This window comes from Pseudomonas sp. SWRI22, assembly GCF_014268395.2.
Taxonomy (GTDB): Bacteria; Pseudomonadota; Gammaproteobacteria; order Pseudomonadales; family Pseudomonadaceae; genus Aquipseudomonas; species Aquipseudomonas paracarnis.
The window spans coordinates 3,322,881-3,436,864 of record NZ_JABWQK020000001.1 but is presented as its reverse complement, the minus strand read 5'-3'; the positions used below and the strand labels follow the sequence as shown (position 1 = coordinate 3,436,864).

Here is a 113,984-nt window from a genome sequence, read left to right as displayed (position 1 = left end):
GTTCATCCTGCTGCGCGCCTCGATTCCGCGCCCGCGCTATGACCAGGTGATGGATTTCAGCTGGAGATTCTGCCTGCCGCTGACCCTGATCAATTTGCTGGTGACGGCTGCCGTCGTGTTGTTGAACACGCCCGCTGCCGCGGTTCAGTGAGGATTTGACCCATGTTCAAATATATTGGCGACATCGTTAAGGGTACCGGTACCCAGTTGCGAAGCCTGGTGATGGTGTTCGGTCACGGCTTTCGCAAACGCGACACCCTGCAATACCCCGAAGAAGCGGTGTACCTGCCGCCGCGCTATCGCGGCCGCATCGTACTGACCCGCGACCCCGACGGCGAAGAGCGTTGCGTAGCCTGCAACCTGTGCGCCGTGGCGTGCCCGGTGGGTTGCATTTCCCTGCAGAAAGCTGAAACCGAAGATGGTCGCTGGTACCCGGACTTCTTCCGCATCAACTTCTCGCGCTGCATTTTCTGCGGCCTCTGCGAGGAAGCTTGCCCGACCACCGCGATCCAGCTGACGCCGGATTTCGAGATGGCCGAGTTCAAACGTCAGGACCTGGTGTACGAGAAAGAAGATCTTTTGATCTCTGGTCCCGGTAAAAACCCTGATTACAACTTCTATCGTGTTGCAGGTATGGCCGTTGCCGGTAAGCCAAAAGGCGCCGCACAAAACGAAGCCGAGCCGATCAACGTGAAGAGCTTGCTGCCTTAAGGAAGAAAGATGGAATTCGCTTTCTATTTCGCATCGGGTATTGCAGTGGTGTCCACGCTTCGCGTGATCACCAACACTAACCCCGTGCACGCCCTGCTCTACCTGATCATTTCGCTGATCGCCGTGGCCATGACCTTTTTCAGCCTCGGCGCACCGTTCGCCGGTGTGCTGGAAGTGATCGCCTACGCCGGCGCCATCATGGTGCTGTTCGTGTTTGTGGTGATGATGCTCAACCTGGGGCCGGCTTCGGTCGCCCAGGAGCGCGTCTGGCTCAAGCCCGGCATCTGGCTCGGCCCGGTTGTCCTCGCAGCACTGCTGCTGGGTGAACTGCTGTATGTGCTGTTCGCTCACCAGAGCGGCCAGGCCATCGGCCACACCACCGTAGACGCGAAAGCCGTGGGCATCAGCCTGTTCGGCCCGTACCTGCTGGTGGTCGAACTGGCTTCGATGCTGCTGCTCGCCGCAGCCATCACTGCCTTCCACTTGGGCCGCAACGAAGCCAAGGAGCAATGACGATGCCTGCTATCCCTTTGGAGCATGGTCTGGCGGTCGCCGGCATCCTGTTCTGCCTTGGCCTGGTCGGCCTGATGGTTCGCCGTAACATTCTGTTCGTGTTGATGAGCCTGGAAATCATGATGAACGCTGCGGCACTGGCGTTCATCGTGGCAGGCGCACGTTGGGGCCAGCCGGATGGGCAAGTGATGTTCATCCTGGTGATCAGCCTGGCAGCCGCCGAAGCCAGTATTGGCCTGGCGATCCTGCTGCAGCTGTATCGTCGCTTCCACACGCTTGATATCGACGCTGCCAGTGAGATGCGCGGATGAACATGATCTTTCTGACTTTCGTATTCCCCCTGATCGGTTTCCTGCTGCTGTCGTTCTCTCGCGGGCGCTGGTCGGAGAACCTCTCGGCCCTGATCGGCGTGGGTTCCATCGGCCTGTCGGCCATCGTGGCCGCCTACGTCATCTGGCAATTCAACGTGGCGCCGCCCGAAGGTGGTCACTACACCCTGGTGCTGTGGCAGTGGATGGCGGTCGAGGGCTTCAAGCCCAACTTCGCCCTCTACATCGACGGCCTGTCGATCACCATGCTCGGCGTGGTGGTGGGTGTGGGCTTCCTGATCCACCTGTTCGCGTCCTGGTACATGCGCGGTGAAGCGGGCTACTCGCGCTTCTTCTCGTACACCAACCTGTTTATCGCCAGCATGCTGTTCCTGGTGCTGGGCGATAACCTGTTGTTCCTGTACTTCGGCTGGGAAGGCGTGGGCCTGTGCTCGTACCTGTTGATCGGTTTCTACTACAGCAACCGCAACAACGGTAACGCAGCACTCAAGGCGTTTATCGTCACCCGCATCGGCGACGTGTTCATGGCCATCGGCCTGTTCATCCTGTTCCAACAAGTGGGCACGCTGAACATCCAGGAACTGCTGGTGCTGGCACCGCAGAAATTCCAGGTCGGCGACTTCTGGATCACCCTGGCTACCCTGATGCTGCTGGGTGGCGCCGTGGGTAAATCTGCGCAACTGCCGCTGCAAACCTGGCTGGCGGATGCAATGGCCGGTCCTACCCCGGTATCGGCACTGATCCACGCCGCCACCATGGTAACCGCCGGTGTCTACCTGATCGCCCGTACCCACGGCCTGTTCACCCTGGCGCCGGACATCCTGCACCTGGTGGGTATCGTCGGCGGCGTGACCCTGGTACTGGCCGGCTTCGCCGCGCTGGTGCAGACCGACATCAAGCGTATCCTCGCCTACTCGACCATGAGCCAGATCGGCTACATGTTCCTGGCCCTGGGCGTCGGCGCCTGGGACGCGGCGATCTTCCACCTGATGACCCACGCGTTCTTCAAGGCCCTGCTGTTCCTCGCCTCCGGCGCCGTGATCGTGGCCTGCCACCACGAGCAGAACATCTTCAAGATGGGCGGCCTGTGGAAGAAACTGCCACTGGCGTACGCCAGCTTCATCGTCGGTGGTGCCGCCCTGGCGGCCCTGCCGCTGGTAACCGCAGGCTTCTACTCCAAGGACGAAATCCTCTGGGAAGCTTTCGCCAGCGGTAACCAGAACCTGCTGTACGCAGGCCTGGTAGGTGCGTTCATGACCTCGCTGTACACCTTCCGCCTGATCTTCATCACCTTCCACGGTGAAGCCAAGACCGAAGCGCACGCAGGCCACGGCATCTCCCATTGGTTGCCACTGTCGGTGCTGATCATCCTGTCGACCTTCGTCGGTGCGATGATCACCCCGCCACTGCACGGTGTATTGCCACAAAGCGTCGGCCATGCCGGCGGCGAAGCCCAGCACAGCCTGGAAATCGCCTCGGGCGCCATCGCCATCGCCGGTATCCTGCTGGCGGCCCTGCTGTTCCTCGGCAAGCGTCGCTTCGTGACTGCCGTGGCCAACAGTGGCATTGGTCGCTTCCTGTCGGCCTGGTGGTTCGCTGCCTGGGGCTTCGATTGGATCTACGACAAACTGTTCGTCAAACCTTACCTTGCGATCAGCCACGTGCTGCGCAAAGACCCGCTCGACCAGACCATCGGTTTGATCCCGCGTGCCGCCAAGGCCGGTCACACCGCCCTGAGCCGCAGCGAGACCGGCCAATTGCGTTGGTATGCAGCGTCCATGGCGGCGGGTGCCGTTCTGGTGATCGGCGCCATCGTCGTGGTAGCGGTCTGACTATGTTTAAGTGCACTGCGTACTTTGCGAACTTGCGAAAGGAAACGAGCCCGTCATGATTCTGCCCTGGCTAATCCTGATCCCCTTTATCGGCGGCCTGCTCTGCTGGATGGGTGAACGCTTCGGCGCCACCCTCCCCCGCTGGATTGCGTTGCTGACCATGTCCCTGGAACTCGCGCTCGGCCTCTGGCTGTGGGCCCATGGTGACTATTCATTCGCTCCGGCACCGGGCGTCGATCCCACCTTCGCGCTTGAATTCAAGCACGTGTGGATCCAGCGCTTCGGCATCAACGTGCACCTGGCCCTCGACGGCCTGTCGCTGTTGATGATCCTGCTGACCGGCCTGCTGGGTATCCTCTCGGTACTTTGCTCCTGGAAAGAGATCCAGCGTCACGTGGGCTTCTTCCACCTGAACCTGATGTGGATCCTGGGCGGCGTTGTCGGCGTGTTCCTGGCGCTGGACCTGTTCATGTTCTTCTTCTTCTGGGAAATGATGCTGGTGCCGATGTACTTCCTCATCGCGCTCTGGGGTCACAGTTCTTCGGACGGCAAGAAAACCCGGATCTACGCAGCGACCAAGTTCTTCATCTTCACTCAGGCTTCCGGCCTGATCATGTTGGTGGCGATCCTGGGATTGGTACTGGTGAACTTCAACAACACCGGCGTGATTACCTTCAACTACGCCGACCTGTTGAAAACCAAGATGTCGCTGACCACCGAGTACGTGCTGATGCTGGGCTTCTTCATCGCCTTCGCGGTGAAGCTGCCGGTGGTGCCGTTCCACTCCTGGTTGCCTGATGCCCACGCCCAGGCGCCGACTGCCGGTTCCGTGGACCTGGCCGGTATCCTGTTGAAGACCGCTGCCTACGGCCTGCTGCGTTTCGCCCTGCCGCTGTTCCCGAATGCTTCGGCCGAATTCGCGCCGATTGCCATGACCCTGGGTCTGATCGGGATCTTCTATGGTGCGTTCCTGGCTTTCGCGCAAACCGACATCAAGCGTCTGATTGCCTTCTCGTCCGTTTCCCACATGGGTTTCGTACTGATCGGTATCTACTCCGGCAGCCAGCTGGCGTTGCAAGGCGCAGTGATCCAGATGTTGGCCCACGGTGTTTCTGCCGCTGCGCTGTTTATCCTGAGTGGCCAGCTGTACGAGCGCCTGCACACCCGTGACATGCGTGAAATGGGTGGCGTGTGGTCGCGCATCGCTTACCTGCCGGCGATCAGCCTGTTCTTTGCCGCCGCGTCGCTGGGCTTGCCGGGTACCGGTAACTTCATCGGCGAGTTCCTGATCCTGATGGGTGCCTTTGTGCAGACGCCGTGGATCAGCGCCATCGCCACCTCCGGCCTGGTGTTCGGTTCGGTCTACTCGCTGATCATGATCCACCGCGCCTATTTCGGCCCGGCCAAGTCCGACACCGTCCTGCAAGGGATGGATGCGCGCGAACTGATCATGGTGCTCGGCCTTGCGGTGTTGCTGATCTTCATCGGCGTGTACCCGCAACCGTTCCTGGACACTTCTGCCGCAACGATGCATGGCGTGCAGCAGTGGTTCGGCACCGCCTTCTCTCAACTCGCTTCGGCCCGGTAAGAGCGCTATGGAATTCACGATCCAACACTTTATCGCGCTTGCGCCGCTGCTGATTACCAGCCTCACCATCGTAGTGGTGATGCTGGCAATCGCCTGGCGCCGCAATCACTCGCAAACGTTCCTGCTGTCCTGCGCCGGGTTGAACCTGGCCCTGCTGTCGATCATCCCGGCCCTCAAGGTCGCGCCACTGGCAGTCACGCCATTGATGATGGTCGATGACTTCGCGCTGCTGTACATCGCCCTGATCCTGGTGGCGACCCTGGCCTGCGTCACCCTCGCCCACGCCTACCTCGGCGAAGGCGGCACCGGCTACCCGGGCAACCGCGAAGAGCTGTACCTGCTGATCCTGCTGGCTGCGGCCGGCGGTATCGTGCTGGTCAGCGCGCAGCATCTGGCGGGCCTGTTCATCGGCCTGGAACTGCTGTCGATCCCGACCTACGGCCTGGTGGCCTACGCCTTCTTCAACAAGCGCTCCCTGGAAGCCGGCATCAAGTACATGGTGCTGTCGGCCGCCGGTTCCGCGTTCCTGTTGTTCGGTATGGCCCTGCTCTACGCCGAAGCCGGCAGCCTGAGCTTCACCGGTATCGGCCACGCGCTGGCCGCCACCAACAGCCCGGCGCCGATTGCCCAGTTGGGCCTGGCGATGATGCTGATCGGCCTGGCGTTCAAGCTGTCGCTGGTGCCGTTCCACCTGTGGACCCCGGACGTGTACGAAGGCGCCCCGGCGCCGGTGGCCGCGTTCCTGGCGACTGCGTCGAAAGTGGCCGTGTTTGCAGTGATGGTGCGTCTGTTCCAGATCTCCCCTGCCGCCAACACCGGCGTGCTGAGCAATGTGCTGACCGTGATCGCCATTGCGTCGATCCTGTTCGGTAACCTGCTGGCCCTGACCCAGAACAACCTCAAGCGCCTGCTGGGTTATTCGTCCATCGCCCACTTCGGCTACCTGCTGATCGCCCTGGTGGCGAGCAAAGGCTTGGCTGTAGAAGCCATCGGCGTGTACCTGGTCACCTACGTGATCACCAGCCTGGGTGCGTTCGGCGTCATCACCTTGATGTCGTCGCCGTACAAAGGCCGTGACGCCGACGCCCTGTACGAATACCGCGGCCTGTTCTGGCGCCGTCCGTACCTGACCGCCGTGCTCACCGTGATGATGCTGTCGTTGGCCGGTATTCCGCTGACGGCGGGCTTTATCGGCAAGTTCTACATCGTCGCGACCGGTGTCGAAGCCCACGAATGGTGGCTGGTTGCCTCGCTGGTACTGGGCAGCGCCATCGGCGTGTTCTACTACCTGCGCGTGATGGTCACCCTGTACCTGATCGAGCCAAACCTGCGCCGTGTGGATGCCGAGCTGCATTGGGAACAGAAGGCAGGCGGCGTCATGCTGCTAGCCATCGCCCTGCTCGCGTTCTTCCTGGGCGTGTACCCACAACCGTTGCTCACCCTGGTGCAGCACGCGGTGCTGGGCGTTTGATCGCTTAGGTTGATGCAGTAAACAGAACGGCGCCTTTGGGCGCCGTTTTGCGTTTCTGTAGCTTGGCTTTTCCCTTCCCTACTCGCTGAAATTTCCTCTTCAATCTGCCTCCTCATCCGGCATCTACCCCGCTGGATGCGGCCTTAAGGTGTTTGCGTTTTAAGAAAGTTCCCACAGCTTGGGCGCTTGACCCATAGCGAGTGGGCTACCAAACTATACGCAGGCTACGTACAGAACATGGATGCTCTATTTATCGAACTGCCGGCATTCGAACGGCATCGCAGGGACTATCTGAGCGATGAGCTTTTTCACGGTTTTCAGCAGGAGTTGATGAAAAACCCAGAAGCGGGAGACGTGATCGAGGGAACGGGCGGGTTGAGAAAGGTTCGCTTCGTCGATGAGCGACGAAACAAAGGCAAGCGCGGTGGCCTGCGGGTCATTTACTACTGGTGGTCAGGCGGTACGCAATTCTGGTTATTCACTTTGTACGGCAAACACGAACAGAACGACCTGACGCCACAACATAAAAAAGCCCTTAAACACATGCTAGACAGGGAAATCAAAGCGAGAACACACCATGAAACGTGAAATCTTTTCCGAACTGGTCGAAGGCTTCGACGCCCTGGCTGGTGAACGCCAGGGAAAAATCACCCTGCGCACCCACAAAGCGCACCTCAACAAGCTGGCGCCACTCAGCGCTGACGAGGTAATCGCCGTACGCCAGCAACTCAACCTGTCCCGCTCGGTATTCGCCATGTACCTGCGCACCAACACCCGCACCCTGGAGAACTGGGAGCAAGGCCGGGCCAAGCCGAATGCGCAGGCTGTCACGTTGATACGACTAGTGGCGCGCTTTCCGGAAACCGTGGCGCAACTTGCCGCATTGGGCTGACCGGCAATAGCCGCACAAAAAACGCCCCGAGCATTCGGGGCGTTTTTGCAGCGCAAACAGCGTCAGAACGCGATACCCACCTTGAAACCATACTCATCACGCTTGAGCTTGGTGTTGTCGGCCACATAGGAGTCGTTATCGAGCTTGTACTCGGTGCGGGTGTAGTACAGGCCCGCCATCACTGGCAGGTCACCCTTCTGGTTCATCAGCAGGCTGACTTCGGCGTAAGGGTTGGTGCGGTCCTTGAGGTCCACGCTGTCGCTGCCAACGCCGTCAACCTTGAGTTTGGCGCGGCCGTCGATGGTGTGACGGGCGCCGGCTTCAACGCGCAGGGTCATGTCATCGAACTGGTGGTTGTAGCCCAGGGCTGCCTTGGCAAACGGCGACTTGTTGGTGAGTTTCATGTCGTAGCCATTGGTGTCCGGCTCGTAGCGGGTCCAGGTGTAGCCACCGCCCACGATCACATCGACGAAGTTGCGCGCATCCAGCGCGGCGCGCCAGCCGAGGTCGAGGTCGGCCTGGCCTTCCTTGAGTTTGTTATCGCTTTTTTCGCCGTACTTGGCTTCGATACCGGCCTGGTAGATAAAGCCCGACTCGGCGGTGAGCTTGTTGCCGAAGTTGTAGAACAGGCCGGCTTCGGGCATGTGGTCCTTGTCGCTTTCGCTGCCGCCTTCAAGTTTGAAGTCGTTGTAGCTGCCCATGATCCCGAACGTGGAAATCGGATCGGTGGAAGGTGCTGCGAACACCACGCCAGGCGCAGCCACCAGGGCCAGCAACGAGGTGTTCTTGAGGAATTTTCCGAATAGTTTGGACATCGTTTTACATCTCCATTTTAAGGTGGGCAAAGTATTCAGGAATCGGTTCGAACCTTGGTGTTTGCAAAAAGTTCGAACTGATTTGCACCAAAATGGAGAAAAAACGGTTCAGCGAAGGCTCTATCTCAATACTCTTCGAGATCGGCCCTGATCAGGTGCTCAACCGCTTCGCGAAGTTGCGGCTGGGCCGGCAAACAAATGCCGAAGGTGTCGCGCAATAACGTCAGCAACTCATCAGCACTCTCCAGCTTGCGCTTCTCGCTGGGCCGATCCAGGTAATGAACCGCATAGCGGGCGTTGGCCAACGTATGGCGCCTGCCAGGCGCAAGCAACGCGGCTTTCAACTGCCCTACAAACGGGGAGCCTGGGTGCGTGGAGACGTACCAGTTGCCGATTTCATAGTCGATGTCGGCCTGGGTTTGCAGATCGAACACGTACAGGCCACGCCACTCCTCGCCCACCTGCGCCCACAGCGTGTAGCTGCCGTGTTTGAGCGTCAGGCGATAAGGCTCATGAGCGGTGGCCTGGGGTGCGTCGTTGTCCAGTTGCAACGGGCTGCTAGGCACCATGCCGCCAAAACCGACATCGGTGATATAGCGCACGCCGTCGAGGGTCACCAGGCTCAAGCGATGGGTGCGCCCAGTGTGGGCGTCCGGTGGGCCGCCGATCACCACACGCCCGGTGATGCCACGGGCGTCGAAGCCCAGTTCCTGCAAGAGTGCCAGGAACAGCTGGTTCAACTCGTAGCAATAGCCGCCGCGCCCCTCGTGCAGCACCTTGCGCTCAACGCTGGGCAGGTCGATCGGTACCGGTGCATGCATCAACGTCGACAGGCTTTCAAAGGCAAAGCTGCACACATGGCGCAGTTGCAAGTCCCGCAGGGTTTGCAGGGTGGGCGGCGGTGGCGAGGCATAGCCCAGGCGTTGCAGGTACAGGCGGCTATCGGTGAGTGTGTGCATGGCGCGATCCTTGGGCGCAGGGCAAGAGCGTCACTATGCCGCGCCTCTGCGTGCGTTGTCATTTTGAATGAACCTTTTGGAGCGCCGGCCTATCCATCTATAACAAGATTGGGAGGCAGCATGAGTACCGCAAAAATCTACACCGTCCACTATCAGCTACACGGTAAACCCAAGTCTTTCGTGGTGCGCGCCGAAGTGATGAACAACGCCGAGGCCTGGCATTGGGCGGCCGTCGATGCCGACATTGCCCATGTCAGCCGCATCGGCCGCGTAGGTCACGAACAGGTGAAAAAGACCACCCGGCCCTGGGCGGAAAAATACGGTATCAGCGACGTCAGCTGGTCGCCGCCCAGGTAAACAAAGCCCCGCACAACGGCGGGGCTCGGTTCATTGCTTCAAGTCGCCCAACGGATCGTAGGGCGGCTTTTTTTTCGCTGTCTCGTCGTCCTTTTTGTCCAACGGCGCAATAGCCGGGCCGATGGGATCGACCTGTGGGTCGGCTACATCCGGCGAGTCCGGGTCGAAGCCCAGTTCATCCTTGCCACTGGCGTGTTCGTTGGAAGAGGGACCATCGGTAGGTTTGTTCATCATATTCTCCTGCTAAAGCGGGCGGGCTCTGTCGTGGAGGTTTTCCAGGTCTTCTTCTACGCGCTCGACATCGTTGTCCGGACCGCGCTCTTTGGGATCGTTGGGGCGCAACGCATCGTTATCACGCTCCTCCTCGCCCGGCGTACGGTTCGGATCCGGTGTACCTGGCGGTGGCTGCTTGTGTTCAGACATGATGACTGACCTCATGAGGGGTTCATCATTTTAGAGAAACCGCCCCGCGCCATCGTTCAACTTCATTACGCCAGGCGTGAGAAGATGACCGCCCTTTTTGGAGACCTGCCCGGATGTTCGAACTCAAACCCTGCGACCCCACTGCCTATCGCCAACAGACCCGCCGTAGCACGTTGATCGTAGCGGCGCTGTTCCTGGCCTTGGCCATGCTGCTGTCGAGCCTGGCGGTGATGCTGTTCGGTGAGCCTGGCGGTGACAATTTTCGCTTCAACGTCGGCGGCGTCTTCGCCGGCGTGTTGATCACGGTCGCGCTGGTGCGTGGCCCGTTCTGGAGCCAGGCCTGGTTGGCGCCAGCGGTGTATGGCTGGCAACTCAAGCGCAGCCTGATGAGCGTGACCAATGTCATGCACAAGGTCACCGAGCGGGTGCAGGCCAACGACCCGGCAGCCATCAAGCTGTTGCGCTTCTATCACTTGGGGCTGACGCAGATGCACGAGCTGGACGCCAACTCCAGCGCCCAGGCGCAACTGGTCGGCGAAATCGAAGCACACAAGGCGAAGATGCACGCACTGGGGATCGACACCGAACAAACCCGGCTCGATCCCGCGTGGCTGGAAGCGCTCAAAAGCGCTTGAGGGAGCAGGCAAAAAGGCGGTTAAAAAACCAGACTCAGGTCCAGGCGCCCTTCCCTGACCGGCGGACACCAGTAATAGCCTCCGGTCAACGGCTTACTGATGCGATACAGGCCATCGACGATCCCATCTTCCAACCCACTCATACGCCGAAGCTGGGCCTCAAACGCCTCGAAGGAATGCCCGAAGGCGAGAAACATCAACCCAGCCTGGCCATTCTCGGCCCAGGGCATCGAGCGGCGCACCACGAAGGCTTCCGGGGTAAAGCTTTCCTGGGCGGTGCGCTTGGTGTGAGCTGACTCGGGGGCATCGTCGAGCTCTTCATTATCGCCATGGCGGCGGCCAATGATGTGGTCACGCTCCTGGGCAGGCAATGCGGCGAAACCGTCAAGGTCGTGCTGCCATTGCTGGATCGCGGCGAAGCTGGCGCCGGTGTCGGTCAGCGCGGCTTGCACGGCGGCATCGTCGTGGGGGTTTTCGGTGCCATCTTCGTAGTCGGTCAGGTCAAAGCCGGTCTTGTAGCGGAAACCTTCAGTCGATTGCACCGGGCGAAACGCCGGAGCCAGCGCTTTTTCCACGGCACGGCTGCGCAGCAACAACTCACCGCGATCCACCCCATGCAACCATACCCACAGCGCCTGCTGAGTCGACGGGTTGTGCGCGCCAGGGCCGCTAACGGCCGGGAATGAGCGCAGCCCTGGGATCTGGGCGCCCAGCGCTTTCACCAGCGGCTCACCGAACCCCACCACGGCCGCCGCATCCGTCAACTGCACCAGCGCGTCCAGCGCAGCGGGCACGGCTTGCAACGAATCCAGGGCAAAAAACAGATGGCGGGCCTGCAAAGGCACCGGTGCGGCAAGAATGCCCGGCTGGTACTGACTCATGTGAACTCCTTCTGAAAAGCCGCGCAGTTTACCCGGCGTACACGACCCTGCGAACAAGAATGCGCGCAAGCCTTGCGTTAGAGCCGCTTGTTGGGTGACTCTCTAGTCATGTTTTGCAACTATTCCAGGGGTAGCGACATGACCACCAGCAACCTGCTCGCCCAGCTGTTTCCCACCTCCACCGCGCAGATTCCCGAGCAATTTCGCCTGGCGGCGCCCATTGAACAACGTGAATACCTGGTCGATGGCCAGTTGCAGGTGTGGAACGGCCCGCTCGCCCGCGTGCAAAGCCCCGTGCAACTGAGTGATGAGCGTGTACACATCGGCAGCACGCCGTTGCTGGATGCCGACACCGCCCTCACCGCCCTGGATGCTGCCGTGCGCGCCTACGACCGTGGCCAGGGTGCATGGCCGACGATGCGCGTGGTCGAGCGTATCCAGCACGTCGAAGCGTTTTTGCGGCGCATGCGCGAACAGCGCGATGCGGTAGTCAAGCTGCTGATGTGGGAGATCGGCAAGAACCTCAAGGACTCGCAGAAAGAATTCGACCGTACCTGCGACTACATCACCGACACCATCAATGCCCTCAAGGAACTCGACCGCCGTAGCAGTCGTTTTGAACTGGAGCAGGACACCCTCGGCCAGATCCGCCGCGTCCCCCTAGGCGTGGCGTTGTGCATGGGGCCTTACAACTACCCGTTGAACGAGACCTTCACCACGCTGATCCCGGCCTTGATCATGGGCAATACCGTGGTGTTCAAGCCGGCCAAGCTGGGTGTGCTGTTGATCCGTCCTTTGCTGGAAGCCTTCCGTGACAGCTTCCCGGCCGGGGTGATCAACGTGATCTACGGCAGCGGCCGCGAGACCGTGAGCGCGCTGATGGCCAGCGGCAAGATCGACATCTTTGCGTTTATCGGCACCAACAAGGCCGCCAGTGATCTGAAAAAGCTGCACCCCAAGCCGCACCGTTTGCGTGCTGCGCTGGGCCTGGATGCCAAAAACCCGGGGATCGTACTGCCCGAAGTGGACTTGGACAACGCGGTGAACGAAGCCGTCACCGGTTCGCTGTCGTTCAACGGCCAGCGTTGCACCGCGTTGAAGATCCTGTTCGTGCATGAAGACGTGGTCGAGCGCTTTATCGAGAAATTCAACGCCAAGCTGGCGACGCTCAAGCCCGGCATGCCGTGGGAGGATGGCGTGGCGCTGACGCCACTGCCAGAAGTGGGCAAGGTCGATTACCTCAGCGAACTGGTGGCCGATGCGGCGCGCCATGGCGCCAAGGTCATGAACCCCGAGGGCGGCAGCAGCCGTGGTTCGTTCTTCTACCCGGCAGTGCTGTACCCGGTGAACCCGCAGATGCGCGTCTACCACGAAGAGCAATTCGGCCCCGTGGTGCCGATCGTGCCCTATCGCGACCTGGAGACCGTGATCGACTACGTGCTGGACTCGGACTTCGGCCAGCAGTTGAGCCTCTTCGGCACCGACCCCGTGGCAGTGGGACGCCTGGTGGACACCTTCGCCAACCAGGTGGGCCGTATCAATATCAACGCCCAATGCCAGCGCGGGCCGGACACCTTCCCCTTCAACGGGCGCAAGAACTCGGCCGAGGGCACGTTGTCGGTGCATGACGCCTTGCGCGTGTTCTCGATCCGCACCTTGGTGGCGACCAAGTTCCAGGAGAGTAACAAGGCGTTGGTCAGCGATATTTTGCGCAACCGCGATTCGAGCTTCCTGACCACCGACTACATCTTCTGAAGCCAACCCCGTTCCAATGTGCAGACAGGTCAGTGTGGGAGCTGGCTTGCCTGCGATGCCAGCACCTCGGTCTTTCAGTCAGGTCGCGGTGATGCTATCGCAGGCAAGCCAGCTCCCACATTTGATCGAGCACATTCATACATTTGAGGCCATTTTAAGACTGATGAACCTGCCCTTCTTTGCCCGGCGCCTGCTGCGCCCCTTGCTCGACCCCTACCGCCGCTTTCGCCATGCCAAGCTGATCCACGCCGCGCGCGTATCGGTGGGTTTGCTGGCAACCATCCTACTGACCACCGGCCTCAACCTGCCCCACGGTGAATGGGCGTCGGTGACCATGCTGATCGTCATCGGCGGGTTGCAGCACCACGGCAATATCGGCAAAAAAGCCGTCGAGCGCGCCTACGGCACCTTGATCGGCGCCAGCGTCGGCTTGCTGCTGGTGGTACAACAGGCTTACTTCGGCCTGCCGTTGCTCACCTATCTGTTGATGTCCGTGGTGTGCGGGTTCTTTTCCTATCACGCCATCGGCAAGGGCGGTTATATCGCGCTGCTGTCGGCGATCACGGTGTTTATCGTCGCCGGCCATGGCGACAACCCGATCTCCGATGGCCTGTGGCGCACCGTCGATATCCTCATCGGCATTGTGCTGGCCCTGGCGTTTTCCTTTGCCTTGCCGTTGTACGCCGTGTATTCGTGGCGCTACAACCTGGCCAGCGCCCTGCGTGACTGCGCGCAGATTTATAGCCGGATCATCAATGGCCAGTCCGTGACTGACGATGAACACCTCAAGCTGCTCAACCGTTTGAACGGGGCGATGGTGCAACTGCGTTCGTTGATGCCGTCGGTGTCCAAGGAAGTGCGGATTTCCATGACTGAACTGGACGCGATCCAACGTCACCTGCGCCTGTGCATCAGCACCCTGGAGATTCTGGGCAATACCCGGCCAGACCCGCGTGATGAGCAGGCCACGGCGCGGATGCAAGTCATGTTGAAGGCCGAGCATCGGCAAATCCGGGTGCAGTTGGTGGGTATGGCGCGCGCGTTGAAATCGGGGGTGACGGAGCGGTTGGAGCGTACCGGTCACGCCCATGCCAGCGAGCCTGCGCTTGATGCACCGGTGTACAGCGCGCTGGATGGGTATCGGTTGCTGACGGTGCAGCTGGCGGCGAATGTGGATGGGATGCGCCAGCGCCTGGCAAAGACCGCCCGGCACTGGAAGATCTGACCAAGAGCGCTCAAACCATACGCAATGGTGTAGTCAGGGAATAGCGCTCGGGCAAGTTCCCGCGTTTTAGGGTGTAGTAGAGCGAAGTATCTTCACCTCGATTGGGCTCCAGATCCTGAGGCAATACGTCAAACGATACAGCAACGCCGGGAATGTTCGCCTGCTTGGGCAGGTCGATGCTGTGTACGCCCTTGATGCAGAGCGTTATCCAATCGCCGAACTCCACATCGCTGAACGGTGCGTCGATAGGCGTACCGAACGGTGACACGTTATCCAGGTGGAGTTCACCCTCAAGCTCATCTCGAACGATCGGCGCGGGCATGTCCGGCTGCAGCTCACCGATCCTCAATGATCGACGCCACGACTCACGTGGCTTTTCGCCGTCCTTGGTTGCGCGATAGAACAGGTCGGCCAAACGGCCTTTGAATCGTCTGAGGTCATCGCCTTCAAGTACCACCGTCAATTGATCCTCAGCGGCAGACAACTCACCTAGATCAATGCCGACACGGTGCTCGATAGTGCCCCCGGCATCACTGGCCAAAAGGATCAATTCCAGTGCCTGGAATGATTGCCAGCCCGGTTGGACCGGTATGTGGACCTTGACCTGCGCAAGGTCGGGATCAATCTGCCCATCGGACTCGCCCTCCACGCTGGGGGCCAACCATTGCCTGATCTCTCCGATGACAGTCACATGACGATAGTTCGAACGGGGGGCACTCCCGTGCTGGCTATCGAGTACGTAATAGACAATTGCACGCCCCCGGGCAATGGCGGCGACCACAGCATTGGGTATCTCGAAATAATAAGCCTTGGTACCGGCCAGCTCTCGCATCTCGGAATGAGGAACCGTCCCGCCATCCTCTAGAGTGCCAATCCAATAAAAATGGACATGGGTGTAGCGATGGGCATCTTCCGATGTCAGGTAGAAACCGACCCGTACAGCGTCGTTACCGATATTCGCCAAGTTGATTTCGGATTCGGTCAAGGGGTAGTCAACCCAAGGCGGCTCCATACGCTGACTGTCGGTGTAGACCTCTACGTATGAGACCACCGACCACATTGCATCCTCATCCGGCAAATTGCCGGTGTTCCCCGTGACGGTCATTGCCACGGGGAGAATGTCGCTGTTACCCGCAGCGAGGATCATCTCGGGGGTCACAGTGATTTCAATGTCACGCCCCACCTCATTCGGCTGTACCCGATGCTCAACTTTTTCTGATCCCCAGACCAACGTGAGCAGGTCATAAGGGCCCATGTTCTCCCACTTGTGACAGGTGACCGTCACCCCATCCCGGGCTTTTTGTTCATCGACGCCTTCCAACTCCACCTGTGGCTCAAGTTTGAATACCAACCCGCCATGGCCTTTATCCGTGGGTTCGGGAGCCTTGCCACCAGGTCTCTGCAAGTTGATCCTGAGGCGCAAGGGAGGGGTCTGCTGAGGGGGCTCATTGTCGGGGATGATTCTGCAATACATCGCGTCAGCCCAGCCCTCGAGGATCGAGTGAGCGGGCACAGTGAGTGGGAAGCGGGTGCGTGGAGGGTCGCCATCACGCACCAGGTAGAAACCTACCGGCGTTGGTCCATGCCATATCAGCTGGAATGTGGTGCCCACCGGCGCAGAAAAGGGATAGTCCACGTAAACGACAAGATCACGTGTCACATGCAGCCTGCCGATGCCGCCATCTGCGCCTTCCGCATCATCGGCAATCGGCGGATACATCAATGGAATATCGACGGGTTCCAGTACGTGCTTATCAAGGTTACGCACCATTCTTCGCTCCTTGTTCGACGCCTCGCGGTGCACCGTTTTCGATGTGCCGCGTCTTTGACGAATCAAACGCCCAAACAAAAAACTTGCCTACTGTCAGAGTTAACAGGGTGCGACGAAAGGTATTAAGCCAGCCGTAAATTTAATAGGTTCAAACTCTAATCTTTCTTACATTTTTTTCACGATTTATTCACATCAAGAGACGTAGTGTGAAGCCTCATCCGTTACAAACGTTGCATATCAAGCCCGCCGCCCCAGCGGGCTTTTTTTTGCCTGTTTTTTGGCTCCGAAAAAGGGCCAACCTCTGTAGGAGCGAGCTTGCTCGCGAAGAACGCAATGACGCCGCGGTTAGCCAGAATGCTCGCGTTATCGTTGACGTTTTACGCGAGCAAGCTCGCTCCTACAGGGCGTGGTGTTCGCGTAGGGCGCGCTGGGTTTCCAGCACCTTGGCCAGTGCCGTTTCGGCTTCCTGGCTTTGCTGCGGCACCCGAATCGCCGCCGACACCAGCGTGATCAGCTTGGCCATCACCTCGGCATCCGTGGCCGGGCGGCCCAGGCTCATGGAGTTCATCAGCAGGCGCAGTTCGGTGCCTGCCATGACCCCGGAAATGGCCTTGAGGGCAAATTGCAGGCGCACCCCCAGTTCATTACGTGGCAAATCCGGCAGGGCCAGGGCGAAGGCTTCGAAGAAGCGCTGGAACACCGGCTGGTAATGGACCTTGAGGTATTCCTGGATAAACGGCGAGGTGTCGCTGTAGACCCGGCCCAGGAAGCGAATGAACGAACGCCCTTCCCCGCTGGCCGGGTCGCTGCGCTCCAGGCCCATGGCCGGGGCAAACAGCACGCCCAGGAGTGTGTCGCAATCGAGCGGGCCATCGGATTCGGCTTCACAGCGCGCCAGCAGTTCCAGGCGTTGCTCGTTGAGGGGCTCCAGGCGCTGCATCAGCAAGGTTTTCATCAGGGAGTCCTTGTCCCCGAAGTGGTAGTTCACCGCCGCCAGGTTGACCTGGGCACGCTCGGTTATCTGCCGTAGCAACACGGCGTCATAGCCGTACTTGATGAAAAGAGCCTCTGTCGCATCCAGCAATCGAGTCTTGGTAACGTTTGGAGCGCTGAGTTTCTTCGCGACCATATGGGTTCCACGGCGGAAATATTGTTTTAAAAAATAATTTGATTTTTTATACCGGGGCGGCCCGTCGAAAGCAAGTAGTGACACTCCGCCATATCATGCAAAGCCCTTATATCCGGGCTTTTGAGGCAAATCGTAGGGTTTTTACCCACCTCTGACACCCGCTGAGAAAATCGTTTCAACCGGTAAAACCGCTCTACCTCGACGGCTGGCGAAGCGTCCGGAAGGCAGTTACTATTCAAACAATATTTTAAAAACAAGAAATAAAACCAGTCCGTGACGGCTACAGGCAGCTTCTGAACTTGTTACAAAGAGTTTCGGGGAGCAAGGCGGTACCGTCGAGACTGCAGGCGTAGTCATGATGACACAGACCCCCGCGCAACCCGGCTTGATTTCCCTGCAAGGCATCGGCAAGCGCTATCAGCTCGCCGGGCAAGAATTGAGCATTCTCAATGACGTGTGCCTGTCCATCGCCAGCGGTGACAGCTGCGGCATTCTCGGTGCCTCTGGCTCCGGCAAAAGCACCCTGCTCAATATCCTCGGCCTGCTGGACCTGCCCAACTGCGGCCAGTACCACTTTGCCGGCCACGATATTTTCAACGCCACCCCCGATGAGCTGGCGGCGATCCGCAACCAGCAGATCGGTTTCGTGTTCCAGAGCTTCAACCTGCTGCCACGCCTCAGTGCCCTGGACAACGTCGCGCTGCCCTTGAGTTATCGCGGCGTGTCGCGGCATGAATCGGTGGAACACGCCCAGCGCATGCTCGCACAAGTCGGCCTCGCCGAACGCGCCCACCATCGCCCCGCCGACCTCTCCGGTGGGCAGCGCCAACGTGTGGCCATTGCCCGCGCCTTGGTTGGCAAACCCTCGGTGATCCTGGCCGACGAACCCACCGGCAACCTCGACAGCACTACCGCCCAAGAGATCATGGACCTGCTGTTGAACCTCAACCGTGACCAACAGGTGACGCTGATCATCGTCACCCACGACCCCCACATTGCCGAGCGTCTGGAGCGCAAGATCCTGGTGTGCAACGGCGTGGTGCATGAGGCCGGGCGCCCATGAGCCTGCGGGTCGAGCAGAGCCTCAGCCAGTTGCTGCACGAAGCCTTTATCAGCCTGCGTACCCTGGGCAAGCGTTCGATCCTGGCGCTCTTGGGGATCGTCATCGGCAGTTCCTCGGTGGTGGCGCTGATTAATATCGGCCACAACGCGGCGGTGGATGCGGCGATGATTTTCAAGGACATGGGTACCGACACCCTCATCGCCCAGTTCCCGCCCAAGGGCAGCAGCAATGTGCCGATGCGCACCCAGCTCGACCTGGATGCGGTACGGCGGGCAGTGCCGGGCATTGCTCATATCGGCGCACTCAGCCTGTTCAGCGGGCCCATTGTGTTTCATGGGCGGACCGCCAATGCCAACTTTGTCGGCAGTACTGCCGGTATCCAGGACGCCATGCGCCTGGCGCTGCGTGAGGGGCGCTTCCTGTCACCCTTCGATGCCAACGAAACCTACGGAGTGATCGGCGACCAACTCGCCCAGGCCCTTGGCGCGCCAGGTGACCCGCTGCAACTGGGCGACCGTGTGCGTATCAACGATTACCTGTTTCTGGTGGTGGGCATCCTGCGCAACCAGCCCAGGGCCATGCTGATGCCGGTGCAAGCCAACGAATCGTTGTTTATTCCCGCCGAGGGCATGCGCCGCATCTACGCCAACCCGCAGATCAACAACCTGATCATTCGCGCAGCGCCGGGACAGGACATGGAACGTATCGCCAAGGATGCCGCCGCCGCGCTGCAACCCCAGCTCACCGACCATAGCGTCGACATCACAGTGCCCCAGCAAATGATCGATGGCATGACCCGCCAAAGCCGCACCTTCGCCTATCTGCTGCTGGCCCTCGGCGCGATCTCCCTGGTGGGCGGCGGTGTCGGGGTGATGAACGTGATGCTGATGAACGTCTCGGAACGCCGCCGTGAGATCGGCATCCGCATGGCCCTGGGCGCGCGCCAGCGGGATATCCGCAACCTGTTTTTGCTCGAAGCGGTCACCCTCACCGCCGTGGGTGCGCTGTGCGGCGCAGTCCTGGGCATGACCGCTGCCTGGCTGTATGCGTGGCTGTCGGGCTGGGCCTTTGCGTTGGCAGTGGCTGCCCTGCCCCTGGGCGTGGGCAGTACGTTGCTGGTGGGTTTGTTCTTTGGCATTTACCCGGCAGTGTCGGCCTCACGCTTGCAGCCGGTTGAGGCCCTGCGCGATGAATAAGTACCTGCTAGTGCTCATGCTGATCAGCCTGCCGGGCATGGCCGCCGACGTGGTGATCAACCCTCAGGCACCCAGCACCACCCGCAGCGGCTACGAGCGTAGCGTCTCGCTGAATGCCCAGACCACCACCATGACCCTGGGGGACGCGGTGTACCTGGGCCTGCGTAATAACCCGGCGATCCGCAGCGCCTACCTGCAACGGGTGGCGCAGAAATTCGACCTGCGCGTGGCCGAAGATGTGTTCAACCCCAAACTCACCCTCAACAGCTATTACCGCAGCACCCGTGGCTCCCAAGACAATGCGCGCAACGCCAACGTCGCGCCCACCAGCAGCCTGCTCGGCGAATACGGCACGCGCTTGAGCATGGCCTGGACCCAACAGTTGAACAACGCCAACCGCGCCGGCCGCTACCGCAGCGACGGCCTGGACCTTGCGATTATCCAACCGCTGATGCGCGGGGCCGGCTGGGATGCCACCACCGCACCGCTGCGCCTGTCGCGCCTGGCCGAGCAGGCCAACCGCCTGAACCTCAAGGCCACCGTGGCGCAGACCATCAGCCAGATCATCGCCACCTACCGCGAATTGTTGCGCGCCCAGGAACAGTTGGTGATCGTCCAGGAAGCGCTCAAACGCTCCAATACTTTACTGGAGGTGAACAAAGCGCTGATCAGCGCCGGGCGCATGGCCGAATTCGAGATCGTGCAGACCGAAGCCGATATCGCCACCCAGCAATTAGGCGTGGAGGAAGCGCGCAACCAACTCGACACCAGCCGCCTGGCGTTGCTGCGCCTGCTGGCCCTGGACCTGTCGACACCGGTGCGTGCCACCGAGGCACTGGAAGCCACCCCCATGGAGATCGATAAGCGGCAGGCCTTCAACCTCGCGCAAAACCAGCAACCGGAATACCTCGCTGCCCTGCTCGGTAGCCAACAGGCCGACCTCGACCTGGTGATCGCCAAGGATTCCGGGCGCTGGCAGGTGGACCTGGTCGCCGGCGCCAACCAGATACGCGCCGCCACCGATAACGACAACGACCATAACAATAACCGCACCTGGGACAGTTACGCCGGGGTGCAAGTGCAAATCCCTATTGGCGATATCAGCACGCGCCAGGCCGAAGTGCGTGCACGGGTAAATGTAGAAGACCAGGAAATCCGCATTACCGACGCCCGCCAGGAGCTGGAGCGCAACGTCAACAATGTGGTACGTGACCTTGGCACCCGCTGGCGCCAATATGAAATATCCAAGCGCGCCGTGGAGTTGTCGCGGCGCAAGATCGAGATCGAGCGGGAAAAGCTCAGCGCCGGGCGCTCCACCAACTTTCAGGTGCTGAGCTTCGAGACCGACCTGCGCAACGCCGAAAACGCCCAGCTCAATGCGCTGATCGCTTATTTGAACGCCCAGACTCAGCTTGACCTGACCCTGGGCATGACGCTGGAAAGTTGGGAAATTGCCCTTAATGACTACTAATAAAAAATCCCTGCTGGCCGTTGCCTTGTTCCTGCTGTTGGCCGGCGCGGCCGCCGCCCTGCTCAGTCAACGCAGCGGGGCTGAGCAGGCGGGTACAGGCGAACAGTGGCTGGCCGTAAAGCCCGACCCGTTGGTGCACCAGATCGGGCTGGTGGGCAAGATCGAACCTGACACCACCGTCGTCCTGACGGCGCCGTTCGACGGCAATGTGCTGGCCAACCTGGTCGAACAAGGCCAGCGCGTTGAGGCCGGCCAAGTCCTGTTGCGCATGGACCCGGCGACGCTTGAAGTACAGCTGCGCGACGCCCTCTCCGCGCAACTCAAGGCCCGACGCACCGTGCAGGAAATGCAGGACTGGGGCAGCAGCCCCACCGTCAGCCGCGCCCGTCGCAGTTTACGCACCGCTGAAATGACCGCGGGCAACACCCAACGCAAACTCACCGAGAGCGAAAACCTGTTCAAGCGCGGCATCATCCCGCGCAACGAACTGGATGACCTCAAACAGCAAACCCAGCAACAGCAATTGGACTTGGTGGCGGCGCGCAGTGAGCTGCAACAAGCCCTGGACCAAGGCCAGGGCGAATACCGGCAGATCGCCGAAATGGAGCTGACCAATGCCACGGTGAAGTACGAAGCCTTGCAAACACTGCTCGAAGGCAAGGAGGTCAAGGCGCCCTTCTCCGGCATCGTGGTACCGGCGCCCGGCAGCACCAGTACCGCTCAAGGTGGCGGCAATAACAACGCGCCGGTGCAGGCCGGCAGCAAGGTCAGCCAGGGCCAGGTGCTGTTCGGGCTGGCCAATATCGAACGCTTGAAAATCGTGGCCAAGGTCTCAGAGCTGGATATCAACCAGTTGCGTCAGGGCCAGACCGTTGAAGTGATGGGCGATGGCTTTGATGGCGAGCGGCTGACAGGTTCAGTCAGCGTGGTCAGCGGCCTGGCCATCGCCAGCGACAGTCAGGGCAGTGCGCAGTTTCCGGTGACCTTGTCGATCCCCACCCTGACGCCCAAGCAGTTACAACGGGTGCGCCTGGGCATGAGTGCGAGGTTGACGATTATCACTTATAACAATGACCAGGCGATCGTGATTCCCAGCCAGGCGATCCAGGCGGACATGACGGTGGAGTATCGGGCGGCGATGGATAAACCGGTAGAGCGAGTGAAGGTCACCACCGGGCAATCGACGCCGCAGGGGGTTGAGGTGTTTGGGCTTGAAGCGGGGTTGGTGAGGATCGGGGGAATCAATCATTGACCCTCGATCCAGATGTGGGAACGCTGCACTGTGGCGAGGGAGCTTGCTCCCGCTGGGCTGCGCAGCGGCCCCAAGATCCTGGGAGCGCTTCGCACTCCAGCGGGAGCAAGCTTCCTCGCCACAAGATTACCGGTTGCTTGCATTGGGGCAATCAATACCAGCTCCAACATTCAGCGCTGTGTCAGCCTGGCGGCCAGTGCCTTGGCCTGCAGCGCCACATCGGTCACCGCCGTACTCTCCCACCACATGCCCCGCAACGGCGGCCCCATGGCGAACAGTCGCTGGCTGACCTCGCCGCGAGCATCCAGCACCGCCCCCGTTGAATCCGCCGCAATCCCCAGCGCCAGCGGCCCAGGTTGGATCAACCCGCGCTTGAGCAGTTGCTGCGGTAAAGGACGGGCCACCCGGCGCCAGTCGTATTCGATGCCGCTGGAATTGATCAGCGCAGCGCCCAACACCTGGGTGATCACATCCTCGCCACGGTAGCGCACCGCAATGGCAACCCCCTTCTGCGAAGGCACCAAGCCCTTGAACGACGCCGCCTGAATCCGCAACCGCCCTTGCCCCTGCAACCGCGCTACCAACTGCGCACTCAAGGGCGGCGAACGGTGGTGATGGCTTTCCCACCAAGGCCGTACATGCCGAACGAACTGGCGCTTCTGGGCCTCACTGGCCTGGCTCCACAACCGCGCGATATGCCCGCGCACCGTGTCCAGCGGCGCCTGCCAGTCTGTGCCTTGCCCCAACGCGATCTGGCATTGGCGTCGCACCTCACGCAGCAATTGTCGGGGGCTGCTCAGGCTGTGGTCAGCGGCGAGGAAGTCGTCCCAGCTCGGCGGTTGCCGGCGTACATGGGGCAACAAGCCGTGGCGCGAAAAAACCTCGATAGGCCCGCGATGGCCGGCCTGCTCCAGGGAGACCACGGCATCGACCATGGTCAGGCCCGAGCCGATGATCAGCACGGTCGATTGTGGGTCGAGCCGGGTCATCGCGGGTACATCCCAAGGGTCCAACGCGGCGGCATTCAATCCTGTGGACTCGGTCTGCGGAGTGCGCGCCGCCGGGAACATGCCGGTGGCCAATACCGCACAGGCGCCGCGCAGTTGCTCGCCAGTATCGAGGGTCAACAACACCGAGGTGGCATCGACTTGCAGGTCTACCCCTTCGGCGCGGATGTGCTCGACGCTCGATGTAGAAAGCGCCTTGGCTTGTGCCAGACGCTGCTGCGCGTACAAGCCGAAAAGCCCCCGTGGCGGGAACAGCTCGCTGATAGGCACATGCTGTTGGTTCGACTCGGGCCATCCGCCGGCGCTGATGTAGTCGGTGAGCCATTGGGTCAGGTCGTCGGCATTGTCCGGGTCAACGCTCATACGCGCCGCATTGCCGTTCAGCGTATGGCCCAGTTCGACCGCGCTGTAGGCTTCGCCGCGCCCCAACTCAGCACGGGGTTCGACTATCAGGATACGCCGCGTGCCCGGCAGGCGAAGCAGTTGCACGGCCAGCATCGTGCCGCTCAGGCCACCACCGATGATCAGTACATCTGCAACGCGGGTGGATTCACTCATGCCAGTTCGCCCTTATTGTTGCTCAAATCACCACATTTCGAACAAACCGTACCGCCGCATTCCCATCATTGCGATAAGCATGGGGCTGGTGGCTGGCGAACATAAAGAACTCTCCAGCCTCGATGAGATTTTCCTGATCACCTATCACCAGCGTCAGACTGCCCTCGAACACAAACAGTTGTTCGCTCCACCCTTCCAAGTCAGGGTCCGGGCAATAACGGTCACCGGGCTCCAGCCGCCACTCCCATAATTCGACCTCACGCCGTGCCGTAGCCTTGGCCAGCAACACCGCCTTACTGCCGACAATCTCGCCCGCCCAGGCCAGCTCATTGATACGGCTGTGGTCGCGCACATCCGGCGCCTGAATCAGATCACTGAACGCCACGTCCAACGCTTCGGCGACACGGTCCAGGGTCGACAGGCTGACGTTCTTCTCTCCCGCTTCTATCGCCACCAGCATGCGCCGGCTGACACCGGATTTTTCCGAGAGCGCGGTCTGGCTCAAGTCGGCGGCATGGCGCAGGCGACGAACGTTCTGGCTGACGTGCTGCAGGACCGAAGCCCGTTGCGGATTTTCTTTGTGCACTATATTGCTCAATAGGTGGGTGTGCGCAGTATACTGCCCAGCGTGCGGCGCATTGTGCGGTCCGTGCTTTCCCCTTGCAAGACCGAGCCGCCATGACCGCCCCGAACTCCCCTTCGCGTTTCAACCGTTTCAGTAAAGCCGAATGCATCCTGGTGGTGATCACCATGATCTGGGGCGGCACCTTTTTGCTGGTGCAGCACGCCATGGCGGTCAGCGGGCCGATGTTTTTTGTGGGGCTGCGCTTCGCGGCAGCGACGATTGTGGTGGGGTTCTTTTCCTTGCGCACCCTGCGCGACCTGACCCTGTTCGAATTGAAGGCCGGAGTGTTTATCGGGGTGGCGATCATGTTCGGCTACGGTTTGCAGACCATTGGCCTGCAAACCATCTTGAGCAGCCAATCGGCGTTTATCACCGCCTTGTATGTGCCGTTCGTACCGCTGTTGCAGTGGCTGGTGCTTGGCCGTCGCCCCGGCTTGATGCCCAGCATCGGCATCATGTTGGCGTTTGCGGGGTTGATGCTGTTGACCGGCCCGGCGGGGGCCTCGCTGAATTTCAGCGCGGGTGAAATCGCCACCTTGATCGGTGCAGTGGCCATAGCGGCCGAGATCATCTTGATCAGCGCATTTGCCGGCCAGGTGGATATTCGTCGGGTGACCGTGGTGCAACTGGCCACCGCTTCGGTGCTGTCCTTCATGATGGTGGTGCCCATGGGCGAGGCGTTGCCGGGCTTTTCTTGGCTGTTGCTGTTCAGTGCCGTGGGCCTGGGCTTGACCAGTGCGGTGATCCAAGTGGCGATGAACTGGGCACAGCAGAGTGTGTCGCCAACCCGGGCGACCTTGATCTATGCCGGCGAGCCGGTGTGGGCAGGCGTGGTCGGGCGAATTGCCGGGGAGCGCTTCCCGCCGATTGCAATGGTCGGGGCGGTGTTGATTGTGGTGGCGGTGATTGTGAGTGAGATGAAGAGAAGCAGCTCGAAAGCTGTCGATACTCAAAGCGCTGTAGAGCCTGAAAACCAAGGTTGATACTGAGAGCGGCAAGCGAAAAGCTGCAAGAAGCAAACGCGGCTATTCTCTTGTAGCTTGCCGCTTGTAACTGCTTTCTACTGTTCCTGTAGGATCCTGCCACATCTTGCCGTTTGGTGATCGTGAAAGCGGCACGTATGATGCATCCCAAACTCCCGCAGATTAGAAGCCTATGTCCCTGATAGTTCTACTGCTTCTGCCTTTTATCGGCAGCTGTCTGGCGGCCTTGCTGCCGCATAACGCACGTAACACCGAATCGCTGTTGGCCGGCCTTGTGGCACTGGTCGGTACTATTCAAGTCGCCCTGCTCTACCCTCAGATCGCCCACGGTGGCGTGATCCGCGAAGAATTCATGTGGTTGCCCAGCCTGGGGCTCAACTTCGTGTTGCGCATGGATGGGTTTGCCTGGCTGTTCTCGATGCTGGTGCTGGGCATCGGCACGCTGGTGTCGCTGTATGCGCGCTACTACATGTCGCCGGACGACCCGGTGCCGCGTTTCTTTGCATTTTTCCTGGCGTTCATGGGCGCCATGCTGGGTTTGGTGATCTCCGGCAACCTGATCCAGATCGTATTCTTCTGGGAACTGACCAGCCTGTTCTCGTTCCTGTTGATCGGCTATTGGCACCACCGTGCAGATGCGCGACGCGGGGCGTATATGGCGCTGATGGTCACTGGCGCAGGTGGGCTGTGCCTGTTGGCGGGAGTGATGCTGCTGGGGCATATCGTCGGCAGCTATGACCTGGACCAGGTGCTGGCGGCGGGCGATCAGATTCGCGCGCATTCGCTGTACCCGGTCATGCTCGCCCTGGTGCTGATCGGCGCCTTGAGCAAAAGCGCGCAGTTCCCCTTCCATTTCTGGCTGCCCCATGCCATGGCGGCGCCCACCCCGGTTTCGGCTTACCTGCACTCGGCGACGATGGTGAAGGCCGGCGTGTTCCTGCTGGCCCGCCTGTGGCCGTCGCTGTCCGGCAGCGAAGAATGGTTCTGGATCGTCGGCGGTGCCGGCGCCCTCACTCTCCTCCTCGGCGCTTACTGCGCCATGTTTCAAAACGATCTCAAGGGCCTGCTGGCCTATTCCACCATCAGCCACCTCGGGCTGATCACCCTGCTGCTGGGCCTCAACAGCCCACTGGCCGCAGTTGCCGCGGTATTCCACATTCTCAACCACGCCACCTTCAAGGCTTCGCTGTTCATGGCGGCGGGCATCATCGACCACGAAAGCGGCACGCGGGATATCCGCAAGCTCAGTGGGCTGGTGCGCCTGATCCCGTTTACCGCGACCCTGGCGATGGTCGCCAGCGCGTCCATGGCCGGGGTGCCGTTGCTCAATGGCTTCCTGTCCAAAGAGATGTTCTTTGCCGAAACCGTGTTTATCTCGTCGACCCAATGGGTGGAAATCGCCCTGCCGGTGATCGCGACCATTGCCGGTACATTCAGCGTGGCCTATGCCCTGCGTTTTACCGTGGACGTGTTCTTCGGCCCGCCCGCCACCGACTTGCCGCACACGCCCCACGAGCCGCCGCGCTGGATGCGCGCACCCGTCGAGCTGTTGGTGTTCACCTGTCTGCTGGTGGGGATTTTCCCGGCCCAGGTGGTCGGCTCGATCCTCGCCGCTGCCGCCCTGCCAGTGGTGGGCGGTACGCTACCGGAATATAGCCTGGCGATCTGGCACGGCTGGAACGCGCCGATGATCATGAGCTTGGTGGCAATGACCGGCGGCGTGGTGCTGTACCTGATGCTGCGCAAGCAACTCAAGCGTGGCCGCTTCGAATACCCACCGCTGATCGGCTACTTCAACGGCAAGCGCGGTTTCGAGCGCTGCCTGGTGGTGATGATGCGCGGCGTGCGCCGCATCGAGAAACGCATCAGCACCAAGCGCCTGCAAACCCAGTTGTTCCTGTTGGTGCTGCTGGCAGTGATCGGCGCGATGATCCCGATGATCAACAGTGGCCTCAGCTGGGGCGACCGCCCGAAAATCCCGGGTTCCATCGTCTTCGTCACCCTGTGGTTGCTGGCGATTGCCTGCGCCCTCGGCGCCGCCTGGCAAGCCAAGTACCACCGGCTGGCGGCCCTGACCATGGTCAGCGTGTGCGGCCTGATGACCTGCGTCACCTTCGTGTGGTTCTCGGCGCCGGACCTGGCCCTCACCCAATTGGTGGTGGAAGTGGTCACCACCGTGCTGATCCTGCTCGGCCTGCGCTGGCTGCCAAGGCGGATCGAAGAGGTCTCACCCCTGCCCAGCTCGCTGCGCAAGGCGCGTATCCGCCGCCTGCGTGACTTGCTGCTCTCCACTGTGGTGGGCGGCGGCATGGCGCTGTTGTCCTACGCGATGCTGACCCGCCAGACGCCCAACGATATCTCCTCGTTCTACTTAAGCCGTGCCCTGCCCGAAGGCGGCGGCAGCAATGTGGTGAACGTGATGCTGGTGGACTTCCGTGGCTTCGACACCCTGGGCGAAATCACCGTACTGGGCGCCGTGGCCTTGACCGTGTACGCCTTGCTGCGCCGCTTCCGCCCGTCCAAGGAAAGCATGGAGTTGCCACCCCAACAGCGCCAACTGGCACCGGACGTGGCCACCGACCTGGTAAACCCGCGCCAGGCCAGCGACACCGCCCTGGGCTTTATGATGGTGCCGGCGGTGCTGGTGCGCCTGCTGCTGCCGATTGCGCTGGTGGTGTCGTTTTATCTGTTCATGCGTGGCCACAACCAACCAGGGGGTGGTTTCGTCGCCGGGCTGGTGATGTCGGTGGCGTTTATCCTGCAATACATGGTCGCCGGCACCCAGTGGGTCGAGGCGCAGATGAGCCTGCGGCCCATGCGCTGGATGGGCTTCGGCCTGCTGTCGGCCACCTTGACCGGGCTGGGCGCGCTGTTCGCCGGGTACCCGTTCCTCACTACGCATACCTGGCATTTCAGCCTGCCGTTACTGGGCGATATTCATATCGCCAGTGCGCTGTTCTTTGACGTCGGCGTGTACGCCATGGTCGTGGGCTCGACCCTGTTGATGCTCACCGCCCTCGGCCACCAGTCGGTGCGCGCGCATAAACCGAGCAACCAGCCCAAAGTGGTTGCTGCAACCGAAGGAGCCGCCTGATGGAAGAAGTCATCGCAATAGCCATTGGGGTCCTGGCGGCCTCCGGCGTCTGGTTGATCCTGCGGCCACGGACGTTCCAGGTGGTCATGGGTCTGTGCCTGCTGTCCTACGGCGTCAACCTGTTCATCTTCAGCATGGGCAGCCTGTTTATCGGCAAGGAGCCGATCATCAAGGACGGCGTGCCCCAAGACCTGCTCAACTACACCGATCCACTGCCCCAGGCCCTGGTGCTCACAGCCATCGTGATCAGCTTCGCCATGACCGCGTTGTTCCTGGTGGTGCTGCTGGCATCCCGGGGCCTCACCGGCACTGACCATGTAGACGGCCGGGAGCCCAAGGAATGACGTGGATGAATCAACTGATCGTCGCGCCGATCCTGCTGCCGCTGCTCACCGCCGGGCTGATGCTGATGCTGGGCGAGAAACGCCGCCCACTCAAAGCCCAGATCAATCTGTGCTCCAGCATCGTCGGCCTGGGCGTTGCCGTCCTGCTGTTGTACTGGACGCAACAAGGCGGCCCCGGCTCCATTGGCGTGTATCTGCCGGGCAACTGGCAGGTGCCGTTCGGCATCGTCCTGGTGGTGGACCAACTGTCGGCGATGATGCTGGTGCTGACCGGGGTTATCGGCGTCAGCGCGCTGCTGTTCGCCATGGCCCGCTGGGACCGTGCGGGCACCAGCTTCCATGCCCTGTTCCAGATCCAACTGATGGGGCTGTATGGCGCCTTCCTCACCGCCGACCTGTTCAACCTGTTCGTGTTCTTCGAAGTGCTGCTGGCCGCCTCCTACGGCCTGATGCTGCACGGTTCCGGCCGTGCGCGGGTGTCGTCGGGGCTGCATTACATTGCGATCAACCTGCTGGCGTCGTCGCTGTTCCTGATTGGCGCGGCGATAATCTACGGCGTCACCGGCACGCTGAACTTTGCCGACCTGGCGTTGAAGATCCCGCTGGTGCCGGAGGCTGATCGCGGCCTGTTGCATGCTGGTGCAGCGATCCTGGCTACGGCGTTCCTGGCCAAGGCCGGCATGTGGCCACTGAACTTCTGGCTGGCACCCGCCTATTCCTCGGCCAGCGCGCCGGTGGCGGCAATGTTCGCGATCATGACCAAGGTCGGCGTGTACACCGTGCTGCGCCTGTGGACCCTGCTGTTCTCCGGCCAGGCCGGGGCTTCGGCACTGTTTGGCGGCGATTGGCTGGTGTATGGCGGCATGGCGACCATCATTTGCGCGGCACTGGCGATGGTGGCGGCGCAGCGCCTGGAGCGCATGGCCAGCCTGAGTATCCTGGTGTCGGCCGGGATCCTGCTGTCAGCGGTAGGGTTTGCCCAGCCGAGCCTGACCGCGGGGGCGCTGTTCTATCTGGTCAGTTCCACCCTGGCATTGAGTGCGCTGTTTTTGCTGGCGGAGTTGATCGAGCGTTCGCGTTCGGCCAACGACCTGCCGCTGGATGAGGAGATTGATGCGCTGCCCAAAGCCATGGAATCGCTGCATCCGCGCCCGGGCGTGAACCTGGACGATGAGCAAAAAGCAGTGATCGGCCAGGTCATCCCTTGGACCATGGCCTTCCTGGGCCTGAGCTTTATCGCCTGCGCGCTGCTGATTATCGGCATGCCGCCGCTGTCCGGGTTTATCGGCAAGCTCAGCCTGTTGAGCGCGCTGATCAACCCACTGGGCTTGGGCAACGCCGTGGACGAGTCCATCCGCCCGGCGGCCTGGGGCCTGGTGGCGCTGCTGATTCTCTCTGGCCTGGCCTCGCTCATCGCTTTCGCCCGCCTCGGCATCCAGCGCTTCTGGACCCCGGAAGAACGCCCATCACCGCTGCTGCGCCGCTACGAGTGTGTGCCGATCTTCCTGCTGCTGGGGTTGAGCATCGCGCTGACCTTCAAGGCCGAGGCGCTGATGCGCTACACCCAGGCCACTGCCGAAAGCCTGAACAACCCGGAACACTACGTGATGGCAGTGCTCGCGACCCGGCCAGTGCCTAGCCCTGAAGCCAAGGCCGCCGCCCTGGAGGTGCAGCCATGAAGCGTCTGTTCCCGGCTCCCTGGCTGTCGTTGGCGTTGTGGGTATTGTGGCTGGTGCTGAACTTGTCGATCAGCCCCGGCAACCTGCTGCTGGGCGCACTGTTGGGCTTTCTTGCGCCGCTGATGATGGCGCCGCTGCGCCCGCTGCCGATCCGCATCCGCCGCCCTGGGGTGATCATCCGCCTGTTTTTCCGGGTCGGCCTCGATGTGATCATCTCCAACCTGCACGTGGCATGGGGCGTACTCACCTGCGGCTCCCGCCCACCGCGCTCGCGCTTTATCAAGATCCCCCTGGACCTGCGCGACGCCAACGGTCTGGCTGTGCTGGCGATGATCACCAGCGTGACCCCCGGCACCGTCTGGTCGGAGCTGGCCCTGGACCGCAGCATCCTGCTGCTGCACGTTTTCGACCTGGATGACGAAGCCTCGTTTATCCAGCAATTCAAGCACGCCTACGAACGGCCCCTGATGGAGATCTTCGAATGAGCGCCCTGCTCGCCAATGCGATCCTGTTCAGCCTGTTCCTGTTCTCCCTGGCCATGGTGCTGACCCTGGTGCGGCTGTTCAAAGGCCCCTCGGCCCAGGACCGGGTACTGGCGCTGGACTACTTGTACATCCTGGCGATGCTGATGATGCTGACCCTGGGTATTCGCTATGCCAGCGACACTTACTTTGAAGCGGCGCTATTGATCGCGCTGTTCGGCTTCGTCGGCTCGTTCGCCCTGGCCAAATTCCTGCTGCGTGGCGAGGTGATTGAATGATGCCGTTATGGGTTGAAATTATCGTGGCGGCGTTGCTGTTGCTCAGCGGCCTGTTTGCCTTGATTGGCGCGATTGGCTTGCTGCGAATGAAAGAATTTTTCCAACGCATGCACCCGCCAGCACTAGCCTCGACGTTGGGGGCGTGGAGCGTGGCGTTGGCGTCGATCATCTACTTTTCGGTGCTCAAGTCCGGGCCGGTGTTGCATGGCTGGTTGATTCCGATTTTGCTCGCGATCACCGTGCCAGTCACCACACTGCTGCTGGCGCGAACCGCGCTGTTCCGCAAACGCATGGCCGGTGATGACGTCCCCGCCGAAGTCAGCAGCCGCCGCTGATGTTTTTGTAGGAGCGCAGATCGTTCCCACGCTCTGCGTGGTAACGCCGCCCAGGACGCTCCGCGTCCGCCCCACTCGGGCGAGCGGGCGACGCGGAGCGTCTCGGTATGCATTCCCACGCAGAGCGTGGGAACGAGAGTGCAAAAAAATGCCCCGAACCAGTCGGGGCGTTTTTTTATTCAGCGTGCAGCTATCAACGGTCAGTCAGCCAACCGCCACGTCGTCCCACCCTTGCCGTCTTCCAACACCACACCCATCGCGGTCAGTTGGTCGCGGATACGGTCGGATTCCGCCCAGTCTTTATTGGTGCGAGCCGCCAGACGCGCCTGGATCAGTGCATCTACCTCAGCGGCATCCACACGCCCTTCAGCGCCGGCTTGCAGGAAGTCATCGGCCTCCATCTGCAACACGCCCAGCACGCTGGCCAGTTCTTTCAGACGCGCCGCCAGGCCCGCCGCTGCGTCGATATCGGTCTCGCGCAAGCGGTTGATCTCGCGCACCATCTCGAACAGCACGGCGCAGGCTTCCGGGGTACCGAAGTCGTCGTTCATCACTTCGGTGAAGCGTGCCACGAAGGCCTCGCCGCCTGCCGGCGCCACCGCAGGCAAACCTTTCAACGCGTGGTAGAAACGCTCCAGGGCGCCCTTGGCGTCCTTGAGGTTGTCTTCCGAGTAGTTGATGGCGCTGCGGTAGTGGCTCGACACCAACAGGTAACGCACCACTTCCGGGTGGTACTTTTCCAGCACGTCGCGGATGGTGAAGAAGTTGTTCAAGGACTTGGACATCTTCTCGCCATTGATGCGGATCATGCCGCAGTGCATCCAGGCGTTGGCGTAAGTCTTGCCGGTGGCGGCTTCGCTCTGGGCGATTTCGTTTTCGTGGTGCGGGAACTCAAGGTCGCTGCCGCCGCCATGAATGTCGAAGGTCTCGCCCAGGCAGCAGGTGGACATCACCGAGCATTCGATGTGCCAGCCCGGACGCCCGGCGCCCCAGGGCGACTCCCAGCTCGGCTCGCCCGGCTTTGTACCTTTCCACAGTACGAAGTCGAGCGGGTCTTGCTTGGCTTCGTCGACTTCGATACGCGCGCCGATGCGCAGGTCTTCGATCTTTTTACGCGACAGCTTGCCGTAGCCCATGAACTTGGCGACGCGGTAGTACACGTCGCCGTTGCCTGGGGCGTAGGCGTAGCCCTTGTCGATCAAGGTCTGGATCATCGCGTGCATGCCCGGGATGTGGTCCGTGGCACGCGGTTCCATGTCCGGCTTGAGGATGTTGAGGCGCGCCTCGTCCTCGTGCATGGCGGCGATCATGCGCTCGGTCAGCGCGTCGAACGACTCGCCGTTTTCGTTGGCACGGTTGATGATCTTGTCGTCGATGTCGGTGATGTTGCGCACGTACGTCAAATCATAGCCGCTGAAACGCAACCAGCGGGTGACCAGGTCGAAGGCAACCATGCTGCGGCCGTGGCCGATGTGGCAGTAGTCGTACACGGTCATGCCGCACACGTACATGCGCACCTTGTTGCCGTCCAGCGGCTTGAAGACTTCTTTGGTCTTGCTGAGCGTGTTGTAGATCGTTAGCACGATGTTTCCCTTAAATCACTGGCCCCACGAATCTCGCAAGGTCACGGTACGGTTGAATACCGGAGCGCCTGGTTTCGAGTCCTTGATATCCGCGCAGAAGTAGCCTTCGCGCTCGAACTGGAAACGGTCTTCCGGCTGTGCGTCGCCAAGCGATGGCTCGGCACGACAACCTGTGAGCACTTGCAGGGAATCAGGGTTGATGTTGTCGAGGAAACTCGCGCTGTCTTCAGCCTTCTCAGGGTTTGGCGAGCGGAACAGACGATCGTACAGGCGTACTTCGCACTCGATGCTGGCAGCGGCCGGTACCCAGTGGACCACGCCCTTGACCTTGCGGCCTTCAGGGTTCTTGCCCAGGGTGTCCGGATCGTACGAGCAGCGCAGCTCGACGATGTTGCCGTCGGCGTCCTTGATCGCTTCGTCCGCACGGATCACGTAACTGCCGCGCAGGCGCACTTCGCCGTTCGGCTCCAGGCGCTTGTAGCCTTTTGGCGGCTCTTCCATGAAGTCGTCACGGTCGATGTAGATCTCGCGGGCGAATGGCAACTTGCGCACGCCCAGCTCTTCTTTCTGCGGATGACGCGGCAGTTCGAGGTTCTCGACCTGGCCTTCCGGGTAGTTGGTAATCACGACTTTCAACGGGCGCAGCACGCACATGGCGCGCGGGGCGTTGGCGTCGAGGTCCTGACGGATGCTGAATTCCAGCATGCCGAAATCGACCACGCCGTCGGAGCGGTTGGTGCCGACCATATCGCAGAAGTTGCGGATCGACGCCGGGGTGTAGCCACGGCGACGGAAGCCCGACAGCGTGGACATGCGCGGGTCGTCCCAGCCATGCACGTGTTTTTCATCGACCAGTTGCTTGAGCTTGCGCTTGCTGGTGATGGTGTAGTTCAGGTTCAGGCGGCTGAACTCGTACTGACGTGGGTGCGCCGGGACCGGCAGGCTGTCCAGGAACCACTCGTACAGCGGGCGATGGCTCTCGAACTCCAGGGTGCAGATGGAATGGGTGATGCCTTCGATGGCGTCCGACTGACCGTGGGTGAAGTCGTAGTTGGGGTAGATGCACCACTTGTCACCGGTCTGGTGGTGATGGGCATGGCGGATGCGGTACATGATCGGGTCGCGCAGGTTCATGTTCGGCGAGGCCATGTCGATCTTGGCGCGCAGCACGCGGGCGCCGTCCGGGAACTCGCCGGCGCGCATACGGTTGAACCAGTCCAGGTTCTCTTCCACCGAACGGTCGCGGAACGGGCTGTTCTTGCCCGGCTCGGTCAGCGTGCCACGGTACTCCTTGGCCTGCTCCGGGGTCAGGTCGTCCACATAAGCCTTGCCGGCCTTGATCAACTCGACGGCCCAGTCGAACAACTGGTCGAAATACTTGGAGGCATAGCGCACTTCACCGGACCATTCGAAGCCCAGCCACTTGATGTCGCTTTCGATGGCGTCGATGTATTCCTGGTCTTCCTTGGCCGGGTTGGTGTCGTCGAAACGCAGGTGCGTGACGCCACCGAACTCCTGGGCCAGGCCGAAGTTCACACAGATCGACTTGGCGTGGCCGATGTGCAGGTAGCCGTTGGGCTCAGGTGGGAAACGGGTGACGATCTGCGTGTGCTTGCCCGAATCCAGGTCCGCCTGGATGATCGGGCGCAGGAAATTGACCGGGACGGCAGGTCCGGCCTTGGTATTCGAGGTAGGGTCGACAGTGGGCTTGCTCATAGGATCCTTGAACAGACAGGTGCGTGGCCAGGTGGGGCCAGATAAAACAAAGGGCTCATAATAGCCGAAGCAGTCAAGACACATACAGAGCGCGGCCAATTAATTGCCCGGGCGGTAAAAAACCACCTCGAAATTCCCGCAGGGCACGCTAAACTGCGCGCCTTGGCCGTCGTTTAGCCAGACAGGTAAGGTGCCCAGGCGCCCACACCCACGAATTCCCTGAAAAGAGTAGCGAACATGACTCAAGTCAAACTGACCACCAACCACGGTGACATCGTTATCGAGCTGAACGCCGAGAAAGCGCCGATCACCGTCGCCAACTTCATCGAATACGTCAAAGCCGGCCACTACGAAAACACTGTTTTCCACCGTGTCATCGGTAACTTCATGATCCAGGGCGGCGGTTTCGAGCCGGGCATGAAAGAAAAGAAAGACAAGCGCCCAAGCATCCAGAACGAAGCGGACAACGGCCTTTCCAACGACAAGTACACCGTCGCCATGGCCCGTACCATGGAGCCGCATTCGGCCTCCGCGCAGTTCTTCATCAACGTCGCCGACAACGCCTTCCTGAACCACAGCGGCAAGAACGTGCAGGGTTGGGGCTACGCGGTGTTCGGTAAAGTCACCGAAGGCACTGACGTTGTCGACAAGATCAAAGGCGTATCGACCACCTCCAAGGCCGGTCACCAGGACGTTCCAGCCGAAGACGTGATCGTTGAGAAAGCCGAGATCGTTGGGTGATATTGCTGATTTCAGATTTGCATCTGGAAGAGGAGCGCCCGGACATCACCCGGGCGTTTCTGGATCTGCTCCACGGCCGCGCCCGTGGCGCCCAGGCGTTGTACATTCTGGGGGACTTCTTCGAAGCCTGGATTGGCGACGATGGCATGACCCCCTTCCAGCGTTCCATCTGCGCGGCTCTGCGTGAGCTGAGCGACAGCGGCACCCCGATTTTCATCATGCACGGCAACCGTGATTTCCTGATCGGCAAGGCGTTCTGCAAAGCGGCAGGCGCTACCTTGCTCAAGGACCCGACGGTCGTGCAGTTGTATGGCGAACCCGTGCTGTTGATGCACGGCGACAGCCTCTGCACCCGCGACCTCGGCTATATGAAGCTGCGGCGCATCCTGCGTAACCCGGTTGTACTGTTTATCCTGCGCCACCTGCCCTTGGGCACGCGTCACAAACTGGCGCGCAAGTTGCGCAGTGAGAGCAGCGCTCAAGTGCGCATGAAGGCCAACGACATTGTCGATGTCACCCCTGAAGAAGTGCCACGGGTGATGCAGCAGTTCGGCGTGCGCACCCTGGTCCACGGCCATACCCACCGCCCCGCCATCCATAAGTTGCAGATCGGCGACCAGGCGGCCAAGCGCATTGTGCTGGGGGACTGGGACAAGCAAGGGTGGGCGCTGCAGGTGGATGAGCAAGGGTTTCAGCTGGCGGCGTTTGACTTCGTCAACCCGCAGTTGGCGTTGCCTGGCGCCTGAACCTCTGACACAACACCGTTCAACCTGTGGGAGCTGGCTTGCCTGCGATAGCCATAGGTGTCTACACAACTTCGGTACGGCGCTGACCCTGTGGCGAGGGAGCTTGCTCCCGTGACGGACTGACAACCGACGCTGATCTAGCTGACGCACGCGATCCAAATGTGGGAGCTGGCTTGCCTGCGATAGCGGCCTGACAGCCAACACTGCTGGATTGTGTACATATCCATTCCTGCGGTAACGGCTACTTAGGGTTCCGCCCTGACGGCGGGTCACTTTCGAAAAAGCGCGAAAGTAACCAAAGCGCTCTTGCCCCACCACTTGGCACCTCGCTTAGGCTCGGTGTGCCCGAACACAGGCTTGAATCCGTGGGTCGCCGTCATGGGTCATCCTTGGCCCAGGACGGCTAACCCGGCGTCCTGCCGGGTTACCCACGAATTCAAGCCTGCGTTCGGCCAGCGTGGTTTAACGGGGCGCCTGAGATCAAGATCAAAAGCAGATCAAGATCAAGAGCGACTCGCTTCGCATCGTGGTTACCGTCCACCGTTACAGCGTTATGTAGATACCTATGCTGCGATAGCATCACCTCGGTGCATCTGATACACCGAGGTGTCTGCATCGCAGGCAAGCCAGCTCCCACAGGGACCGCGCTGACCTTACAATCAGTGCCCCGAAGCCGCAGGCCCGGCCTTCGCCGTGAACGGTGGCTTGGCCAGCCACACCAGCAACATCAAGCCCATGAACATCCACCCCAGCAACGTGAAGTAATCCACGGTGGACATCATGTACGCCTGGCTGGTGAGAATCTGGTCCAGTTGGGTATAGGCCTTCTGCCCTGCCCCGCCCAGCGCCTGCAACGCATCGCGGGTGGTCGAGTCGTAGACGGTCATGTTCTCGCTCATGTAGGCATGGTGCTGGTCGGCCCGGCGGATCCAGATCCAGGTTGTCAGCGAAGCCGCAAAGCTGCCGCCCAAGGTGCGCAGGAAGGTCGCAAGCCCCGCGCCGTCGGCAATCTGGTGCGGCGGCAGGTCGGACATCAGGATGCTCAAGGTCGGCATGAAGAACAGCGCCACGCCGATGCCCATGAACAGCTGCACCATGGCGATATGGGTGAAGTCCACTTCGTTGGTGAAACCGGCGCGCATGAAGCAGCTCAAGCCAATCGCCAGGAACGCCAGGCCCGCCAGCAGGCGCAGGTCGAACTTGTGCGCGTACTTGCCCACGAACGGCGACATCAGCACCGGCAAAATGCCGATGGGCGCCACTGCCAGCCCGGCCCAGGTGGCGGTGTAGCCCATCTGGGTTTGCAGCCACTGCGGCAGGATCAGGTTGATGCCGAAAAAGCCCGCATAACCGAGGATCAGCACAATGGTACCGATCCTGAAGTTACGGTGTGCGAACAGCCGCAGATTGACCACCGGGTGCTTGTCGGTCATCTCCCAGATCACGAACACCGCCAGGGCAATCACCGAAATGGCCGCACCGATGATGATGAAGTTGGACTCGAACCAGTCCAGGTCATTGCCCTTGTCGAGGATGATCTGCAAGGCTCCCACACCGACGATCAGGCTCAGCAGCCCAACGTAGTCCATCGGCTGGTAACTGGTGACCACCGGGCGTTTCTTCAACTGCGAGCGAACCACCATCACCGCGAAGATACCGATGGGCACGTTGATGAAAAAGATCCACGGCCAACTGTAGCTGTCGGTGATCCAGCCACCGAGGATGGGCCCGGCAATCGGCGCCACCACCGTGACCATCGCCAATAACGCCAGGGCCATGCCGCGCTTGGCCGGCGGGTAGACTGCAATCAACAAGGTCTGGGTCATCGGGTACAACGGCCCGGCGACCAAGCCTTGCAGCACCCGAAAGCCGATCAGCTCAGGCATCGAGGTAGAGATACCGCACAGGAACGACGCCAGCACGAACAGCAGGGTCGCCCACAAGAACAGCTTCACCTCGCCAAAGCGCCGGCTCAACCAACCGGTGAGCGGCAAGGCGATGGCGTTGCTCACCGCAAACGAAGTGATCACCCAGGTGCCCTGCTCCGAACTCACCCCCAGGTTGCCGGAGATAGTCGGCAACGCCACGTTGGCGATGGTGGTGTCGAGCACCTGCATGAAGGTCGCCAGCGACAGGCCAATAGTGGCCATCAACAGGCTGGGTGGCGTGAACGAGGCGTTATTGCTCATCAGCGTTGCGCAGCCTTGGGAGCGGCGACGCTGTTGTCATGGATCAACTGGTTGATCATGGCATCGGCCTCGGCCAATTGGCGGTCATACACGTTGGTGGTGAACGAGGCTTTTTGCGGCGCCTGTTGCGCCAGCACCGGGCCGCTCTGGTCGTGCAGGTCTACGTTGACCACGGTGCTCAAGCCCACTCGCAGCGGGTGTTTGGCCAGCTCTTCGGCGTTGATATGGATGCGCACCGGTACCCGCTGCACGATCTTGATCCAGTTGCCGGTGGCGTTCTGCGCGGGCAGCAAGGCGAACGCGCTGCCCGTGCCGGCGCCAAGGCTGTCGACGGTGCCGCTGTACTTGACGTCGCTGCCGTAGATGTCCGACTCGATATCCACCGGCTGGCCGATGCGCATATCCCGCAGTTGGGTTTCCTTGAAGTTGGCGTCGATCCACAGCTGGTCCAGCGGGATCACCGCCATCAGCGCCGTGCCCGGCTGGACGCGCTGGCCCAGTTGCACGGTGCGCTTGGCCACATAGCCGGTGACCGGCGCGATCAAGGTGCTGCGGGCATTGGTCAGGTACGCTTGGCGCAGTTGCGCGGCGGCCGCTTGCACATCGGGATGGGACGAAATCACCGTGTCATCCACCAGGGCATTGGTGGTTTTCAGTTGTTGCTCAAGGTTGGTCAAGGCGTTCTTGGCGGCGGTCAGGCTGTCGCGAGCGTGAGACAATTCTTCCTGGGAAATCGCGCCGCCCTGGGCCAGGGTCTTGCGGCGGTTGTAGTTGTCCTGGGCCGTCTGTACATCGGCCTTCTGCGCATTGACCTGGGCTTTCATGCCATCGACGTTGCTGTACAGGCCGCGTACTTGGCGCACGGTGCGGGCCAGGTTGGCCTGGGCACTCTGCAGGCCGACGGCGGCGTCGTTGGGGTCGAAGTTGATCAGCACCTGGCCTTCATGGACCAGGTCGCCATCGTCGGCGCCAATGCTGACCACGGTGCCGGTGACCAGCGGGGTGATTTCCACCACGTTGCCGTTCACATAGGCGTCGTCGGTGCTTTCATTGAAGCGCCCGTAGAACTCATACCAGGCCCACACGCCCACCATACTCAGGATGACGATGAGCGCCAGGCCGATCAGCATCACTTTGCGTTTGCGGGGGTTGGTGTCTTTGGGTTGTTCGGTTGCGTTGTTGCTGTCGGCAGTGGCCATGACAAATACCTCAAATTATTCCGTGCGTGTAGCTGGGGTGGTCGCGGCCACGCTGTTGGCGTGGTACCCGCCACCCAGGGCCTGCATCAATTGAATCGACAGGTCGATCTGCGCCGCATTCAGGGTGGCCAGCTGACGCTGGGCCTGCAGCAATTGCTGCTCGATGCTGAGCACATCCAGGTAGTTACCGATGCCTGAGCTGTAGCGTTGCACCCCGGTGTCGTAGGACTGCTGCGCGATGTCGGCGGCATGTTGCTGGGCCTGGATCTGCCGCCCGGTGTCGCGCAGTTGGGACAGGCTGTTGCCGATATCGCCCAAGGCTTGCACCAGGGTTTTGTTGTACTGGGCCACGGCCAGGTCGTAGTCGGCGTCGCGGGCATCGAGATCAGCACGCAGACGGCCGCCGTCAAAGATCGGCAGCGAAATCGTCGGCGCAATGTTGAAGAAGCGGCTGGCCGAACCGAACATCGCATCGCCCAGCAACGACTCGGCACCTGCGCTCGCGCTCAGGTTGAGGTTGGGGTAGAAGCGGGTCTTGCTGGCAGCGATGTTCTTGCTCGCGGCCTCTACGCGCCAACGTGCGGCGACCAGGTCCGGGCGACGGCCAAGCAACTCGGCAGGCAACACCGCCGGCACGGCCACGGCGCTGGGTTTGAGCACCGCTGGGCGCGCCAACTCGTCACCGCGGTCCGGGCCTTTGCCGAGCAACACAGCCAACGCGATCTTGGCGCTTTGCAGTTGTTTTTCCGCGTCAATCAGTTGCGACTGAGAGCTGGCTTCCAGGCTCTCGGTCTGCTGGAACTGGTACTCGCTGTCGATACCGGAACTCAGGCGGCGCTTGCTCAGGTCGAGCATCTGGCGGGTACGCTTGAGGTCATCGACGGCCAGGTCACGCACGATATGCGCCTGGCCCAGGTCGCTGTAGGCCTTGGCCACGTTCGCGGCCAGTGTCAGGCGCGCGGCCTGCTGGTCGACTTCGGCAGCACGGGCCTCGCCCAACGCCGCTTCCCAGGCGGCGCGCTGGCCGCCCCACAGGTCGAAGTTGTAATTGAAGCTGGCGCCGATGTTGCGCACCGTCGAATAGGCATCGCCCTGCCCGCGTGGGTCCTGGTCCTTGGCCAGGCGCGAACGGCTCACGCCGGCGCTGGCATCCACCGTCGGCATACGGGCGGCGTTGGCGGCATAGGCGGCGGCTTCGGCCTGATGGGCGCGGGCATCGGCCACTTGCATGTCGGGGCTGTTTTGCAGGGCCTCCTGGATCAGGCCGTCAAGCTGTGGGTCGCCCAAGCTTTTCCACCAGTCAGCGGCCGGCCAGGCGGCGCTCGACAGCGTCACGCCGCTCAGGGATTTGCCGGTGTGCAGGGTATTGGCGTCGAGGCGCTGGCCCTGGGTGTCGAGGCCGCTGTAGTTGGCACAACCGGCCAACGTCATCGCCGCCAGCACCAGGCTGAATGCGCGTGTGTTCATGATCTACCTACCCGCTGGATCGTGATGGGGTCACCCGCAGCGATCAGCATTTTCTTCAGGATCCGCTCCAGGGTTTCCAGCTCGCCCGGCTCAAGCACGCCGGCCAACTGGTTAAGGGCCTTGGCGCCAATGTGCGGCAGCATGTCCGCCAGGCGCTGGCCCTCGGCGGTCAGCACCAACTGCACCTGGCGGCGATCCAGCTCGGAGCGCTTGCGGCTGAGCAAGTCTTTTTGCTCCAGACGGTCGAGCATGCGCGTCATCGAACCGCTATCCAGGGATAGGTTGCGGCACAGCTCCGCCGGGGTATCGACGCCGAACTGGGCCATGATGATCAACACCTTGAACTGCGCGGCGGTGATGCCGTGGGGTTCCATATGGGTGTCGATGATGCGGTCCTTGAGGATCGCGGCGCGGCCCAGCAACAGCCCGAGGTGGCAGTTGTGGAAGTTGTCAGGGGTGAAGTGAGGCATCGAAAGTCACCTTATTACTGCCTAGGCAGTGAATGTGTGACGAGATGTTACTGCTTAGGCAGCGAATGTCAAATGGAATAATTAGGTTGCTTGGTAGTTGAGTAACTTAGAGCCTTGGACAGCAATCAAATCAGCGAGAGTCCAGTTAAGGCTTTTTGTAGGAGCGAGCTTGCTCGCGAAAAAACTCACGGGCACCGCGTGCATTCAGGATGCACGCGTTATCGTTGACGTTTTTCGCGAGCAAGCTCGCTCCTACATTTTTTGATCGGGCAAGGTTTAGAAATCGCGCTTGTAGAAGATATCCAGGGAACTCGCTACGCCCGTGGCCACTTCCAAGTACACCTTCTTGCTCAGCAGGTAGCGCAAGGCAATGGTGTTAGCCGGCTCGAACACCCCTACCCCATAACGCAAGCTGAGCTTCTCGTTGATCTTGCCGCTGGCCACCACGGCGGTGCTGTTACCCGTACCCTGGGTGTCCAGATCAAAATCCTGAATCCCCAGCTTATTGGCAATATCCGAAGTCACGCCAGCGCTGCCCATCAAGCCCAGGCCCAGGGCGGCTTCGGCGAGCATGTTGTTGTCTTCGCCAGTGTTGGTGCGCGAACGGCCCAGCACCAGGTATGACAACGCATCTTCCTGGGCCATGGCCGGCTCGGAAAAGATCTGCGTGGTGGGTTGTTCGGCGCTGCCGCTCAGGCGAATCCCAGCGGTCACGGTGCGCGACGACTCGACCACCACGCGCACAGCTTCGATATCCAGGAACGGCTGGTCCAGCGGCCCGGCAAACAACAGCCGTGCACGGCGCACGTTGAGGCGCTGGCCGTAGGCGCGGTAGCGGCCGTCGTTGAGCCACAGCTCACCACGGGTGTCCATGTTGTCGCCGATATGCACATGGCCCTGAACCTTGGCGGTGAGGCCGAAGCCGGCGAAGTTGAGCTGGTCCTCACCCACTTCCACGTCGATATCCATGGCCATGGCCATCGGCGCTTTGCCCTCTTCGGTCTGGCTGCCGATGATCACGGTGTCGTCGGACACCTTGACCGTCGAAGGTGGCAGTTCGCGCACGGTGATGTCGCCACGGGGGATGTGGACTTTACCGGCAATCGCCAGTTTGTCGTCCTTGAGGCTGATCTTCAGGTCGGGGGCCACTTCCAGCTTGGCGTAGGGCTCCACGGTGACCGGCAGTTGCGAGCCTTTGAGGCTGAGGTCGACCACCAGGGCACGGCCCCAGTCGATCTGCCCCGTGAGGCTGCCGTGCCCGGCCTTGCCGCTGCGCCAGCCACCGTTGAGCTGCACGCTTTCACCGGCGATCTGCGCCTGCAGGTTCAGGCCCTCGAGGCTGATGGGCAACTCCGGCCCGGAGACTTCACCGTCCACCAGGTTCAGGTTGCCGTTGACCTGCGGCGTGAGCAACCCGCCGGAGATGCGGCCACTGCCGTTGAGCTTGCCGGTGAGTTTTTCAACCATTGGCACAAAGGGCCGCGCCACGGCGAGGTCCAGGCCAGTAAGGCTGAAGTTGCCGGTGATTGGCTTGTTGTTTGGCAGCGGGTTGATCTGCGCCTGCAACAGCAACTCGCCGAGCTTGCCGCCATGAAAGTTGAGCTGAGTGTCGATGCGCTTGGGATTGAGGGTGGTTTCCAGCTTCAGGGTGTCGTAGGGGAAATCCAGCCACTGGCCCTTGTCGCGCACGCGCAGGGTGCCACCACTGGCGTCCACCGCAACCACACCTTTTGGGCCGCTCTGGGGCAAGTCGAGTTGCACATCGGCGTTGAGCCTGCCCTGCCAGGCGAAGTCTTTGGGCAAGAACCCCGCGAGGCTGTCGAGGGGGAATTGCTTGAGGTGGTAACGCAACTTCGGCTCGGGCATCAGGCGCTGGTCTTCACCACACAGGCTGGCGCCGCCGGAGATCCAGCAGTGCGCGCCAAAGGTCAGCTTGCCATCGGCCAGGCGTTCGATCTTCGCCGGGGCTTGCAGCCGCCAGTCTTGGCCACCGGCTTGCACGTCGCCACTGGCCAGGCGCCCGCGCCAGTTGTCTTTGTCGAGGTTGCCGTCCAATGCCAGGGCCAGTTTGACCAGCGGGCCTGTCAGCGCCAGCTGGACTTTCTGGTTCTTGATATCGCCCTGGGCGCTGGCGGTGAGGTTGCCGACTTGCGTCTCGCCGCTTTGAATGCCGTTGGCCTTGAGGTCGAGCTTGGCGCGCTGGGCGCTATCGAGGTTGGCGTCCAGGTTGAGGCTTTGCAGACGGTTGTCGGCAAAGGCCAGTTGCTGACCCTTGAGGTCGAGCTTGCCTTGAGGAGCTTTCAAGGTGCCGGCCACCTCGACACGCCCGTTGACTTGCCCACGCAGTTGCGGCCAGAGCTGGGCCAGGCGCGCCAGCTTGATGTCGATCTGCCCGGCCAGACGCTGTTGCAGGCTGCCGCTGCCGTTGATGCGGTTGTCGCCCAGGCGGATGTCCAGGTTGGCGAGGGTCCATTGCTCGCCGGCGCCTTCGGCCTTGGCCGCGAGCACGGCGGTTTGCCCGCGCAGGCGACCCTTGAGGTCGAGGTCGGCGTTGAGCTTGAGCTGTTCATTTTTGAACTCACCTTTGCTGCGCAGCGGCCCGGCCAGAGTGCCGGGCAACTCTGCGACCCAGTAGGCCGGGTTCAGCGCCGACAGATCCAGGGCGGTGTCCCAGGCAATGCCGTCGGCAAATTGCAGGTTCAGGTGGCCTTCGGCCTTGCCTTGGCCGGCACTCAGTTTCAGCTCAGGCAGGAAGACCTGCTTGAGGTCGCCACTGAAGGGGGTGACCACATTGAACTTGCCCGCCGGGCCGTCGAGGTCAGCCTTGAGATTGCCCAGGTAGTTGCCGTCTTTATAGGAGATTTCACCGTTGAAGGTGCGCAAGGCCACTTGCGGTTCGTCGATGACCGGATAGAGGCGATGCCAGGGGAAGTCCAGCCAGTCGATCTTGGCGTCCGCGCTGAAGCCTTGTTGCCAGTCCAGGTTGGCACTGAGCTTGAGGCTTTGCTTGTCGCCGGCCGTCAGGTCCAGGCCGGCAATCTGTGCACCCTTGGCGTCAACCTTGCCCTTGAGCAGTAAATCCACCGGGCCGTTTTCGGCCGGTAGCACGGCCTTGCCTAGCAACTGGTAGCCATTGCTCAGGTCGCCTTTAGCGTTCAAGTCCAGTTGGTTGAGTTGCAGGGTATCGGGCAGGTCTGCGCTGGGTTTGAACGACTCGGAGGTGATGTGCACCTGCGCCGGCAGGTTTTCCACCAGGGGTTGCAGCTCACCAGTGAGCTTGGCCGGCAGATAGCCGCTGCTGTCGGCGTCGAGCTTGAGGGTCTTGAGCAAGTCGCCGTCGAGCTTGAGAGCAACGCTCCAGGGCGCGCCGCCCGGCGCATAGGGCAAGCTCAGGTTACCGGTGGCATTCAACGGCCAATCGCCGCTGGGTTGCAGCAGACCGGCGAGGTCCAGTACCAGATCGTCGCGCTGCAGATGCACCGAGTCGATCTGCAGGCCGGCGGTAGTCCAGTGCGCCACCAGTTGCAGGCCCTTGAGTTCTTCATTGCCGTTGAACAGCAGCCTGCCAATGCGAACATCGCCCAACTGGAGAGAAACCGGCAGCTTCAGGTCGGGCAGTTGAATCGGCCCGCTGTCGCTCTCTTCGGCACTGGGGGCGAATTCCAGGCTGACCTGTTCCACATCCAGTCGGTTGATGCACAGGGTCATGCGCAGCAGGCAGCCGGGTGACCAGTCAAACGTCGGTGCATTCAGCTCGACGCGGCTGCCATCCTGCTGCCACAGCAAATGATCGGCACTCCACTGCCCGCCCAGGCGCCCCTGGAAATTTTCCACGCTCAAACCTGGCACCTGGCCCAAGGCCCAGCGACTGCCCGCCTGGGTGCCAAGCACTGACCACAGCGCCAACAACAGCAAGACGAGGATGGCAACCAACGCCAGCCCCGCTATTTTCAAACCACGCATCACAGCTCAGGCCCCATGGAAAAGTGCAAGCGAACGCCGCCCGGATCTTCGAGGGCATGGGCCAGGTCGAGGCGAATCGGCCCCACCGGCGACACCCAGCGCACGCCGACACCCACGCCGGTTTTCAGGCTGGGCAAGTCCAGGTTGTTGAAGGAGTTGCCCTGATCGACAAAGGTCGCGATACGCCATTTATCGGTGATGGAATATTGATACTCAGCGCTCAAGGCCACCATGTAGCGGCCACCGATGCGGTCGCCGCGATCGTTCTCGGGCGATAGCGTCTGGTACTCGTAGCCGCGCACGCTCTGGTCACCACCGGCGAAGAAGCGCAAGGAAGGAGGCACGGATTTGTAGCCATTGGTGGCACTGCCGCCAAATTGCGCACGGCCCAGGAAGCGGTGGTTGTCCCACAAGGTGGTCAAGCCCTTGACCGTCGCTGTGCCGTAAAGCAGGTTGGTGTCGGACCCAAGGCCCTCTTTGGCGACCTTGGTGTCGAACATCAGGCGGTAGCCATGGTGCGGGTCGATGCGGTTGTCACTGCGCAAGTAGGAATAACTCACGCCAGGCATCAGCAGGTTACTCAGGCCCGAGTCATTGCCCAGGCGATATTCTTCGCGCTGGTACTTGAGGGAGATCACCCGCGTCCAGCCACTGGGCAACTTGCTGTGCCATTCGGGGCCGATGGTGAGCAGCTTGCTCAGGGTGTCAGTGTTAGCGATCTCTTCATTCTGGTAGCCGCCAGCAAAGCGCAATTTGTCAGTGAGCGGCGGGTCGAGCGGGATGTCGTACCACAACCCGACGTTCTGCCGTGGCGCCGACAGTTCAGCTTCCCAGCCATAACTGTGGCCCTGTGGGTTGACCCAATGGCGCGTCCAGTTGGCTTTGCCCCGTGGGCCGACGTCAGTGGAATAACCCAGGCCCAGGCCCATGGTGCGCGGCTTGCGGGTGTCCAGTTGCACCGCCACCGGGATCACGTCATCGGTGGCGGCGGTGGGGCTGGCGTCGACGCGCACGCCTTCGAAGAAGCCACTGGCTTGCAGGTTCTGGTTGAGTTCGGCGACCAGTTCGGAGTCATAGGGTGTGCCGGGCTTGAACGGCACCATGCGCTGCAACAGCTCTTCATCAAAGGGCGTGTCGCCGGTGAAGCTGACCTTGCCCATGCTGTAGCGTGGGCCGCTGTCGTAAATGAGTTCGATGTCGGCCACGCCCGCTTGAGGGTCTACGGCAAGTTTCTGGCTGGTGAAACGCCCGCTGAAAAACCCGTAGCGCGAGGCCTGGTTCTGGATCAGGCGCTTGGCGTCTTCGTAATAGCCGTGATTGAGCACGGCGCCGGGCTTGAGGTCGTCGCTGGCGGGCACGCGAAAGGTCTTGAGACTCGCGGCCTGGCCGTCGACCCTTATGGTGACGTCGCGCAAGTGCACCGGTTCGCCGGGGTCGATGGTGAGCGTCAGGCGCGGGTTCTTGCCGCCCTTCACATCGCTGTTGATCTGTGGCTGATAGTAGCCCAGGGCCTGCGCGGCTTTGCGCGCCTGCTCCTCGGCGCCACGGCTGAACCGCAGCAAGGCTTCTTCATCACGATCGCCCACACCGCCGATGTAGCCTTCGATGTTGGCTTTCAGCGCGTCGTTCGAGGGTTTGATCCGCACGTCCAGTTCGCTTTGCGCCAATGCGCCGCAGCTCGTGAACAGCAGAATCAAGCCGCTGGTAAATCTTCCTGGAAACTTCATAGGCGCGGATGCTACACGAGCGAGAGAGGAACTATGAACCCGGATTCTTCTGAATAATTCTGTCTCAAGCCGTTGCAGGATGTAACGCCTGGGGATTGGGATGGAAAAACACATGCTCGCGCACCGGCCCTACGGCGACTTCGCCGATTTCCTCATAGCCCTGTCGCTTGTAGAAATCCAGATAACGGGAGTTACCGGTGTCGAGCACCACGCCGGATGAATGCGGGTCGTCGGCACACCAATTGTGTACCGCTTCCAGCAACTGCTCACCATGGTGCTTGCCCTGGAACTGCGGGTGAATACCCAGCAACGGCAGCACATGCACAGACGTGTTGGGCAGGCACGCCATGACGGCATGATGGTATTCCAGGTAACGCCGCGTACCGCGCACGCCGGTGCTCAGCCACATGCGGATTTGCCAGGCCCAGCTTTCGGTGATGCCCAGGCGCCGCTGGGGCGGTGCAATCAGGGCAATGCCGATCAGCCGGTCGTTGACGAACAGGCCGATGGCCGGGAGTTTCTGGAAAAAATGCTGCTTGACCAGTTCGCGCACAGTGGCACGTACTCGCTGTTCATAGCCCGCCCGCTCGGCTTCGAAGATGTAGGCAAAGGTCGGCTCATGGCGATACGCCTGGTACAGCAGGGATCGCGCTTCACGGGAGTAGCCGCTATTGAGCAGGCGGATTTCGGCAGTGGCCGTCGAAGTGTCTGGCATAACAGTCAATCTCCCTGGGCGCCACTCAAACATGGCGTTCTTATGGGTACGAACCTGCACAGCTCCAGTCGTTCCCAGACATTAGCAGCGCATTCATCCTGCCGCCACGCTGGCCCCCATCCGACTTGTCGGCTAGCATCGCCCTTTTGCCAGACTGGACTGCCGACCATGAAAATCGTCTCCTTCAATATCAACGGGCTGCGTGCTCGCCCTCATCAGTTGGCGGCGCTGATTGAAAAGCATCAACCGGACGTGATCGGTTTGCAGGAAACCAAGGTCCACGATGATCAGTTCCCGTTGGCCGAAGTGCAGGCCCTGGGTTATCACGTGTACTACCACGGGCAGAAAGGCCACTACGGCGTGGCCCTGCTCTCGCGCCAGCCGGCCTTGAGCATGCACAAAGGTTTTGCCAGCGATGAAGAAGACGCCCAACGCCGGTTTATCTGGGGCACCTTCGCCGATGAAAACGGCCAGCCGGTGACCATCATGAACGGCTACTTCCCTCAGGGCGAAAGCCGCGACCACCCGACCAAGTTCCCGGCCAAGCAGCGCTTCTATGAAGACCTGCAGCAATTGCTGGAAAGCCAGTTCAGCAATGACCAGGCGCTGGTGGTGATGGGCGACGTGAACATTTCCCCAGAGGACTGCGACATCGGCATCGGCGCCGACAACGCCAAGCGCTGGCTGAAAACCGGCAAGTGCAGCTTCCTGCCGGAAGAACGCGAGTGGATGGCACGCTTGAAGAACTGGGGCCTGGTGGACAGCTTCCGCCACCTCAACCCGGACGTGACCGACCGCTTCAGCTGGTTCGATTACCGCAGCCGTGGCTTTGAGGACGAGCCCAAGCGCGGGCTGCGCATCGACGTGATCTTGGCGTCCACCGGGTTGGTGCCTCGGGTCAAGGACGCGGGGGTGGATTATGATTTGCGTGGGCTGGAGAAACCGTCGGACCATGCGCCGATCTGGTTGGAACTGAGCTGATTGTAGGAGCGAGCTTGCTCGCGAAGAACTTGAGGGCGCCGCGTTTATTCAGGAAGCCCGCGTTATCGTTGACGTTTTTTGCGAGCAAGCTCGCTCCTACAGGAGATCAGGGGTGCCAGCCCCGTGTCGGTCATATGGCTGCAATCCAACTGACTTAATCTTGCGGCACTCCCTTTGGCCTAAGAAGGTGCCGGCATGATGCTGCGCGTTCTGTTCCTGTGTTTTGCAATCGCATTCCCCGCCGTGGCGGCCCCTCTGTCCATTCCCGACCAAGGCCCGGCCCTGCGCATCCAGGGCTCCAACACCATCGGCGCGGCACTCGGCCCGGCGCTGGTCAAAGGCTTGATGGAGTATCAGGGCTTGCAGGATGTGCGTGCTGAACCGGGTGCCGGGGTGAATGAGCAGCGCGTGGTTGGCAAGACACGCCAAGGCCAGACGGTCACCATCGAGGTGGCGGCCCACGGTTCCAGCACCGGCTTTGCGGCGCTGAAAAACAACCGCGCCGACCTCGCCGCAGCGTCCCGCCCGATCAAAGACAGCGAGTTGGTGGACCTCGATATCCTGGGGGACTTGAAAACCCCAGGCGCCGAGCATGTGATCGCCATTGATGGCCTGGCAATCATCGTCAACCCGCGCAACCCGCTTAATAGCCTCAACACCGAGCAATTGGCGCAAATCTTCAACGGCGAGGTCAGCACCTGGGAGGCACTGGGAGGTACAGGCGGGACCATTCATTTATATGCCCGGGATGATCAATCCGGCACCTTCGACACCTTCCGGGAACTGGTGCTGAGCCGCCGCGGCCAACCGCTCGCGCCGTTGGCCAAGCGCTTTGAATCCAGCGAACAGCTTTCCGATGCGGTGAGCCAGGACCCCCAGGGCATCGGTTTTATCGGCCTGCCCTCTGTGCGCCAGGCCAAGGCGGTGGCGATTGTCGACGGCGACTCGCAACCGATGTTGCCGCTGACCAGCCTGATCGCCACCGAGGATTACCCGCTGTCACGTCGGCTGTTCTTCTACTTGCCGCCCTCTTCCCGCAACCCATGGGCCAAGGCGTTGGTGGAGTTTTCCCAAGGCAGCAAGGGCCAGGCGATTGTGGCTGCCAATGGCTTCATCGCCCAGCAGGTGCAAGCGATCGGTGTGGCGCCGCGCCCGTCGATGCCCGACGATTACCAGGCCATCGCCCGAGACGCTCAGCGCCTGACGGTGAATTTTCGCTTCGACGAGGGCAGCGCCAGCCTCGACAATAAGGCGCGCCAGGATGTGCAGCGGGTGGTCGCCTATATCAGAAGCCACGGCAAGCTGAATAAACAGGTGACGCTGGTGGGGTTTGGCGACACCAAGAATGATCCGCAACGTGCGGCGCTGCTATCGAAGTTGCGGGCGATGGCAGTGCGCCGAGAGCTGGTCAAGAGCGGCGTGGTGCTCAAGGATATTCGCGGGTTTGGCGCGCAGATGCCGGTGGCGGCCAATACTGCGGATGAAGGCCGGATCAAGAATCGGCGAGTGGAGGTTTGGGTGTACTGAAGATCGTTGAAGATCGTTCCCACGCTCCGCGTGGGAATGCCGCTCTGGACGCTCCGCGTCCGCTCTTGAGAGGGTGACGCAGAGCGTCACGGGAGGCGTTCCCACGCAGAGCGTGGGAACGATCATCAGTGTTACTGCCCGCCGCGCATCAATTCCCGAGGCACATATTTGCCAATCTCGAACTTGCCAATCGCCGCACGGTGCACTTCGTCCGGGCCGTCGGCCAGGCGCAGGGTGCGTTGCATGGCGTACATATAGGCCAGCGGGAAGTCGTTGGACACCCCGGCACCGCCGTGCATCTGGATCGCGCGGTCGATGACTTTCAAGGCCACATTCGGTGCCACCACCTTGATCTGGGCGATTTCGCTTTTCGCCACTTTATTACCCACGGTGTCCATCATGTACGCCGCTTTCAAGGTCAGCAGGCGGGCCATGTCAATTTCCATGCGTGAGTCGGCGATCTTGTCGATATTGCCGCCCAACCGCGCCAAAGGCTTGCCAAAGGCAGTGCGGCTGACCGAGCGTTTGCACATCAACTCCAATGCGCGTTCGGCCATGCCGACCGAACGCATGCAGTGGTGGATACGGCCAGGGCCAAGGCGCCCCTGGGCGATCTCGAAGCCACGGCCTTCGCCCAGCAACACGTTTTCATAAGGCACACGCACATTGTCGAACAGCACTTCGGCATGGCCGTGGGGCGCATCGTCGTAGCCGAATACCGGCAGCGGCCGCAGGATTTTCACGCCTGGGGTATCGACCGGCACCAGGATCATCGAGTGCTGCTGGTGACGCGGCGCATCGGGGTTGCTCAGGCCCATGAAGATCAGGATCTTGCAGCGCGGGTCGCAGGCGCCGGAGGTCCACCACTTCTTGCCGTTGATCACCCACTCGTCGCCCTGGCGTTCGGCGCGGGCGGCCATGTTGGTGGCGTCCGAGGACGCCACATCCGGTTCGGTCATGGCAAAAGCCGAGCGAATCTCGCCGCGCAGCAAGGGTTCGAGCCAGCGCTGTTTCTGTTCTTCGTTGGCGTAGCGCACCAGCACTTCCATATTGCCGGTGTCGGGAGCGGAGCAGTTGAATGGCTCCGGGCCGAGCAACGAGCGGCCCATGATTTCCGCCAAGGGTGCGTATTCAAGGTTGGTCAGGCCAGCGCCCAGTTCGGATTCCGGCAGAAACAGGTTCCACAAGCCCTCGGCCTTCGCCTTGGCCTTGAGTTCTTCCATGATCGCCGTGGGCTGCCAGCGATCACCTTCGCTGACTTGGCGTTCGAACACCGGTTCGGCCGGGTAGACATAAGCGTCCATGAACGCAGTGACGCGTTCACGCAGTTCCTGAACCTTGGGCGAATAGGCGAAATCCATGAGCAGCTCCCTTCTTTGAGAGGTTGTTTAGGTCATGCATTCGATGCTAGAACAGCGCTGATAATTTACCTAGCCTATTCTCGCCGTGTATTAACATTCATCACCGATATATGATCGGTGTATGAGCACCTCACAATAAGAGCGCAACGAAATGAATCTGAGCAAGGTCGACCTCAACCTCTTTATTGTCTTCGACGCGATTTACACCGAAGCCAACCTGACCCGCGCCGGCCAGATCGTGGGTATCACCCAGCCGGCGGTGTCCAACGCCCTGGCGCGGTTGCGCGAGACCTTCAACGACCCGCTGTTCGTGCGTACCGCCCAAGGCATGGTGCCCACGCCCATGGCGCAAAACATCATCGGCCCGGTGCGCAATGCGTTGTCGTTGCTGCGCGTGTCCGTGCAGGAAAGCCGCATCTTCAACCCGCAGCAGGCGGCCAAGACCTACCGTATCAGCATGACCGACCTGACCGAGGCCGTGATCCTGCCGCTGCTGTTCCAGCGCCTGCGTCGCCTGGCGCCTACCGTGATGATCGAGAGTTTCCTGTCCAAACGTCGCGAAACCACCAAGGAACTGGCCGCCGGGCGCCTGGATTTTGCCGTGGATGCGCCGCTCAATACCGACCCGCAGGTGCGTCACGTCAAGCTGATGGAAGACCGCTACGTGTGCGCCATGCGCAAGGGCCACCCGATGGCGGGCAAGGATAAATTCACCCTGGATGATTACCTGTCGCTGACCCATATCCATATCTCCAGCCGCCGCAACGGTTTGGGCTATGTGGACCTGGCCTTGGGCAAGATGGGCATTCAACGCAAGATCGCCCTGCGTTCCCAGCACTACCTGATGGCCTATCAGGTGTTGCAACAGACCGACATGGTGATGACCGTGCCCGAGCGTTTCGCCCGTCGTCATGAACTGCACTGGTTCCAACTGCCAGTCAACAGCGTGCCGCCGCTGGAAACCCATTTGTACTGGCACGAAAGCACCGACCAGGACCCGGCGAACCGCTGGATGCGTGAACAGATGATCGAGTTGTGCCAGCAGGTGACGGCCCAGGAAAAGAAAGCCCAGCAGCCTTGACGTTTACGTCAACCTGCAATTAGCTTAGCGCCAAGACTTCCTTGAGCACCGCCATGAGCACCACCTACAGCATCTCCGACCTCGCCCGCGAGCTCGACATCACCACCCGCGCCATTCGTTTCTATGAAGAACAAGGCCTGCTGGCCCCGGAACGTCGGGGCCAGGAGCGCATTTACTCGGCGCGGGACAAGGTCAGCCTCAAGCTGATCCTGCGTGGCAAGCGCATCGGCTTCTCCCTGGCCGAATGCCGCGAACTGATCGAACTCTACGACCCCACCGGCGGCAACCAGATCCAACTCAACAGCATGCTGGCCAAGATCGCCGAACGCCGTGAACAGTTGGAACAGCAACTGCTGGATATCGAACAGATGAAGCTGGAACTGGACACCGCTGAAGAGCGTTGCACCCAGGCCCTGGCGCAGACCATCAGCCAAGCCGGCCATTGACCAGAAGGTAACTGCCATGTCCCTCCCCTCCCACGTACGCCTGGTTGAAGTCGGCCCGCGCGACGGTTTGCAGAACGAAGCCCAGCCCATCAGCGTGGCGGATAAAGTCCGATTGGTAGACGCCTTGAGCGCCGCTGGCTTGAGCTATATCGAAGTCGGTAGTTTTGTCTCGCCCAAATGGGTGCCGCAAATGGCAGGTTCAGCCGAAGTGTTTGCGCAGATCCAGCGCAAGCCCGGCGTGACCTATGGCGCACTGGCACCGAACCTGCGCGGGTTCGAGGATGCGCTGGCGGCCGGGGTCAAGGAAGTCGCGGTGTTTGCGGCGGCGTCCGAGGCGTTCTCCCAGCGCAATATCAATTGTTCCATCAGCGAAAGCCTGGAGCGCTTCGCACCGATCATGGCCGCCGCCAAGCAGCACGGCGTCAGCGTGCGCGGCTATGTGTCCTGTGTACTGGGTTGCCCTTATGAAGGCGATATCGCCCCGGAGCAAGTGGCGGCCGTCGCCCACGAGCTGTATGCCATGGGCTGCTATGAAGTGTCCCTGGGCGACACCATCGGTACCGGCACGGCGGGCGCTACCCGGCGCCTGTTCGAAGTGGTCGGCGCCCAAGTGCCACGGGACAAGCTGGCCGGGCATTTCCATGACACCTACGGGCAGGCCATCGCTAACATCTACGCCAGCCTGCTGGAAGGCATCACGGTGTTCGACAGCTCAATCGCAGGCCTGGGCGGCTGCCCCTACGCCAAGGGCGCCAGCGGTAACGTCGCCACCGAGGACGTGCTGTACCTGCTCAACGGCCTGGGTATCGACACGGGCATCGACCTGGAACGCTTGATTGGCGCCGGCCAGCAGATCAGCCAGGTGCTGGGACGGCCTACGGGTTCCCGCGTGGCGAAGGTGCGTAACGCAGGTGAGTAGCACAGCTGTGACAATGTGTTACCGCACACCGGCATAACGGGTAACGCGGGAACAAAATCCGCCGTGCAAACTGAAAGAAAATACTGAAAAAAAACCAACTCGTTGATTTTAAAGGCTTTTAAAAAGTTGGCACGCCTTCTGCTATCTCTATGGCATAACAAGAATAAAAAGCGCCAAACCTAATAAAAATAAGACGAAACGACTCTGACATAACAAAAACAACACGGCAGAGACGCAGCTAACAGATTTTTTTGGAGAAGATGTGCTTCCCAGGGTACGGCATGCCGCAACCCGCAACCGGCTAGAGAAAAATAAAACTACCTCAGGTAGCTACCCACTGGTTGGATCGTTTACGAAGAAGCAGGTCAGCGTTCAAAAAAATACGTTTGCTCTTGACCCCGGATGGGGGTCACCCAAAACAGCGGTACGGGCCACGGCTACCAAAAACAACAACAGGCCGCCCCTCAATAATAAGAAAAGAGCACGCAACGACAAATTAAAGGGGACCTTCGGGTCCCCTTTGTGCTTTCGGGGTTTCACTATTTTGGTGGCACAGCAGGTTCGCGGGGTATCAGGTAGATGTGGGCCGGCAGTCAGGCCGCCATCGCAGGCAAGCCAGCTCCCACAGGGGTTTGACGTTGTCAGCGCGCTTGCAGCTCCTGGATGGAAATCTCGCGCATCCGAAATTTCTGGATCTTGCCCGTCACCGTCATCGGAAACTCATCCACGAATTTGAAATGCCTGGGCGTCTTGAAATGGGCGATGCGGTCCTTGCACCAGCTCAACAACTCCAGCTCGTTGGCCACCTGACCGGGATGGAACTTGATCCAGGCAACAATCTCTTCGCCATAACGCTCATCCGGGATGCCAACGATCTGCACGTCCGCCACCGCCGGGTGAGTAAAGAAAAACTCTTCCAGCTCCCGTGGGTAAACGTTCTCCCCCCCACGAATGATCATGTCCTTGTTACGCCCGGCGATGCACACGTAACCCTCCTCATCCATGGTCGCCAGGTCACCGGTGTGCATCCAGCCGGCATCGTCGATGGCCTCACGGGTGCCTTCAGGGTTGTTCCAGTAACCCAGCATCACGCTGTAGCCCCGGGTGCACAGTTCACCGATCACGCCACGGGCCACGGTGTTACCGGCCTCGTCGACAATCTTGGTTTCCAGTTGCGGTTGGGTGCGGCCCACCGTGGTGACACGCCGTTCGATATCGTCATCTGCGCCGGTCTGCAGCGACACCGGGCTGGTTTCAGTCATGCCATAGGCAATCTGCACCTCTGCCATGTGCAGCTCATGGATGACCCGACGCATCACCTCGATCGGGCATGTCGCCCCGGCCATGATCCCGGTGCGCAGGCTGGACACCTCGAACTCGGCCCGGCGTGGGTGATCGAGCAGCGCGATAAACATGGTCGGCACGCCATATAAGCCGGTGGCTTGTTCTTCGGCGACGGCGCTCAGCGTCAGCAACGGGTCGAAGCCGTCATTGGGGTAGATCATGGTGGTGCCGTGAGTGATACAACCGAGGTTGCCCATGACCATGCCGAAGCAGTGGTACAGCGGCACTGGGATCACCAGGCGGTCCCCTGCCGTCAGGCCCAGGCTTTCACCGACCATGTAACCGTTATTGAGGATGTTGTGGTGACTGAGGGTGGCGCCCTTGGGGAAGCCGGTGGTGCCGGAGGTGTACTGGATATTCACAGGTTGATCGAAATGCAGGCTGGCCTGACGGCTTTGCAGTTGCTCGGGCGGCACGCCTGCGCCAAGCGCCGCCAACTGCGACCAGAGCATGAATTCCGGCGGCGGGCTGGGGTCCAGGCTGATGAGGCCGCGCAGCTCGGGTTTCAATGCCTGGAGCATGGCGTGGTAATCGGAGCTTTTGAACGAACCGGCGCATACCAGCCATTGGCAGCCGGATTGTTTGAGCACGTAGTCCAATTCACTGCTGCGATAGGCCGGGTTGATATTGACCAGGATCACCCCGAGCTTGGCGCTCGCCACCTGGCAGATCAGCCACTCGGCACAGTTAGGCGCCCAGATCCCCAGGCGGTCGCCGGTTTGCATGCCCAGGGCGATGAATGCGCGGGCGTGCAGCTCAACTGTCTCGGCCAGCTGCCGCCAGGTGTAGCGCCGCTGCTGGTGGCGCACTACCAAGGCTTCGCTGTCTGGATACTGCGCAACGGTGTGATCGAATGCCTGGCCAATGGTCATGGCCAGCAAGGCCTTGTCCTGGGAGCCACGGCTGTAACTCTGGTTCGGTTGATCCATAACGACCCCTGTTATCTTTTTTGTAGGTTGACGTATACGTAAACTACGATTGACAGCGCCGCAACGCAAGCTTACGTTAACGTAAAGGTGAGCGCCCTCCTCCCGCGCCCTGCCCACACAACAACAAAGCTCACATTAAGGTGCCTGTCCATGAGTTACCCGTCCCTGAACTTCGCCCTCGGCGAGACCATCGACATGCTGCGCGACCAGGTGCAGTCCTTCGTGGCCAAGGAGATCGCACCACGCGCGGCCCAGATCGACATCGACAACCTGTTCCCCGCCGACCTGTGGCGCAAGTTCGGCGACATGGGCCTGCTGGGTATCACCGTGCCCGAGGAATACGGCGGTGCCGGCCTCGGTTACCTGGCCCATGTGGTGAGCATGGAAGAAATCAGCCGTGGCTCGGCCTCGGTGGCGTTGTCCTACGGGGCGCACTCCAACCTGTGCGTCAACCAGATCAACCGCAACGGCAACCACGCACAAAAACTCAAGTACCTGCCCAAGCTGATCAGCGGCGAGCACATCGGCGCCCTGGCCATGAGCGAGCCGAATGCCGGTTCCGACGTAGTGTCGATGAAACTGCGCGCCGACAAGCGCGACGACCATTACGTACTCAATGGCAGCAAGACCTGGATCACCAACGGCCCGGACGCCAACACCTATGTGATCTACGCCAAGACCGACCTGGAAAAAGGCCCTCACGGCATCACCGCCTTCATCGTCGAGCGCGACTGGAAAGGCTTCAGCCGCAGCAATAAATTCGACAAGCTGGGCATGCGCGGCTCCAACACCTGCGAGCTGTTTTTCGACGACGTCGAGGTGCCCGAAGAAAACATCCTCGGCGTACTCAATGGCGGCGTGAAAGTGTTGATGAGCGGCCTGGACTACGAGCGCGTGGTGCTTTCCGGTGGCCCTACCGGGATCATGCAGGCATGCATGGACTTGATCGTGCCCTACATCCACGACCGCAAGCAGTTCGGCCAGAGCATCGGCGAATTCCAGTTGATCCAGGGCAAGGTCGCCGATATGTACACCCAGCTCAACGCCAGCCGCGCTTACCTCTACGCGGTGGCCCAGGCGTGTGAACGCGGCGAGACCACGCGCAAGGACGCTGCGGGCGTGATCCTCTACAGCGCCGAGCGCGCCACGCAAATGGCCCTGGATGCAATCCAGATTCTGGGCGGCAATGGCTATATCAATGAATTCCCCGCCGGGCGCCTGCTGCGTGACGCCAAGCTCTACGAAATTGGTGCGGGCACCAGTGAGATTCGGCGGATGTTGATCGGTCGCGAACTGTTCAACGAAACGAAATAAATTTCGCAGCTGCAAGGGGCAAGCTACAAGCCGCAAGTAAAGAGCGTCGTTCTCTTACAGCTTGAAACTTGTAGCTTGTAGCTTGCCGCGCTTACGGAGTAAGCCATGCTCTTACACACCCAGCTCAACCCGCGCTCGGCGGAATTCGCCGCCAACCACGCGGCGATGCTTGAACAGGTCGACGCCCTGCACAGCCTGCTAGCCCACGTCCATCAAGGTGGCGGCGCCAAGGCACAGGAACGCCACACGTCACGCGGCAAGCTGTTGCCCCGCGAGCGTATCAACCGTCTGCTCGATCCGGGTTCGCCGTTTCTCGAGCTGAGCCAACTGGCCGCCCACCAGGTGTATGGCGAAGACGTCCCGGCTGCCGGGGTGATTGCCGGCATCGGCCGGGTGGAAGGCGTCGAATGCATGATTGTGGCCAACGATGCCACGGTCAAAGGCGGCTCCTATTACCCGCTGACCGTTAAAAAACACCTGCGCGCCCAGACCATCGCCGAGCAAAACCGCCTGCCGTGTATCTACCTGGTGGACTCCGGCGGCGCCAACCTGCCGCGCCAGGACGAGGTGTTCCCCGACCGTGAGCACTTCGGGCGGATCTTCTTCAACCAGGCCAATATGAGCGCCCAGGGCATTCCCCAGATTGCCGTGGTGATGGGCTCGTGCACCGCCGGCGGCGCCTACGTGCCGGCCATGGCCGACGAAGCGATCATGGTGCGCCAGCAAGCCACCATTTTCCTTGCCGGCCCGCCGCTGGTGAAGGCCGCCACCGGTGAAGTGGTGAGCGCCGAAGACCTGGGCGGTGCCGATGTGCACTGCAAGGTCTCGGGCGTGGCCGACCACTATGCCGACAGCGATGAGCACGCCCTGGCGCTGGCACGGCGCAGCGTGGCCAACCTCAATTGGCGCAAGCAGGGTGAGCTGCTGCAACGCTCGCCGGTGGCGCCGCTGTACAGCAGCGAAGAGTTGTACGGCGTGATCCCGGCGGATGCCAAGCAACCCTTTGATGTGCGCGAAGTCATCGCACGGCTGGTGGACGGCTCGGTGTTCGATGAGTTCAAGGCCCTGTTCGGCACGACCCTGGTGTGCGGCTTTGCGCACTTGCATGGCTACCCGATAGCGATCCTGGCCAACAACGGCATCCTCTTCGCCGAAGCCGCGCAAAAAGGCGCGCACTTTATCGAACTGGCCTGCCAGCGCGGGATTCCACTGCTGTTCCTGCAAAACATCACCGGCTTCATGGTCGGCCAGAAGTACGAAGCCGGCGGCATTGCCAAGCACGGCGCCAAGCTGGTCACCGCCGTGGCGTGCGCCAAGGTGCCGAAATTCACCGTGATCATCGGTGGCAGCTTTGGTGCGGGTAACTATGGGATGTGTGGCCGCGCCTACGACCCGCGCTTTTTGTGGATGTGGCCCAACGCACGCATTGGCGTGATGGGGGCCGAACAGGCCGCCGGGGTGTTGGCGCAGGTCAAGCGCGAACAGGCTGAGCGCGCCGGCAACGGTTTCAGTGCCGAGGAGGAAGCCGCGATCAAGCAGCCGATCCTCGACCAGTATGAAACCCAGGGCCATCCCTACTACTCCAGCGCGCGCTTGTGGGATGACGGCGTGATCGACCCGCTGCAGACCCGTGACGTGCTGGCCCTGGCCTTGTCCGCCGCCCTGAACGCCCCCATCGAGCCGAGCCGCTTCGGCGTGTTCCGCATGTAACCTGTAGGAGCGCGCCTGTTGTGGCGAGGGAGCTTGCTCCCGCTGACTGCGCAGCAGTCCCGGCTTTTTTGGGGGCGCTGCGCACCCCAGCGCAAGCAAACTTGCTCGCCACAACAAGCTCGCTCCTACAGGAGGCCTCTCATTATTATGGAGCTCCTTGCATGAGCGACTTCAACACCCTCGAACTGATCACTGACCGCCGTGGCTTTGCCACGCTGTGGCTCAGCCGCGAAGCCAAGAACAACGCGTTCAACGCCGAGATGATCCGCGAATTGATCCTGGCTCTTGACCGCGTACAAGGCGACCCGTCCCTGCGCTTCCTGGTACTGCGCGGGCGTGGCAAGCACTTCAGCGCGGGTGCCGACCTGGCCTGGATGCAGCAATCGGCCGAGCTGGACTACCACACCAACCTGGACGACGCCCGGGAACTGGCAGAGCTGATGTACAACCTGTCCAAACTGAAAATCCCCACGCTGGCGGTGGTGCAAGGTGCGGCCTACGGGGGCGCGCTGGGCCTGATCAGCTGCTGTGACATGGCCATCGGTGCCGACGACGCGCAGTTCTGCCTGTCGGAAGTGCGTATCGGCCTGGCGCCGGCGGTGATCAGCCCGTTCGTGGTGCAGGCCATCGGCGAACGCGCTGCCCGTCGTTATGCACTCACAGCCGAGCGGTTCGGCGGCCAACGCGCACGGGAGATCGGCTTGCTGGCGGAAAGTTATCCTGCCGAGAGCCTGGATCAACAGGTGGACCAGTGGGTCACCAACCTGCTGCAAAACAGCCCGGCGGCCATGCGTGCCAGTAAGGATTTGCTGCGCGAAGTGGGCAACGGTGCCCTCACCCCCGCGCTGCGCCGCTATTGCGAAAACGCCATTGCGCGCATCCGGGTGAGCGCCGAGGGCCAGGAAGGTTTGCGTGCATTTCTGCAAAAACGTGCGCCAAGTTGGCAAACCCAGGAGCCGCGTTCATGAGCACACTTACCACCGTTCTGGTGGCCAACCGTGGCGAGATCGCCTGCCGGGTCATGCGTACCGCCAAGGCCATGGGGTTGACCACTGTGGCTGTGCACAGCGCCATCGACCGCGATGCCCGCCATAGCCGTGAAGCCGATATCCGCGTCGACCTGGGCGGCAGCAAAGCCACCGACAGTTACCTGCAAATCGACAAGCTGATTGCCGCCGCCCACGCCAGCGGCGCCCAGGCGATTCACCCCGGCTACGGCTTCCTCTCGGAAAACGCCAGCTTCGCCCGGGCCATCGAGGCGGCAGGCTTGATCTTCCTCGGCCCGCCCGCCTCGGCAATCGACGCCATGGGCAGCAAATCCGCGGCCAAGGCCTTGATGGAAACGGCTGGCGTACCCCTTGTGCCGGGTTATCACGGCGAGGCCCAGGACCTGGAGACCTTCCGCGCCGCCTGTGAGCGTATCGGCTACCCGGTGCTGCTCAAGGCCACGGCGGGTGGCGGTGGCAAGGGTATGAAGGTGGTCGAGGACGTCAGCCAACTGGCCGAAGCCCTGGCCTCCGCCCAGCGTGAGGCGCTGTCGTCGTTCGGCAACGGGCAGATGCTGGTGGAGAAATACCTGCTCAAGCCGCGGCATGTCGAGATCCAAGTGTTTGCCGACCAGCAAGGTCATTGCCTGTACCTCAATGAGCGCGACTGCTCGATCCAGCGGCGCCATCAGAAAGTCGTGGAAGAAGCCCCGGCACCCGGCTTGAGTGGCGAGCAGCGCCGGGCCATGGGCGAAGCGGCCGTGCGCGCTGCCCAGGCCATCGGGTATGTCGGCGCAGGTACGGTGGAGTTTTTGCTGGATGCCCGTGGCGAGTTTTTCTTCATGGAGATGAACACGCGGCTGCAAGTCGAGCATCCGGTGACCGAAGCGATTACCGGCCTCGACCTGGTGGCCTGGCAGATCCGGGTTGCCCAGGGCGAGGCGCTGCCGATCACGCAAGAGCAGGTCGCGTTGAACGGTCATGCAATTGAAGTGCGGCTATATGCCGAAGACCCGGCCAATGACTTTCTGCCGGCCACCGGGCACCTGGCGCTGTACCGCGAGTCCAGCCCAGGCCCTGGACGCCGGGTGGATAGCGGCGTCGAGCAAGGCGACAGCGTGTCGCCCTTCTACGACCCGATGCTCGGCAAGTTGATTGCCTGGGGTGAAGACCGCGAACAGGCGCGCCTGCGCTTATTAAGCATGCTGGATGAGTTTGCGGTCGGCGGGCTCAAGACCAACCTGGGCTTTTTGCGGCGCATCATCGGACACCCTGCGTTTGCCGCGGCCGAGTTGGATACCGGGTTTATCCCGCGCTATCAGGGTGAGCTGTTGCCGACGCCAGGAGCCTTGAGCGATGAGTTCTGGCAAGCGGCGGGCTCGGCGTTTATGCAGAGCTTGCCGGTGGGTGACGGGCCTTGGGCAAGTCACCAGGGCTTTCGCGCGGGCCTGCCTGCCGAGGTGTCGCTGCACCTGAGCTGCAATGGGCAGGATCGGTTGGTGACACTGACCGGGCAACCGTCTCAGTTATGCGGCGAACAGTTGCTGACTGAACATCTGGGCGTGCGCCGTGCTCATCTGGCGGTGCGCAGTGAAGGCAGCCTGTACCTGCGTTGGGAAGGCGAGATGCATGCCGTCAGCCTGTTCGACCCGATTGCGGCGGTCGAGGCCAATCAATCCCATCAGGGTGGCCTCACCGCCCCCATGAACGGCAGCATCGTGCGGGTGCTCGTGGAGGTGGGCCAAACCGTTGAGGCTGGTACTCAACTGGTGGTGCTCGAAGCCATGAAGATGGAACACAGCATCCGTGCGCCCCACGCCGGGGTGGTCAAGGCGCTGTTCTGCCAGGAAGGTGAAATGGTAGCCGAAGGCAGCGCGCTGGTGGAGCTTGAAACGGCCGGCTAGAACTTCGCCGTGGCTTGCACCACCACACCCAGGAGGCGGCAGCCGTCGGTGAGCAGTACCTTGGGGTAAGTGGGGTTGAGCGGCACCAGGTAGTGCTGGCCGCTTTCTTCCTGCAGTTGGCGAAAGGTCGCCTGGGGGTTACCGGCCCATTGAGCCACCACCAGCCTGCCGGGCTCGGGCGCGATGGCCGGGTCAACCAGGATCATCATGCCAGCCGCAATGCTCATGCCCGTGGGGGCGGTCATGGCGTCTCCCGTCACCGGCAACCAGAATGCCTCGCCTCGGGCGTGGTAATCGGTCAATTCGTAGCGCTCGGCCCTATAAGGCGCACGCTCCTCACGCAGCTCGCAGGCCTGCTTCCAGTCGCTGACCGGGTAGCGGAAATACGGGTTGTAGTGCGCTTCCCGTTCAGGCACTTGCGCGGCCCGTTCACGAATCTCCAGCGCCACCTCCAAATACCCCAACCCCAGTTCGACCAGCACGCGGTTCATGTCCGCCAGGCTCGGCACGCGGCGTTTATTGAGCCAATGGCCGATGCCGCCCTGGGACATCCCCAGGCGCTGCGCCAGTTCATCCTGCGTGACCTTGCGGTCTTTCATGTTGGCTTTGACCAACGCTATCCAGTTATCCATGGCGCATCACAATACGGGCCCCATTTTTGCGGGCAATAAACAGTTTGTAGTAATCCATAAAACGACAGGAATACGATACGTACTATCATCAAGCCCAAGGATTTCGACACCCACCGGAGTACTGCCGCTTATGACGACCCGCACACACCCAACGCCCGACACATCCGAACTGACTGAAGTAAACGACATGTGCAACAGTGGCGCAGCCCAGCGCGCACTGGACTACTACTTGAAAGAAAATCGGTCGACGCCGGATTCGGACGGGGCCATGTTCGCGATCAAACCCGAAGTCAGCCAGGAGGAGGCCCTGATACACGCCTCGGACCTATTGAGAAGTGCAGCGGCTACCGCCTACGAGTCGGCGTGCACCCATCAGGGCAACCAGCGCGACCTGGCGTTTTCAGTGGTGTATTTGATCGATATGGCGAAGGCGATGGTGGAGCGGTCGTTGCAAGCGCCCAGAGCGGCGGCAAACGCTTAGCAGGCATGAAAGAAAAATATTTCTATCCCACGGATAAAAACATTTGACTTGCAAATGATAATGATTATTATTGGATTCAGCTGATCGCGAGATCAGTCGATAGACCAAGAGACCTTAGGTCGGACTCTTGGAATATCTCCTCATCAGGCTAATCACGGTTTTTGACCCGGCTCTTTGGCCGGGTCTTTTTTTTGCCAGTTTTCCTGGCATGGCTTCAGGCTAATGAAGACTGTGTGTTGCTTGATGGCGCGCATGGTAGCAAAAGACTATCGCCCAAAGAAAGTCGTCCGAGTGCTCTAGCGCGTATCTCTGCGAATTAGCGCTTGAGAATCAATCTCATAGACTCTAAGCTGCGGCGGCGTCACGGATGACGCCCCCTCCCCTGCAACAATTTTTGCATCCAGGTTTTACCGAACGCCTGTGTAAGATAGCCGCCACATCACTCATATTCAGGCAACCAGACTATGACCGTGGCCTTGACCTCCATCAAGATCAGCACCGACTTCGACAGCGGCAACATTCAGGTCCTGGATGCCAGCGACGCTTATCAGTTGTTGCTGGCAATCAAACCCGACACCCGCAGCGATCACTACCAATGGTTCCACTTCAAGGCCGAAGGCATGCACGTGGGGCACACCCATACCTTTCGCTTGAGCAACGCAGGGCGCTCGTCCTACAAGCATGCCTGGAGCGGCTACAACGCCGTGGCGTCCTACGACCATATCAACTGGTTCCGGGTACCGACGCGCTTTGACGGCGAGATCCTGCACATCAACCTCCAGACCCGGGAAAAGCACGCCTGGTTTGCCTACTTCGAGCCCTATAGCCGTGAACGCCACGACTGGCTGATCGAGCAAGCCCTGAAGTACGCCGGGGTCACCCTGCTGGCCACCGGCAAGAGCGCTGAAGGCCGCGATATTCAACTGCTGCGCCGAGGCAAAGGAATCGAAGGACGGCGCAAGGTGTGGATCATCGCCCAGCAGCACCCCGGGGAACACATGGCCGAATGGTTTATGGAGGGAGTGATTGAGCGCCTGCAAAAGGACGGCGACGACGAACTGAAAAAACTGCTGGCCGTCGCCGATCTGTACCTGGTACCAAACATGAACCCGGACGGCGCCTTCCACGGCCACCTGCGCACCAACGCCATGGGCCAGGACCTGAACCGCGCCTGGCAAAGCGCCAGCCAGGAACTCAGCCCCGAGGTCCTGTTCGTCCAGCAACAGATGGAAAAGTACGGCGTGGATATGTTCCTCGACATCCACGGCGATGAAGAAATCCCCTACGTGTTCACCGCCGGCTGCGAAGGCAACCCTGGCTACACCCCGCGTATCGAAGCCCTGGAAAAACACTTCCGCAGCCATTTGAGCCACCTGACACGAGACTTCCAGACCACCCACGGCTACACCCACGACCTGCCCGGCCAAGCCAACATGACCCTGGCCTGCAACGCGGTAGGAGAAAAATACGACTGCCTGTCCCTGACCCTGGAAATGCCCTTCAAGGACAACGACGACGCGCCCAACCTGCGAACTGGCTGGTCAGGCGATCGTTCAAAACAGTTGGGCAAGGACGTGTTGAGCAGCGTCGCTGATATCGTTGGGCGTTTGCGCTAACCCCCGAGGCGAGCTCTTTGTGGCGAGCGAGCTTGCTCGCGCTGGGCCGCATAGCGGCCCCATGAAAATCACTGCCGGATCACCTGACACACCGAGCAGGCTGTTTTGGGGCTGCTTCGCAGCCCAGCGCGAGCAAGCTCGCTCGCCACAAGAGCGGTCAATCCTTGCTGCCGGTCATGCTTTGCAAGACACCATCGCGGCGGATCAAACCGTGGAACAACGCGGCCGCCAGATGCACCAGCACGGTGAGAAACAGCAGATAGGCCAGGTAGCCGTGGGCCTTGCGCAACAGCGCGAACAACGGCGCATTCGCCCCCACCAGTGCGGGCAGTTGCAGGTTACTGCTGAGCATCACCGGGTCGCCAGCCGCTGAAATCATCGCCCAACCCAGCAGCGGCAACACCAGCATCAACGCGTACAACAGCACATGGGAAGCCTTGGCTGCGAGCCTTTGCCACACCGGTAAATCCGCTGGCAACGGCGGTTGGCGCGTCGAGAAACGCACCGCCAGGCGCACGATCACCAGCGCCAGAATCGCAATGCCCAGCGGCTTGTGCAGGTGGATCAGCCACTCATGGCGCTCCGACACCGACGCCGCCAGACCCGCGCCGATAAACAGCATGGCGATGATCATCAACGCCATCAGCCAGTGCAGCACGCGCGCCAGGGGCGCAAAGAACCGTGGTTGAGCATTCATGGCTTCGACTCCTGAGGGGCGCTGTGCAACGGGCTGACTTCCCCGGCGCGGCGCAGGTACGAACTGGCATACGCGGCCGAACGGGCGGCCAGCAAGGGGTCGTTGGAGGCTTGGATACCACTGGGCAGAATCAACGGGTCAAAGTTGATATCGCGGCAATCACCGTCTGCCTGGGGCTGGCTGCTTTGCAGCACCAACGTGCCGGCGTTGAGGACCTTGTGCGCGCCGGTCCAGGTCTTGCTTGCGTCGTCCAGCGGGTCGCCGGGGTTGGCCAGGGTCATGTTCAACTGCCAACGCAATGGCCCGGCGGCCAGGCGTCGCACCAAGTCCTGCTCGAGGAAGTCACTGCCAGCAGGTGCGGTATCACCCGCCGCGTCCTGGCTCTGGGGCACCACCTCCCAACGCACGGCCTGGCGCGTACCATCGGCAGCCACCAGGTAAAACGCGTTGATGCCGTTATAGGTTTCAGTCGCATAACTGGCCGATGGCTTGGCGGTCTTGACCCAGGCCAGGAATGGCGCTGTCTCGGGGTGTGCGGCAAAAAACGCCGGCATGCTTGACGGGTTCGGCTTGCCGGTGGCCGGATCTGGCGCGCCGGCCTTGAGCAACTGGTAAAACGCCTCGGGCGTGCCCACTGGGAACACCGGCATGCTGTTCATCCCCGTCCGCCATTGCTGGCCGTTGGCCTGGCTGAACTGCACGGCGAAACTGCGAATCGGCACACTGCTGTCCGGCGCGTAGGGGTTGCCGCTGGGCAAGGCAAAGCGGCCGATGATCGGAGTCTTGGCCTCGCTGAACACCTGGGCGTTGGAATAGGCACGGGCCTCGGTACTGCTCTCGAAATAACCCGCCACGCATACGCCCTTGGCATGGTTACGGCGAAAGCCCGGATGCACGCCGTTATTGGTTTCCAGGGCATTGACCAAGGTTTTTGGCCGCAGGCGTTGTGGGTCGAGCGTGCCATTGACGTAGGCAAATGCCCCGGCAACAACCGCAACCACGGCACCGATGCCGGCAAGTCGTGCGATCAGGCTAGCAGTGCTCAATGGAGGACGGGGGGGTGATGAGTGATCTACCATGCAGGAACTCCAGGGCCAGAGGCCTCAGGCTGAAACATAAGGTCGGAGCATTAAGACGAACGCCGATTGGCTCTATTCCCAGGCCCTGGATTTATTTTGCGGGACGGGGAATAACCTTCAACGCCGGACGTCTCTCTAGTCCCAGCGTAGTGACCAGCCAGACGCCCATGCATGAACTCGACGAACAGTTACGTGAACTCATTCCCAGGTTGCGGCGTTTTGCCCTGTCCCTGACGCGCAACAGCAGCAGCGCCGATGACCTGGTGCAATCGACCCTGGAGCGCGCCATCGTCGCCTGGGCCGATAAACGTATCGAGGGCGATTTGCGCGCCTGGCTGTTTTCGATCCTCTACCGCCAGTTCCTCGACGCCCACCGCCGCAACCGCCGCTATGCACGCATGCTCGAATTCTTCACCGGCCGCGATGACGAGCAACCTTCGGTGGAACGCACGGTGCTGGCCCAATCCACCCTGCAAGCCTTCGACCAACTGAACACCGAACAGCGCGCCCTGTTGCTGTGGGTGTCCGTCGAGGGCTTGAGCTACAAGGAAGTGGCCGAGATCCTCAAGGTGCCCATCGGCACCGTGATGTCACGCCTGTCCCGCGCACGCCAAGCGCTGCGTCAACTCAGCGATGGCGAAATGACCGGCCCTGCCCTGCGGAGACTCAAATGATCAGCCTGCCCCCCAGCGAACGCGATTTACATGCCTACGTCGATCACCAATTGCTCGACACTGATCGCCGTGTGCTTGAAACCTGGCTGGCCAGCCACCCCGAAGTGGCGGCCCAGGTACAGGCCTGGCAACAGGATGCGCAGCTGCTGCGTGCGTCATTGAGCGGCGCCCTGCAACAGCCGCACAACCCGGCACTGGACCCGGCGCTGATTCGCCAGCGCATCAAGAAACAGTCCCGTCGGCACTTGGCCACGGCGGCGTTGTTGCTGATCGCCGTGAGCCTCGGCGGGGTTGGCGGTTGGCACGCCCGTGAAGCCACCCAGCCGCCGCTGTTGCCGATGACCGACGCCATGCAGGCCTATCGCCTGTTTGCCCAGGACGGCATCATGCCCGCCGACTACAACGCCCAGGACCGCGGCATCATGCAGGCCTGGCTCGACCGTTATTTCAACCAGGCCCATCGCCTGCCCGACCTGAGCCAAGCCGGCTTCAAGCCGGTCAGCGGGCGCCTGCTCACCACCGACCAAGGCGCGGCAGCCATGGTGCTGTACCAGGACGCCCAAGGCCGGCGCATCAGCTTCTACATCCGCCCGCCGGGCCCGAACAACGGTTTCCTGCCTCGCGGCAGCCGCAGTGCCGATGGCTTGCAGGCCGACTACTGGTCGGGCGGCGGCTACAACTATGCGATGGTCAGCCCGGTGGATCAGGCCGCCGCGTTGCAGACGCCATTCTAGAAACCGACGTCCAGCACCACATTATCCAGATAGGTGCCAGCCGGTGGTGTGGGCTGGTCGGTGTAGACCTTGGCGTTGTAGTTGTACACCTGGCTGCCATTGCCCAAGCCGTTTCCGGGGTTGACCTCGGCCGTGGAGCTGGCCCGCCGCGCCGCGCCGACACTGCCCCAGCGCGTGGTGCCGGCACTTTTGAAAATGTCATAGGCCAGGTAATTGCCGCCGGAAACCATACGTCGCCGGCCGCCGACACTCACCGGGTTCTGGCCATCGCTCAAGCCCACGGTATAGGCGCTGCCCTTGGTGCAGGCGATGTTGATGGTCTGCCCGCTCACCGCGGTAAACCCACTGACCACCGGCGCGCTGCCGAAGCTGATATTCGGGGCGGTGATCTGGCAGTCGTTGGTCACGGTCATGCTGACGGTCAGGGACGCCGTGCCACTGCCAGTGTCACGTCCCAGGCAAATGCCGCCAAGGCCGATCCCCGAGCAATAGTTCCACACCCAGGCGATGCTCAATGTCTCGGTGTACACCCCGGCGGCGACGTTGCTGCCGGTGATGCTGCTCAGGTACAGCGGTACGGTTTTCGCGCCGGGCCCTGCGATCAGGCCAATGCTCTGGGCGATGCCGCCAGCGCCGCCGAAATCGAATTGGCTGCCACGGGTGATGGGATAGCTGGTGCTGTTGTTGCCATAAATCGTATAGCTGATCACATCACCGGTCGGCCCGACCATGCCACTTTGCGACGATGTGATCGTGGCGTAAAAGTGGTCGGTGGACACCAGCAGCGATATCAACGCTGAGGTGCAACTCAACCCTGAATTAGTCGTAGAGCTGGTTTGCGCAGCGGTGCGCACCGTCATCGAGCTGATCGAGCCGAAACTGGCTGGCACGGTGGACACCACCGAACACGCCGCCATGGCCTGTCCGCAAAACAACAAACCTACCCCATATAACCCTACGCTGCCCCTCACCTGAACACTCCCTGTTCGATCCCTCATTGGCACACTAATGGCCCGATCAAGGGCACGTCCTGTTGCTGCTCATCAATATCAAATGTCGCCTGGCAGGTGCGGCCCTCACCGAGGGTGACCTGCAAGGTGTTGTGCGCGCTGAGGTTTTCCAGATACACCAGGCCATCCCAGCCGACCACTGCTTGGGTGTTGCTTTGCTGGTGCACTACCAGGCTGCCCAGCGGCAACTCCTGATGCTGGCGGTCCACCAGAGTGATGCTTGCAGCGAGCACCCGGCGCAGGGGGAATTCCAGCAGGTAACCGCTGCCACGGCGTACCGATACGCGCTGCTCAACATTGGGGCTTTGCACATTCGCCGGCAGGTTCAAGGGGTCGATCTCGTATTTGCCGCGGTAATAGGCACTGCTCCACGGCACCAGCAAATGGCCGTTGCGGTCGGTCTGGCCCACCAGTTGGTTTTCGTAGCGCACCGGAATCCCGGCAAAGCCTTGGGTGCTCACTACCACAAAGGCGTCATTGATGCGGTTGGCGGCAAAGGTTTCGCCGCCCATCCACACCAGCGAGCCGCTGGCATCGGCCCAGCGCGTCATGGCCTCACTGCTGCCGTACACGCCGGCCTGCAACTGCACCGACTGCAAGCGCCAGGTCAGGTCGGCCTGTCGATAGCTGGGGGCATCGCCCTGGGCATAGCCGAGGTTGTAGCCCACGCCGCCTTCGCTGGGCACCGCGCGGCTGTAGTTGATGCGCTGGCGACTGGCGCCGTCCTTGCTGCGCTCGGTGCTCAAGGCCAAGCTGCCGTTGAGGTCGAACGGGATGACCAGTTGCGCCTGCATGGCCCAGTTGCTGTCACCGATTTCGCGGTTGGCTGACAGATAAAAGCTCGTGTTGCGCCACAACGGTTTGCTCCAGCTCAGGTTGAGCAGGCGCGTGCGCGAGTCGTCCGCCGCCTGCACGTCGAAATAGCCCAGGCCCAGGCTACCGAAACGTTGGAGGTTGAGGCTCAGGGTCACCTGCTCGCTGCGCTTGCTGAGGCTGGCGTATGGGGTATCGACCAGGGTCAGGTCGGCGTAGTCGTCGCGACGTTCCACCCGTTGGTACATAAAGCTGTAGCGCGTGCTGTTGTACTGGTAACCAAGGCTCAGTTGCTGGCCCGTGCGGCTGTCGAACTGGCTCTGGCTGAGGGCGGTATTGAGCACGCCGAAGTTGCCCAGGCGCAGGTTGCCGCCGAGCCCGCCGAGGCTCAGGTCGCTGGAGGCTTCGGCATGGCTTTCCAGGGTCAGGTTATCGGAATAGCCATAGCGGAACGTGCCACTGGCCACGCCCGGTCCGTAGCCGAAGTCCCGTAGGGTGTAGTCACGGCGCAAGGTACCGGCGGCCAGCGAAAAATCCGTCAAGCCTTGTTGCAGCAAAGTGCTGGTGACGTAGAACGGTACCGTGGTCGACACTTGGCGGCCCAAGGCATCGGTGGTGACCACCACGGCCTCGCCGGCACCATTGATGAATGGGATGTTGGTCAGGGTGTAGGGGCCGGGTTGCAGTCGCGCGCTGTCGGATTTGTAGCCGTTGATAAACAGGTCCACCGACGAGGGCACCGCCGCCTCACCGGCAAACTGCGGCAAGGGGTACGTGACCAGGTCGGGGCGCACGGCAAAATCCCGGGACAGTTGCACCCCGCCCAGGCGCACCGAGCTACTCCAGGGCAGCGCGCCACTGATCACGTCGCCGGCCTCGTAGGTCAGCAGGCGCTCATCGTCGGAAAAACGCCAGGTGGTGTCGTAACGTCGGTAACCATTGTCGAGGGTGCCGCCGCTGATTCCATCGGACAGGGTCTGGCGCAGTTGCCCGGTGTTGGACAAGGTGCCCCAGGTGTCAAACAGCCGTACTTCGTTCCAGGCCGCGAGGTAACTGCCGCCATCGTCGGTGTCATTGAAATACACGTCATAGTTGAGCAAGGCGCCGAAGCTGCTCATGGCCTGGGTACGCGGATAGGTATTGCGGTTGCCGATGAACTGTTCCTGCAGCCAGGAGGGCGGCACATCCAGCAGAAGGCGCTGGCCGTTGCTGTCGTAGTCGCTGTGCAGGCCCGGCACTTGTTCCAGGGCCACACTGCCGACGGGCTCACCGGGCAGTTTCATACCCACGTCCTGCAACGCGCTGGCCGGCACAAACAGCTGGCCGGCGCGCTGCTCGACCGCGATGACGCGGCCGGTGTCCATCTGGTTGACCACCAGTTCCAGAAACAGCTGTGCATCGGCAACTGCCTCCATGCTGCCGGGCGGCGGCGGCAGGTCGCCCGCCATCGCTGCGCCCCACAGCCCGCTTGCCACTGCCACCGACGGCCATAAAACCCGAGCCCAACCACGACTCACCATGGCGTTGTGTCCCTCAATGGACATCTCCATCCTGTTAAAACCCGGGCGTGTGCCCGTTGCGCTACATCACGGCTATCGCTTGGGCGCCAGGCTCTCCAGTTGCGGCGCGCCGTTGACCCGGACCTGCAACGGCTGGTCGGCCGATACGGCATCCGGCACCGGCCAGCGCATGCTCGCGCCCGGCAGCACATAGCCGAGCAAGCCGTCCACCAACGGCCGGGTCTGCCCGCCCTGTTTGAATGACGCATCGGTAAGCCGCGCATGCACGGCGCCCTGGTTGCGCACCTCGATGTAGTTGCGCCCTGCCACGTTGACCTTTTGCCAGCTCAACTGCGGCTTGCCCGCGCCCTTGGGGTCACGTTGGCGGGTGGCGTCGTCCTTGCTCCACAGGCCAGCGCCGTAGGCAAACAATGGCACCGAATAGCGCATCTGAAAGCGAATCGCCGCTGCCGTGTTCTTGCCCTCCGGCGGTGCTGGCACCTGCAGCGCCGAGGGGATTTCGTCAATGATGATGCGATAGGCCAACTCCTGCCCCGGCGGTACCTCCCGGGTGCGGGTCAGGCGCACCAGTTGCTTCTGGCCCGGCTCAATCTTGGCCACCGGCGGGCTGCCGATCACATCGCGCTGGTTCTGGTACTGCTCGTCGAAACCGTTCTGGCTCCAGGCAAACACGCGGATCTGCAGGTTGGCGGTCTCGGTGCCACGGTTCTCCAGCCACAGCGCGCTGGCCTGTTGGTCAGCCTCCAGCACCGGGTCGATGGGCCAGATCAGCACCGAACTGGCCGCCTGTACAAACCCCGCCGAGCACAACGCCCCCAAGGCGAAACCCGCGGTCCATAACCGTCGCAAAGCACAACCCATGACACCCCTCCTTAAACCGTTAGCCCTACCACGTCAGCTGCACCTGCAGCGTGTCGCTGTACGTCCCCCCAGGCTGATTGCCCGGTAAAACCACCCGCCCGTAAATCGGCAGGCTGATGTTGCTCGCATCGCTGTAGGTCACGCTGACGCTCTGGTTGATGCCCAGGTTCTGGCTGAACGCCGCATCGCGAAACAATTGGTAAGCCACCCGCGCGCTGCCACTGTTGAGCTGCAAATTGCGTCCGGTGCTGCTGTACAGGCCGCCATCCACGCTCATGCTCAGGGCCACGCCCGGCGTGCATTGCAGGGTTACGCCGCCAGTGAGAGCCGCTGTGACCGTGCTGGTGGCCAGGGCCGAATAGCTGCCGTAGGCCAAGGTGCCGTAGTTGGCGCCGCCGCCCACAATCAGACAGCCCGGCGTGATGGTCGCACTCACCTGGAAGCTCTGGTTGACCACCGCCGACAGCGGCAACGGTATCGCCAGGCCGATGGCGAGCAACACCCTGGGCCACATCGTTAGAACGTCAGTTCCACGGCCACGGTGTCGGTGTAGGTGCCCGCCGGCAGGCCCGCTTTGCCCACCGCCCGGCCGTAAAGGTTGACGGTCTGCGCCACGCCGGTACTGGTGGCGAGGGTCACCACGCCGTCAATCGCCAACAGCGCTGAACGCCCGCTGTCAGTGTAGAAATCGTAAGGCACGAAGTTACCCACGCCATCGGCCAGCGCACGAGTACCACCGGGGGAAGCACCATCGTGGGCGCCGGCACGCACCTTGATCGTTGGCGCGGTGCCAGCCGAACACAGGATCGACAACGCGCCGCCGGTACCGGTGCCGCCGAGCAACTGGGCGTCGGCATTGGTAAACAGGCTGTTGGTGGTACCGAAGTTCAAGCTACCGAAATTCAGCCCGGTGGCCGCCCCGGAGCCGTTGACCTGGCAACTGGCGATCAAGGTCAGGCTGGAACTGATCTGCCCGGTCACCGTGGTCGCCGCGTTCAGGCTGGACGCCAGCCCCAGGCCCAGGGCACAGAGGCCGATTCGCGATACAAGTACATGCATGATATCCATCCTCATGGTTTACCAATCCAGAGTCACCGTCAGGGTGTCTGTGTAGATGCCGGCCGGTAGGGCCCTGGTATTCGCCACCACGGAACCGAATACCGGGATCGGTACCTGGGTGCCCTGGGTCACGACGAAATTGCGTTGCTGGCCGATCCTGTAGGCACTGCGCCCCTGGGGATCCGCCGACAGTCGATAAGGAATGGTCTGGCGGCCATTGCTCAGGCGCCGCGTGGTGCCGTCGCCATTAGCGCCGCCGTCGATGGTCACCGTGAAACTGCTGACCACCGAGGGGTTGCAGGACACCGACAGCGGCGCCTTGTCGGCATCGGAAATCGACGCGCCCAGCGTGTTGCTCCAGGTCGGCCCCTGGCTGCCGAAATCCATTAGCGCCGTGCCGCCCTCAGGCGTGACCGGCGCGGTTTCCACGTCTTTGCTCACTTCGCAACTGGCGGTGATCACCAAACGCGCGTGGACCTGGCCGTTGACCACCGCCGCCTGCGCGTCATCCGCCAGCAACAGCAGACCGCCCAGGGCCGTCACAGCCAGGTAGCGGCTTACCATGTGACCGTGACCTTGAGCAGGTCGGAATAACGGCCGACAGCGGGAATGCCTTTGAGCGGTTCGATGCGGCCATACAGCGGCAGGTCGACAGAGCCGGTGTCCGGTACGCGGCCACTGATGGGCACGTCCACTGGCAAGGGGATCAGCCGCGCGGCGTCGGCATAGATTCGATAGGGGATGGGCCGACTGGAGGGCGCCGGATTGGCGAGATAACGCACTTCGCCGACGCCGCCATGCAGGCCGCCGTCAACGCGCACTTGGTAAGGCGTGTCGGGGTTACATTCCAGGCGCGGCTGGCGTTGGCTGATCAGGGCCGCACTCAGGGGGCCGGCCGGGTCATCCAGACGCGGGCCGCTGCCGAAATCCAATACGCCAAGTTGCTCAATGCCCGCATTGCGGGTGGTGCCCACCAACTGGCAACCCCGCTGCACGTCGATGCGCACCTCCACCTGGAGTTGCGCAGCAAACACCGTGTTGCAGAGCATCGTGCCCATGACAGCCAATACAGCCGGTCCCTTCACAGCCCCAATTCCTTATACAGGGGTGACAACTGTGTATGAGGTTAGCCAGTTAACGCGAAAGTGCCAGTTTGCATGGCTTGGGGACCTTTCCTATTGGTCAAATGGCATCGAGCGTCCTACAGTGAACGACCACCGCAATACAGAGTGATTATTCTTGGCCGTGCTTGCCCTGCTCCAGCGCCTGCTGGGTAAAAAAACCGACGCCTCGGACGCCTCGCCTATCCCGGCGTATTTTCAAAAAAAGGCCGAACAACAGGGCTATACCCTCAGTGAGGGGCAAATCCGGGCGATTACCGCCCTGAATCGCGAGGCACAACACCTGCTCAACGGCCAGGCCACGCGCAGCCTGTACCTGCATGGCCCGGTGGGGCGTGGCAAAAGCTGGCTGCTGGATGGATTTTTCCAGGCACTGCCCATCGCCGAGAAGCAACGCGTGTATTTCCACAACTTCTTCGCCCGGCTGCACCAGGGCATGTTCCTGCACCGCGAGCATGACGATGCCTTGGGCGCCACTCTGGACGAGCTGCTGACCGGCTGCCGAGTGCTGTGTTTCGACGAATTCCATGTGCACGATATCGGCGATGCGATGCTCATCAGCCGCCTGTTCAAGGCCCTGTTCCAGCGCGGCGTGCTGGTGCTGGTGACCTCCAACTACCCACCCGAAGGATTGCTGCCCAACCCGCTGTACCACGAGCGTTTCAAGCCGGTGATCGAGCTGATCGCCGCGCGCATGGAGGTGCTGGAAGTCAGTGCGCCTCAGGACTTTCGCAGCCTGGCTCAGGCCCATGCCCAACAACGCTTCACGGGCGGCCAGTATGTATGGCCAGGTACAACAGGCCAGCGTGAAAGCCTGGGCCTGCCTGCCACAGATTGCCCGGTGCAAACCCTGAAGGTCGGCACTCGGCAGTTACAGTGCCGAGGCCATCAGGCACGAACCATCGCATTTACCTTCAACGACCTGTGCGAACAGCTCACGGCGGTCATGGATTACCTGTTGTTGTGCCAGGACTTCGACCACTGGATCATCGACGGCCTGCCGCATCTGGCCGAATGCCCCATCGCCGTGCAACAGCGCTTTATCAACCTGGTAGACGTGCTCTACGACCAGGACAAGCAACTGACACTTATCGGTCACCAACCCCTGGATAAATGCCTGGAAGGCCAGGCCATCGACCTCGCCCGCACCGCCAGCCGCCTGCGCCAATTGCACACGCGCTGCCCGCAACCCGCGCCCGAGCCGCTATCATGAGCGCCTTTTACGCCTCCTTCCGAGCACTGCGCCCTGCATGAATACCCTCGCCCAACTCAAGGCTGGCCAATTGGCTGGCGTTACGCGCCTGGACCTGGCCTGCGGGCTGACCGAGTTCCCCCGGGAAATCTTCGAACTGGCCGACTCGCTGGAAATCCTCAACCTCACCGGCAACGCCCTGAGCAGCCTGCCCGACGACCTGCACCGCCTGACGAACCTGCGTGTGCTGTTCTGTTCGGACAACGCCTTTACCGAACTGCCGCAATGCCTGGGCCAGTGCGCCAAGCTGAGCATGATCGGCTTCAAGGCCAACCAGATCAGCCAGGTACCCGCCGCCGCCCTGCCGCCGCTGTTGCGCTGGCTAATCCTCACCGACAACTGCATCAGCCAATTGCCCGATGAACTGGGCGAACGCCCCTTGCTGCAAAAGCTGATGCTGGCCGGTAACCAGTTGACCGACCTGCCGCCAAGCCTGACCCAGTGCCAAAACCTGGAGTTGATCCGCATCGCCTCCAACCGCCTCACCCACCTGCCGCAGTGGCTGCTGACCCTGCCGAGCCTGACCTGGCTGGCCTACGCCGGCAACCCGGTGGAAATGGCCGTGCAGGTAAGCGCTGACGAGGCGACGCCGAACATCGCCTGGCAGGAACTGGAAATGGGCGAAGTCCTGGGCGAAGGCGCTTCGGGGATTATTCGCAAGGCGCTGTGGAAACCCCATGCGTTGCCAGTCGCGGTCAAGCTGTACAAGGGCACCATCACCAGCGACGGTTCACCGCTGCATGAAATGCAAGCCTGCATCGCTGCCGGGCTGCATCCCAACCTGATCAAGGTTGAAGGACGCGTCATCGGCCACCCCGACAACCAGGCCGCGCTGGTGATGGAGCTGATCGACCCGAGTTACCGCAACCTCGCAGCCCTGCCGAGCCTGACGTCGTGCACGCGGGATGTCTACGAACCCACCATCCGTTTCAGCCTGGACGTGGCACTGCGCATGGCGCGGGGCGTTGCTTCGGTGGCGGCGCACCTGCATCGGCACGGCATTACCCATGGTGACCTGTATGGTCACAATATTTTGTGGAACGCAGCAGGTGATTGCTTGCTCGGAGACTTTGGCGCGGCGTCATTCCATGCCACGGCGAACACGCTGGAAACCCGTGCGCTGCAGCGTATTGAAGTGCGGGCGTTCGGGGTGCTGCTGGGGGAGTTGTTGGAGCGGGTTGAGGCACAAGCCATTGACAAGGTGCTGTGCGAACTGTGCGAGCGTTGCTGTCAGCCGGATGTACTGGCCCGACCAGGCTTTGAGGAAATCGAGGCCCTGCTGGAATCTCTGCAGCACCCCTGAACCCATGTGGGAGCGGGCTTGCTCGCGAATGCGGTGTGACAGTCAACAGATGTATTGGCTGTTCCACCGCATTCGCGAGCAAGCCCGCTCCCACATATTAACCGCGTGTACTCAGATAGAAATCAGCCCGCCAGGCCGACAAACATATCCTGCACATCATCATGGTTGTCCAGGCCTTCCAGGAACGCCTCGACTTCAGCCATCTGCTCATCGGTCAAGCCGCTGACCGGGTTCTTGGAGATATAGCCCAGCTTGGCCGACAGCACGGTAAAACCCTGCTCCGGCAAGGCTTTCTGCACGGCATCCAGGTCGGTGGTTTCGGTAATGAACAAGGTGGCGCCTTCTTCACCCTCTTCAAAGTCCTGGGCACCGGCTTCGATGGCGGCCATTTCTGGATCGGCGTCTGGCGTGTCCGGTGATGCTTCGATCAGGCCCACATGGTTGAAATCCCAGGCCACCGAACCGGAAGCGCCCAGTTGGCCCTTGCGGAAGGCCACGCGGATTTCCGCCACGGTGCGGTTGATGTTGTCGGTCACGCACTCGACGATCAAAGGCACCTGGTGCGGCGCGAAACCTTCGTAGGTCACGCGGTGGTATTGCACGGTCTCACCGAGCAGACCGGCGCCCTTTTTGATCGCGCGGTCCAGGGTTTCCTTGGGCATCGAGGCTTTTTTGGCCTGTTCCACCACCAGGCGCAGGTGCGCGTTGGTCGCGGTATCGGCGCCGTTGCGGGCGGCGATGGTGATTTCTTTCACCAGCTTGCCGAAAATCTTGCCCTTGGCATTGGCTGCCGCTTCTTTATGTTTGACTTTCCACTGTGCGCCCATGACTCACTCTCTTATTTCCATCGCGCCGAAACGTCTACTGGCCGGCGCTTTGGGGGCAGAGTTTATAGCGCGAGAACGCTTCGTTCCACCAAAAAACCGGCCAGGGTACTCAGGTGCGCAAGGGTTTGATCACCGCATTGCGGTCCGGCACAAAATCCCCGGCCTGGGCCAGTACGGCGGGCCTGGCATTCCAGTAGGGCATCAGCACCAGCGACGAAAACAGTGCCGCACCGGCAAACACAATAAATACCGTAACGGTATCGAAATAGCCTGGCAGCAAGCCACCCAGGATCGCTCCCACCGAACCGCAGCCGTTGACAAAGCCCGCAGCGGTAGCGCCGGCCTTGGCGGTGCCGAAGTCGATGGCCGCCGTGCTGCTGATCATCGAGTCCGGCCCATACAGCGTCAGCCCCATGACAAACAGCAACGCCATCACCAGCACCACACTGCCGGTGTGCAGCGCGCCCATAAACAACGCCAGGGCAACCGTCAGCGCCAACAGGCTGAGCACGCAGGCGGGCATGCGCCGAGCACCGAACAGTTTGTCGGAGGCCAGGCCGATCAACACCGGCCCCAATAAACCGGCCAGCTCAAACGCGGTGGGCACGATGGCGGCGCCGACCTTGCCCACCGACGGCATCTGCTCGTAGACGATCACCGGCCCCCACAACAGAATCGCGTAGCGCGCCGGCTTGAGCAGGAAGTAAGCCAGCCCCAGGGTCAACACCGTACGGTTGCGCAGGATCGCGCGCAGGGGTTCGAGTACGCTCACGCGCTGTTCGGCGGCCAACTGCTCGGCGCTCAGCACCGGCTCGGGCTCGACTGCCGGCAAGCCCACATCCTGCGGGGTATTGCGCTGGAACATAAAGAAGAGCACGGCCACCACCGCGACCACTGCGGCGCTGGAAATAAACGCCGCATGCCAGCTGCCGATCAGCGTATAAGCCCACCAACCGGCAAACGGTGACGCGACCAACCCGCCAAATGCATAACACGAACTCCACAGCCCCAGCACCCGCCCCCGCTGCTGGGCCGGGAAGAAACTACCGAGGTTCTTGCACAACCCCGACCAGCCAGTGGACTGGGCCAAGCCCTGTACCAACATGCAGGTGACAAAAATCGGCAAGGTGGCAAAGGTGCCCATCACCAGCGCCGCGCCTGCGGAAATCAACAAGCCACCGAGCACCACTACCCGTGGCCCGAAGCGGTCTGCAAGCATGCCCCAGGTGAACTGGCCCACCGCATACGCTGCGAGATAGAGGCCATCCAGGTTAGCCATCGTCATTTTGTCGAGGGGGAAACTCGGGTCGTCGCCAATCCCCAGCTTTGCCACCGAAAAGGCTTTGCGGGTGAAATAGAACGCGGCGTACGCCAGCCAGGTAATGGCGAAAATCTGCACGCGCCAACGCTTGATACTACCCATAGGGATATTCATGGTGGTTCTGACCTCAGGTGTGAGTGTGCCGGCAGAATCGAAAGAAAACGCCTGTTGTTCTTATGGTTGAGCACTGCAATGCCGGGCCTTGGATAGCGCGGTATTGGTCAGATGGATGCGGTGTGACTGCGCCCATGGCCGCCGTGGTTGTAGGACTCAACCTACGGCGACTGAGGTGCATCAAAGCAATGGCTGACTCATAGGTAAAATCGATTTATCGTATTTCAAATATAAGTTCAGGTTTTAAGAGGACGCACCATGTCGGTTTCCCATGCCCAGCTCAAAGCCTTCCATGCGGTAGCCATTCACGGCAGTTTTACCGGGGCTGCAGGACGGCTGTTCCTGACCCAGCCTGCGATTTCCGACCAGGTGCGCAAACTTGAAGAGCGCTTCGGCGTATTGCTGTTTCACCGCAACAAGCGTTCGGTGCGCCTGACCGATCTGGGTGAACGCCTGCTGGGTATCACCCAGCGCCTGTTTGTGATCGAGGCCGAAGCCGAAGAATTGCTGCAGGATTCGCGTGCCCTGCTCACCGGAACTCTCACCCTGGCGGTGGATGCGCCCGTGCACGTCCTGCCGCAGATTGCGCGCTTCTGCCAGCGCTACCCTGGGATCAGCGTAAAAATCGAAACCGGCAATACCGATGAGTCGCTGTCGCGCCTCTACAACTACCAGGCCGACCTGGCGCTGTTGGGGCGCGATGTCGATGATGTGCGCCTGTTGTCAGTGCCGCTGCCCGACGACCAACTGCTGGCTTTTGTCGCACGGGACCATGCCTGGGCCGGGCGCGAGTCGATCTGCCTGGCCGACCTCGATGACACCCCGCTGGTACTGCGGGAAACCGGCTCGGTCACCCGTCAGACCCTGGAGCAGGAAATGCGCCAGGCCGGCCTGCGCATTCGTCCGGCGATCCAGGTGGAAGGCCGCGAGGCCGCCCGTGAAGCCGTGGTGGTAGGGATTGGCGTGGGCGTGGTGTCGGCGGCAGAGTTCGGTGCCGATGCACGGGTGTACGCCATGCCGATCCGCGATTGCACCCAACGCATGAAAGAAACCCTGGTGTGCCTGAAAGAGCAAAGTTCACGCCGTGTGGTCGCGACCTTTCTGGAGATTGTGCGTGAGAGCCTTCACGCCAACTCGAAAAACGCCTGAATCAAGCGCAGCGAGCGACGGCGCTCCATGCAGCCGAGCATATGCCGATTCAGCAGGCCATCGCCGAGGATCGGCACTGCCTGCACACGCGGGTCCGGGCTGACCTCCATCGACGACACCACGCCCACGCCCAACTCTGCCGCCACCGCCTCGGCCACAGCTTCCCGACTGTCCAGTTCCAGCAGCACTTTGGGCTGCACATTCGCCGCCAGGCAGGCGTCGTCAAAGGTGCGGCGGGTGGTGGAACTGGGCTCGCGCAGCACCATGATCACCTCATGCAACTGCGCCAGTTCAATACCGTCGGGCTGCTTGGCCCACGGGTGTGCGGCCGGCACCAAGGCGCAAATCCGTGACTGGTCCAGGGGTTGCAAGTGCAGGCCATTGCGCGGTTCCACCTCGGTGAGCACCGCCACATCCGCATGTTCGGACAGCAACGCCGCCAGGGTTTCCTGGGCATTGCCCAAACGCAGGTTCACGGTAATGCCGGGGTAGCGCGCACGCAGGCTGGCGATCATCGGCATCACCAGGTGGGGGCCATCCGCCGCCACTTCCAGGCGCCCGGTGAGCAACTGGCGGTTGGCCTCCAGCAGGGTTTGCGCCTCGTCGACCAACCCGAAGATAGCCCGCGTGATGGCCGCCAGGCGTGCGCCCTCCTCGGTCAATTCCACCCGCCGTGCGGTGCGGCGCAACAGCGGGATCTGGTAGTGCTCCTCAAGCGCCTTGATATGCCCGGTCACCGCCGGCTGGCTGATAAACAGCCGAGCCGCCGCGCGGGTAAAACTGCCCTCACGGGCCACGGCATCGAATGCACGCAGTTGGAACAGATTCATAGCTATCGGCCTCACTGATAGCTCGCATAACAACAAACAATTTGATTGATGACAAGCCAAACTGCAATTTAGGCGCCGTAGCTTGAACCCCAACACCTTGCGAGGATTTGACATGCCCACTGCCGCGCCGATCCTGTTGACCCCCGGCCCCCTGACCACCTCGAACCGCACCCGCCAAGCGATGATGACGGACTGGGGCTCGTGGGACGACCGCTTCAACCAGCTCACAGCCAGTGTGTGCAGCCAGTTGCTGGCGATCCTCAACGGCGCCGACAGCCACCACTGCGTGCCGTTGCAAGGCAGCGGCACCTTCGCCGTCGAAGCTGCGATCGGCACCCTGGTCCCCCGCAATGGCAAGGTGCTGGTGCTCATCAACGGCGCCTACGGCAAGCGCCTGGCGAAAATCTGCGAAGTGCTTGGCCGCGCATTCAGCACCTTTGAAACCGCCGAAGACGAGCCCACCACTGCCGCCGATGTGGATCGCCTGCTGCACGCCGACAGCGCCATCACCCACGTCGCGCTGATTCATTGTGAAACCAGCACCGGCATTCTCAACCCGTTGCCGCAGATCGCCGAGGTGGTCAAACGCCACGGCAAGCGCCTGATCATCGACGCCATGAGTTCCTTCGGCGCGCTACCGATTGATGCCCGCGAAATCCCCTTCGACGCGCTGATCGCCGCCTCGGGCAAATGCCTGGAAGGCGTACCGGGGATGGGCTTTGTCTTTGCCGAAAAAGCGGCGCTGGCTGCATCCCAGGGCAACTGCCATTCCCTGGCGATGGACCTGTTCGACCAGCACACCTACATGGCCAAGACCGGACAATGGCGCTTCACGCCGCCGACCCACGTGGTTGCTGCTCTGCATGAAGCGCTGTTGCAGTACGCCGAGGAAGGCGGCCTGCCCGCCCGTCACCAGCGCTATGCAAATAACTGCCAGGCCTTGCTGGACGGCATGGCCGAACTAGGCGTGCGCAGTTTTCTACCGGCGGCTATCCAGGCGCCGATCATTGCCACCTTCCACGCCCCCGACGATCCTCGCTATCAGTTCAAAGCGTTCTACGAACGGGTCAAGGCCAAGGGTTTCATTCTGTACCCGGGCAAATTGACCCAGGTGGAAACCTTTCGCGTGGGCTGCATCGGTCATGTCGACGCGGCCGACATGCGCGCAGCCGTCAAGGCCATCGCCGAGGTGCTGCAAGAAATGTGCAGGAGCGAGCTTGCTCGCGAAGAGTGTTAACGAAAACGCGGGCATCCTGAGTTAACGCGGCGCCTGGATGTTTTTCGCGAGCAAGCTCCTACATAGATGAATGTTATTACCCCACAGGATCTGAACCATGAACTATCAAAACCCCAACACCCTCCAGGCCGTTATCCTCGACTGGGCTGGCACCGTGGTCGATTTCGGCTCCTTCGCCCCCACGCAGATTTTTGTCGAGGCCTTCGCCGAGTTCGACGTGCAGGTGTCGATCGAGGAAGCCCGTGGCCCGATGGGCATGGGCAAGTGGGACCATATCCGTACGCTCTGCGACCAGCCGCAGGTTGCCGAACGCTACCGCAAGGCGTTCGGCCGCACGCCCACCGACGACGACGTGACCGCCATCTACCAGCGCTTCATGCCGCTGCAGATCGAGAAGATCGCCGAACACTCGGCCCTGATCCCCGGCGCCCTCGACACCATTGCAGCGCTGCGCGGCCAAGGCATCAAGATCGGCTCCTGCTCTGGCTACCCCAAGCAGGTGATGGACAAGGTCGTGGCCCTGGCCGCCACCAACGGCTACGTCGCCGACCACGTCGTGGCCACTGACGAAGTGCCCAACGGCCGACCATGGCCGGCCCAGGCGTTGGCCAACGTGATCGCCCTTGGCATTGATGATGTGGCGGCCTGCGTGAAGGTCGACGACACCGTGCCGGGCATTCTCGAAGGTCGCCGTGCCGGCATGTGGACCGTGGCCCTGACCTGCTCGGGCAACGCGCTGGGCCTCACCTACGAGCAGTTCCGCGCCCTGGACACCGACACACTGGCCAGCGAACGCCAGCGCATCGAAGCGATGTTCGAAGCTTCACGCCCACACTACCTGATTGACACCATCACCGATCTGCCACGGGTCATCAGTGACATCAACCAGCGCCTGGCCCGCGGGGAAATGCCGCAGGCCTACTGACCGAGGTCAAGACAACGGCATTGGCAACAAGCGCAGCGCTCAAAACAGGCATAGAGTTAATGCACTCCATCGCGAAAGAATGGAGGTATGCCCTGATGAGTGAGGAACACAGCGATGCCGTGGAAAAATTCCGATACACGCTACAGCACCATGTCGATTGCGTTGCACTGGTTGATGGTGGTGCTGCTGGCGGTGGTCTACGCCTGCATTGAACTGCGCGGCCAATTCCCCAAAGGCAGCGGTGCGCGCACCTTGATTGTTGAAATGCACTTCATGCTCGGCCTTACCGTGTTTGTACTGGTATGGCTACGCCTGTTTGCACGCAGCCTGGGGGTGGCACCGAAGATCCTGCCGGCGCCGCCGCAATGGCAAAGCCTGCTGGCGAAACTGATGCACGCTGCGTTGTACGCGTTGATGATCGGCATGCCGATTGCCGGCTGGTTGATCGTCAGCGCCGAAGGGCACTCGGTGATGTTCTATGGGATGGAGTTGCCGCCGTTGATTGGGGAAAACAAGGCACTGGCCAAGGAGATTGAAGGCTGGCATGTGCTGTTTGGCCAGATCGGGTACTGGCTGATCGGGCTGCACGCGTTGGCGGGGATCTTTCATCATTACGTGATGCGCGATAACACGGCGCTGCGCATGATGCCGGGTGGGAGGAGGCTTTAACCCAGCCAATTAGCTCCCCTGTGGGAGCGGGCTTGCCCGCGAAGGCGGTGTGTCAGTCACAGTGCCTCTTACTGCAAGACCGCTTTCGCAGGCAAGCCAGCTCCCACAAGAGGTTTGCGCCAGTCGCTGAAGCCTCGGCGGCCTTGCAGGCCGCCGGTATGGATGAAGATCAGGCGCATGCCGGGGGCAAAGCGTCCGGCCTCGATCTGCTGTTTCAACGCCAGCAGCGCCTTGCCGGTGTAAAGCGGTTCCAGCGGTAGACCGCACGCTAGTTCGGTGCGCTGAATGAAGTCGAGCAACAGTGGATCGGCTTTGGCAAAGCCGCCGCGACTGGCGTCCAGCAATGTATAACCGTCCTGCACGATGGCACTCACGTTCTGCGCCACACCGTGGTCATCCGGCACCGCCATGGCGCCATATACCGGATGCGCGCCCGCCTCCGCCAGTGCCAGCCCGGCCAGTGTCGTGCCGGTACCCGCCGCCAACCACCAGGCGTCGTAATCGCTCCAACCGAGGCTGTCCAGTTGCGCCCGCGCCTGCTCGACCAACACGCCACAGCCCTGCGCACCGGCCAGCCCACCGCCGCCTTCGGGTATCGGATGAAAGCCAGGATACTGCTCGCGCCAAGGCAACCAGAAACCCGCTTCATGCCGCGCCCTATAACCGCCATAACCGAGCCAATGCAGTTGCATTCCAAACGCTTTGAGGTCGAGAACCGTGGGGGTGTCTTGAGGATGGCCCCGCAGCAGGCCGACCGTGGAAAAACCAAAGCGCTTGCCCGCCGCCGCCAGCGCATGCAAATGGTTGGAGTACGCACCGCCGAGACTCATCACCCCGGTGGCTCCAGCGTGTCGGGCCTGGGCCAGGTGCTCGGTGAGCTTGAACCACTTGTTGCCACTGATCAGCGGGTCGATACAGTCCAGGCGCAGCACGGCCAACTCGACTCCGTTCAGCCAGTCCAGGTGCAAGGGTTCAAGGGGCGCGTGAGCAAGCCAGTCGAAAGGGCACATCGGCAGGTATCTGAATGAAAAGAGGGCGGTAGTCTAACACCGCCCCTCTTGGCGCCTTACAGCTCTGCAGCCAGGCGCGAGCCCTGGTTGATGGCGCGCTTGGCGTCCAGTTCGGCCGCCACATCGGCGCCGCCGATCAGGTGCACGTTCTGGCCGGCGGCGACCAGGCCGTCGTGCAATTCGCGCAGCGGGTCCTGGCCGGCACAGATGACGATAGTGTCCACCGCCAGGACTTGCGGCTCGCCCTCGGCGCCGATGCGGATATGCAAGCCTTCATCGTCGATCTTCAAGTACTCGACGCTGTTGAGCATCTGCACCTGCTTGTTCTTCAAACCGGTGCGGTGGATCCAGCCCGTGGTCTTGCCCAGGCCATCGCCCACTTTGGAAGCCTTGCGTTGCAGCAGGAACACTTCACGGGCCGGCGCGTGGCGCTCGGGTTTGATCCCGGCCACGCCACCACGGGCTTGCAGCTGAGTGTCGATGCCCCATTCTTTCCAGAACGCCTCACGATCCAGGCTGGTGGATACGCCTTGGTGGACGAGAAATTCAGACACGTCAAAACCGATGCCGCCGGCGCCGATCACCGCCACGCGCTTGCCCACCGGCTTGCGCTCGAGGATCACGTCCAGGTAACTCAGGACCTTGGCGTTGTCGACACCGGGAATCGCCGGGGTACGCGGTGCGATGCCGGTGGCCAGGATCACTTCGTCATAACCGCCCGCTACCAGTTGCGCAACGTCGACACGGGTGTTGAGGCACAGCTCGACGTGGGTGGTCTGCAATTTGCGTTTGAAATAACGCAGGGTCTCGAAGAACTCTTCCTTGCCCGGCACGCGCTTGGCGATATTGAACTGGCCGCCGATCTCGCTGGCGGAGTCGAACAAGGTCACCTGATGCCCGCGCTCTGCGGCCACGGTAGCCGCGGCCAAACCCGCAGGGCCTGCGCCGACGACCGCGACCTTTTTGATCTGCTTGACCGGCAAGTAATTGAGCTCGGTTTCGTAGCACGCCCGCGGGTTGACCAGGCAGGTGGTGAGCTTGCCGCCAAAGGTATGGTCCAGGCATGCCTGGTTGCAGCCGATACAGGTATTGATCTCATCGGCGCGCCCGGCGGCGGCCTTGTTGACGAACTCGGGGTCGGCGAGAAACGGCCGCGCCATCGAGACCATATCGGCGTCGCCTTCGGCCAGGATCTGCTCAGCAATTTCCGGGGTGTTGATGCGGTTGGTGGTGATCAGCGGAATCTGTACCGAACCGCGCAATTTGGCCGTGACTTTACTGAACGCACCACGGGGTACCTTGGTGGCGATGGTCGGGATACGCGCTTCGTGCCAGCCGATACCGGTGTTGATGATCGTCGCACCGGCCTGTTCGATGGCCTTGGCCAACTGCACGATCTCTTCCCAGACACTGCCGCCTTCCACCAGGTCAAGCATCGACAGGCGGAAAATGATAATGAAGTTCGGGCCTACGGCTTCGCGTACGCGGCGCACGATTTCCACCGCCAGACGCATGCGATTTTCAAAGCTGCCGCCCCAACGGTCGGTGCGATGGTTGGTATGGGCAGCGAGGAACTGGTTAATGAAGTAGCCTTCGGAGCCCATGATTTCGACGCCGTCATACTCGGCGACCTGGGCCAGCAGCGAGCAGGTGACAAAATCCTGGATCTGCTTTTCGATGCCCTCTTCATCCAGTTCCTTGGGTTTGAACGGGTTGATCGGCGCCTGGATAGCGCTCGGAGCCACCTGCTTGGGGCTGTAGGCGTAACGCCCGGCGTGGAGGATCTGCATGCAGATCTTGCCACCCGCGTCGTGCACGGCTTGGGTAACGATCTTGTGCTTGCTCGCCTCTTCTTCGGTGGTCAGCTTGGCTGCACCGGCGTACACGCCGCCTTCATCATTGGGGCCAATGCCGCCAGTGACCATCAGGCCTACGCCGCCACGGGCGCGCTCGGCAAAATAGGCCGCCATACGCTCGAAACCGCCGGGCTTTTCTTCCAAGCCGGTGTGCATCGAACCCATAAGGGTACGGTTGCGCAAGGTGGTGAAACCCAGGTCCAACGGGGCCAGCAGGTGCGGGTAGGCAGCAGCGGTCATGGTACAGCTCCACAACGGATCATCACGGGACGTGGCGCACTCGAACGGCGTGCCATCGGTTTATGTCCCACAGACTAAGAGGCGGTGGACCACGGCTCAATGACTGAAACTGACAAGTTATTGATCCAAATGCACAGCGCCCCTTGGCAAGCCACGCCATGGGCCCTACCCTAGTCGCGAACCCTGCACCTGGTCTGTTGTCTGTTGCCCCATGCGTAAACTTCTAGCGTTCACCGTCATCATGGCCCTGGTTGCCTCACTCGCCGCGTATCTGGTCTGGACCCAGGAGCGCCCCGTGGCGCATTACCTGTCCGACCTGCGCATCACCCTCGCCGTCAACGAGGGCGAACCAGCCGACCGGGGCAACCTGCTGGGTATCCAGCCGGAACTGTTCCCTGCCGATTACCAGAGCCTGGAACGCCTGCACCTGAAGCTGTCGGCCTACCTGCAAAATGCCCGGGACCTTGGGTTGATCAATGCCAAGACCGTTGTGGTGCTGCCGGAACATATCGGCACTTGGCTGATGCTCGGCGGAGAAAAGAATGAGCTGTACCAGGCCGCTCACCTCAAGGACGCCATGAACTGGCTGTCGATCAGCAACCCGCTGCAATTTGCCAAAGCCTGGATCAGCGCCACTGGCGACAACCGCATGGACGATGCGTACCTGCGCATGAAAGCCCCCGCCATGGCCCGCGACTATCAAGTGTTGTTTGGCGGCCTCGCCAAAGAATTTGGCGTGACCCTGGTGGCCGGTTCCATCGCCCTGCCCAACCCGAGCGTGATCCAGGGGCAACTGGAGATCGGCCACGGCGCGCTGTACAACGCCAGCGTGGTGTTCGCCGCCGACGGCTTGCCGCTGGGCCAGCCGCAGCGCCAGCTTTACCCGATCTACGATGAACGTGGCTTTATAGAACCTGGCGATGAGCATGTCGTCAACGTTGTCGATACCCCCGCCGGGCGCCTGGGCATTCTGGTCGGCAGCGACAGCTGGTACCCGGACAACTACCGCAAGCTCAACGAGCAAGGCGCGCAATTGATCGCGGTACCCGCTTTTGTCACCGGCCGCGATACCTGGGACCGTCCGTGGCGCGGTTTCAAGAGTGTGTCTACGCCCTCAGAAGTGAGCCTCAAGCCTGAAGAAACCAGTGAGGGCGCGGCCTGGCGTCGCCTTACCCTGATCAGCCAGCCGCCTGTCAGCGAAGCCACCGCGGGCATGAGCGTCTTTCTGCGCGGACAATTCTGGGACCTGGGCAGCGCCGGCCAAAGTTTTCTCAGTCGCAATGGGCAAGTCTTCGCCGATGGCGACGCCCATGGTGCGCGCCTGCTGAATATCTGGCTGTAGCGCCGTGAAGCCGGTGCGCCTGGGGGATCTGTCGGTGGGCTTCGTGCACACCCTGGCCGACGCCATCCACAGCCACGGCCTGGACCCACAGCCCCTGCTGCTGCAATACGGCCTCGATCCAGCTCGCCTGGCTGAGGCCGGCGCACGCTTGTCGATCCCGCGCTACATGCGCCTGGGCCACGCGGCCATCCAACTGACCGGCAACCCCGGCCTGGGTCTGCGTATGGGCCAGCTCAGCCGCTTGAGCCAGGCTGGTCTTGCCGGCGTTACTGCCGCCCAAGCGCCCACCGTGCGCGAAGCGGCACGCACGCTCACACGCTTTGAAGCACTGTACGGCTCCAACTATCGCGGGCAATCAAGCTTTCATGAAGACGCCGAAGGCGCGTGGCTGAGGTTTTATTCCATCAGCCCCTACAACACCTATAACCGCTTTGTGGTGGATTCGATCATCGCCGGCTGGCTGCAGCAATTGTCTGGCCTGGCCCAACAGCCGGTGCAGGCCCAGCGCATTGAAATCGAATTCGACGCGCCGGACTACCACGACCACTACAGGGTGCTGGGAGAGGGCGTGGTCCACTTCGGCGCCGAGGTCAATCAACTGCGCCTCAGCCAACCCACCCTGGCGCTGCGCAACCCGCAGCATTGCCCAAGCACCTGGCACCTGTTGCTACAGCTGTGTGAAAGGGAATTAGAGCAGTTGACCCGCACCCGCAGCCTGCGCGAGCGCATTACCCGGTTGCTCGGGCCGATGCTCAATGGCGGCCGGGAACCCGACCTGGAGGAAGTGGCGGCACGCTTGAAGCTGCCAACCTGGACATTGCGGCGCAAACTGGCCGAGGAAGGCACGCAGTTTCGCGCGATCCTCAATGACACCCGTCGCGACCTGGCCATGACCTACATTCGCGATACGGAACTGGCGTTCGGCGAGATCGCCTACTTGCTCGGTTTTGCTTCGGCCCAAGCCTTCCAAAGGGCCTTCAGACGCTGGAACAACCAGACCCCAGGGGAATTTCGCCGCAGTCAGCGCCACTCCGCCTGAAGTCGGTGTTAAAGCTCGGTGGCATCGTCGGCAGGATCCAGTGGGTCTAGCTCGAATGCCTGATACTCCAGCAGCTCTTCCTGGTAATCGTCCATGGTGGACTCCTTTTCGTGTTGAAAGCGGTTGCAGATTAATGACCTGCGAACCCAGCCTAAAGTGCCGTCATGACGAAAAAATGTCGACGTCGTGACATTCCTGCTCTTCAGGATTAAACGTAGCGGCGATCACTGGATTTAACTCAACCGCAACCTCGATCAAAATGTGGGAGCGGGCTTGCTCGCGAAAGCGGTGGTCATTCAACACACTTGGCGACTGTTACACCGTATTCGCGAGCAAGCCCGCTCCCACATCAGAACAGCATTGCGTTACTGCGCAGGCATCGGAAGCGGTGGAATCGCTTCCGTCGGCGCCGGCAAGGACGGATCAGTCGGCGCCGGTGCAACCGGAGCAGGCTCTGTCACCGGTGCAATCGGTGCAGCCTCAGGTGGCGGCGCAAGCGGCTCTGCAGCGGCAGGCGCTACCGGCACATCCTTCGGCGCTTCGACCTTCTCGGCTGCCGGAGCGGTCTTGGGCTCGGGCACGCCGAGGTCGGCCTTGGGCTGCTCGGGGATATGCTCGGCCTGCTTTACTTCCTGCGGCAGGAACACGTCCACCAACGCGAAGTAACGCTCGTAGAACTTCGGTGCAGAGACGGTCTCGCTCGCCACCTTCACCATCGAGTCGTCGGTGGAGCCAATCGGCATCGACACCGAGCCCAGCACGCCCACACCGAGGCTCGCGGAGTTGTTGACCTTCTTCAGCGCATAACGGTCCTGCAAGGCGTTGGCAAACATCGTCGAGTGATTGCTGCCCTTGCCATCAGCAGCGCACACCACATTGAAACTGATCTGCAGGTGGGTCTCGCCGGTCTGCTGGAAGCTCTTGTTGCCGGCCACCAACTTCGGATCGCTGCTGGTGATGATGTAGCCCTGGCTCAGCAGGGCACGGCGCGCAGCTTCACAGGCCGCCACATCGCTGACCGGGTAATCGCGGGAAAACGTACCGGAATCGTCGAAATTCTCATGTTCATAGATAGCGGTCTTGGGTGACGAGCAGCCCGCGGCGCCCGCCAGCACCAGCGCCAACCCGAGATTGCGCAAGTGAAATGATGTCGACATTGAAAATCCTGAAGAAAACGGTCCGGACGGTATTGTGCAACAGAACGCGACATTGAAGCGCGATTCCTGTCGGTAAAACATCTCAAGCTCAGACAGCGGCGTCAGTAGGAAAAAGCCCGGCGCACATATGATCGATAAAGGCCCGCAGCTTGGCCGAAGCATGGCGACTGGCCGGCCACAGCAACCAGAAACTGCCGCGATGTTCGAGGTGCTCATCCAGCACCCGTCGCAAACGCCCATGCTGTACGGCCTGGTTGACCATGTAGTCCGGCAGGCACGCAATGCCCAGTCCTTCTTGCACCACATGATTGAGGGACTCGATGGTAGTGCTGACCAGCGGTGCGCGCAGGTTCAGTTCTGCCGCCCCCGGGACATGACGCAGCGGCCAAGGCTCCAGCTTACCGGTGGCGCAGAATTTGTGCCGCAGGCAGGCGTGATGATTCAGGTCCTGGGGTCGACGGGGGGTGCCGTGCTGGTCGAAGTAGCCGGGCGTACCGACGAGGACCAACTGGTAATGCCCAAGATGGCGCACCATCAAGCGCGAATCTTCTGGCTTGCCGGTGCGAATCACCGCGTCGAAGCCCTCCTCTATCACGTCCACCATGCGATCGGAAAAATCCACATCCAACTCGATGTCCGGGTAGGCACGCATAAAATCGCTGATCACCGGCATCAACAAACCACGCACTTGGGGCACACTGATCCGCAGCTTGCCGCGAGGCTTGGCAGTGACCTCAGTCAATTCCTGTTCGGCCGCTTCCAACTCCGCCAGGATGCGCCGCGAACGTTCCAGGAAGAGCGCGCCCTCGCTGGTCAGAGTGATGCTGCGGGTGCTGCGATGAAACAACCTGACGCCCAGGCGCTCTTCCATTCGCGCAATGCTTTTACCCACCGCCGACGATGACACGCCCAGTGCACGGCCCGCAGCGGTGAAGCTAAGCGTTTGCGCGACCTGCACAAAAACCGAGAGGCTGCCCAGATTGTCCATGGTGATGCCTTTGCCGATTGCGGACATCAACGTCCGATAAGTTCGGAACCTTAGCCTGTTTTTCCGCGCCTCGCAGCCCCCTACCCTGGCGCCTTGACCCTTTCAAGGAGAGCCCCGATGAACGACAGCCCCCAATTGATCGATACAGCCCCCCACGCTGAACCCCTGCCACTGGCCGGTTTGCTGGCGTTGGCCTGCGCCGGCTTTATCACCATCCTCACCGAGGCAATGCCCGCCGGTTTGTTACCGCAAATCGGTGCTGGGCTCGGGGTCTCCCAGGCTCTGGTCGGGCAACTGGTAACGCTCTACGCGCTCGGCTCGTTGCTCGCCGCTATCCCGCTGACATTGCTGACCCGGGGTTGGCGCCGGCGGCCGTTGCTGTTGATCGCCATCGGCGGCTTTGCATTGGTTAACAGTGTCACCGCCTTTTCCAGCCATTATGGCTTGACCTTGGCTGCACGATTTTTCGCCGGTGTGTTCGCGGGCTTGCTGTGGGCCTTGCTGGCGGGTTACGCCAGTCGTATGGTCGCACCTCATCTGCAGGGCCGGGCGATTGCCGTGGCCATGCTGGGTGCGCCGCTGGCCTTGTCCCTCGGCGTGCCCGCCGGCACCCTGCTGGGTACGCTGGTCGGATGGCGCGCCAGTTTTGCCATCATGACTGGCCTGACCCTGTTACTGCTGGTATGGGCGCGTTGGCAACTGCCGGATTTTGCCGGTGAACCGCCAAGCAAACGCCTCGGCTTACGTCAGGTACTGGCGTTGCCAGGCATACGGCCGGTGCTCTGGGTGACCTTTACCTACGTGCTCGCACATAACATTCTCTATACCTACATCGCCCCTTTGCTGGTGCCCGCCGGTATCGGCCGCGAGATTGATCGCGTGCTGCTGGTGTTCGGCCTGATGGCCCTGCTGAGTATCTGGCTGGTAGGCGTCTGGATTGACCGGCACCTGAGGCTACTGACCCTCATCAGTTGCGCGATGTTCGCCGTTGCGGCCCTGCTGCTCGGACTATGGTTCAACTGCGTAGTCGCCATTTACGTCAGCGTGGCGTTGTGGGGGCTCGCCTTCGGTGGCCTCCCAGCGCTATTGCAAACCGCGCTGGCCAAGTCGGCTGGCAACTCGGCCGATGCCGCCCAATCGATGTTGGTCACGGTATGGAACCTGGGCATCGCCGGAGGTGGATTAGTGGGCGGGCTCTTGCTCGAACGTTGGGGCGTCGTGACATTTCCATGGGCAGTTCTAGGATTGATCGTGTTGGCGCTGGGCGCAATCCGGGGTAAAGCGCTGCCCGCGCGATGACAAGTTTGTTTACAACTTATTCCTCACCTTCCTATCATCGCCCCTGGGTGCGTTGTTGCATAAAGCACGGCGCAGGTTAAAAGCCAAGCATTGGTCGGGCCGCCAATGGAGATTTGTCGTGCCTGATAAACACCCCGCCATCCCCCGCCCCCAGCGTTTGACTGAGGGCGCGCTGTCCGCCCTTGAGCGCTTTTCACACATCGAAGCCGTCAGCGGTATCGTGCTGCTGCTGGCCGCCATCGTCGCGCTGGTGTGGGCCAACAGCCCCGCCGCCGCGACCTACGAGCATTTCTGGAACACGCCCATCACCCTCGGGCTGGGCGATTACAGCGTGTCGCGCTCCCTGCATTTTCTGGTGAATGACGGGCTGATGACCATTTTCTTTCTGGTGGTCGGTGCCGAGATCCGCCAGGAAATCAAAGACGGCGCCCTCGCCAACCTGAAGCTGGCCACGCTGCCCTTGGGCGCGGCGTTGGGCGGTGTGCTGATGCCCGCACTCATCTACACCCTGCTCAACCACGACACCGCCGCCGCGAGTGGCTGGGCAGTCCCCACCGCGACCGACATCGCCTTTGCCGTGGGTGTGCTTGCGCTGCTGGGCAAATCGATTCCCAGTGGCGTACGCATCCTGCTGCTGGCCTTGGCGATCATCGATGACATCGTGGCGATCCTGATCATCGCGATCTTTTTCACCGCCAGCCTCGACTACATGGGCTTGGTGATTGCTGCCGGCGGGCTGGCCCTGGTGTTGGTGTTCCAACGCATGGGCATCAGCAAGGCGGCGATCTACCTGCTGCCAGGCGCTATCGTGTGGTTTGGCCTACTCAAGACAGGCGTGCACCCAACGCTCGCCGGGGTGATCCTTGGCTTGATGACCCCCGTCAATTCCAAGCCCACGCGGGAACGCCCGCTGGAAACCATCGAACGCACCTTCAACGAGCTGATGGACCGGTTCTCGCAGCCAGCCGAAGGGACCCAGCAAGTCGCCACGCCCCTCAAGCAATTGCGCGAAGCTCAACGGGAAATACTGCCGCCGGTGCAGCGTGTTCAATCGGCGCTGCACCCCTGGGTAGCGTTCGGCGTGATGCCGCTGTTTGCATTGGCCAACGCCGGTGTGAGCCTGGACGGTTTCAATCTGGATGACCCGCTGGCCCACGGTGTGTTCATGGGCGTCATCTTCGCCCTGGTGCTCGGCAAGCCTCTGGGCGTGATGCTGGCGAGCCTGGCGCTGGTCAAGCTCAACATCTGCAAGCTGCCGGACGGTGTGACCTGGACGGGCGTTGGCCTCGTCGGCCTGCTGGCGGGGATCGGTTTCACCATGTCGATCTTTATCTCTTCCCTGGCATTTTCCGACCCGGCCCTGCTGTCGGCTGCGAAGCTGAGCGTATTGGCGGCTTCAACCCTGGCGGCGGTGATCGGGTTGACGTGGGGCAAGCTCAAGTTTGCTGCCAAGCCTATCTGAGGCAGAGCACCAACCTGTGGCGAGGGAGCTTGCTCCCGCTGGGTCGCGAAGCGGCCCTAAAAAGCCGGGACTGCTGCGCAGTCAACGGGAGCAAGCTCCCTCGCCACAGTGACAGTCCCATTTAACTGAGTAGCCGCTTTATCAAGGGCAAAAAAAGACCCCGGCCTTTTCAGGTCGGGGTCTTTTTATTCAGGCCGGCATCAATACTTCTTGATGTCTGCCTGGGTTTCCAGCTGCTTGCGGTAGGCCGCGAAGTCCTGCTGGCCAATACGGGAAGCGAGGAAGCGGCGGTATTGCGCTTTTTCTTCGTCCGTAGGGGCCGCTGCTTCGTTCACGCCGTTCAAGCGCACGATCACCAGGCTGCCATCGCGCAGGGTCACGGTGGTGAAGGTCGGCTTGTCCTTGGCCGCAGGCTTGGGCATGCGGAACAAGGCTTGCAGCACGGCCGGGTCGATGGAGTCCTGACCACGGGTAGCTGCCTCAGTCACCTTCCAGGCCTGGCCGTCAACCGGCTGGTCCAGCGCGGTCTTGCCATCACGCAGGCTGGCGATCAACTCGTCGGCATGGGCTTTGGCGGCAGCGCTCGCGCGCTCCTTGGTCATCTGGGTGCGAATGGCCGCAGCGACGTTCTCCAGCGGCAACTGGGCCGGCTTGAGATGCTCTTTGGCACGCAGCACGATGATGGTTTCCGGGTCCAGCTCGATAGCGCTACTGTTTGCACCTTCATCCAGCACTTCCGGGCTGAAGGCTGCAGTGACCACGGCACGGTTGGCCGCAACACCTTCGCCACCTTCACGGCCAAACGGCGCGGAAGTGTGGACGGTCAGCTTCAGGTCAGACGCCGGCTGGGCCAGGTCAGAGGCTTCGAATGCCGCATCTTCCAATTGCTTGGTCGCTTCGACAAAACGTTGTTCAACCTGCTGTGCCTTGAGCTCGCGGGTCAGCTTGTCTTTCAGGCTGGCGAACGATGGCACCTCAGGCGCTTCAACGCCTAGCAACTTGATCAGATGCCAACCGAAGGTAGTGCGCACTGGCGCCGACACCTGGTCTTGCTTCAAGCCATACAGCGCGGTTTCAAAGTCCGGGTCATAAACGCCAGGGCCCGCAAAGCCGAGGTCACCGCCATTGTTGGCCGAACCTGGGTCCTGGGAGAACTCCTTGGCCAGGGCTTCGAACTTCTCACCCTTGGCCAGGCGCGCCTGGATGTCTTCGATCTTGGCCTTGGCTTGCGCCTCGGTGACCTTGTCGTTGACTTCAATCAGGATATGCGCGGCACGACGCTGTTCAGCGAGGTTGGCGGTTTCCTTCTCGTAGGCAGCCTGCAGTTCATCGTCCTTGACGCTGACCTGGTCGAAGAAGGAAGACTTCTTCAACTCCAGATAGTCGATGACCACCTGGTCCGGGGTCATGAACTCTTTGGCGTGCTGGTCGTAGTAGGCCTTGACCTCGTCGTCGGTGAGTTTCACCGCCGCAGGGTCAGCCTTGATGTTGACGGTAGCGAAGTCGCGGGTCTGTTTTTCCAGACGGGCAAATGCCAGCACCTCGGCGTCGGTCACAAAACCGCTGCCGGCGATGCCTGCGCGAACCTGGCCGATCAGCATTTCCTGGGTCAGCATCTGACGGAATTGCATGCGGCTATAGCCCAGCTGACGGATCACCTGGTCAAAGCGTTCGGCGTTGAACTTGCCGTCCACCTGGAATTCCGGCGTCTGCAGGATCACCTGGTCCAGCGCCGCTTCCGAGAAGCCGAACTTGGAATCGGCAGCACCTTGCAGCAGCAGCTTGCGGTCGATCAGGCCCTTGAGGGCAGCATCGCGCAGCAGTTTTTCGTCCAGCAGGGAAGCATCGAAATCCTTGCCCAACTGTTGCATCAGCTGGCGACGTTGCATGTCGACGGCCTGGCTCAATTCGGTCTGGGTGATTTCTTCACCATTGACCTTGGCCACGTCCTGCTTGTTATTACCCGAAGCCTGGAAGATGGCTTCGATACCGGTGAACGCCATCAAAGCGACGATGATCCCGATAATGGTCTTGGCAATCCAGCCTTGTGAATTGTCCCTGATATTTTGCAGCATGCGTCCCCCAGAAACGGTTGAACTTCAAAAATTAGGCAACCGTGGAGCGTGGGTAGAGTCCGGATAGAAGAAAGGCGCATCCGAGGATGCGCCTTCTCGTAACTGGCGGAGCGGACGGGGGTTCGAATCTGCACCCCCGGCGTGGCGACCCGATACGTGGGTCAGCTACCGCTCCGCTGCCAGGCCAGACCTGCGTCCGACCCGGGTAAGCAAAGGCTTGAACGAAGCTTAGTTAACGGCTTCTTTCAGGGCTTTACCGGCTTTGAAACCTGGTTTCTTGGCAGCAGCGATTTGCAGTGCTTTGCCGGTCTGTGGGTTACGGCCAGTGCGAGCTGGGCGGTCAGTCACAGAGAAAGTACCGAAGCCTACCAGTACCACGGAGTCGCCGGCCTTCAGAGCGCCAGTGACGGATTCGATTACTGCGTCCAGCGCACGGCCAGCAGCAGCTTTCGGGATATCAGCGGATGCAGCGATAGCATCAATCAGTTCCGACTTGTTCACTCTAAGTCCCCTTATATATCTATTGAGTATGATTCTAAGTTTTTTGGTAAAAAGCAAAACCAGTGCTGAATGGCCTACAGACACTTAAGAGCCGCTTTATAACAAGGGCTCTAAAAAGCTGTCAAGGAAGCCCCCCAGGCTCCAACACATTAATGCGTGCTAATTCTTTCCTTGGAATCGGACTCGCGTTTTTCGTCCTTCGCGACTATCTCCGGGACCACATCCGGCAAGGGCTCCGGCGCGTATTGCAGCGCAATTTGCAGGACCTCGTCAATCCATTTAACCGGTTTAATCTGAAGATCCTGCTTGATATTGTCAGGAATTTCCTTCAAGTCGCGAACATTCTCTTCAGGAATGATCACGGTCTTGATTCCACCTCGGTGCGCAGCGAGTAATTTCTCTTTCAGACCACCGATCGCCAATACCTGGCCACGCAAGGTAATTTCCCCGGTCATCGCCACATCGGCGCGCACAGGAATGCCGGTCAACGCTGATACCAGCGCCGTGCACATGCCTACGCCAGCGCTAGGGCCGTCTTTGGGGGTCGCCCCTTCCGGCATGTGGATATGGGTGTCGTGCTTCTCGTGGAAGTCCAGCGGGATGCCCAGGCTGCGGGCGCGGCTGCGTACCACGGTCTGTGCGGCGGTAATGGATTCGACCATCACATCACCCAGGGAACCGGTCTTGATCAACTGGCCTTTGCCCGGAATCACCGCCGCTTCGATGGTGAGCAATTCGCCACCCACCTGGGTCCACGCCAAGCCAGTCACCTGGCCGACCTGATCCTGCTGCTCGGCCAGGCCGTAGCGGAATTTCTTCACGCCCAGGAAGTGTTCCAGGGAATCGGCGACCACCTTCACAGAGAAGCGTTTTTCCAGCGCGTGCTCCTTCACCGCCTTGCGGCAGATCTTCGCGATCTGGCGCTCAAGGCCCCGTACACCGGCCTCGCGGGTGTAGTAGCGCACGATGTCACGGATCGCCTCGACCTCGAATTCGATCTCGCCCTTCTTCAGGCCGTTGGCCGAAATCTGCTTGGGCGCCAGGTACTTGACTGCGATGTTGATCTTCTCGTCTTCGGTGTAGCCCGGCAGACGAATCACCTCCATCCGATCCAGCAAGGCTGGCGGAATGTTCATGGAGTTGGAGGTGCACAAGAACATTACGTCAGACAAGTCGTAGTCGACTTCCAGGTAATGGTCGTTGAAATTATGGTTTTGCTCGGGATCAAGCACTTCGAGCAAGGCCGACGCCGGATCGCCACGCATATCGCTGCCCATTTTGTCGATTTCATCGAGCAGGAACAGCGGGTTGCGTACACCCACCTTTGTCATCTTTTGAATCAATCTTCCTGGCATCGAACCGATGTAGGTACGGCGATGACCACGGATTTCCGCTTCGTCACGCACGCCACCCAAGGCCATGCGCACGAACTTGCGGTTAGTCGCGCTGGCAATCGATTCCGCCAGGGATGTTTTACCCACACCTGGAGGCCCGACCAGGCACAGCACCGGCCCGCGGATTTTTTTCACACGCTTTTGCACGGCGAGGTACTCAAGGATGCGCTCCTTGACCTCTTCCAGGCCGTAATGGTCAGCGTCGAGGATCTCTTCAGCACGGGCCAGGTCCAGGCGCACCTTGGTCTGGGCCTTCCACGGCACTTGCACCAACCAGTCGATATACGAGCGCACCACGGTGGCTTCGGCCGACATCGGCGACATCTGCTTGAGCTTGTTCAGCTCCGCGGTGGCCTTGGTCAGGGCGTCTTTGGGCAGGCCAGCGGCATCGATACGCTTCTTCAGCTCTTCGATTTCGTTGTGGCCCTCCTCGCCGTCACCGAGTTCTTTCTGAATGGCCTTCATCTGCTCATTCAGATAGTACTCGCGCTGGCTACGCTCCATCTGCTTCTTCACACGGCCACGGATGCGTTTCTCAACCTGCAGCAGGTCGATTTCGCCATCCAGCAACGCCAGCACGTGTTCGACACGGGCCGACAGGTCGATGATTTCGAGGATGTCTTGCTTCTGCTCGATCTTCAGCGCCATGTGGGCGGCCATGGTGTCGACCAGGCGGCTTGGCTCATCAATGCTGTTGAGGGACGACAGGACTTCAGCCGGAACTTTCTTGCCCAGTTGGACATACTGCTCGAACTGCGAGAGCAGGCTGCGCACGAACACCTCGGACTCACGCTCCGGGGCTTCGACTTCGTCGATCAGCGCCACTTCTGCACGCAGGTGGCCATCCACCTCCATGAAACGCTCTACGGCGCCGCGCTGCTCACCTTCGACTAACACCTTGACGGTGCCATCGGGCAGTTTGAGCAATTGCAGGACAGTGGCAATGGTGCCGACGCGATACAGGGCATCTTCACCTGGATCATCATCAGCAGGATTCTTCTGGGCCAACAGCAGGATTTGCTTGTCGCCCGTCATCGCGGCCTCGAGGGCTTCGATAGACTTCTCGCGCCCCACGAACAGCGGGATAACCATGTGCGGATAGACGACGACATCACGCAACGGCAGGAGAGGCAATTCGATGGTTGTCTTCATGATTTCGCCTCTATGACAGTTCAAAAATAAGCTTGAAACCAAGATGGGGGTTACATGCAAAAAAAACAAGCTCAATGCCAGTAGTTAAACGCATGAATACACGCGAATTTAACCACCGCTCCGAGAAAAGCCCCCAAAAAACAAGGGGCCCCTAGAGGCCCCTTGCTTGTACCGCAACTGCTGAACGCTTACGCGTCGGGTGCAGCCTTGGCAGCCGGCTCACTGTTTTCGTAGATATACAGTGGCTTGGATTTGCCTTCGATCACGCTTTCGTCGATCACCACTTTACTCACCTCGGACTGCGAGGGGATTTCGTACATGGTGTCGAGCAACACGCCTTCGAGAATAGAACGCAGGCCACGTGCACCGGTCTTGCGCTCCAGTGCCCGCTTGGCCACCGATTTCAGCGCATCGGTACGGAACTCGAGGTCTACTCCTTCCATCTCGAACAATTTGCCGTATTGCTTGGTCAGGGCGTTTTTCGGCTCGGTGAGGATCTGGATCAAAGCCGCCTCATCCAACTCGTCCAACGTCGCCAGGACCGGCAGACGGCCAACGAATTCCGGGATCAGACCGAACTTGACCAGATCGTCAGGCTCGACTTCACGCAGGGACTCGCCCACCTTCTTGCCTTCTTCCTTGCTACGCACTTCCGCACTGAAACCAATGCCGCCACGGGTGGAACGCTGCTGAATCACCTTCTCCAGACCGGAGAACGCACCGCCACAAATGAACAGGATGTTGCGCGTATCAACCTGAAGGAATTCCTGCTGCGGGTGCTTGCGGCCGCCTTGTGGCGGAACGGAAGCAACCGTGCCTTCGATCAGTTTCAACAGGGCCTGCTGCACGCCTTCACCGGAAACGTCCCGGGTGATCGACGGGTTGTCCGACTTGCGCGAGATCTTGTCGATCTCGTCGATGTAGACAATACCCATCTGGGCTTTCTCTACGTCGTAGTCGCACTTCTGCAGCAGTTTCTGAATGATGTTCTCGACATCCTCACCCACGTAGCCAGCCTCGGTAAGGGTGGTGGCGTCGGCGATGGTGAACGGAACGTTCAGCAGGCGAGCGAGGGTTTCTGCAAGCAGGGTTTTACCCGAGCCTGTAGGACCGATCAGCAAGATGTTGCTCTTGCCAAGTTCAACCTCGTCACCTTTCTTGTCACGCTGGTTCAAGCGCTTGTAGTGGTTGTACACCGCTACGGCCAGAACCTTCTTTGCACGCTCTTGACCAATGACGTACTGGTCAAGGATGCCGCTGATTTCTTTAGGCGAAGGTAATTTATGCGCACTGCTCTCGGCCTGGGCTTCCTGCACCTCCTCACGGATGATGTCATTGCACAGGTCGACGCATTCGTCGCAGATAAACACCGAGGGGCCGGCAATCAATTTGCGTACTTCATGCTGGCTTTTGCCACAGAAGGAGCAATAGAGCAGCTTGCCGTTGTCCTCGCCGTTGCGGGTGTCAGTCATTCGTTCGATCCAAATCCGATAGGCTTGCAACACAAGATGAAGGCTTATGCGGGCTTTTTCAAGCCCGCCAGTGGTCGGACATGCCGACCAGCCTATTTTGAGCGGCTTATATTAAGCGGGGCGCTTGTCGATCACTGCGTCGATCAACCCGTATTCCTTGGCGGCTTCAGCGCTCATGAAATTGTCACGGTTGGTATCGCGCTCGATTTCTTCCAGGGTGCGCCCGCTGTGCTTGGCCATCAGCGTGTTGAGACGCTCACGAATGAAGAGGATTTCCTTGGCGTGGATTTCGATGTCCGACGCCTGGCCCTGGAAACCGCCCAGTGGCTGGTGAATCATCACACGCGAGTTCGGCAGGCAGAAACGCTTGCCTTCGGCACCCGCGGTCAGCAGGAAGGCGCCCATGCTGCACGCCTGGCCAATACAGGTGGTCGACACGTTTGGCTTGATGAACTGCATGGTGTCGTAGATCGACATGCCCGCAGTCACCGAACCGCCCGGTGAGTTGATGTAGAGATGGATGTCCTTGTCCGGGTTTTCCGCTTCAAGGAACAGCAATTGCGCACAAATCAGGTTGGCCATGTAGTCCTCTACCGGGCCAACCAGAAAGATCACTCGCTCCTTGAGCAGGCGCGAGTAGATGTCGTAGGCGCGTTCGCCACGAGCGGACTGCTCGACAACCATCGGGACCAGGCCGCCTGCGGCCTGGATATCAGAGTTCTGCTGAATATAGGAATTACGGAACATGCTCTGCAGTTACTCCCAAATAGTCATGTCTTGAAAACGCATAAGCCAGCGCGAGGCTGGCTTATGGTTGAATTTCCAACGAGTTGGACAATCAGTCGGCTTGTGCTGCTTCCGCCGGTTTGACTGCTTCTTCGTAAGAGACCGCTTTATCGGTCACCTTAGCCTTCTGCAGAACAGTATCCACAACTTGTTCTTCCAGCACAACCGAACGTACTTCGTTCATCTGCTGCTCGTTCTTGTAGTACCAAGCCACGACCTGCTCAGGCTCCTGGTAGGCCGAAGCCATTTCCTGGATCATTTCGCGAACGCGGTCTTCGTCTGGCTTGAGGTCAAACTGCTTGACCACTTCGGCCACGATCAGGCCCAGCACAACGCGGCGCTTGGCTTGCTCTTCGAACAGCTCGGCCGGCAGTTGGTCAGGCTTGATGTTGCCACCAAACTGCTGAACCGCTTGAACGCGCAGGCGATCCACTTCGTTGGACAGCAGGGCCTTAGGCACTTCGATCGGGTTGGCGGCCAGCAGACCGTCCATGACCTGGTTCTTGACCTTGGACTTGATAGCCTGGCGCAGCTCACGCTCCATGTTCTTGCGAACTTCGGTGCGGAAGCCTTCGATGCCGGTTTCCTTGATGCCGAACTGAGCGAAGAACTCTTCGTTCAGCTCTGGCAGCTTAGGCTCGGAAACGCTGTTGACGGTAACGGTGAACTCGGCGGCTTTGCCAGCCAGGTCCAGGTTCTGGTAGTCAGCAGGGAAAGTCAGGTTCAGAACGCGCTCTTCGCCGGCTTTGGCGCCAACCAGGCCGTCTTCGAAACCAGGAATCATGCGGTTGGAACCCAGCACCAGCTGAGTGCCCTTGGAAGAGCCGCCAGCGAAGACTTCGCCGTCAACCTTGCCAACGAAATCGATGTTCAGTTGGTCTTCGTTCTGGGCGGCACGGTCGGCCACTTCAAAACGAGTGTTCTGCTTGCGCAGGATTTCCAGCATGTTGTCCAGGTCCGAATCAGCCACTTCGGCGCTCAGACGCTCGATTTCGATACCTTCGAAACCGGCCACTTCAAATTCCGGGAACACTTCGAATACGGCAACGTATTCCAGGTCCTTGCCCGCTTCCAGGGACTTGGGCTCGATCGAAGGCGAGCCAGCAGGGTTCAGCTTCTGCTCGACAACGGCTTCGTAGAAGGAAGCCTGGATCACGTCACCTACAGCTTCCTGGCGCGCATCGGCACCAAAACGACGCTTGATTTCGCTCATAGGCACTTTGCCTGGACGGAAACCAGCGATCTTGGCCTTTTGGGCAGTCTGCTGCAGACGCTTGTTGACCGCAGTCTCGATACGCTCTGCCGGCACGGTGATGCTCAGGCGGCGCTCGAGAGCAGTAGTATTTTCAACAGAAACTTGCATGGATATTCCTCGTTGCACAGACATTAGCCGGCCATTTCCGACCCCAATCAAGGGCATGCATTCTAGTGGGTCAAACTCAAGAAGTCACCCTACTGAAAACACCGCGAAAAACAGCCGGCAATTTATCGGTACGAAAGCACTGAAGTACCTCGCCCCGGTGACAAATACAGCCAAATTGCGCCAGGGCTCTGCGCCGCCCCTCTCTATATATAGAAGGAACAACCATTCATCTCCCTGACGGCCCGCCCTGCGAACAAGGCGAGCAAGCAACGCGGCATCATCGAGATACATAAATACGACGACACGCCCTGCCGGGGCAGCCCAGCACCTGCAACCACCCAATCTCAAACCGCCAAAACCAAAAAAGGCGCCAGACTGTTAAATCTGGCGCCTTTCGAATATGGGGTGGACGAAGGGGATCGAACCCTCGACAACGGGAGTCACAATCCCGTGCTCTACCAACTGAGCTACGCCCACCATATTGCGTTAACAAAGAAACCAAACCACTTCTTTGTTGAGCCCTGCCCCGCCTGACGACCGGGAAAAGCTTTAATTGGTGCGGATGAAGAGACTCGAACTCTTACGCCTCGCGGCGCTGGAACCTAAATCCAGTGTGTCTACCAATTCCACCACATCCGCGCTTGAAGCTCTTAAAGCAAAGGCGCCAGACTGTTAAATCTGGCGCCTTTCAGAATATGGGGTGGACGAAGGGGATCGAACCCTCGACAACGGGAGTCACAATCCCGTGCTCTACCAACTGAGCTACGCCCACCATATAGCGCTACTTGTGCCAAAGCTGCCTAATGGCGCACCCGGCAGGACTCGAACCTGCGACCATCCGCTTAGAAGGCGGATGCTCTATCCAGCTGAGCTACGGGCGCCTTATTAATCTGTACTCTTGGAGGATTACAAACTAAGTGCTTCCAGCCTTGCAGTACAACTATTCTGCTCGACCTTCTTAACCAGTGCTAGGCTGTGCCCGACAAGTGCGACGAATAGTATAGATGCCCTGGAAACCCGTCAAATCTTTTTTGAAAAAAACTGATTTTATTTAAGGGGTTAGGGCAATTTGCAGACCAAGCGCCTTTGCCCTCGCGCCTTGGCATGCGAGAATGCGCGCACTTTTCTTCCCCCTCTCGATGGTTAATCACGCGTAATGACTGCACAACTTATCGACGGCAAATCAATCGCCGCCAGCCTGCGCCAGCAGATCGCCAAACGAGTCACCGAGCGCAGCCAGCAAGGCCTGCGCACGCCTGGCCTCGCGGTGATCCTGGTCGGCAGCGATCCTGCCTCTCAGGTTTATGTCTCGCACAAGCGTAAAGACTGTGAAGAGGTCGGCTTTATTTCCAAGGCCTACGACTTGCCTTCGGACACCACTCAACAGGCCCTGACCGACCTGATTGACAGCCTCAACGATGACCCGGGCATGGACGGCATCCTGCTGCAGCTGCCGCTGCCTGAGCACCTGGACGCCTCCAAGCTGCTGGAGCGCATCCGCCCGGACAAGGACGTCGACGGTTTCCACCCTTATAACGTCGGCCGCCTGGCCCAACGCATTCCCCTGCTGCGCCCATGCACGCCTAAAGGCATCATGACGCTGCTGGAAAGCACCGGTGTCGACCTGTACGGCCTTGACGCTGTGGTGGTGGGCGCATCGAACATCGTCGGTCGCCCGATGGCCATGGAGCTGCTGCTGGCCGGCTGCACAGTGACCGTCACCCATCGCTTCACCAAGGACCTCGCCGGCCACGTCGGCCGTGCCGACCTGGTGGTAGTCGCCGCCGGCAAGCCGGGCCTGGTCAAGGGTGAGTGGATCAAGGAAGGCGCCATCGTTATTGACGTGGGTATCAACCGCCAGGAAGACGGCAAGTTGGTGGGCGACGTGGTGTATGAAACCGCCCTGCCCCGAGCAGGCTGGATCACGCCGGTCCCCGGCGGTGTCGGGCCGATGACCCGGGCCTGCTTGCTGGAAAACACCTTATATGCAGCGGAAACGCTGCACGGTTAATAACCAGAGGTGATGAAAAAGCCCTGCCTTAGCGCAGGGCTTTTTATTGCCCGTAAAAAAACCGTTTTTTCTTAGTTTTTAGGCACTTTCGTCTGGTTCTAGAAGAACATTCGACAGTTCTTCATCCATACTCCTAAAATGTAACGTCATTTGTCTTAAGACCCGTTCTACAACGGCATTTCCTTACTTTTTAGCGAGTTCATCCGCGTGAAAATTCGTCTTTCTATTGTCAGCCTGTTTTTTGCGATAACAGGCACCTTCGCCCACGCTGCCGAATCCACCCTGGCCCCGCGTGACGCCTCCAAGCTGCAGATCGCCTCCGGCAGCGCCATGCTGGTCGACTTGCAGACCAATAAAGTCATTTATTCCAGCAACCCTGACGTGGTGGTACCTATCGCCTCGGTGAGCAAGCTGATGACTGGCCTGATCGTCCTCGAAGCCAAGCAGAATATGGACGAGTACATCGACATCAACATCACCGACACGCCCGAGATGAAAGGCGTGTTCTCCCGGGTGAAGATCGGCAGCCAGATGCCACGCAAGGAAATGCTGCTGATCGCGCTGATGTCTTCGGAAAACCGCGCCGCCGCCAGCCTCGCCCACCACTATCCAGGCGGTTACGCGGCCTTCATTGCCGCGATGAACGCCAAGGCCAAGTCCCTGGGCATGACCAGCACCCACTACGTAGAGCCCACCGGCCTGTCGATCCATAACGTGTCGACCGCCCGCGACCTGAGCAAGCTGCTGGCCTATGCGCGCAAGTTTCCGATGCTGAGCCAGTTGAGCACCACCAAGGAAAAGACCGTGTCGTTCCGCAAGCCTAATTACACCTTGGGCTTCTCCAACACCGATCACCTGATCAACCGCGCCAACTGGGATATCAAGCTGACCAAGACCGGTTTCACCAACCAGGCCGGCCATTGCCTGGTGTTGGTGACGAGCATGGGCAATCGCCCGGTGTCGCTGGTGATTCTGGATGCCTTTGGCAAGTTCACCCATTTTGCCGATGCCAGCCGTATTCGTAGCTGGGTCGAGACCGGCAAAGGCGGCGCAGTGCCTGATGTAGCGCTGCGTTACAAGGCCGATAAAAACCTCAAGAACCGAGCGACCGCTACGGAAGTACGTCGATAAGCAACGGTTTTAGTGTGGGAGCGGGCTTGCCCGCTCCCACACTATTTGAGCTTCACTTCTTCTCTGCCAACACCTTGAGCGCTTGGGCCGCCGCTTGCTCCTGCCCCGCCTGCGCCGTGGCGTTGGCCGCATCGCGCCAGCGCTGCACGTCCACATTGGCCGGCAACTGGCTCGGGCGCTGGGTCAGAATGGCCCAATGGCCCGCGCTCGCCCACGCCGACTCGAAGTCGCTGAAGCTCATGATCAGCCGGCGCTCGTTGCCAGAGCGCAACAGCACCGTACTCTTCTGTTGGTTGAACCCCACCACCACGACATAGCGCGCCCCGGACCAATAACTGGCGTTGATCCGCGCCATCACCGGGTAACCCGCCGCCACCTGCGCCAGCACGGCGGTCAGCTTGGCCTCCAGTGGATACACCATCAGCCCGTATTCACGTGCCAGCACTTGCATGTTGCGCTTAAGGTCCGCCTCGGCGCCGGGCAGGTGCAGCGGTTTATCAAGCAAACCCGGTGTCATGACAATGCCTTGTTGCGACAGCATGCTGGCAAGTGCCGTAGGACCGCTCTGATAAGCCTCGCTGCGAAAGGTCGGCACGCCAGTGAGTTCAACGCGCTCCGGCAAGCCTGGCAGTTTCGATGGTGTGCTGCTGGCACAGGCCGCCAGCCCAAGGGCAGCGGCGAGCAGCAAGGAGGTTTTAAGGTTCGACCGTAAGCGCAATTTTTTCACTCTCTTGATCAACTGCCGGTAAAGGCCTCCGATCATAGGGCGCCCCGCCCCGCCGGTATAGCCCACTGGCTCAGTAAAGCGGCGCTGATAGAGCAAAGAAGTTGGACCGACTCGACCATTGGTCAATAGCAGGCAACCGCCAGCTGACTAGACTGTCCATTGAGAAGACTGTGTGTGCCCCAAGTGGGCGAAAGGAGGCCCGAATGAGCCTTGCGACAACGATTTTCCTGTTGATCTGTGGTTGGCTGGCCGTCGCCGCCGCCATGCTGTGGGGAGTCATGCGCGTGACGCGCCGGCATCATCACCCCCACGTCAAACCTGCTGCACCTGCAGAACCGCACAAGGCGACGGCGCATCACGCCTAGCCAGGCATGCAATTGAAGTCCTGGGTCGCGGCAATTTCCTTGCCGTGGCCGTCCTCAAGAGACGCGCGCACCGTGGTGCCCAGGCTCGACTCCACCAGGGTGTAGTGCTCACCTGCCTTGAAATGCTTGTACTCGATGCGGCCCTGGCAGTCCTGCTGGTTGTCATCACCCGGCTCGTCTTCAAATAAAGTCACGTCCAGGCGATGGTCACCCGGGGTCACCTCAAAATAGCGCCCATCGTCCACCCGTTTGCCATCGACACGCTCGGCCATCAGGTCATTCGGCGCTTCTTCCTGCAAGCCGATCCAGGCTTCGCTGGGGTCCGCCTGGGGGATCGGGCCGGCGCAGGCCGACAGTAAACAGACAAAGCCAAGGACGGGAACTAACAACAGTGGTTTGAGTGACATGACAGGGCTCCAAAGGGCATGAATGAAAAGTTCGTATCCGATGGCTGACAAGCTTGATGAGCCGCCCTTCCTGGAACAAATGAATCCCTATGAAAGTATCTTCAGCCCTTGACTAAAACTTCCTTCACCTGGCTGAAAGGTGCGTGTTAGGTGGGTCGGTCAAGACTGCCGGGGTTTGCAATCCTGCTCTTCTCGGAGACTCACGCATGCTCGGGCTGGTAAAGACCGCACTGCACAAGCCGTACACCTTCATCGTGCTGGCTATATTCATCTGCATCATCGGGCCGATGGCGGCCCTGCGCACGCCCACGGATGTTTTTCCCGATATCGGCATTCCCGTGGTCGCCGTGGTGTGGCAGTACAACGGCCTGTCTCCGGACGCCATGGCCGGCCGGGTGATCTACACCTACGAACGCTCCCTGAGCACCACCGTCAACGACATCGAGCATATCGAGTCGCAATCGTTGCCCGGCATGGGCATCGTCAAGATCTTCTTCCAGCCTGGCGTCGATATCCGTACCGCCAATGCCCAGGTCACGGCGGTGTCACAAACCGTGCTCAAGCAAATGCCACCGGGCATCACCCCGCCGCTGATCCTCAACTACAGCGCCTCCACGGTGCCGATCCTGCAAATGGCGTTCTCCAGCCCCAGCCTTTCGGAAGCCAAAATTCGCGACCTGGTGCAGAACAATATCCGCCTGCCCTTGAGCGCCCTGCCCGGCCTGGCCATGCCCACCCCAATGGGTGGCAAGCAACGGCAGATCACCCTCGACCTCGACCCTCAAGCCCTGGCCGCCAAAGGCTTGTCGGCCCAGGACGTGGGCACCGCCCTGGCGCTGCAGAACCAGATCATCCCGGTGGGCACCGCCAAGCTCGGCCCCAACGAATACACGATCCTGCTCAACAACAGCCCCAAGGCGATTGATGAGCTCAACGACTTGCCGATCAAGACCGTCGACGGTGCGCTGATCACCATCGGCCAAGTGGCCCATGTGCGCGACGGTTCACCACCGCAAACCAATATCGTGCGGGTCGACGGCCATCGCGCCGTGCTGATGCCGGCGCTGAAAAACGGCAGCATCTCCACGCTGTCGATCATCGACGGTATCCGGCAGATGCTGCCGCGCATCAACGAAACCTTGCCACCGTCGCTGAAAACCTCGCTGCTGGGCGATGCCTCGGTGTTCGTCAAGCAGTCGGTGGGCAGCGTGGCCCAAGAAGGCATCATTGCCGCACTGCTCACCAGTGCGATGATCCTGCTGTTTCTCGGCAGTTGGCGCTCGACCTTGATCATCGCCGCGTCGATTCCCCTGGCAGTGCTCTCGGCCATCGCGCTGTTGGCCGTCAGTGGGCAAACCCTCAACGTGATGACATTGGGCGGGCTTGCGTTGGCGGTGGGCATCCTGGTGGACGACGCCACGGTGACCATCGAAAACATCAACTGGCACCTGGAGCAAGGCAAGGCGGTGAAGGCCGCGATTCTCGACGGCGCCGCGCAAATCGTCGGCCCGGCGTTCGTCTCGCTGTTGTGCATCTGCATCGTGTTCGTGCCGATGTTTTTGCTGCAAGGCATCGCCGGTTACCTGTTCCGGCCAATGGCGCTGGCGGTGATCTTTGCCATGGCCAGTTCGTTCATTCTCTCGCGTACCCTGGTGCCGACGCTGGCGATGTTTTTGCTCAAACCGCATAGGCCGGAGCCAGGCGCGGGGCATCATCCGGAAGATGCATTCATCAATCACCACGAGGGTGAACAACACCCGAAACCACGCAATGCGTTGCTGCAATCGGTGCTGAATTTTCAACAGGGATTCGAACGACACTTTTCCAATATCCGCGACACCTACCATGGCCTGCTGACGCTGGCGCTGGGCGCACGCAAGCGCTTCATTGTCGGGTTCCTGGCCTGCGTACTCGCGTCGTTCCTGCTGTTGCCGAGCCTGGGCCAGGACTTTTTCCCGGCCACCGATGCGGGTGCCTTGGCCCTGCATGTGCGCTTGCCACTGGGCACGCGCATCGAAGAAAGCGCCGCGGCGTTCGATCGCATCGAAGCACGGATTCGCGAGGTTATCCCGGCCGAAGAACTGGACACCATCGTCGACAATATTGGCATTCCGCTCAGCGGCATCGACATGGCCTACAGCAGCAGCGGCACCATCGGCCCGCAGGACGGTGACATCCAGGTCAGCTTGAAAACGCACCACGCGCCCACCGCCGACTATGTGAAAAAACTGCGTGAAGCCCTGCCGCAAAGTTTCCCCGGCAGCCACTTTGCGTTCCTGCCCGCCGACATCAGCAGCCAGATCCTCAACTTCGGCGCTCCCGCCCCTCTGGACGTCAAAATCTCCGGGCGCAATGACGCCGAAAACCGCGCCTATGCCGTCGAGCTTGAACGGCGCTTGCAACATGTACCGGGGATTGCCGACCTGCGGATCCAGCAGTCCACCGGCTACCCCTCGCTGCAAGTAAACGTGGACCGTATGCGCGCCAATGGCCTGGGCATCACCGAGCGTGACGTCACCAACAGCATGGTCGCCTCCCTCGCCGGCAGCTCGCAAACTGCGCCGACCTTCTGGCTCAACCCGGCCAACGGCGTGTCTTACTCCATCGTCGCCGCCACCCCGCAATACCGCCTCGACAGCCTGCCGTCCCTGGAAGCGCTGCCAGTGACCGGTGCCGATGGGCAGGCGCAAATTCTCGGCGGCGTGGCAACCATCTCCCGGGTACAGAGCCCTGCCGTGGTGACCCACTACAACATCGAGCCTACCCTGGACCTGTACGCCAACGTGCAAGGCCGCGACCTCGGCGGTGTGGCCCGCGATGTGCAAAAGGTGCTGGATGACACTGCGTCCCTGCGCCCCAAAGGTGCGACCATCAGCCTGCACGGGCAGATCGATGCGCTGCATGAGGCGTTCAGTGGTTTGAGCTTCGGACTGCTCGGCGCGGTGGTGCTGATCTACTTGCTGATCGTGGTCAACTTCCAATCATGGGCCGACCCTTTTGTGATCATCACCGCGTTGCCGGCAGCATTGGCGGGCATCGTGTGGATGCTGTTTCTCAGTGGCACCTCGTTGTCGGTGCCAGCACTCACCGGCGCCATCTTGTGCATGGGCGTGGCCACCGCCAACTCGATCCTGGTGGTGAGCTTCTGCCGTGAGCGCCTGGCCGAACATGGCGATGCGTTGAAAGCCGCGCTAGAAGCCGGCTATACGCGCTTTCGCCCGGTGTGCATGACTGCCCTGGCAATGATCATCGGCATGTTGCCCCTGGCCATTTCCGAAGAGCAGAACGCCCCGCTCGGCCGGGCGGTTATCGGTGGCCTGGTCTTCGCCACCATCGCCACTTTGTTGTTTGTTCCCGTGGTCTTCAGCCTGGTCCACGGTCGTCATCCTACTCGCGCAACTGCTGGAGAAACGCCCCATGTCGCCTGATCAAAAACCCTCGCGCAAGCGTCTGATGCTCCTGGGTGTCGGTGGCCTGACGTTGGCTGCCCTGTTAGTCGCCAGCGGCCTGCACGCGCGTACGCTGCACGAGCAGTCGGTCACCGCCTGGACCGAAGCCGCCGCCGTCCCCCAGGTAATGGTGTTCCAACCCAAGCCAAACGCCGGCGGTGACACCCTGCGCCTGCCCGCCCACCTAGACGCATGGAGCAAAGCGGCGATCCATGCGCGGGTCAGCGGCTACTTGAAGGACTGGAAAGTCGACATCGGTGCCCAGGTCAAGGCCGGGCAAATCCTCGCCGAAATCGACAGCCCAGACCTCGACCAACAACTGGCCCAGGCCCATGCCCGCCTGATCCAGCAACAAGCCAATGCACGCCTGGCAGCCACCACGGCGACCCGCTGGCAAAACCTGCTGGCCAGCCATTCGGTATCGCGCCAGGACGCCGATGAGAAAACCTCCAACGCCGCAGCCGCCAAGGCCAACACCGAAGCCGCGGCAGCGGACTACGCACGACTGTGCGCCCTGGAAAGCTACAAGACCCTTCGAGCGCCATTCGCTGGCACCATCACTGCCCGCAACACGGACATCGGCCAGTTGATCAAGGCCGATAACGCCAGCGATCCGGAACTGTTCAACATTGCCGACACCCACCAATTGCGCTTGTACGTGCCGGTGCCGCAGAACTATGCAGCGGTCATTCATACGGGCCTTGAGGCCGAACTGACCGTCCCCGAGCACCCCGGCGAGCACTTCAAGGCACGCCTGATCGGTGACTCCACTGCCATCGACCGCCGCTCTGGCACCCTGCTCGCCCAGTTCGTTGCCGACAACCCCAACGGCGAACTGCTGCCAGGCGATTACGCCGAAGTCACCCTGCCGATTCCGGCCGATACCCATGGCGTGAGCATCCCGGCCAGCGCCTTGATCTTCCGCGCCCAGGGCACCCAGGTTGCGGTACTGGACGGTCGCAACCATGTGCACCTGCAAGACATTCATATTGGCCTGGACCTCGGCGAGCGCCTGGTGATCGACCAAGGCCTGAAGCCTGCTGACCGCATCATCGACAACCCGCCCGACGCCCTGCGCGAAGGCGACCCGGTGCAACTGGCCGACGCCTCGGGAGGTGCGCATGCGCCCAAGGCTTAAGCCGCTGGCGGCACTGATGGTACTGGCGTTGCAGGGTTGCTCAATGGCGCCCACCTATACGGTGCCGTCGATTGACCTGCCCGCCCACTACCGCGAACAAACCAGCGATGGCCCCTGGCACAGCGCGCAACCGTCGGATCAATTGGCGCCCCAGTGGTGGCAGCTTTACAACGATTCGCGCCTGAACGCGCTGCAACAGCAACTGCTCAAGGCCAACCCGGACCTGGCCGCGGCGCTGGCGCATTTCGATGCGTCCCAGGCCTACGCCAGTCAACTGCACGCGGGCCTTTTCCCGCAAATCACCGCCAGCGCGCAACCGCTGCGCCAACGTCAATCGGATTCACGACCGCTACGCGGCACTACACAGCCGTCGGTGTACAACAGCAATACCGTTGGGTTCTCCCTGGGTTACGACCTCGACTTGTGGGGCAGAATCCGCAACCAGGTCGCTGCGGGCGATGCCCAGGCGCAAGCGTCCTTTGATGATCTGGCGGTGGTGCGCCTGAGCCTGCAACAACAGTTGGCGAGCCTGTATGTGCAGCTCAATGGGCTGGATGCACAGGGCCGAATCCTCAACACGTCGTTGCAGGACTTCAGCCAAGCGTTGCAACTGACCCGCAGCCGTTATGAAGGCCAGATTGCGTCGGAACTGGACCTGACCCGCGCGCAAAACCAACTGGCCGAAGCCAAGGCGCAGCTGGACGAAGTGCGTGGCCAGCGCAACCTCGTCGAGCATGCCATCGGCGAATTGGTGGGCGTGACGGCCAGTGATTTTTCATTGCCGCCCAGCCCGCAGCTAATGGCGTTGCCAAGCATTCCGGCGCAGTTGCCCAGCCACTTGCTGCAGCGTCGTCCAGACATTGCCGCAGCTGAACGTCGTGTGTTTGCGGCCAACGCAACGATCGGCGTGGCCAAGGCGGCGTGGTTCCCGGATTTCAGTTTGACCGGTGTGCTGGGCGGACAGACCCAAGGCGTTGGCAACCTGCTGTCCGCCGGCAACCGGTATTGGGCACTGGGGCCGCTGA

General features: G+C 61.1%; 100 protein-coding genes, 4 tRNA genes and 1 pseudogene (2 of these 105 cut by a window edge). 55 read left to right on the top strand and 50 right to left on the bottom strand.

Annotated elements, in window-relative coordinates:
* The 9 genes from nuoH to HU730_RS15085 form a co-directional block, all read left to right on the top strand.
* On the top strand, positions 1-151 hold the final stretch of the coding sequence (gene nuoH / locus HU730_RS15125) for an NADH-quinone oxidoreductase subunit NuoH (protein WP_003174724.1). It extends 857 nt beyond the left edge of the window; 151 of the gene's 1,008 nt are visible here — the last part of the coding sequence; its start codon lies beyond the left edge, outside the window; it ends in the stop codon at positions 149-151.
* An 11-nt stretch (positions 152-162) separates the two neighbouring features.
* On the top strand, positions 163-711 hold the full coding sequence (nuoI, locus tag HU730_RS15120; protein WP_003174725.1) for an NADH-quinone oxidoreductase subunit NuoI: 549 nt from the start codon (positions 163-165) through the stop codon (positions 709-711).
* 9 nt (positions 712-720) lie between these two features.
* Positions 721-1,224 carry an NADH-quinone oxidoreductase subunit J gene (gene nuoJ / locus HU730_RS15115; RefSeq protein ID WP_003174726.1) on the top strand — a complete coding sequence of 168 codons (504 nt, stop codon included), beginning with the start codon at positions 721-723 and terminating at the stop codon, positions 1,222-1,224.
* A 2-nt stretch (positions 1,225-1,226) separates the two neighbouring features.
* Positions 1,227-1,535, top strand: coding sequence for an NADH-quinone oxidoreductase subunit NuoK (nuoK, locus tag HU730_RS15110; RefSeq protein WP_003174727.1), 309 nt, complete (start codon positions 1,227-1,229; stop codon positions 1,533-1,535).
* Positions 1,532-3,385 (top strand): NADH-quinone oxidoreductase subunit L, encoded by a 1,854-nt coding sequence (gene nuoL / locus HU730_RS15105; protein WP_014718912.1) that lies wholly within the window; start codon positions 1,532-1,534, stop codon positions 3,383-3,385. Before nuoK ends, nuoL begins: the two co-directional genes overlap by 4 nt.
* A gap of 55 nt (positions 3,386-3,440) precedes the next feature.
* Positions 3,441-4,973, top strand: coding sequence for an NADH-quinone oxidoreductase subunit M (nuoM, locus tag HU730_RS15100; protein WP_014718913.1), 1,533 nt, complete (start codon positions 3,441-3,443; stop codon positions 4,971-4,973).
* Between the two features lie 7 nt (positions 4,974-4,980).
* Positions 4,981-6,444 (top strand): NADH-quinone oxidoreductase subunit NuoN, encoded by a 1,464-nt coding sequence (nuoN, locus tag HU730_RS15095; protein WP_003174731.1) that lies wholly within the window; start codon positions 4,981-4,983, stop codon positions 6,442-6,444.
* Positions 6,445-6,681: 237 nt separating this feature from the next.
* Positions 6,682-7,032 carry a toxin gene (locus tag HU730_RS15090; RefSeq protein ID WP_003192123.1) on the top strand — a complete coding sequence of 117 codons (351 nt, stop codon included), beginning with the start codon at positions 6,682-6,684 and terminating at the stop codon, positions 7,030-7,032.
* Positions 7,022-7,336 carry a transcriptional regulator gene (locus HU730_RS15085; protein ID WP_089042244.1) on the top strand — a complete coding sequence of 105 codons (315 nt, stop codon included), beginning with the start codon at positions 7,022-7,024 and terminating at the stop codon, positions 7,334-7,336. The genes HU730_RS15090 and HU730_RS15085 overlap by 11 nt, the downstream gene beginning before the upstream one ends.
* Before the next feature lie 62 nt (positions 7,337-7,398).
* Here the strand turns inward: HU730_RS15085 and HU730_RS15080 are convergent, their stop codons facing one another.
* Together HU730_RS15080 and HU730_RS15075 are read right to left on the bottom strand one after the other, a co-directional pair.
* On the bottom strand, positions 7,399-8,151 hold the full coding sequence (locus HU730_RS15080) for an outer membrane beta-barrel protein (RefSeq protein WP_034127889.1): 753 nt from the start codon (positions 8,149-8,151) through the stop codon (positions 7,399-7,401).
* A gap of 125 nt (positions 8,152-8,276) precedes the next feature.
* A complete protein-coding gene (locus HU730_RS15075) occupies positions 8,277-9,110 on the bottom strand; it encodes an arylamine N-acetyltransferase (protein WP_034127890.1) in 834 nt (277 codons plus the stop codon).
* Between the two features lie 120 nt (positions 9,111-9,230).
* Between HU730_RS15075 and HU730_RS15070 the strand changes: the two genes are divergently transcribed.
* Complete coding sequence (locus tag HU730_RS15070; protein ID WP_003192128.1) at positions 9,231-9,467, top strand: DUF6555 family protein; 237 nt, start codon at positions 9,231-9,233, stop codon at positions 9,465-9,467.
* 30 nt (positions 9,468-9,497) lie between these two features.
* On the opposite strand, the gene HU730_RS15065 is transcribed toward HU730_RS15070, so the two are convergent.
* Together HU730_RS15065 and HU730_RS15060 are read right to left on the bottom strand one after the other, a co-directional pair.
* Complete coding sequence (locus HU730_RS15065; protein WP_032902837.1) at positions 9,498-9,698, bottom strand: DUF6021 family protein; 201 nt, start codon at positions 9,696-9,698, stop codon at positions 9,498-9,500.
* Positions 9,699-9,710: 12 nt separating this feature from the next.
* Positions 9,711-9,890 (bottom strand): hypothetical protein, encoded by a 180-nt coding sequence (locus HU730_RS15060; RefSeq protein ID WP_032902836.1) that lies wholly within the window; start codon positions 9,888-9,890, stop codon positions 9,711-9,713.
* 113 nt (positions 9,891-10,003) lie between these two features.
* On the opposite strand from HU730_RS15060, the gene HU730_RS15055 reads away from it, so the two are divergent.
* On the top strand, positions 10,004-10,525 hold the full coding sequence (locus tag HU730_RS15055; RefSeq protein WP_072446048.1) for a DUF3087 family protein: 522 nt from the start codon (positions 10,004-10,006) through the stop codon (positions 10,523-10,525).
* A 20-nt stretch (positions 10,526-10,545) separates the two neighbouring features.
* Here HU730_RS15055 and HU730_RS15050 read toward each other — a convergent pair whose 3' ends face one another.
* Complete coding sequence (locus HU730_RS15050; RefSeq protein WP_060764705.1) at positions 10,546-11,406, bottom strand: Dyp-type peroxidase; 861 nt, start codon at positions 11,404-11,406, stop codon at positions 10,546-10,548.
* 138 nt (positions 11,407-11,544) lie between these two features.
* On the opposite strand from HU730_RS15050, the gene HU730_RS15045 reads away from it, so the two are divergent.
* Together HU730_RS15045 and HU730_RS15040 are read left to right on the top strand one after the other, a co-directional pair.
* A complete protein-coding gene (locus tag HU730_RS15045) occupies positions 11,545-13,161 on the top strand; it encodes an NADP-dependent glyceraldehyde-3-phosphate dehydrogenase (protein WP_089042242.1) in 1,617 nt (538 codons plus the stop codon).
* Positions 13,162-13,324: 163 nt separating this feature from the next.
* A complete protein-coding gene (locus HU730_RS15040; protein ID WP_186527170.1) occupies positions 13,325-14,386 on the top strand; it encodes an FUSC family protein in 1,062 nt (353 codons plus the stop codon).
* A 10-nt stretch (positions 14,387-14,396) separates the two neighbouring features.
* Here the strand turns inward: HU730_RS15040 and HU730_RS15035 are convergent, their stop codons facing one another.
* A complete protein-coding gene (locus tag HU730_RS15035; RefSeq protein WP_186527171.1) occupies positions 14,397-16,157 on the bottom strand; it encodes a hypothetical protein in 1,761 nt (586 codons plus the stop codon).
* 397 nt (positions 16,158-16,554) lie between these two features.
* A complete protein-coding gene (locus HU730_RS15030) occupies positions 16,555-17,286 on the bottom strand; it encodes a TetR/AcrR family transcriptional regulator (RefSeq protein ID WP_034127895.1) in 732 nt (243 codons plus the stop codon).
* A 355-nt stretch (positions 17,287-17,641) separates the two neighbouring features.
* Here HU730_RS15030 and HU730_RS15025 point away from each other — a divergent pair, with 355 nt between their 5' ends.
* From HU730_RS15025 to HU730_RS15010, 4 genes are read left to right on the top strand one after another with little or no spacing between them, the layout of a single operon-like run.
* On the top strand, positions 17,642-18,349 hold the full coding sequence (locus HU730_RS15025) for an ABC transporter ATP-binding protein (protein ID WP_034127896.1): 708 nt from the start codon (positions 17,642-17,644) through the stop codon (positions 18,347-18,349).
* Positions 18,346-19,545: an ABC transporter permease gene (locus HU730_RS15020; RefSeq protein ID WP_186527172.1), complete on the top strand. Its 1,200-nt coding sequence runs from the start codon at positions 18,346-18,348 to the stop codon at positions 19,543-19,545. Before HU730_RS15025 ends, HU730_RS15020 begins: the two co-directional genes overlap by 4 nt.
* A complete protein-coding gene (locus HU730_RS15015) occupies positions 19,538-21,016 on the top strand; it encodes a TolC family protein (protein WP_186527173.1) in 1,479 nt (492 codons plus the stop codon). The genes HU730_RS15020 and HU730_RS15015 overlap by 8 nt, the downstream gene beginning before the upstream one ends.
* Positions 21,006-22,268, top strand: coding sequence for an HlyD family efflux transporter periplasmic adaptor subunit (locus HU730_RS15010; protein WP_186527174.1), 1,263 nt, complete (start codon positions 21,006-21,008; stop codon positions 22,266-22,268). Before HU730_RS15015 ends, HU730_RS15010 begins: the two co-directional genes overlap by 11 nt.
* Positions 22,269-22,438: 170 nt before the next feature.
* Here HU730_RS15010 and HU730_RS15005 read toward each other — a convergent pair whose 3' ends face one another.
* Entirely contained in the window at positions 22,439-23,833 is a 1,395-nt protein-coding gene (locus HU730_RS15005; RefSeq protein ID WP_186527175.1) for an FAD/NAD(P)-binding protein, read from the bottom strand.
* Between the two features lie 22 nt (positions 23,834-23,855).
* Positions 23,856-24,419, bottom strand: a complete 564-nt coding sequence (locus HU730_RS15000; RefSeq protein WP_054897287.1) for an XRE family transcriptional regulator — start codon at positions 24,417-24,419, stop codon at positions 23,856-23,858.
* A 92-nt stretch (positions 24,420-24,511) separates the two neighbouring features.
* On the opposite strand from HU730_RS15000, the gene HU730_RS14995 reads away from it, so the two are divergent.
* The 7 genes from HU730_RS14995 (at position 24,512) to HU730_RS14965 (ending at position 31,653) form a co-directional block, all read left to right on the top strand.
* Positions 24,512-25,441 (top strand): DMT family transporter, encoded by a 930-nt coding sequence (locus HU730_RS14995; RefSeq protein WP_034127902.1) that lies wholly within the window; start codon positions 24,512-24,514, stop codon positions 25,439-25,441.
* A 172-nt stretch (positions 25,442-25,613) separates the two neighbouring features.
* Positions 25,614-28,535 carry a monovalent cation/H+ antiporter subunit A gene (locus HU730_RS14990; protein ID WP_014718932.1) on the top strand — a complete coding sequence of 974 codons (2,922 nt, stop codon included), beginning with the start codon at positions 25,614-25,616 and terminating at the stop codon, positions 28,533-28,535.
* Positions 28,535-28,879, top strand: a complete 345-nt coding sequence (locus HU730_RS14985) for a Na+/H+ antiporter subunit C (RefSeq protein WP_003192163.1) — start codon at positions 28,535-28,537, stop codon at positions 28,877-28,879. The genes HU730_RS14990 and HU730_RS14985 overlap by 1 nt, the downstream gene beginning before the upstream one ends.
* Entirely contained in the window at positions 28,876-30,558 is a 1,683-nt protein-coding gene (locus HU730_RS14980) for a monovalent cation/H+ antiporter subunit D (RefSeq protein WP_186527176.1), read from the top strand. The genes HU730_RS14985 and HU730_RS14980 overlap by 4 nt, the downstream gene beginning before the upstream one ends.
* Positions 30,555-31,043, top strand: coding sequence for a Na+/H+ antiporter subunit E (locus HU730_RS14975; protein ID WP_014718934.1), 489 nt, complete (start codon positions 30,555-30,557; stop codon positions 31,041-31,043). Before HU730_RS14980 ends, HU730_RS14975 begins: the two co-directional genes overlap by 4 nt.
* The gene (locus HU730_RS14970) at positions 31,040-31,318 is read left to right on the top strand and encodes a K+/H+ antiporter subunit F (protein WP_003192168.1); all 279 of its coding nucleotides are present in this window, start codon (positions 31,040-31,042) and stop codon (positions 31,316-31,318) included. Before HU730_RS14975 ends, HU730_RS14970 begins: the two co-directional genes overlap by 4 nt.
* A complete protein-coding gene (locus HU730_RS14965; protein WP_034127905.1) occupies positions 31,315-31,653 on the top strand; it encodes a Na+/H+ antiporter subunit G in 339 nt (112 codons plus the stop codon). Before HU730_RS14970 ends, HU730_RS14965 begins: the two co-directional genes overlap by 4 nt.
* A gap of 200 nt (positions 31,654-31,853) precedes the next feature.
* Here the strand turns inward: HU730_RS14965 and cysS are convergent, their stop codons facing one another.
* Both cysS and HU730_RS14955 read right to left on the bottom strand, forming a co-directional pair.
* A complete protein-coding gene (gene cysS, locus HU730_RS14960) occupies positions 31,854-33,236 on the bottom strand; it encodes a cysteine--tRNA ligase (protein WP_032902823.1) in 1,383 nt (460 codons plus the stop codon).
* Positions 33,237-33,251: 15 nt separating this feature from the next.
* On the bottom strand, positions 33,252-34,952 hold the full coding sequence (locus HU730_RS14955; RefSeq protein WP_003192174.1) for a glutamine--tRNA ligase/YqeY domain fusion protein: 1,701 nt from the start codon (positions 34,950-34,952) through the stop codon (positions 33,252-33,254).
* Between the two features lie 237 nt (positions 34,953-35,189).
* Between HU730_RS14955 and HU730_RS14950 the strand changes: the two genes are divergently transcribed.
* Both HU730_RS14950 and lpxH read left to right on the top strand, forming a co-directional pair.
* Entirely contained in the window at positions 35,190-35,693 is a 504-nt protein-coding gene (locus HU730_RS14950; RefSeq protein ID WP_003174772.1) for a peptidylprolyl isomerase, read from the top strand.
* Positions 35,690-36,439 (top strand): UDP-2,3-diacylglucosamine diphosphatase, encoded by a 750-nt coding sequence (lpxH, locus tag HU730_RS14945; protein ID WP_014718941.1) that lies wholly within the window; start codon positions 35,690-35,692, stop codon positions 36,437-36,439. Before HU730_RS14950 ends, lpxH begins: the two co-directional genes overlap by 4 nt.
* 659 nt (positions 36,440-37,098) lie before the next feature.
* Here lpxH and HU730_RS14940 read toward each other — a convergent pair.
* The 7 genes from HU730_RS14940 to HU730_RS14910 form a co-directional block, all read right to left on the bottom strand.
* Positions 37,099-38,628, bottom strand: coding sequence for a DHA2 family efflux MFS transporter permease subunit (locus HU730_RS14940; protein WP_020302329.1), 1,530 nt, complete (start codon positions 38,626-38,628; stop codon positions 37,099-37,101).
* The gene (locus tag HU730_RS14935) at positions 38,628-39,827 is read right to left on the bottom strand and encodes an HlyD family efflux transporter periplasmic adaptor subunit (RefSeq protein ID WP_186527177.1); all 1,200 of its coding nucleotides are present in this window, start codon (positions 39,825-39,827) and stop codon (positions 38,628-38,630) included. Before HU730_RS14935 ends, HU730_RS14940 begins: the two co-directional genes overlap by 1 nt.
* A gap of 15 nt (positions 39,828-39,842) precedes the next feature.
* Complete coding sequence (locus HU730_RS14930) at positions 39,843-41,294, bottom strand: efflux transporter outer membrane subunit (RefSeq protein ID WP_186527178.1); 1,452 nt, start codon at positions 41,292-41,294, stop codon at positions 39,843-39,845.
* Positions 41,291-41,764 carry a MarR family transcriptional regulator gene (locus HU730_RS14925; protein ID WP_014718945.1) on the bottom strand — a complete coding sequence of 158 codons (474 nt, stop codon included), beginning with the start codon at positions 41,762-41,764 and terminating at the stop codon, positions 41,291-41,293. Before HU730_RS14925 ends, HU730_RS14930 begins: the two co-directional genes overlap by 4 nt.
* Positions 41,765-42,040: 276 nt before the next feature.
* Entirely contained in the window at positions 42,041-45,727 is a 3,687-nt protein-coding gene (locus tag HU730_RS14920) for a translocation/assembly module TamB domain-containing protein (RefSeq protein WP_186527179.1), read from the bottom strand.
* The gene (locus HU730_RS14915; RefSeq protein ID WP_186527180.1) at positions 45,727-47,454 is read right to left on the bottom strand and encodes an autotransporter assembly complex family protein; all 1,728 of its coding nucleotides are present in this window, start codon (positions 47,452-47,454) and stop codon (positions 45,727-45,729) included. The genes HU730_RS14920 and HU730_RS14915 overlap by 1 nt, the downstream gene beginning before the upstream one ends.
* A 64-nt stretch (positions 47,455-47,518) precedes the next feature.
* Positions 47,519-48,169: a GNAT family N-acetyltransferase gene (locus HU730_RS14910; protein ID WP_034127911.1), complete on the bottom strand. Its 651-nt coding sequence runs from the start codon at positions 48,167-48,169 to the stop codon at positions 47,519-47,521.
* Between the two features lie 168 nt (positions 48,170-48,337).
* On the opposite strand from HU730_RS14910, the gene xthA reads away from it, so the two are divergent.
* Positions 48,338-49,150 (top strand): exodeoxyribonuclease III, encoded by an 813-nt coding sequence (xthA, locus tag HU730_RS14905; protein WP_127880720.1) that lies wholly within the window; start codon positions 48,338-48,340, stop codon positions 49,148-49,150.
* Here the strand turns inward: xthA and HU730_RS26730 are convergent.
* A pseudogene (locus HU730_RS26730) lies at positions 49,149-49,238 on the bottom strand (outer membrane lipoprotein carrier protein LolA); the annotation flags it as partial. The gene xthA and the pseudogene HU730_RS26730 sit on opposite strands and share 2 nt — an antisense overlap.
* A 107-nt stretch (positions 49,239-49,345) precedes the next feature.
* Between HU730_RS26730 and HU730_RS14900 the strand changes: the two are divergent.
* Positions 49,346-50,677: a phosphate ABC transporter substrate-binding/OmpA family protein gene (locus tag HU730_RS14900; RefSeq protein ID WP_186527181.1), complete on the top strand. Its 1,332-nt coding sequence runs from the start codon at positions 49,346-49,348 to the stop codon at positions 50,675-50,677.
* A 131-nt stretch (positions 50,678-50,808) separates the two neighbouring features.
* Here the strand turns inward: HU730_RS14900 and HU730_RS14895 are convergent, their stop codons facing one another.
* Entirely contained in the window at positions 50,809-52,038 is a 1,230-nt protein-coding gene (locus tag HU730_RS14895) for an acyl-CoA dehydrogenase (protein WP_034127914.1), read from the bottom strand.
* 151 nt (positions 52,039-52,189) lie between these two features.
* On the opposite strand from HU730_RS14895, the gene HU730_RS14890 reads away from it, so the two are divergent.
* The 3 genes from HU730_RS14890 to HU730_RS14880 are packed head-to-tail and all read left to right on the top strand — an operon-like array spanning position 52,190 to position 54,484.
* Positions 52,190-53,119: a LysR family transcriptional regulator gene (locus HU730_RS14890; protein WP_034127915.1), complete on the top strand. Its 930-nt coding sequence runs from the start codon at positions 52,190-52,192 to the stop codon at positions 53,117-53,119.
* A gap of 53 nt (positions 53,120-53,172) precedes the next feature.
* Entirely contained in the window at positions 53,173-53,565 is a 393-nt protein-coding gene (locus HU730_RS14885) for a MerR family DNA-binding transcriptional regulator (protein WP_003192195.1), read from the top strand.
* Positions 53,566-53,581: 16 nt separating this feature from the next.
* Positions 53,582-54,484, top strand: a complete 903-nt coding sequence (locus HU730_RS14880) for a hydroxymethylglutaryl-CoA lyase (protein WP_186527182.1) — start codon at positions 53,582-53,584, stop codon at positions 54,482-54,484.
* Positions 54,485-55,125: 641 nt separating this feature from the next.
* On the opposite strand, the gene HU730_RS14875 is transcribed toward HU730_RS14880, so the two are convergent.
* Positions 55,126-56,757: an AMP-binding protein gene (locus tag HU730_RS14875; RefSeq protein ID WP_186527183.1), complete on the bottom strand. Its 1,632-nt coding sequence runs from the start codon at positions 56,755-56,757 to the stop codon at positions 55,126-55,128.
* 150 nt (positions 56,758-56,907) lie between these two features.
* Between HU730_RS14875 and HU730_RS14870 the strand changes: the two genes are divergently transcribed.
* The 4 genes from HU730_RS14870 to HU730_RS14855 all read left to right on the top strand — a co-directional run bounded on the left by HU730_RS14870 (position 56,908) and on the right by HU730_RS14855 (position 62,671).
* Positions 56,908-58,071, top strand: a complete 1,164-nt coding sequence (locus HU730_RS14870) for an isovaleryl-CoA dehydrogenase (protein WP_034127918.1) — start codon at positions 56,908-56,910, stop codon at positions 58,069-58,071.
* Between the two features lie 105 nt (positions 58,072-58,176).
* A complete protein-coding gene (locus HU730_RS14865; protein ID WP_034127919.1) occupies positions 58,177-59,781 on the top strand; it encodes a carboxyl transferase domain-containing protein in 1,605 nt (534 codons plus the stop codon).
* Positions 59,782-59,942: 161 nt separating this feature from the next.
* Positions 59,943-60,749: a gamma-carboxygeranoyl-CoA hydratase gene (locus HU730_RS14860; RefSeq protein ID WP_034127920.1), complete on the top strand. Its 807-nt coding sequence runs from the start codon at positions 59,943-59,945 to the stop codon at positions 60,747-60,749.
* Positions 60,746-62,671, top strand: a complete 1,926-nt coding sequence (locus HU730_RS14855; RefSeq protein WP_186527184.1) for an acetyl/propionyl/methylcrotonyl-CoA carboxylase subunit alpha — start codon at positions 60,746-60,748, stop codon at positions 62,669-62,671. The genes HU730_RS14860 and HU730_RS14855 overlap by 4 nt, the downstream gene beginning before the upstream one ends.
* Here HU730_RS14855 and HU730_RS14850 read toward each other — a convergent pair.
* Entirely contained in the window at positions 62,668-63,303 is a 636-nt protein-coding gene (locus HU730_RS14850; protein ID WP_186527185.1) for a S24 family peptidase, read from the bottom strand. The genes HU730_RS14855 and HU730_RS14850 overlap by 4 nt on opposite strands.
* A gap of 130 nt (positions 63,304-63,433) precedes the next feature.
* On the opposite strand from HU730_RS14850, the gene HU730_RS14845 reads away from it, so the two are divergent.
* Both HU730_RS14845 and HU730_RS14840 read left to right on the top strand, forming a co-directional pair.
* Positions 63,434-63,784: a DUF3077 domain-containing protein gene (locus HU730_RS14845; RefSeq protein WP_232104018.1), complete on the top strand. Its 351-nt coding sequence runs from the start codon at positions 63,434-63,436 to the stop codon at positions 63,782-63,784.
* A 464-nt stretch (positions 63,785-64,248) separates the two neighbouring features.
* The gene (locus HU730_RS14840) at positions 64,249-65,400 is read left to right on the top strand and encodes a M14-type cytosolic carboxypeptidase (protein WP_096143802.1); all 1,152 of its coding nucleotides are present in this window, start codon (positions 64,249-64,251) and stop codon (positions 65,398-65,400) included.
* Positions 65,401-65,557: 157 nt separating this feature from the next.
* Here the strand turns inward: HU730_RS14840 and HU730_RS14835 are convergent, their stop codons facing one another.
* A complete protein-coding gene (locus tag HU730_RS14835; RefSeq protein ID WP_032896571.1) occupies positions 65,558-66,097 on the bottom strand; it encodes a cytochrome b in 540 nt (179 codons plus the stop codon).
* A complete protein-coding gene (locus HU730_RS14830) occupies positions 66,094-67,176 on the bottom strand; it encodes a catalase family peroxidase (protein ID WP_054917334.1) in 1,083 nt (360 codons plus the stop codon). Before HU730_RS14830 ends, HU730_RS14835 begins: the two co-directional genes overlap by 4 nt.
* A gap of 167 nt (positions 67,177-67,343) precedes the next feature.
* Between HU730_RS14830 and HU730_RS14825 the strand changes: the two genes are divergently transcribed.
* Both HU730_RS14825 and HU730_RS14820 read left to right on the top strand, forming a co-directional pair.
* Complete coding sequence (locus HU730_RS14825; RefSeq protein WP_186527186.1) at positions 67,344-67,850, top strand: sigma-70 family RNA polymerase sigma factor; 507 nt, start codon at positions 67,344-67,346, stop codon at positions 67,848-67,850.
* Complete coding sequence (locus HU730_RS14820) at positions 67,847-68,584, top strand: anti-sigma factor (RefSeq protein WP_096143801.1); 738 nt, start codon at positions 67,847-67,849, stop codon at positions 68,582-68,584. Before HU730_RS14825 ends, HU730_RS14820 begins: the two co-directional genes overlap by 4 nt.
* Here HU730_RS14820 and HU730_RS14815 read toward each other — a convergent pair.
* The 7 genes from HU730_RS14815 to HU730_RS14785 form a co-directional block, all read right to left on the bottom strand.
* Positions 68,581-69,582, bottom strand: a complete 1,002-nt coding sequence (locus HU730_RS14815) for a spore coat U domain-containing protein (RefSeq protein ID WP_186527187.1) — start codon at positions 69,580-69,582, stop codon at positions 68,581-68,583. The two genes, HU730_RS14820 and HU730_RS14815, sit on opposite strands and share 4 nt — an antisense overlap.
* Entirely contained in the window at positions 69,579-71,927 is a 2,349-nt protein-coding gene (locus HU730_RS14810; protein WP_186527195.1) for a fimbria/pilus outer membrane usher protein, read from the bottom strand. Before HU730_RS14810 ends, HU730_RS14815 begins: the two co-directional genes overlap by 4 nt.
* Before the next feature lie 72 nt (positions 71,928-71,999).
* Entirely contained in the window at positions 72,000-72,788 is a 789-nt protein-coding gene (locus tag HU730_RS14805) for a molecular chaperone (RefSeq protein WP_014718967.1), read from the bottom strand.
* 25 nt (positions 72,789-72,813) lie between these two features.
* Positions 72,814-73,302: a spore coat U domain-containing protein gene (locus HU730_RS14800; RefSeq protein WP_034127929.1), complete on the bottom strand. Its 489-nt coding sequence runs from the start codon at positions 73,300-73,302 to the stop codon at positions 72,814-72,816.
* 2 nt (positions 73,303-73,304) lie between these two features.
* On the bottom strand, positions 73,305-73,847 hold the full coding sequence (locus HU730_RS14795; RefSeq protein ID WP_003192220.1) for a spore coat protein U domain-containing protein: 543 nt from the start codon (positions 73,845-73,847) through the stop codon (positions 73,305-73,307).
* 18 nt (positions 73,848-73,865) lie between these two features.
* Positions 73,866-74,411: a spore coat protein U domain-containing protein gene (locus HU730_RS14790; RefSeq protein WP_034127930.1), complete on the bottom strand. Its 546-nt coding sequence runs from the start codon at positions 74,409-74,411 to the stop codon at positions 73,866-73,868.
* Positions 74,405-74,896 carry a spore coat U domain-containing protein gene (locus tag HU730_RS14785; RefSeq protein ID WP_087149522.1) on the bottom strand — a complete coding sequence of 164 codons (492 nt, stop codon included), beginning with the start codon at positions 74,894-74,896 and terminating at the stop codon, positions 74,405-74,407. The genes HU730_RS14790 and HU730_RS14785 overlap by 7 nt, the downstream gene beginning before the upstream one ends.
* 190 nt (positions 74,897-75,086) lie before the next feature.
* On the opposite strand from HU730_RS14785, the gene zapE reads away from it, so the two are divergent.
* Positions 75,087-76,181, top strand: a complete 1,095-nt coding sequence (gene zapE, locus HU730_RS14780) for a cell division protein ZapE (RefSeq protein WP_186527188.1) — start codon at positions 75,087-75,089, stop codon at positions 76,179-76,181.
* Between the two features lie 37 nt (positions 76,182-76,218).
* Positions 76,219-77,523 carry a protein kinase gene (locus HU730_RS14775; RefSeq protein WP_186527189.1) on the top strand — a complete coding sequence of 435 codons (1,305 nt, stop codon included), beginning with the start codon at positions 76,219-76,221 and terminating at the stop codon, positions 77,521-77,523.
* Positions 77,524-77,645: 122 nt separating this feature from the next.
* Here the strand turns inward: HU730_RS14775 and HU730_RS14770 are convergent, their stop codons facing one another.
* A complete protein-coding gene (locus HU730_RS14770; RefSeq protein WP_003192227.1) occupies positions 77,646-78,350 on the bottom strand; it encodes a YebC/PmpR family DNA-binding transcriptional regulator in 705 nt (234 codons plus the stop codon).
* A 109-nt stretch (positions 78,351-78,459) separates the two neighbouring features.
* Positions 78,460-79,785 (bottom strand): MFS transporter, encoded by a 1,326-nt coding sequence (locus HU730_RS14765; RefSeq protein ID WP_186527190.1) that lies wholly within the window; start codon positions 79,783-79,785, stop codon positions 78,460-78,462.
* Positions 79,786-80,043: 258 nt separating this feature from the next.
* On the opposite strand from HU730_RS14765, the gene HU730_RS14760 reads away from it, so the two are divergent.
* Entirely contained in the window at positions 80,044-80,934 is an 891-nt protein-coding gene (locus HU730_RS14760) for a LysR substrate-binding domain-containing protein (protein WP_186527191.1), read from the top strand.
* Here the strand turns inward: HU730_RS14760 and HU730_RS14755 are convergent.
* Positions 80,910-81,764: a LysR substrate-binding domain-containing protein gene (locus HU730_RS14755; RefSeq protein ID WP_034127936.1), complete on the bottom strand. Its 855-nt coding sequence runs from the start codon at positions 81,762-81,764 to the stop codon at positions 80,910-80,912. The genes HU730_RS14760 and HU730_RS14755 overlap by 25 nt on opposite strands.
* 112 nt (positions 81,765-81,876) lie before the next feature.
* Between HU730_RS14755 and HU730_RS14750 the strand changes: the two genes are divergently transcribed.
* From HU730_RS14750 to HU730_RS14740, 3 genes are all read left to right on the top strand, one after another.
* The gene (locus tag HU730_RS14750) at positions 81,877-83,001 is read left to right on the top strand and encodes a 2-aminoethylphosphonate--pyruvate transaminase (RefSeq protein WP_186527192.1); all 1,125 of its coding nucleotides are present in this window, start codon (positions 81,877-81,879) and stop codon (positions 82,999-83,001) included.
* Between the two features lie 97 nt (positions 83,002-83,098).
* Positions 83,099-83,926, top strand: a complete 828-nt coding sequence (gene phnX, locus HU730_RS14745) for a phosphonoacetaldehyde hydrolase (RefSeq protein ID WP_057974942.1) — start codon at positions 83,099-83,101, stop codon at positions 83,924-83,926.
* Positions 83,927-84,040: 114 nt separating this feature from the next.
* Positions 84,041-84,595, top strand: coding sequence for a cytochrome b (locus tag HU730_RS14740; protein ID WP_057974943.1), 555 nt, complete (start codon positions 84,041-84,043; stop codon positions 84,593-84,595).
* Between the two features lie 68 nt (positions 84,596-84,663).
* Here HU730_RS14740 and HU730_RS14735 read toward each other — a convergent pair whose 3' ends face one another.
* Both HU730_RS14735 and HU730_RS14730 read right to left on the bottom strand, forming a co-directional pair.
* Positions 84,664-85,605 (bottom strand): pyridoxal-phosphate dependent enzyme, encoded by a 942-nt coding sequence (locus HU730_RS14735; RefSeq protein WP_186527193.1) that lies wholly within the window; start codon positions 85,603-85,605, stop codon positions 84,664-84,666.
* A 56-nt stretch (positions 85,606-85,661) separates the two neighbouring features.
* Entirely contained in the window at positions 85,662-87,701 is a 2,040-nt protein-coding gene (locus HU730_RS14730) for an NADPH-dependent 2,4-dienoyl-CoA reductase (protein ID WP_096143796.1), read from the bottom strand.
* 211 nt (positions 87,702-87,912) lie between these two features.
* On the opposite strand from HU730_RS14730, the gene HU730_RS14725 reads away from it, so the two are divergent.
* Complete coding sequence (locus tag HU730_RS14725; protein ID WP_034127941.1) at positions 87,913-89,043, top strand: carbon-nitrogen hydrolase family protein; 1,131 nt, start codon at positions 87,913-87,915, stop codon at positions 89,041-89,043.
* A 4-nt stretch (positions 89,044-89,047) separates the two neighbouring features.
* A complete protein-coding gene (locus HU730_RS14720; RefSeq protein ID WP_034127942.1) occupies positions 89,048-90,082 on the top strand; it encodes an AraC family transcriptional regulator in 1,035 nt (344 codons plus the stop codon).
* A gap of 365 nt (positions 90,083-90,447) precedes the next feature.
* Here HU730_RS14720 and HU730_RS14715 read toward each other — a convergent pair whose 3' ends face one another.
* Together HU730_RS14715 and HU730_RS14710 are read right to left on the bottom strand one after the other, a co-directional pair.
* The gene (locus tag HU730_RS14715; RefSeq protein WP_034127943.1) at positions 90,448-91,239 is read right to left on the bottom strand and encodes a DUF2242 domain-containing protein; all 792 of its coding nucleotides are present in this window, start codon (positions 91,237-91,239) and stop codon (positions 90,448-90,450) included.
* A gap of 88 nt (positions 91,240-91,327) precedes the next feature.
* A complete protein-coding gene (locus HU730_RS14710) occupies positions 91,328-92,227 on the bottom strand; it encodes a LysR family transcriptional regulator (RefSeq protein WP_169918742.1) in 900 nt (299 codons plus the stop codon).
* A gap of 117 nt (positions 92,228-92,344) precedes the next feature.
* Between HU730_RS14710 and HU730_RS14705 the strand changes: the two genes are divergently transcribed.
* Together HU730_RS14705 and nhaA are read left to right on the top strand one after the other, a co-directional pair.
* The gene (locus HU730_RS14705) at positions 92,345-93,526 is read left to right on the top strand and encodes an MFS transporter (protein ID WP_034127945.1); all 1,182 of its coding nucleotides are present in this window, start codon (positions 92,345-92,347) and stop codon (positions 93,524-93,526) included.
* 118 nt (positions 93,527-93,644) lie between these two features.
* A complete protein-coding gene (gene nhaA / locus HU730_RS14700) occupies positions 93,645-94,988 on the top strand; it encodes a Na+/H+ antiporter NhaA (RefSeq protein WP_034127946.1) in 1,344 nt (447 codons plus the stop codon).
* 200 nt (positions 94,989-95,188) lie between these two features.
* Here the strand turns inward: nhaA and HU730_RS14695 are convergent, their stop codons facing one another.
* The 10 genes from HU730_RS14695 to HU730_RS14650 all read right to left on the bottom strand — a co-directional run bounded on the left by HU730_RS14695 (position 95,189) and on the right by HU730_RS14650 (position 104,612).
* The gene (locus HU730_RS14695; protein WP_034127947.1) at positions 95,189-97,063 is read right to left on the bottom strand and encodes a SurA N-terminal domain-containing protein; all 1,875 of its coding nucleotides are present in this window, start codon (positions 97,061-97,063) and stop codon (positions 95,189-95,191) included.
* 228 nt (positions 97,064-97,291) lie between these two features.
* Complete coding sequence (locus HU730_RS14690; RefSeq protein ID WP_003174819.1) at positions 97,292-97,564, bottom strand: HU family DNA-binding protein; 273 nt, start codon at positions 97,562-97,564, stop codon at positions 97,292-97,294.
* 149 nt (positions 97,565-97,713) lie between these two features.
* A complete protein-coding gene (gene lon / locus HU730_RS14685) occupies positions 97,714-100,110 on the bottom strand; it encodes an endopeptidase La (RefSeq protein ID WP_034127948.1) in 2,397 nt (798 codons plus the stop codon).
* Between the two features lie 188 nt (positions 100,111-100,298).
* Complete coding sequence (gene clpX / locus HU730_RS14680) at positions 100,299-101,582, bottom strand: ATP-dependent Clp protease ATP-binding subunit ClpX (RefSeq protein WP_003192254.1); 1,284 nt, start codon at positions 101,580-101,582, stop codon at positions 100,299-100,301.
* Between the two features lie 111 nt (positions 101,583-101,693).
* Positions 101,694-102,329 (bottom strand): ATP-dependent Clp endopeptidase proteolytic subunit ClpP, encoded by a 636-nt coding sequence (gene clpP, locus HU730_RS14675; RefSeq protein WP_003192255.1) that lies wholly within the window; start codon positions 102,327-102,329, stop codon positions 101,694-101,696.
* 91 nt (positions 102,330-102,420) lie between these two features.
* Positions 102,421-103,731, bottom strand: coding sequence for a trigger factor (gene tig, locus HU730_RS14670; protein ID WP_034127949.1), 1,311 nt, complete (start codon positions 103,729-103,731; stop codon positions 102,421-102,423).
* A gap of 401 nt (positions 103,732-104,132) precedes the next feature.
* A tRNA-His gene (locus tag HU730_RS14665) sits at positions 104,133-104,208 on the bottom strand.
* Between the two features lie 77 nt (positions 104,209-104,285).
* A tRNA-Leu gene (locus tag HU730_RS14660) sits at positions 104,286-104,370 on the bottom strand.
* Between the two features lie 57 nt (positions 104,371-104,427).
* Positions 104,428-104,503: transfer RNA gene (locus HU730_RS14655), tRNA-His, on the bottom strand.
* Between the two features lie 32 nt (positions 104,504-104,535).
* Positions 104,536-104,612: transfer RNA gene (locus HU730_RS14650), tRNA-Arg, on the bottom strand.
* 275 nt (positions 104,613-104,887) lie between these two features.
* On the opposite strand from HU730_RS14650, the gene folD reads away from it, so the two are divergent.
* On the top strand, positions 104,888-105,742 hold the full coding sequence (gene folD / locus HU730_RS14645; protein ID WP_003192259.1) for a bifunctional methylenetetrahydrofolate dehydrogenase/methenyltetrahydrofolate cyclohydrolase FolD: 855 nt from the start codon (positions 104,888-104,890) through the stop codon (positions 105,740-105,742).
* 207 nt (positions 105,743-105,949) lie between these two features.
* Positions 105,950-106,873, top strand: coding sequence for a D-alanyl-D-alanine endopeptidase (gene pbpG, locus HU730_RS14640; protein ID WP_054898262.1), 924 nt, complete (start codon positions 105,950-105,952; stop codon positions 106,871-106,873).
* 52 nt (positions 106,874-106,925) lie between these two features.
* On the opposite strand, the gene HU730_RS14635 is transcribed toward pbpG, so the two are convergent.
* Positions 106,926-107,591 (bottom strand): peptidase C39 family protein, encoded by a 666-nt coding sequence (locus HU730_RS14635; RefSeq protein ID WP_186527230.1) that lies wholly within the window; start codon positions 107,589-107,591, stop codon positions 106,926-106,928.
* Positions 107,592-107,803: 212 nt separating this feature from the next.
* Between HU730_RS14635 and HU730_RS14630 the strand changes: the two genes are divergently transcribed.
* Positions 107,804-107,965: a hypothetical protein gene (locus HU730_RS14630; protein ID WP_164919344.1), complete on the top strand. Its 162-nt coding sequence runs from the start codon at positions 107,804-107,806 to the stop codon at positions 107,963-107,965.
* Here HU730_RS14630 and HU730_RS14625 read toward each other — a convergent pair.
* The gene (locus HU730_RS14625) at positions 107,962-108,372 is read right to left on the bottom strand and encodes a hypothetical protein (RefSeq protein WP_186527231.1); all 411 of its coding nucleotides are present in this window, start codon (positions 108,370-108,372) and stop codon (positions 107,962-107,964) included. The two genes, HU730_RS14630 and HU730_RS14625, sit on opposite strands and share 4 nt — an antisense overlap.
* 206 nt (positions 108,373-108,578) lie before the next feature.
* Between HU730_RS14625 and HU730_RS14620 the strand changes: the two genes are divergently transcribed.
* The 3 genes in view from HU730_RS14620 to HU730_RS14610 are tightly spaced (each overlapping or abutting the next) and all read left to right on the top strand, a layout consistent with a single transcriptional unit that may run on beyond the window.
* Positions 108,579-111,800: an efflux RND transporter permease subunit gene (locus HU730_RS14620; RefSeq protein WP_186527232.1), complete on the top strand. Its 3,222-nt coding sequence runs from the start codon at positions 108,579-108,581 to the stop codon at positions 111,798-111,800.
* Positions 111,790-112,959, top strand: a complete 1,170-nt coding sequence (locus HU730_RS14615; RefSeq protein ID WP_034127953.1) for an efflux RND transporter periplasmic adaptor subunit — start codon at positions 111,790-111,792, stop codon at positions 112,957-112,959. Before HU730_RS14620 ends, HU730_RS14615 begins: the two co-directional genes overlap by 11 nt.
* Positions 112,943-113,984, top strand: partial view of an efflux transporter outer membrane subunit gene (locus tag HU730_RS14610; protein WP_096143791.1) — the 5' portion only. 374 nt of this gene lie beyond the right edge of the window; 1,042 of the gene's 1,416 nt are visible here — the first part of the coding sequence; it begins with the start codon at positions 112,943-112,945; its stop codon lies beyond the right edge, outside the window. Before HU730_RS14615 ends, HU730_RS14610 begins: the two co-directional genes overlap by 17 nt.

What these genes read in the sequence shown, in the direction of transcription:
- nuoI (WP_003174725.1), top strand. Translation starts at nt 163, where the DNA reads ATGTTCAAATATATTGGCGACATCGTTAAGGGTACCGGTACCCAGTTG.
- nuoJ (WP_003174726.1), top strand. Translation starts at nt 721, where the DNA reads ATGGAATTCGCTTTCTATTTCGCATCGGGTATTGCAGTGGTGTCCACG.
- nuoK (WP_003174727.1), top strand. Translation starts at nt 1,227, where the DNA reads ATGCCTGCTATCCCTTTGGAGCATGGTCTGGCGGTCGCCGGCATCCTG.
- nuoL (WP_014718912.1), top strand. Translation starts at nt 1,532, where the DNA reads ATGAACATGATCTTTCTGACTTTCGTATTCCCCCTGATCGGTTTCCTG.
- nuoM (WP_014718913.1), top strand. Translation starts at nt 3,441, where the DNA reads ATGATTCTGCCCTGGCTAATCCTGATCCCCTTTATCGGCGGCCTGCTC.
- nuoN (WP_003174731.1), top strand. Translation starts at nt 4,981, where the DNA reads ATGGAATTCACGATCCAACACTTTATCGCGCTTGCGCCGCTGCTGATT.
- HU730_RS15090 (WP_003192123.1), top strand. Translation starts at nt 6,682, where the DNA reads ATGGATGCTCTATTTATCGAACTGCCGGCATTCGAACGGCATCGCAGG.
- HU730_RS15085 (WP_089042244.1), top strand. Translation starts at nt 7,022, where the DNA reads ATGAAACGTGAAATCTTTTCCGAACTGGTCGAAGGCTTCGACGCCCTG.
- HU730_RS15080 (WP_034127889.1), bottom strand. Translation starts at nt 8,151, where the DNA reads ATGTCCAAACTATTCGGAAAATTCCTCAAGAACACCTCGTTGCTGGCC.
- HU730_RS15075 (WP_034127890.1), bottom strand. Translation starts at nt 9,110, where the DNA reads ATGCACACACTCACCGATAGCCGCCTGTACCTGCAACGCCTGGGCTAT.
- HU730_RS15070 (WP_003192128.1), top strand. Translation starts at nt 9,231, where the DNA reads ATGAGTACCGCAAAAATCTACACCGTCCACTATCAGCTACACGGTAAA.
- HU730_RS15065 (WP_032902837.1), bottom strand. Translation starts at nt 9,698, where the DNA reads ATGAACAAACCTACCGATGGTCCCTCTTCCAACGAACACGCCAGTGGC.
- HU730_RS15060 (WP_032902836.1), bottom strand. Translation starts at nt 9,890, where the DNA reads ATGTCTGAACACAAGCAGCCACCGCCAGGTACACCGGATCCGAACCGT.
- HU730_RS15055 (WP_072446048.1), top strand. Translation starts at nt 10,004, where the DNA reads ATGTTCGAACTCAAACCCTGCGACCCCACTGCCTATCGCCAACAGACC.
- HU730_RS15050 (WP_060764705.1), bottom strand. Translation starts at nt 11,406, where the DNA reads ATGAGTCAGTACCAGCCGGGCATTCTTGCCGCACCGGTGCCTTTGCAG.
- HU730_RS15045 (WP_089042242.1), top strand. Translation starts at nt 11,545, where the DNA reads ATGACCACCAGCAACCTGCTCGCCCAGCTGTTTCCCACCTCCACCGCG.
- HU730_RS15040 (WP_186527170.1), top strand. Translation starts at nt 13,325, where the DNA reads ATGAACCTGCCCTTCTTTGCCCGGCGCCTGCTGCGCCCCTTGCTCGAC.
- HU730_RS15035 (WP_186527171.1), bottom strand. Translation starts at nt 16,157, where the DNA reads ATGGTGCGTAACCTTGATAAGCACGTACTGGAACCCGTCGATATTCCA.
- HU730_RS15030 (WP_034127895.1), bottom strand. Translation starts at nt 17,286, where the DNA reads ATGGTCGCGAAGAAACTCAGCGCTCCAAACGTTACCAAGACTCGATTG.
- HU730_RS15025 (WP_034127896.1), top strand. Translation starts at nt 17,642, where the DNA reads ATGATGACACAGACCCCCGCGCAACCCGGCTTGATTTCCCTGCAAGGC.
- HU730_RS15020 (WP_186527172.1), top strand. Translation starts at nt 18,346, where the DNA reads ATGAGCCTGCGGGTCGAGCAGAGCCTCAGCCAGTTGCTGCACGAAGCC.
- HU730_RS15015 (WP_186527173.1), top strand. Translation starts at nt 19,538, where the DNA reads ATGAATAAGTACCTGCTAGTGCTCATGCTGATCAGCCTGCCGGGCATG.
- HU730_RS15010 (WP_186527174.1), top strand. Translation starts at nt 21,006, where the DNA reads ATGACTACTAATAAAAAATCCCTGCTGGCCGTTGCCTTGTTCCTGCTG.
- HU730_RS15005 (WP_186527175.1), bottom strand. Translation starts at nt 23,833, where the DNA reads ATGAGTGAATCCACCCGCGTTGCAGATGTACTGATCATCGGTGGTGGC.
- HU730_RS14995 (WP_034127902.1), top strand. Translation starts at nt 24,512, where the DNA reads ATGACCGCCCCGAACTCCCCTTCGCGTTTCAACCGTTTCAGTAAAGCC.
- HU730_RS14990 (WP_014718932.1), top strand. Translation starts at nt 25,614, where the DNA reads ATGTCCCTGATAGTTCTACTGCTTCTGCCTTTTATCGGCAGCTGTCTG.
- HU730_RS14985 (WP_003192163.1), top strand. Translation starts at nt 28,535, where the DNA reads ATGGAAGAAGTCATCGCAATAGCCATTGGGGTCCTGGCGGCCTCCGGC.
- HU730_RS14980 (WP_186527176.1), top strand. Translation starts at nt 28,876, where the DNA reads ATGACGTGGATGAATCAACTGATCGTCGCGCCGATCCTGCTGCCGCTG.
- HU730_RS14975 (WP_014718934.1), top strand. Translation starts at nt 30,555, where the DNA reads ATGAAGCGTCTGTTCCCGGCTCCCTGGCTGTCGTTGGCGTTGTGGGTA.
- HU730_RS14970 (WP_003192168.1), top strand. Translation starts at nt 31,040, where the DNA reads ATGAGCGCCCTGCTCGCCAATGCGATCCTGTTCAGCCTGTTCCTGTTC.
- HU730_RS14965 (WP_034127905.1), top strand. Translation starts at nt 31,315, where the DNA reads ATGATGCCGTTATGGGTTGAAATTATCGTGGCGGCGTTGCTGTTGCTC.
- HU730_RS14955 (WP_003192174.1), bottom strand. Translation starts at nt 34,952, where the DNA reads ATGAGCAAGCCCACTGTCGACCCTACCTCGAATACCAAGGCCGGACCT.
- HU730_RS14950 (WP_003174772.1), top strand. Translation starts at nt 35,190, where the DNA reads ATGACTCAAGTCAAACTGACCACCAACCACGGTGACATCGTTATCGAG.
- HU730_RS14940 (WP_020302329.1), bottom strand. Translation starts at nt 38,628, where the DNA reads ATGAGCAATAACGCCTCGTTCACGCCACCCAGCCTGTTGATGGCCACT.
- HU730_RS14935 (WP_186527177.1), bottom strand. Translation starts at nt 39,827, where the DNA reads ATGGCCACTGCCGACAGCAACAACGCAACCGAACAACCCAAAGACACC.
- HU730_RS14930 (WP_186527178.1), bottom strand. Translation starts at nt 41,294, where the DNA reads ATGAACACACGCGCATTCAGCCTGGTGCTGGCGGCGATGACGTTGGCC.
- HU730_RS14925 (WP_014718945.1), bottom strand. Translation starts at nt 41,764, where the DNA reads ATGCCTCACTTCACCCCTGACAACTTCCACAACTGCCACCTCGGGCTG.
- HU730_RS14920 (WP_186527179.1), bottom strand. Translation starts at nt 45,727, where the DNA reads ATGCGTGGTTTGAAAATAGCGGGGCTGGCGTTGGTTGCCATCCTCGTC.
- HU730_RS14915 (WP_186527180.1), bottom strand. Translation starts at nt 47,454, where the DNA reads ATGAAGTTTCCAGGAAGATTTACCAGCGGCTTGATTCTGCTGTTCACG.
- HU730_RS14910 (WP_034127911.1), bottom strand. Translation starts at nt 48,169, where the DNA reads ATGCCAGACACTTCGACGGCCACTGCCGAAATCCGCCTGCTCAATAGC.
- xthA (WP_127880720.1), top strand. Translation starts at nt 48,338, where the DNA reads ATGAAAATCGTCTCCTTCAATATCAACGGGCTGCGTGCTCGCCCTCAT.
- HU730_RS14900 (WP_186527181.1), top strand. Translation starts at nt 49,346, where the DNA reads ATGATGCTGCGCGTTCTGTTCCTGTGTTTTGCAATCGCATTCCCCGCC.
- HU730_RS14895 (WP_034127914.1), bottom strand. Translation starts at nt 52,038, where the DNA reads ATGGATTTCGCCTATTCGCCCAAGGTTCAGGAACTGCGTGAACGCGTC.
- HU730_RS14890 (WP_034127915.1), top strand. Translation starts at nt 52,190, where the DNA reads ATGAATCTGAGCAAGGTCGACCTCAACCTCTTTATTGTCTTCGACGCG.
- HU730_RS14885 (WP_003192195.1), top strand. Translation starts at nt 53,173, where the DNA reads ATGAGCACCACCTACAGCATCTCCGACCTCGCCCGCGAGCTCGACATC.
- HU730_RS14880 (WP_186527182.1), top strand. Translation starts at nt 53,582, where the DNA reads ATGTCCCTCCCCTCCCACGTACGCCTGGTTGAAGTCGGCCCGCGCGAC.
- HU730_RS14875 (WP_186527183.1), bottom strand. Translation starts at nt 56,757, where the DNA reads ATGGATCAACCGAACCAGAGTTACAGCCGTGGCTCCCAGGACAAGGCC.
- HU730_RS14870 (WP_034127918.1), top strand. Translation starts at nt 56,908, where the DNA reads ATGAGTTACCCGTCCCTGAACTTCGCCCTCGGCGAGACCATCGACATG.
- HU730_RS14865 (WP_034127919.1), top strand. Translation starts at nt 58,177, where the DNA reads ATGCTCTTACACACCCAGCTCAACCCGCGCTCGGCGGAATTCGCCGCC.
- HU730_RS14860 (WP_034127920.1), top strand. Translation starts at nt 59,943, where the DNA reads ATGAGCGACTTCAACACCCTCGAACTGATCACTGACCGCCGTGGCTTT.
- HU730_RS14855 (WP_186527184.1), top strand. Translation starts at nt 60,746, where the DNA reads ATGAGCACACTTACCACCGTTCTGGTGGCCAACCGTGGCGAGATCGCC.
- HU730_RS14850 (WP_186527185.1), bottom strand. Translation starts at nt 63,303, where the DNA reads ATGGATAACTGGATAGCGTTGGTCAAAGCCAACATGAAAGACCGCAAG.
- HU730_RS14845 (WP_232104018.1), top strand. Translation starts at nt 63,434, where the DNA reads ATGACGACCCGCACACACCCAACGCCCGACACATCCGAACTGACTGAA.
- HU730_RS14840 (WP_096143802.1), top strand. Translation starts at nt 64,249, where the DNA reads ATGACCGTGGCCTTGACCTCCATCAAGATCAGCACCGACTTCGACAGC.
- HU730_RS14835 (WP_032896571.1), bottom strand. Translation starts at nt 66,097, where the DNA reads ATGAATGCTCAACCACGGTTCTTTGCGCCCCTGGCGCGCGTGCTGCAC.
- HU730_RS14830 (WP_054917334.1), bottom strand. Translation starts at nt 67,176, where the DNA reads ATGGTAGATCACTCATCACCCCCCCGTCCTCCATTGAGCACTGCTAGC.
- HU730_RS14825 (WP_186527186.1), top strand. Translation starts at nt 67,344, where the DNA reads ATGCATGAACTCGACGAACAGTTACGTGAACTCATTCCCAGGTTGCGG.
- HU730_RS14820 (WP_096143801.1), top strand. Translation starts at nt 67,847, where the DNA reads ATGATCAGCCTGCCCCCCAGCGAACGCGATTTACATGCCTACGTCGAT.
- HU730_RS14815 (WP_186527187.1), bottom strand. Translation starts at nt 69,582, where the DNA reads ATGAGGGATCGAACAGGGAGTGTTCAGGTGAGGGGCAGCGTAGGGTTA.
- HU730_RS14810 (WP_186527195.1), bottom strand. Translation starts at nt 71,927, where the DNA reads ATGGTGAGTCGTGGTTGGGCTCGGGTTTTATGGCCGTCGGTGGCAGTG.
- HU730_RS14805 (WP_014718967.1), bottom strand. Translation starts at nt 72,788, where the DNA reads ATGGGTTGTGCTTTGCGACGGTTATGGACCGCGGGTTTCGCCTTGGGG.
- HU730_RS14800 (WP_034127929.1), bottom strand. Translation starts at nt 73,302, where the DNA reads ATGTGGCCCAGGGTGTTGCTCGCCATCGGCCTGGCGATACCGTTGCCG.
- HU730_RS14795 (WP_003192220.1), bottom strand. Translation starts at nt 73,847, where the DNA reads ATGCATGTACTTGTATCGCGAATCGGCCTCTGTGCCCTGGGCCTGGGG.
- HU730_RS14790 (WP_034127930.1), bottom strand. Translation starts at nt 74,411, where the DNA reads ATGGTAAGCCGCTACCTGGCTGTGACGGCCCTGGGCGGTCTGCTGTTG.
- HU730_RS14785 (WP_087149522.1), bottom strand. Translation starts at nt 74,896, where the DNA reads ATGCTCTGCAACACGGTGTTTGCTGCGCAACTCCAGGTGGAGGTGCGC.
- HU730_RS14775 (WP_186527189.1), top strand. Translation starts at nt 76,219, where the DNA reads ATGAATACCCTCGCCCAACTCAAGGCTGGCCAATTGGCTGGCGTTACG.
- HU730_RS14770 (WP_003192227.1), bottom strand. Translation starts at nt 78,350, where the DNA reads ATGGGCGCACAGTGGAAAGTCAAACATAAAGAAGCGGCAGCCAATGCC.
- HU730_RS14765 (WP_186527190.1), bottom strand. Translation starts at nt 79,785, where the DNA reads ATGAATATCCCTATGGGTAGTATCAAGCGTTGGCGCGTGCAGATTTTC.
- HU730_RS14760 (WP_186527191.1), top strand. Translation starts at nt 80,044, where the DNA reads ATGTCGGTTTCCCATGCCCAGCTCAAAGCCTTCCATGCGGTAGCCATT.
- HU730_RS14755 (WP_034127936.1), bottom strand. Translation starts at nt 81,764, where the DNA reads ATGAATCTGTTCCAACTGCGTGCATTCGATGCCGTGGCCCGTGAGGGC.
- HU730_RS14750 (WP_186527192.1), top strand. Translation starts at nt 81,877, where the DNA reads ATGCCCACTGCCGCGCCGATCCTGTTGACCCCCGGCCCCCTGACCACC.
- phnX (WP_057974942.1), top strand. Translation starts at nt 83,099, where the DNA reads ATGAACTATCAAAACCCCAACACCCTCCAGGCCGTTATCCTCGACTGG.
- HU730_RS14740 (WP_057974943.1), top strand. Translation starts at nt 84,041, where the DNA reads ATGCCGTGGAAAAATTCCGATACACGCTACAGCACCATGTCGATTGCG.
- HU730_RS14735 (WP_186527193.1), bottom strand. Translation starts at nt 85,605, where the DNA reads ATGTGCCCTTTCGACTGGCTTGCTCACGCGCCCCTTGAACCCTTGCAC.
- HU730_RS14730 (WP_096143796.1), bottom strand. Translation starts at nt 87,701, where the DNA reads ATGACCGCTGCTGCCTACCCGCACCTGCTGGCCCCGTTGGACCTGGGT.
- HU730_RS14725 (WP_034127941.1), top strand. Translation starts at nt 87,913, where the DNA reads ATGCGTAAACTTCTAGCGTTCACCGTCATCATGGCCCTGGTTGCCTCA.
- HU730_RS14715 (WP_034127943.1), bottom strand. Translation starts at nt 91,239, where the DNA reads ATGTCGACATCATTTCACTTGCGCAATCTCGGGTTGGCGCTGGTGCTG.
- HU730_RS14710 (WP_169918742.1), bottom strand. Translation starts at nt 92,227, where the DNA reads ATGGACAATCTGGGCAGCCTCTCGGTTTTTGTGCAGGTCGCGCAAACG.
- HU730_RS14705 (WP_034127945.1), top strand. Translation starts at nt 92,345, where the DNA reads ATGAACGACAGCCCCCAATTGATCGATACAGCCCCCCACGCTGAACCC.
- HU730_RS14695 (WP_034127947.1), bottom strand. Translation starts at nt 97,063, where the DNA reads ATGCTGCAAAATATCAGGGACAATTCACAAGGCTGGATTGCCAAGACC.
- lon (WP_034127948.1), bottom strand. Translation starts at nt 100,110, where the DNA reads ATGAAGACAACCATCGAATTGCCTCTCCTGCCGTTGCGTGATGTCGTC.
- clpX (WP_003192254.1), bottom strand. Translation starts at nt 101,582, where the DNA reads ATGACTGACACCCGCAACGGCGAGGACAACGGCAAGCTGCTCTATTGC.
- clpP (WP_003192255.1), bottom strand. Translation starts at nt 102,329, where the DNA reads ATGTTCCGTAATTCCTATATTCAGCAGAACTCTGATATCCAGGCCGCA.
- tig (WP_034127949.1), bottom strand. Translation starts at nt 103,731, where the DNA reads ATGCAAGTTTCTGTTGAAAATACTACTGCTCTCGAGCGCCGCCTGAGC.
- folD (WP_003192259.1), top strand. Translation starts at nt 104,888, where the DNA reads ATGACTGCACAACTTATCGACGGCAAATCAATCGCCGCCAGCCTGCGC.
- HU730_RS14630 (WP_164919344.1), top strand. Translation starts at nt 107,804, where the DNA reads ATGAGCCTTGCGACAACGATTTTCCTGTTGATCTGTGGTTGGCTGGCC.
- HU730_RS14625 (WP_186527231.1), bottom strand. Translation starts at nt 108,372, where the DNA reads ATGTCACTCAAACCACTGTTGTTAGTTCCCGTCCTTGGCTTTGTCTGT.
- HU730_RS14620 (WP_186527232.1), top strand. Translation starts at nt 108,579, where the DNA reads ATGCTCGGGCTGGTAAAGACCGCACTGCACAAGCCGTACACCTTCATC.
- HU730_RS14615 (WP_034127953.1), top strand. Translation starts at nt 111,790, where the DNA reads ATGTCGCCTGATCAAAAACCCTCGCGCAAGCGTCTGATGCTCCTGGGT.